Annotated in this window: 114 protein-coding genes, 1 tRNA gene, 1 rRNA gene and 1 riboswitch (1 of these 117 only partly in view); of the genes, 41 read left to right on the top strand and 75 right to left on the bottom strand. The window is 68.9% G+C overall.

Annotated features, from left to right (window positions below):
* Positions 1 to 930 carry the 3' portion of a hydrogenase formation protein HypD gene (hypD, locus tag ABIC28_RS17475; protein WP_354580061.1) on the top strand. The gene continues 207 nt to the left of window position 1, outside the view, so the window shows 930 of its 1137 coding nt (coding positions 208-1137); the start codon falls outside the window, past its left edge; the stop codon is at positions 928 to 930.
* Positions 931 to 1701: a DUF6390 family protein gene (locus ABIC28_RS17470; protein WP_257017676.1), complete on the top strand. Its 771-nt coding sequence runs from the start codon at positions 931 to 933 to the stop codon at positions 1699 to 1701.
* Between the two features lie 75 nt (positions 1702 to 1776).
* On the opposite strand, the gene ABIC28_RS17465 is transcribed toward ABIC28_RS17470, so the two are convergent.
* The 18 genes from ABIC28_RS17465 to ABIC28_RS17385 form a co-directional block, all read right to left on the bottom strand.
* A complete protein-coding gene (locus tag ABIC28_RS17465) occupies positions 1777 to 2523 on the bottom strand; it encodes a DUF6226 family protein (RefSeq protein WP_257017678.1) in 747 nt (248 codons plus the stop codon).
* Between the two features lie 38 nt (positions 2524 to 2561).
* Positions 2562 to 3173 carry a LysE family translocator gene (locus tag ABIC28_RS17460; protein WP_097213321.1) on the bottom strand — a complete coding sequence of 204 codons (612 nt, stop codon included), beginning with the start codon at positions 3171 to 3173 and terminating at the stop codon, positions 2562 to 2564.
* A 66-nt stretch (positions 3174 to 3239) separates the two neighbouring features.
* Positions 3240 to 3860 carry an RES family NAD+ phosphorylase gene (locus tag ABIC28_RS17455; protein WP_097213322.1) on the bottom strand — a complete coding sequence of 207 codons (621 nt, stop codon included), beginning with the start codon at positions 3858 to 3860 and terminating at the stop codon, positions 3240 to 3242.
* A 19-nt stretch (positions 3861 to 3879) separates the two neighbouring features.
* Entirely contained in the window at positions 3880 to 4512 is a 633-nt protein-coding gene (locus tag ABIC28_RS17450; RefSeq protein WP_354580057.1) for a hypothetical protein, read from the bottom strand.
* Positions 4513 to 4585: 73 nt separating this feature from the next.
* The gene (locus tag ABIC28_RS17445; protein WP_097213404.1) at positions 4586 to 4843 is read right to left on the bottom strand and encodes a HypC/HybG/HupF family hydrogenase formation chaperone; all 258 of its coding nucleotides are present in this window, start codon (positions 4841 to 4843) and stop codon (positions 4586 to 4588) included.
* 4 nt (positions 4844 to 4847) lie between these two features.
* Positions 4848 to 5381 carry a hydrogenase maturation protease gene (locus ABIC28_RS17440; RefSeq protein ID WP_097213324.1) on the bottom strand — a complete coding sequence of 178 codons (534 nt, stop codon included), beginning with the start codon at positions 5379 to 5381 and terminating at the stop codon, positions 4848 to 4850.
* Positions 5382 to 5405: 24 nt separating this feature from the next.
* On the bottom strand, positions 5406 to 5525 hold the full coding sequence (locus tag ABIC28_RS27265; protein WP_097213325.1) for a DUF6893 family small protein: 120 nt from the start codon (positions 5523 to 5525) through the stop codon (positions 5406 to 5408).
* A gap of 2 nt (positions 5526 to 5527) precedes the next feature.
* On the bottom strand, positions 5528 to 6907 hold the full coding sequence (locus ABIC28_RS17435) for a hypothetical protein (RefSeq protein WP_354580054.1): 1380 nt from the start codon (positions 6905 to 6907) through the stop codon (positions 5528 to 5530).
* Positions 6904 to 7539 (bottom strand): DUF6084 family protein, encoded by a 636-nt coding sequence (locus ABIC28_RS17430; protein WP_097213327.1) that lies wholly within the window; start codon positions 7537 to 7539, stop codon positions 6904 to 6906. Before ABIC28_RS17430 ends, ABIC28_RS17435 begins: the two co-directional genes overlap by 4 nt.
* Entirely contained in the window at positions 7536 to 8204 is a 669-nt protein-coding gene (locus ABIC28_RS17425) for a DUF5947 family protein (protein ID WP_097213328.1), read from the bottom strand. Before ABIC28_RS17425 ends, ABIC28_RS17430 begins: the two co-directional genes overlap by 4 nt.
* A complete protein-coding gene (locus ABIC28_RS17420) occupies positions 8201 to 9151 on the bottom strand; it encodes a NifU-related iron-sulfur-binding protein (RefSeq protein WP_502945035.1) in 951 nt (316 codons plus the stop codon). The genes ABIC28_RS17425 and ABIC28_RS17420 overlap by 4 nt, the downstream gene beginning before the upstream one ends.
* Entirely contained in the window at positions 9148 to 10944 is a 1797-nt protein-coding gene (locus ABIC28_RS17415) for a nickel-dependent hydrogenase large subunit (protein ID WP_097213329.1), read from the bottom strand. The genes ABIC28_RS17420 and ABIC28_RS17415 overlap by 4 nt, the downstream gene beginning before the upstream one ends.
* A 24-nt stretch (positions 10945 to 10968) precedes the next feature.
* Complete coding sequence (locus ABIC28_RS17410; protein WP_097213330.1) at positions 10969 to 12024, bottom strand: NADH-quinone oxidoreductase subunit B family protein; 1056 nt, start codon at positions 12022 to 12024, stop codon at positions 10969 to 10971.
* Positions 12024 to 12920: a hydrogenase nickel incorporation protein HypB gene (gene hypB / locus ABIC28_RS17405; protein ID WP_354580051.1), complete on the bottom strand. Its 897-nt coding sequence runs from the start codon at positions 12918 to 12920 to the stop codon at positions 12024 to 12026. Before hypB ends, ABIC28_RS17410 begins: the two co-directional genes overlap by 1 nt.
* A 51-nt stretch (positions 12921 to 12971) precedes the next feature.
* Positions 12972 to 13301 carry a hydrogenase maturation nickel metallochaperone HypA/HybF gene (locus ABIC28_RS17400; RefSeq protein WP_027501469.1) on the bottom strand — a complete coding sequence of 110 codons (330 nt, stop codon included), beginning with the start codon at positions 13299 to 13301 and terminating at the stop codon, positions 12972 to 12974.
* A gap of 66 nt (positions 13302 to 13367) precedes the next feature.
* The gene (gene nicT / locus ABIC28_RS17395; protein ID WP_354580049.1) at positions 13368 to 14510 is read right to left on the bottom strand and encodes a Nickel transporter NicT; all 1143 of its coding nucleotides are present in this window, start codon (positions 14508 to 14510) and stop codon (positions 13368 to 13370) included.
* 113 nt (positions 14511 to 14623) lie between these two features.
* Complete coding sequence (locus ABIC28_RS17390; protein WP_257017681.1) at positions 14624 to 16048, bottom strand: MFS transporter; 1425 nt, start codon at positions 16046 to 16048, stop codon at positions 14624 to 14626.
* Positions 16049 to 16208: 160 nt separating this feature from the next.
* A complete protein-coding gene (locus ABIC28_RS17385) occupies positions 16209 to 16571 on the bottom strand; it encodes a nuclear transport factor 2 family protein (protein WP_077041733.1) in 363 nt (120 codons plus the stop codon).
* A gap of 133 nt (positions 16572 to 16704) precedes the next feature.
* On the opposite strand from ABIC28_RS17385, the gene ABIC28_RS17380 reads away from it, so the two are divergent.
* On the top strand, positions 16705 to 17493 hold the full coding sequence (locus ABIC28_RS17380) for a helix-turn-helix domain-containing protein (protein ID WP_097213334.1): 789 nt from the start codon (positions 16705 to 16707) through the stop codon (positions 17491 to 17493).
* Here ABIC28_RS17380 and gdhA read toward each other — a convergent pair.
* Positions 17486 to 18853, bottom strand: coding sequence for an NADP-specific glutamate dehydrogenase (gene gdhA, locus ABIC28_RS17375; RefSeq protein WP_097213335.1), 1368 nt, complete (start codon positions 18851 to 18853; stop codon positions 17486 to 17488). The two genes, ABIC28_RS17380 and gdhA, sit on opposite strands and share 8 nt — an antisense overlap.
* 205 nt (positions 18854 to 19058) lie before the next feature.
* On the opposite strand from gdhA, the gene ABIC28_RS17370 reads away from it, so the two are divergent.
* Positions 19059 to 20468 carry an NAD(P)/FAD-dependent oxidoreductase gene (locus tag ABIC28_RS17370; RefSeq protein ID WP_097213336.1) on the top strand — a complete coding sequence of 470 codons (1410 nt, stop codon included), beginning with the start codon at positions 19059 to 19061 and terminating at the stop codon, positions 20466 to 20468.
* Here the strand turns inward: ABIC28_RS17370 and ABIC28_RS17365 are convergent, their stop codons facing one another.
* Genes ABIC28_RS17365 through ABIC28_RS17335 form a run of 7 tightly spaced genes read right to left on the bottom strand, consistent with a single transcriptional unit; the run spans position 20469 to position 25221 of the window.
* Positions 20469 to 20819, bottom strand: a complete 351-nt coding sequence (locus tag ABIC28_RS17365) for an ArsR/SmtB family transcription factor (protein WP_027501474.1) — start codon at positions 20817 to 20819, stop codon at positions 20469 to 20471. It abuts the gene before it with no gap.
* Positions 20816 to 21487 carry an urease accessory protein UreD gene (locus ABIC28_RS17360; protein ID WP_097213337.1) on the bottom strand — a complete coding sequence of 224 codons (672 nt, stop codon included), beginning with the start codon at positions 21485 to 21487 and terminating at the stop codon, positions 20816 to 20818. The genes ABIC28_RS17365 and ABIC28_RS17360 overlap by 4 nt, the downstream gene beginning before the upstream one ends.
* 4 nt (positions 21488 to 21491) lie before the next feature.
* Positions 21492 to 22169, bottom strand: coding sequence for an urease accessory protein UreG (ureG, locus tag ABIC28_RS17355; RefSeq protein ID WP_269590277.1), 678 nt, complete (start codon positions 22167 to 22169; stop codon positions 21492 to 21494).
* A gap of 52 nt (positions 22170 to 22221) precedes the next feature.
* A complete protein-coding gene (locus ABIC28_RS17350) occupies positions 22222 to 22860 on the bottom strand; it encodes an urease accessory protein UreF (RefSeq protein ID WP_354580044.1) in 639 nt (212 codons plus the stop codon).
* 16 nt (positions 22861 to 22876) lie between these two features.
* Positions 22877 to 24598, bottom strand: a complete 1722-nt coding sequence (locus ABIC28_RS17345) for an urease subunit alpha (RefSeq protein ID WP_354580042.1) — start codon at positions 24596 to 24598, stop codon at positions 22877 to 22879.
* The gene (locus tag ABIC28_RS17340) at positions 24598 to 24909 is read right to left on the bottom strand and encodes an urease subunit beta (protein WP_097213340.1); all 312 of its coding nucleotides are present in this window, start codon (positions 24907 to 24909) and stop codon (positions 24598 to 24600) included. The genes ABIC28_RS17345 and ABIC28_RS17340 overlap by 1 nt, the downstream gene beginning before the upstream one ends.
* A 9-nt stretch (positions 24910 to 24918) precedes the next feature.
* Complete coding sequence (locus tag ABIC28_RS17335) at positions 24919 to 25221, bottom strand: urease subunit gamma (protein ID WP_027501480.1); 303 nt, start codon at positions 25219 to 25221, stop codon at positions 24919 to 24921.
* 182 nt (positions 25222 to 25403) lie between these two features.
* Here ABIC28_RS17335 and ABIC28_RS17330 point away from each other — a divergent pair, with 182 nt between their 5' ends.
* The 15 genes from ABIC28_RS17330 (at position 25404) to ABIC28_RS17260 (ending at position 43205) form a co-directional block, all read left to right on the top strand.
* On the top strand, positions 25404 to 25820 hold the full coding sequence (locus tag ABIC28_RS17330; protein WP_097213342.1) for an Rv3143 family two-component system response regulator: 417 nt from the start codon (positions 25404 to 25406) through the stop codon (positions 25818 to 25820).
* Between the two features lie 288 nt (positions 25821 to 26108).
* Positions 26109 to 26480, top strand: a complete 372-nt coding sequence (locus ABIC28_RS17325; protein ID WP_097213343.1) for an NADH-quinone oxidoreductase subunit A — start codon at positions 26109 to 26111, stop codon at positions 26478 to 26480.
* A 63-nt stretch (positions 26481 to 26543) separates the two neighbouring features.
* Complete coding sequence (locus ABIC28_RS17320; RefSeq protein ID WP_097213344.1) at positions 26544 to 27107, top strand: NuoB/complex I 20 kDa subunit family protein; 564 nt, start codon at positions 26544 to 26546, stop codon at positions 27105 to 27107.
* A 56-nt stretch (positions 27108 to 27163) separates the two neighbouring features.
* The gene (locus tag ABIC28_RS17315; protein ID WP_269590324.1) at positions 27164 to 27865 is read left to right on the top strand and encodes an NADH-quinone oxidoreductase subunit C; all 702 of its coding nucleotides are present in this window, start codon (positions 27164 to 27166) and stop codon (positions 27863 to 27865) included.
* Entirely contained in the window at positions 27865 to 29196 is a 1332-nt protein-coding gene (gene nuoD, locus ABIC28_RS17310) for an NADH dehydrogenase (quinone) subunit D (protein ID WP_354580038.1), read from the top strand. Before ABIC28_RS17315 ends, nuoD begins: the two co-directional genes overlap by 1 nt.
* Positions 29196 to 31442 carry an NADH-quinone oxidoreductase subunit NuoF gene (nuoF, locus tag ABIC28_RS17305; RefSeq protein ID WP_097213346.1) on the top strand — a complete coding sequence of 749 codons (2247 nt, stop codon included), beginning with the start codon at positions 29196 to 29198 and terminating at the stop codon, positions 31440 to 31442. Before nuoD ends, nuoF begins: the two co-directional genes overlap by 1 nt.
* On the top strand, positions 31442 to 33886 hold the full coding sequence (locus tag ABIC28_RS17300; protein ID WP_097213347.1) for an NADH-quinone oxidoreductase subunit G: 2445 nt from the start codon (positions 31442 to 31444) through the stop codon (positions 33884 to 33886). Before nuoF ends, ABIC28_RS17300 begins: the two co-directional genes overlap by 1 nt.
* Positions 33886 to 35220, top strand: coding sequence for an NADH-quinone oxidoreductase subunit NuoH (gene nuoH / locus ABIC28_RS17295; RefSeq protein ID WP_097213348.1), 1335 nt, complete (start codon positions 33886 to 33888; stop codon positions 35218 to 35220). Before ABIC28_RS17300 ends, nuoH begins: the two co-directional genes overlap by 1 nt.
* Positions 35213 to 35773 (top strand): NADH-quinone oxidoreductase subunit NuoI, encoded by a 561-nt coding sequence (gene nuoI, locus ABIC28_RS17290; RefSeq protein WP_097213349.1) that lies wholly within the window; start codon positions 35213 to 35215, stop codon positions 35771 to 35773. Before nuoH ends, nuoI begins: the two co-directional genes overlap by 8 nt.
* Positions 35770 to 36582, top strand: coding sequence for an NADH-quinone oxidoreductase subunit J (locus ABIC28_RS17285; RefSeq protein WP_354580034.1), 813 nt, complete (start codon positions 35770 to 35772; stop codon positions 36580 to 36582). Before nuoI ends, ABIC28_RS17285 begins: the two co-directional genes overlap by 4 nt.
* Positions 36579 to 36878 carry an NADH-quinone oxidoreductase subunit NuoK gene (gene nuoK, locus ABIC28_RS17280; protein ID WP_097213351.1) on the top strand — a complete coding sequence of 100 codons (300 nt, stop codon included), beginning with the start codon at positions 36579 to 36581 and terminating at the stop codon, positions 36876 to 36878. The genes ABIC28_RS17285 and nuoK overlap by 4 nt, the downstream gene beginning before the upstream one ends.
* Before the next feature lies 1 nt (position 36879).
* A complete protein-coding gene (gene nuoL / locus ABIC28_RS17275; RefSeq protein ID WP_354580032.1) occupies positions 36880 to 38823 on the top strand; it encodes an NADH-quinone oxidoreductase subunit L in 1944 nt (647 codons plus the stop codon).
* The gene (locus tag ABIC28_RS17270) at positions 38820 to 40454 is read left to right on the top strand and encodes an NADH-quinone oxidoreductase subunit M (RefSeq protein ID WP_097213353.1); all 1635 of its coding nucleotides are present in this window, start codon (positions 38820 to 38822) and stop codon (positions 40452 to 40454) included. Before nuoL ends, ABIC28_RS17270 begins: the two co-directional genes overlap by 4 nt.
* Positions 40451 to 42082, top strand: a complete 1632-nt coding sequence (gene nuoN, locus ABIC28_RS17265; RefSeq protein WP_354580031.1) for an NADH-quinone oxidoreductase subunit NuoN — start codon at positions 40451 to 40453, stop codon at positions 42080 to 42082. The genes ABIC28_RS17270 and nuoN overlap by 4 nt, the downstream gene beginning before the upstream one ends.
* A 169-nt stretch (positions 42083 to 42251) precedes the next feature.
* Entirely contained in the window at positions 42252 to 43205 is a 954-nt protein-coding gene (locus ABIC28_RS17260) for an SMI1/KNR4 family protein (protein ID WP_354580029.1), read from the top strand.
* 83 nt (positions 43206 to 43288) lie between these two features.
* On the opposite strand, the gene ABIC28_RS17255 is transcribed toward ABIC28_RS17260, so the two are convergent.
* A complete protein-coding gene (locus ABIC28_RS17255) occupies positions 43289 to 43936 on the bottom strand; it encodes a hypothetical protein (protein ID WP_354580027.1) in 648 nt (215 codons plus the stop codon).
* Positions 43937 to 44323: 387 nt separating this feature from the next.
* On the opposite strand from ABIC28_RS17255, the gene ABIC28_RS17250 reads away from it, so the two are divergent.
* Together ABIC28_RS17250 and ABIC28_RS17245 are read left to right on the top strand one after the other, a co-directional pair.
* The gene (locus ABIC28_RS17250) at positions 44324 to 44581 is read left to right on the top strand and encodes a PLD nuclease N-terminal domain-containing protein (RefSeq protein ID WP_354580025.1); all 258 of its coding nucleotides are present in this window, start codon (positions 44324 to 44326) and stop codon (positions 44579 to 44581) included.
* Positions 44582 to 45069: 488 nt separating this feature from the next.
* On the top strand, positions 45070 to 46191 hold the full coding sequence (locus ABIC28_RS17245) for a hypothetical protein (RefSeq protein ID WP_354580023.1): 1122 nt from the start codon (positions 45070 to 45072) through the stop codon (positions 46189 to 46191).
* 269 nt (positions 46192 to 46460) lie between these two features.
* Here ABIC28_RS17245 and ABIC28_RS17240 read toward each other — a convergent pair whose 3' ends face one another.
* Positions 46461 to 47315 carry an abortive infection family protein gene (locus ABIC28_RS17240; RefSeq protein WP_502945033.1) on the bottom strand — a complete coding sequence of 285 codons (855 nt, stop codon included), beginning with the start codon at positions 47313 to 47315 and terminating at the stop codon, positions 46461 to 46463.
* A gap of 673 nt (positions 47316 to 47988) precedes the next feature.
* Here ABIC28_RS17240 and ABIC28_RS17235 point away from each other — a divergent pair.
* Positions 47989 to 48516, top strand: a complete 528-nt coding sequence (locus ABIC28_RS17235) for a hypothetical protein (protein ID WP_354580019.1) — start codon at positions 47989 to 47991, stop codon at positions 48514 to 48516.
* Between the two features lie 46 nt (positions 48517 to 48562).
* Entirely contained in the window at positions 48563 to 48754 is a 192-nt protein-coding gene (locus ABIC28_RS17230) for a hypothetical protein (protein WP_354580017.1), read from the top strand.
* Between the two features lie 221 nt (positions 48755 to 48975).
* Here the strand turns inward: ABIC28_RS17230 and ABIC28_RS17220 are convergent, their stop codons facing one another.
* The 4 genes from ABIC28_RS17220 to ABIC28_RS17200 all read right to left on the bottom strand — a co-directional run bounded on the left by ABIC28_RS17220 (position 48976) and on the right by ABIC28_RS17200 (position 52290).
* Positions 48976 to 49140, bottom strand: coding sequence for a helix-turn-helix domain-containing protein (locus ABIC28_RS17220; RefSeq protein WP_354580015.1), 165 nt, complete (start codon positions 49138 to 49140; stop codon positions 48976 to 48978).
* Positions 49141 to 49392: 252 nt separating this feature from the next.
* Positions 49393 to 50244, bottom strand: coding sequence for an acyl-CoA thioesterase domain-containing protein (locus tag ABIC28_RS27260; protein ID WP_269590298.1), 852 nt, complete (start codon positions 50242 to 50244; stop codon positions 49393 to 49395).
* 156 nt (positions 50245 to 50400) lie between these two features.
* Positions 50401 to 51372: a recombinase family protein gene (locus ABIC28_RS17205; RefSeq protein ID WP_354580013.1), complete on the bottom strand. Its 972-nt coding sequence runs from the start codon at positions 51370 to 51372 to the stop codon at positions 50401 to 50403.
* Positions 51373 to 51648: 276 nt separating this feature from the next.
* The gene (locus ABIC28_RS17200) at positions 51649 to 52290 is read right to left on the bottom strand and encodes a TetR/AcrR family transcriptional regulator (RefSeq protein ID WP_269590299.1); all 642 of its coding nucleotides are present in this window, start codon (positions 52288 to 52290) and stop codon (positions 51649 to 51651) included.
* Positions 52291 to 52369: 79 nt separating this feature from the next.
* Between ABIC28_RS17200 and ABIC28_RS17195 the strand changes: the two genes are divergently transcribed.
* Complete coding sequence (locus tag ABIC28_RS17195; protein ID WP_269590300.1) at positions 52370 to 52708, top strand: VOC family protein; 339 nt, start codon at positions 52370 to 52372, stop codon at positions 52706 to 52708.
* A gap of 177 nt (positions 52709 to 52885) precedes the next feature.
* Here ABIC28_RS17195 and ABIC28_RS17190 read toward each other — a convergent pair whose 3' ends face one another.
* The 3 genes from ABIC28_RS17190 to ABIC28_RS17180 form a co-directional block, all read right to left on the bottom strand.
* A complete protein-coding gene (locus ABIC28_RS17190; RefSeq protein WP_269590301.1) occupies positions 52886 to 53473 on the bottom strand; it encodes an SMI1/KNR4 family protein in 588 nt (195 codons plus the stop codon).
* A gap of 689 nt (positions 53474 to 54162) precedes the next feature.
* Complete coding sequence (locus tag ABIC28_RS17185; RefSeq protein ID WP_373560285.1) at positions 54163 to 54597, bottom strand: PaaI family thioesterase; 435 nt, start codon at positions 54595 to 54597, stop codon at positions 54163 to 54165.
* Positions 54598 to 54792: 195 nt separating this feature from the next.
* A complete protein-coding gene (locus tag ABIC28_RS17180; RefSeq protein WP_502945043.1) occupies positions 54793 to 55518 on the bottom strand; it encodes a hypothetical protein in 726 nt (241 codons plus the stop codon).
* Positions 55519 to 55842: 324 nt separating this feature from the next.
* Here ABIC28_RS17180 and ABIC28_RS17175 point away from each other — a divergent pair, with 324 nt between their 5' ends.
* From ABIC28_RS17175 to ABIC28_RS17165, 3 genes are read left to right on the top strand one after another with little or no spacing between them, the layout of a single operon-like run.
* Positions 55843 to 57249, top strand: coding sequence for an iron chelate uptake ABC transporter family permease subunit (locus tag ABIC28_RS17175; RefSeq protein WP_354580176.1), 1407 nt, complete (start codon positions 55843 to 55845; stop codon positions 57247 to 57249).
* Positions 57246 to 58337: a FecCD family ABC transporter permease gene (locus tag ABIC28_RS17170; protein ID WP_097213359.1), complete on the top strand. Its 1092-nt coding sequence runs from the start codon at positions 57246 to 57248 to the stop codon at positions 58335 to 58337. Before ABIC28_RS17175 ends, ABIC28_RS17170 begins: the two co-directional genes overlap by 4 nt.
* Entirely contained in the window at positions 58337 to 59209 is an 873-nt protein-coding gene (locus ABIC28_RS17165) for an ABC transporter ATP-binding protein (RefSeq protein ID WP_354580007.1), read from the top strand. Before ABIC28_RS17170 ends, ABIC28_RS17165 begins: the two co-directional genes overlap by 1 nt.
* Positions 59210 to 59211: 2 nt before the next feature.
* Here ABIC28_RS17165 and ABIC28_RS17160 read toward each other — a convergent pair whose 3' ends face one another.
* Both ABIC28_RS17160 and ABIC28_RS17155 read right to left on the bottom strand, forming a co-directional pair.
* Positions 59212 to 61779, bottom strand: a complete 2568-nt coding sequence (locus tag ABIC28_RS17160) for a bifunctional lysylphosphatidylglycerol flippase/synthetase MprF (protein ID WP_420030281.1) — start codon at positions 61777 to 61779, stop codon at positions 59212 to 59214.
* Complete coding sequence (locus tag ABIC28_RS17155; protein WP_354580005.1) at positions 61776 to 63086, bottom strand: alpha/beta hydrolase; 1311 nt, start codon at positions 63084 to 63086, stop codon at positions 61776 to 61778. The genes ABIC28_RS17160 and ABIC28_RS17155 overlap by 4 nt, the downstream gene beginning before the upstream one ends.
* A 153-nt stretch (positions 63087 to 63239) precedes the next feature.
* Here ABIC28_RS17155 and ABIC28_RS17150 point away from each other — a divergent pair, with 153 nt between their 5' ends.
* Together ABIC28_RS17150 and ABIC28_RS17145 are read left to right on the top strand one after the other, a co-directional pair.
* The gene (locus ABIC28_RS17150) at positions 63240 to 63662 is read left to right on the top strand and encodes a BlaI/MecI/CopY family transcriptional regulator (RefSeq protein ID WP_097213363.1); all 423 of its coding nucleotides are present in this window, start codon (positions 63240 to 63242) and stop codon (positions 63660 to 63662) included.
* Positions 63663 to 63689: 27 nt separating this feature from the next.
* A complete protein-coding gene (locus ABIC28_RS17145) occupies positions 63690 to 64634 on the top strand; it encodes a M56 family metallopeptidase (protein ID WP_077041754.1) in 945 nt (314 codons plus the stop codon).
* Positions 64635 to 64652: 18 nt separating this feature from the next.
* Here the strand turns inward: ABIC28_RS17145 and ABIC28_RS17140 are convergent, their stop codons facing one another.
* On the bottom strand, positions 64653 to 65201 hold the full coding sequence (locus tag ABIC28_RS17140; RefSeq protein ID WP_097213364.1) for an OsmC family protein: 549 nt from the start codon (positions 65199 to 65201) through the stop codon (positions 64653 to 64655).
* Between the two features lie 477 nt (positions 65202 to 65678).
* On the opposite strand from ABIC28_RS17140, the gene ABIC28_RS17135 reads away from it, so the two are divergent.
* On the top strand, positions 65679 to 67541 hold the full coding sequence (locus ABIC28_RS17135) for a DEAD/DEAH box helicase (RefSeq protein WP_502945032.1): 1863 nt from the start codon (positions 65679 to 65681) through the stop codon (positions 67539 to 67541).
* 168 nt (positions 67542 to 67709) lie between these two features.
* Positions 67710 to 69167 carry an NADP-dependent phosphogluconate dehydrogenase gene (gene gnd / locus ABIC28_RS17130; RefSeq protein WP_209926505.1) on the top strand — a complete coding sequence of 486 codons (1458 nt, stop codon included), beginning with the start codon at positions 67710 to 67712 and terminating at the stop codon, positions 69165 to 69167.
* 81 nt (positions 69168 to 69248) lie between these two features.
* Here gnd and ABIC28_RS17125 read toward each other — a convergent pair whose 3' ends face one another.
* Positions 69249 to 69734, bottom strand: coding sequence for a DUF4262 domain-containing protein (locus ABIC28_RS17125; RefSeq protein WP_179800664.1), 486 nt, complete (start codon positions 69732 to 69734; stop codon positions 69249 to 69251).
* A gap of 195 nt (positions 69735 to 69929) precedes the next feature.
* On the opposite strand from ABIC28_RS17125, the gene ABIC28_RS17120 reads away from it, so the two are divergent.
* The 6 genes from ABIC28_RS17120 (at position 69930) to ABIC28_RS17095 (ending at position 77307) form a co-directional block, all read left to right on the top strand.
* Positions 69930 to 71282 carry a DEAD/DEAH box helicase gene (locus ABIC28_RS17120; RefSeq protein ID WP_354579999.1) on the top strand — a complete coding sequence of 451 codons (1353 nt, stop codon included), beginning with the start codon at positions 69930 to 69932 and terminating at the stop codon, positions 71280 to 71282.
* 3 nt (positions 71283 to 71285) lie between these two features.
* Positions 71286 to 72167 (top strand): DMT family transporter, encoded by an 882-nt coding sequence (locus ABIC28_RS17115; protein WP_354579997.1) that lies wholly within the window; start codon positions 71286 to 71288, stop codon positions 72165 to 72167.
* Between the two features lie 3 nt (positions 72168 to 72170).
* A complete protein-coding gene (guaB1, locus tag ABIC28_RS17110; RefSeq protein ID WP_354579995.1) occupies positions 72171 to 73607 on the top strand; it encodes a GMP reductase in 1437 nt (478 codons plus the stop codon).
* A gap of 265 nt (positions 73608 to 73872) precedes the next feature.
* Positions 73873 to 75318: a hemolysin family protein gene (locus ABIC28_RS17105; protein WP_269590309.1), complete on the top strand. Its 1446-nt coding sequence runs from the start codon at positions 73873 to 73875 to the stop codon at positions 75316 to 75318.
* Positions 75311 to 76399, top strand: a complete 1089-nt coding sequence (locus tag ABIC28_RS17100; RefSeq protein ID WP_097213371.1) for a hemolysin family protein — start codon at positions 75311 to 75313, stop codon at positions 76397 to 76399. The genes ABIC28_RS17105 and ABIC28_RS17100 overlap by 8 nt, the downstream gene beginning before the upstream one ends.
* Positions 76396 to 77307, top strand: a complete 912-nt coding sequence (locus ABIC28_RS17095; RefSeq protein WP_097213372.1) for a 3-methyladenine DNA glycosylase — start codon at positions 76396 to 76398, stop codon at positions 77305 to 77307. Before ABIC28_RS17100 ends, ABIC28_RS17095 begins: the two co-directional genes overlap by 4 nt.
* On the opposite strand, the gene ABIC28_RS17090 is transcribed toward ABIC28_RS17095, so the two are convergent.
* A complete protein-coding gene (locus tag ABIC28_RS17090) occupies positions 77291 to 77833 on the bottom strand; it encodes a PadR family transcriptional regulator (RefSeq protein WP_354579992.1) in 543 nt (180 codons plus the stop codon). The genes ABIC28_RS17095 and ABIC28_RS17090 overlap by 17 nt on opposite strands.
* A gap of 69 nt (positions 77834 to 77902) precedes the next feature.
* Here ABIC28_RS17090 and ABIC28_RS17085 point away from each other — a divergent pair, with 69 nt between their 5' ends.
* Entirely contained in the window at positions 77903 to 78847 is a 945-nt protein-coding gene (locus ABIC28_RS17085; protein ID WP_354579990.1) for a hypothetical protein, read from the top strand.
* 63 nt (positions 78848 to 78910) lie between these two features.
* On the opposite strand, the gene ABIC28_RS17080 is transcribed toward ABIC28_RS17085, so the two are convergent.
* Positions 78911 to 79279, bottom strand: a complete 369-nt coding sequence (locus ABIC28_RS17080; RefSeq protein WP_257017688.1) for a SpoIIAA family protein — start codon at positions 79277 to 79279, stop codon at positions 78911 to 78913.
* Positions 79280 to 79310: 31 nt separating this feature from the next.
* Between ABIC28_RS17080 and ABIC28_RS17075 the strand changes: the two genes are divergently transcribed.
* The 3 genes from ABIC28_RS17075 (at position 79311) to ABIC28_RS17065 (ending at position 84269) form a co-directional block, all read left to right on the top strand.
* Positions 79311 to 80003: a PaaI family thioesterase gene (locus ABIC28_RS17075; RefSeq protein WP_269590313.1), complete on the top strand. Its 693-nt coding sequence runs from the start codon at positions 79311 to 79313 to the stop codon at positions 80001 to 80003.
* Positions 80004 to 80147: 144 nt separating this feature from the next.
* Positions 80148 to 82331 carry a malate synthase G gene (locus tag ABIC28_RS17070; protein ID WP_097213375.1) on the top strand — a complete coding sequence of 728 codons (2184 nt, stop codon included), beginning with the start codon at positions 80148 to 80150 and terminating at the stop codon, positions 82329 to 82331.
* 150 nt (positions 82332 to 82481) lie between these two features.
* The gene (locus tag ABIC28_RS17065) at positions 82482 to 84269 is read left to right on the top strand and encodes a substrate-binding domain-containing protein (RefSeq protein ID WP_209926510.1); all 1788 of its coding nucleotides are present in this window, start codon (positions 82482 to 82484) and stop codon (positions 84267 to 84269) included.
* A gap of 35 nt (positions 84270 to 84304) precedes the next feature.
* Here the strand turns inward: ABIC28_RS17065 and ABIC28_RS17060 are convergent, their stop codons facing one another.
* From ABIC28_RS17060 to rrf, 34 genes are all read right to left on the bottom strand, one after another.
* A complete protein-coding gene (locus ABIC28_RS17060; protein ID WP_169310496.1) occupies positions 84305 to 84475 on the bottom strand; it encodes a hypothetical protein in 171 nt (56 codons plus the stop codon).
* Between the two features lie 132 nt (positions 84476 to 84607).
* Positions 84608 to 87460 carry an aminomethyl-transferring glycine dehydrogenase gene (gene gcvP / locus ABIC28_RS17055; protein ID WP_269590314.1) on the bottom strand — a complete coding sequence of 951 codons (2853 nt, stop codon included), beginning with the start codon at positions 87458 to 87460 and terminating at the stop codon, positions 84608 to 84610.
* A 183-nt stretch (positions 87461 to 87643) separates the two neighbouring features.
* A riboswitch (glycine riboswitch) is annotated at positions 87644 to 87739 on the bottom strand.
* Positions 87740 to 87841: 102 nt separating this feature from the next.
* Positions 87842 to 88438: a MerR family transcriptional regulator gene (locus ABIC28_RS17050; protein ID WP_077041768.1), complete on the bottom strand. Its 597-nt coding sequence runs from the start codon at positions 88436 to 88438 to the stop codon at positions 87842 to 87844.
* A gap of 215 nt (positions 88439 to 88653) precedes the next feature.
* Positions 88654 to 89127: a bifunctional nuclease family protein gene (locus ABIC28_RS17045; RefSeq protein ID WP_077041769.1), complete on the bottom strand. Its 474-nt coding sequence runs from the start codon at positions 89125 to 89127 to the stop codon at positions 88654 to 88656.
* Between the two features lie 144 nt (positions 89128 to 89271).
* Positions 89272 to 90009 carry a transcriptional regulator FtsR gene (gene ftsR / locus ABIC28_RS17040; RefSeq protein WP_097213378.1) on the bottom strand — a complete coding sequence of 246 codons (738 nt, stop codon included), beginning with the start codon at positions 90007 to 90009 and terminating at the stop codon, positions 89272 to 89274.
* Positions 90009 to 90488 (bottom strand): glycogen accumulation regulator GarA, encoded by a 480-nt coding sequence (garA, locus tag ABIC28_RS17035; RefSeq protein ID WP_072749715.1) that lies wholly within the window; start codon positions 90486 to 90488, stop codon positions 90009 to 90011. Before garA ends, ftsR begins: the two co-directional genes overlap by 1 nt.
* 170 nt (positions 90489 to 90658) lie before the next feature.
* On the bottom strand, positions 90659 to 91063 hold the full coding sequence (gcvH, locus tag ABIC28_RS17030) for a glycine cleavage system protein GcvH (RefSeq protein ID WP_097213379.1): 405 nt from the start codon (positions 91061 to 91063) through the stop codon (positions 90659 to 90661).
* A 55-nt stretch (positions 91064 to 91118) separates the two neighbouring features.
* Positions 91119 to 91868, bottom strand: a complete 750-nt coding sequence (locus tag ABIC28_RS17025) for a DUF881 domain-containing protein (protein ID WP_097213380.1) — start codon at positions 91866 to 91868, stop codon at positions 91119 to 91121.
* Between the two features lie 6 nt (positions 91869 to 91874).
* Positions 91875 to 92243 carry a small basic family protein gene (locus ABIC28_RS17020; RefSeq protein WP_072749712.1) on the bottom strand — a complete coding sequence of 123 codons (369 nt, stop codon included), beginning with the start codon at positions 92241 to 92243 and terminating at the stop codon, positions 91875 to 91877.
* Complete coding sequence (locus ABIC28_RS17015; protein WP_097213414.1) at positions 92240 to 93046, bottom strand: DUF881 domain-containing protein; 807 nt, start codon at positions 93044 to 93046, stop codon at positions 92240 to 92242. Before ABIC28_RS17015 ends, ABIC28_RS17020 begins: the two co-directional genes overlap by 4 nt.
* Before the next feature lie 50 nt (positions 93047 to 93096).
* On the bottom strand, positions 93097 to 93729 hold the full coding sequence (gene clsA / locus ABIC28_RS17010) for a cardiolipin synthase ClsA (protein WP_097213381.1): 633 nt from the start codon (positions 93727 to 93729) through the stop codon (positions 93097 to 93099).
* Between the two features lie 44 nt (positions 93730 to 93773).
* Positions 93774 to 94817: an SMP-30/gluconolactonase/LRE family protein gene (locus ABIC28_RS17005; RefSeq protein WP_097213415.1), complete on the bottom strand. Its 1044-nt coding sequence runs from the start codon at positions 94815 to 94817 to the stop codon at positions 93774 to 93776.
* A gap of 69 nt (positions 94818 to 94886) precedes the next feature.
* Complete coding sequence (locus tag ABIC28_RS17000; RefSeq protein ID WP_354579982.1) at positions 94887 to 95507, bottom strand: NUDIX hydrolase; 621 nt, start codon at positions 95505 to 95507, stop codon at positions 94887 to 94889.
* A 69-nt stretch (positions 95508 to 95576) separates the two neighbouring features.
* A tRNA-Pro gene (locus ABIC28_RS16995) sits at positions 95577 to 95650 on the bottom strand.
* Between the two features lie 163 nt (positions 95651 to 95813).
* The gene (gene der / locus ABIC28_RS16990; protein ID WP_097213383.1) at positions 95814 to 97247 is read right to left on the bottom strand and encodes a ribosome biogenesis GTPase Der; all 1434 of its coding nucleotides are present in this window, start codon (positions 97245 to 97247) and stop codon (positions 95814 to 95816) included.
* Positions 97244 to 97906: a (d)CMP kinase gene (cmk, locus tag ABIC28_RS16985; protein ID WP_097213416.1), complete on the bottom strand. Its 663-nt coding sequence runs from the start codon at positions 97904 to 97906 to the stop codon at positions 97244 to 97246. The genes der and cmk overlap by 4 nt, the downstream gene beginning before the upstream one ends.
* Before the next feature lie 56 nt (positions 97907 to 97962).
* Positions 97963 to 99240 carry a pseudouridine synthase gene (locus ABIC28_RS16980; RefSeq protein ID WP_179800665.1) on the bottom strand — a complete coding sequence of 426 codons (1278 nt, stop codon included), beginning with the start codon at positions 99238 to 99240 and terminating at the stop codon, positions 97963 to 97965.
* 12 nt (positions 99241 to 99252) lie between these two features.
* A complete protein-coding gene (gene scpB / locus ABIC28_RS16975; protein WP_097213385.1) occupies positions 99253 to 99951 on the bottom strand; it encodes an SMC-Scp complex subunit ScpB in 699 nt (232 codons plus the stop codon).
* Positions 99948 to 100856 carry a segregation and condensation protein A gene (locus tag ABIC28_RS16970; RefSeq protein ID WP_097213386.1) on the bottom strand — a complete coding sequence of 303 codons (909 nt, stop codon included), beginning with the start codon at positions 100854 to 100856 and terminating at the stop codon, positions 99948 to 99950. Before ABIC28_RS16970 ends, scpB begins: the two co-directional genes overlap by 4 nt.
* Positions 100857 to 101822 (bottom strand): ParA family protein, encoded by a 966-nt coding sequence (locus ABIC28_RS16965; RefSeq protein WP_373560286.1) that lies wholly within the window; start codon positions 101820 to 101822, stop codon positions 100857 to 100859.
* Between the two features lie 154 nt (positions 101823 to 101976).
* Positions 101977 to 102117 (bottom strand): hypothetical protein, encoded by a 141-nt coding sequence (locus tag ABIC28_RS16960; RefSeq protein WP_245220943.1) that lies wholly within the window; start codon positions 102115 to 102117, stop codon positions 101977 to 101979.
* A gap of 107 nt (positions 102118 to 102224) precedes the next feature.
* Positions 102225 to 102647 (bottom strand): DUF1622 domain-containing protein, encoded by a 423-nt coding sequence (locus tag ABIC28_RS16955; RefSeq protein ID WP_097213388.1) that lies wholly within the window; start codon positions 102645 to 102647, stop codon positions 102225 to 102227.
* Between the two features lie 11 nt (positions 102648 to 102658).
* Positions 102659 to 103582 carry a site-specific tyrosine recombinase XerD gene (locus ABIC28_RS16950; protein ID WP_179800666.1) on the bottom strand — a complete coding sequence of 308 codons (924 nt, stop codon included), beginning with the start codon at positions 103580 to 103582 and terminating at the stop codon, positions 102659 to 102661.
* Positions 103583 to 103584: 2 nt separating this feature from the next.
* A complete protein-coding gene (locus ABIC28_RS16945; RefSeq protein ID WP_097213389.1) occupies positions 103585 to 104265 on the bottom strand; it encodes an NUDIX domain-containing protein in 681 nt (226 codons plus the stop codon).
* 14 nt (positions 104266 to 104279) lie between these two features.
* A complete protein-coding gene (pyrG, locus tag ABIC28_RS16940; RefSeq protein ID WP_097213390.1) occupies positions 104280 to 106031 on the bottom strand; it encodes a CTP synthase in 1752 nt (583 codons plus the stop codon).
* Between the two features lie 158 nt (positions 106032 to 106189).
* Complete coding sequence (locus tag ABIC28_RS16935) at positions 106190 to 107143, bottom strand: copper transporter (RefSeq protein ID WP_143548504.1); 954 nt, start codon at positions 107141 to 107143, stop codon at positions 106190 to 106192.
* On the bottom strand, positions 107140 to 108324 hold the full coding sequence (steA, locus tag ABIC28_RS16930) for a putative cytokinetic ring protein SteA (protein ID WP_077041782.1): 1185 nt from the start codon (positions 108322 to 108324) through the stop codon (positions 107140 to 107142). The genes ABIC28_RS16935 and steA overlap by 4 nt, the downstream gene beginning before the upstream one ends.
* Before the next feature lie 114 nt (positions 108325 to 108438).
* The gene (gene recN / locus ABIC28_RS16925) at positions 108439 to 110220 is read right to left on the bottom strand and encodes a DNA repair protein RecN (protein WP_354579975.1); all 1782 of its coding nucleotides are present in this window, start codon (positions 110218 to 110220) and stop codon (positions 108439 to 108441) included.
* A complete protein-coding gene (locus tag ABIC28_RS16920) occupies positions 110210 to 111193 on the bottom strand; it encodes an NAD kinase (protein WP_097213393.1) in 984 nt (327 codons plus the stop codon). Before ABIC28_RS16920 ends, recN begins: the two co-directional genes overlap by 11 nt.
* The gene (locus ABIC28_RS16915) at positions 111190 to 112005 is read right to left on the bottom strand and encodes a TlyA family RNA methyltransferase (RefSeq protein WP_097213394.1); all 816 of its coding nucleotides are present in this window, start codon (positions 112003 to 112005) and stop codon (positions 111190 to 111192) included. Before ABIC28_RS16915 ends, ABIC28_RS16920 begins: the two co-directional genes overlap by 4 nt.
* A 1-nt stretch (position 112006) precedes the next feature.
* Positions 112007 to 112234 carry a hypothetical protein gene (locus ABIC28_RS16910; protein WP_097213395.1) on the bottom strand — a complete coding sequence of 76 codons (228 nt, stop codon included), beginning with the start codon at positions 112232 to 112234 and terminating at the stop codon, positions 112007 to 112009.
* 82 nt (positions 112235 to 112316) lie between these two features.
* Positions 112317 to 113321 carry an HAD-IIA family hydrolase gene (locus ABIC28_RS16905; RefSeq protein WP_354579972.1) on the bottom strand — a complete coding sequence of 335 codons (1005 nt, stop codon included), beginning with the start codon at positions 113319 to 113321 and terminating at the stop codon, positions 112317 to 112319.
* Complete coding sequence (locus tag ABIC28_RS16900) at positions 113318 to 114262, bottom strand: tetratricopeptide repeat protein (RefSeq protein WP_097213396.1); 945 nt, start codon at positions 114260 to 114262, stop codon at positions 113318 to 113320. The genes ABIC28_RS16905 and ABIC28_RS16900 overlap by 4 nt, the downstream gene beginning before the upstream one ends.
* Positions 114263 to 114346: 84 nt before the next feature.
* A 5S ribosomal RNA gene (rrf, locus tag ABIC28_RS16895) occupies positions 114347 to 114463 on the bottom strand.
* Positions 114464 to 114660: the final 197 nt, after the last annotated feature.

The raw sequence follows: 114660 nt of genomic DNA, 5'->3' as shown, positions 1-114660 counted from the left end.
ATGGGCCGGGTCGACGACGCCATGTCGATCGCGGAGCAGCCGGGCGTCATCTTCACGACCTTCGGCGACATGATGCGGGTGCCCGGTTCGCGGGGCAACCTGATCGAGGCGAAGGCCAGGGGCGCCGACGTCCGATTCGTGTACTCGCCGCTCGACGCGCTCAAGATCGCCGTGGACAACCCCGATCGGGAGGTGGTGTTCTTCGCGGTGGGCTTCGAGACCACCGCACCGTCCACCGCGGTGACGCTGGTGCGTGCCCGACAACTCGGGGTCAAGAACTTCACCGTGTTCTGCAACCACGTCACGATCGTCCCGCCGATCAAGGCGATCCTCGAATCCCCCGACCTGCGGCTCGACGGCTTCCTCGGCCCCGGTCACGTGTCGACCGTCGTCGGCACCAGGCCGTACCGCTTCGTGCCGGAGGTGTACGGCAAACCGATGGTGGTGGCCGGGTTCGAACCGCTGGACATCCTGGCCTCCGTGCACATGCTGTTGCAGCAGCACCGGGACGGCCGGTGCGAGGTGGAGAACCAGTACACCCGCGTGGTCAAGACCGAGGGCAACACCCAGGCGCTGAAGCTGATGGCCGAGACCTTCGAGCTGCGACCGCATTTCGAATGGCGCGGACTCGGTTTCATCTCGCAGAGCGCACTGAAGGTGCACCACGACTACGCCGAGTTCGATGCCGAGGAGAAATTCTCGATGCCGGGGGTGCGGGTCGCCGATCCGAAGGCGTGCCAGTGCGGCGAGGTGCTCAAGGGTGTCATCAAGCCCTGGGAGTGCAAGGTGTTCGGGACCGCGTGCACACCGGAGACCCCGATCGGGACCTGCATGGTCTCACCCGAGGGCGCCTGCGCGGCGTACTACAACTTCGGTCGACTGCACCGCGAGACGGCGATGCTGGTCGGCAAGAACACAACGGAGGCTTGAGTGCCGAGCCCGCCCGGTCACCGACTGTTCGCGCAGTATGCCTACGCCCCCAACACGCTCGGCTACTGCGGCCCAGCGGACGCGCGCGCCCTCGAGGCCGTCGCGTGCGGTGACGGGATGGGCACCGACGGGCCCATCGCGGACGTGCCGTCGCTGGCCGCCAGGTTCAGCGGTGCCTGGCCGTACCAACAGGTCATCGCCGAGATGACCGGGCGCACCGACCCGTTGGACGCGTCGGTGGTGCGCGCCTATTGGACCGGCAACGAGCTGACCGACGAGATCGACCGCGAAGGCTTCGGCCGGGAGCTGCTTTCCCGGCTGGCGCCCCAGGCCGGGCACTACTGGAAGCACCTCACAGAGGACCTGCTCGCCGAGGCGGCGCCGACCCACGGCTTCCACGTCTTCGGCGTCTATCCGTGGTCCCGGTTGCTCGGCTCCGGTGTGCCGCAGCCCCTCCAGGTGCTCGACTCCTGCCGGATCACCTGCGGGACGGTGATCGAGGTGCGCGCCGAGTACGTGGTGGTGCGTGCGCGACCGCTCACCTACGACGGCGCGCTCCACCTCGGCGACGAACAGGATCGGCCGGTGCGCCATCGGGCGGCCGGCGGCTCGTTCGTCCCCGATCTCCGCAGGGGCGACACGGTGGCCGTGCACTGGGACTTCGTGTGCGACAGGCTGACCCCGGAGGACACCGACCGCCTGCAGCACTGGACCGGGTGGCAGCTCGCACAGACCAATCGCCGTCTCGAACGGACCGAGGCCGCGGGCTGAGCGATCAGAACCTACCGACCGATCTCGCCAACGTCAGTTCCACAGGTGGGATAGGTCGACAACTCGTGTAGGAGATCAACGCCGACCCCGACTCAGAGGTGGTGCCAACGGGCGGGCTGTCCAGTTCGCGGGCCACGGTGCAGCCGTGAACGCCGTCCGTGCGTGGCGATTCTGGGTCCCGCTGCCCTTGACTCTGAACGATGTGCGCAGCCAGTAGTAGTTGTCGCCAACGTCAACGTCGAGAGAACCGTCGACGACAGAGAGCACCAACATGTCCAGGTACTTGAGCAGGCCGGCGGACCCGCTGTCGCACCCATCGCATGCACAGTCGGGAAGCGTGTCCAACCGCACCGCGGGGTCGCCCGCGGCGATCGTGATGTTGAAGGGATGATCGCTGTCCATGGGTGTGTGCGTCGTCAACACCAGCGGAACCGCGCCGGCGGCGGCCGGCTCGAGGACGGTGTCGGCCCCGCCGGGCTCCATGGGAGGAAGCGCCCAGTCCACATGCGATGCTTCGCGCGCCCAGCCGCGGTCGAGGAGAACCTGGGTCCATGCCTGTGCTCTGGCCACCACGATCCGGTACTTCTCGGGGTTGCTGGAACGCTCGTACGCCTCTTCTCCCGGGCTGGGGCCGTCCTTATAGGGGTTCGGCCACCCGGGTGTCTGCGCGCCGGTGACCGCGAAGGCTGCGTCGACGTCGTCGAGCAGCTCGCGCATCTCTCGCGAGAGCAACGGCTCTTCCCCGCCCCAGCCGGTTTCGCGCGCGCGGAGAATGTTGTCGTCGTACTCTTCCCACCACGACTGCGCCGCGTCTGTCACCACCACAGGGACGTTACCTATCGCTCGGCGGGCGGGCTGGATCAGGCTTCGCGAGCGAGCGTGGAGCAGAAGCCGAGCATGACGACGCCTGCGGCGGCGTCGATCGTCCGTCGAACCGTGCGGCGTTCGAACTGCTGGCGTAGTGAACCCACGAACGCGACGACGAGCAAGCACCAGAGGGTTCCGATGAGTGGCAGGGTCCAGGCGTGCAACAGCCAGACCCACCAGGGCGCGTCCGGCTGCACGAACTGTGGCAGCAGCGACAGATAGAAGACGAAGATCTTCGGGTTGGTGGCGTTGCAGAGGAATCCCTGCCGGTATCCGGTCCATGGGGCAGGTCCGGTTTCGCCCGCGGTGGCGGCGTCATGCCCTCGGACCGCGCTGAGCAGCATCGAGCACCCGATCCAGGCGAGGTAGGCGATTCCGAGCCACTTGATCGCGAGGAAGATCGGGTGCACACCGATGATCACGCTCGCGATGCCGAACGAGACGAGCAGGCCTTGGACAGCCGCGGCGGAGCTGACCCCGAAGGTGGTGGCCATCCCAAACCTGCGCCCGCCGGACGCGCTGTTGCGGACGATCAGCGCAAAGTCCGCGCCCGGCGTCAGCACCAGCACGACGGCGACCGTGAGGAACACCCACGAATAGGTCACGCTGGCACCCTAGCCAACGCCCACACATGGAACCCGGGGTTCAGCCTGCATCTCGACACTCTGCGATCAGCGCAGCGTGGCGTTGTAGACCGCGAGGTGCGAGCGCACCAGTTCCAGGCCCGAAGCGTCGTCGAGCGGAATCGGGTCCCGCACCACGCACATCAGATCGGCCAGCGCGACGGGCGGGTCCGTGTCCGCGCGGATGGTCATGACCACCGAGAACCGGTCCTCGTCGTTGCGGGCGCGGTACTTGATGCCGTGCACCTGCGAACCGTTCAGCACCGCCGCGGCCCACTGCTGGGTCCGCGGATAGTCGACGGGATCGCATTTCGTCAGCCACAGGTCCTGGCCGATGGCGGCCAGGTGGCGGCCGTGCAGGAGCGCGACCGGGAACTCGGTGGTCACCTGCACCTGCGACAGCACCCGCCCGTCAAGCTTCTTCCTGCGCAGGATCCTGGGCACGTTGTCGTCGAGCGGGAGTGAGCGGCAGTAGGTCTCGGCGATGCAGACGGAGATGTCGTCGCCGAAGTAGCTGTAGTGGAACGAGCCGTCCGGGGAGTCGAACCTGCCGCCGTGGACGGGATGGGCCGGGGTCTGGTTCAGGGACAGCACGTGTCGATCCGGGGCGCCGGAATGGATGCGCCACAGCTTCGTTCCGGCAGGGATCGACGCCACCTCTGCGGTCACCGCGGGTGGGGGTACCCGGTTAGGCAATGTCGTCCTCGACCTCGGCCCAGACCAGGGCGGCGACCTGCTCGAGGTCACCCGCTTCGAGCAGGTCCACCGGCGAGGTGCGGCCCGCCGCGGCGGGATTGGGCGAGAGCCACCAGGACGCCACGCCCCACGGGTCGTCCTCGGCGCCAAGCGCGACGTTGCTCCGGCGGATCAGCTCGATCGCGTCCTCGGGCAGCGAGAACTGGAACTCCGGGTAGCGGTATCGCCTGCCCTGCTTGAGGCCGATGATCTGTCCGGCCCGCTTGCGCAGTGCGTCGCTCGGGTTGGCCCAGGTCTTGCGATATTTGACGGCGACCTCTCCCGCGGAGAGGTGCGGGAACGACAGGATGTACTCGACGGCGTCGCGCATCACCGTCTTCTCGTCGAGGATGTTGCCCGGATCGATGAGGTCGAGGATCGGATCGTCGCCGTCGACCTGGCCGGCCAGCAGCAGGTGGGAGACCCGACCCGCGACCAGGCTCAGGGTGGGACGGCTGGCCAGTTCGGATCGGATGAGCTCGATGAGGTCGTGGTCGCTGACCGAATCGCCGACTGCGGTCAGGCGGCGTGGGTGGTCGCGGTGACGCTCCGGGACGCCGCGGGCGCGTGCTGCACTGTTCGACATGTCTGCCTCCGGGGACGCCTGGCGGATCTATCTAGATAGCTAGTATAGATCCTCCTGGGTCCGCCCGCGACCCTCACATCGACTGTTCGTCCGGTTCCCGAGGCCGCCCCATCAACTCGAGACCGGCGAGGGCACTCTGCGCACCCGCCGCATCCGTCTTCTCGACGGCGAACCCCATGTGGATGATGATCCAGTCCCCTGGCTCGAACACGTCGTCCGGCAGCATCCCCACGTTGATCTTTCGGTGCTCGCCCGCGACGTCGACCAGCGCCAACTGGTCGCCGTAGCCGTCGAGCATGCGCACCACCTGCCCCGGGATCCCCAAGCACATCCGCTCAGCCCTCCTCTCCCGCATCCGCGGCGGCCGCGGGCACCCACCTCGGCGGATCCTCGACCAGTTCGAGCACTGCCGCGACCGCGTCGTCCACGACCGCGGCCACCTCCGGCGACAACCCGATGCCGTCCGCGACGCACCGCGCCTCGCAGCCCACCACGACCGTCCGGGGCGCGGTGCCGCCGAGCGCGTCCAGGCTCGCGAAGACCGACGCCGGGTCCATGCCGTGGGCATCGAGCCCACCGCCCCCGCCGCCGCGCTCCGGATCGACCTCGAAGACCCGGATGGCGCCCGGCGCGCCACGATCCGGCAGCGCGTCCACCAGGACGAGGGCATCCCAGCCGTCCAGCAGGTCGTAGGCCAGGTGAACGCCCCGAATGCCGTAGTCCACCAGCCGGACCCCGTCCGGGATCGGCCGCGGCTCACTCGCGTGCCCGCGCTCGGCCAGCCGTCTCAGCACCTCGGGGCCGAACCCGTCATCACCGAGAAAGATGTTCCCGATACCGGCGACCAGCACCCGCCGTTGGTCGTTCACCGATCTCTCCGCGCGCCGCCGTCGTCACATGTGACGCATGCGTAGGTAGCGCCTGATGTCGGGAACCGAACGCACGCCGACGATCACACCGGCTGCGACCAGCGCCACCACGAGCACCGTCGCGATCTGCCCCACTGTTTCCATCGCTAGTTCTCCTCTCTGCCCGGTTCATCGCCACCGAGCGGTTCCAGCTCGTCCGGGGCGAAGTAGAGATAACGCCCGTACCAGTCGTGCAGGTCCGCGGCGGGATCGTCGTCGATGACCACGCCGACGTGGGTGTTGCCGTCGACATCGGCGTGCACCGACGCGACCCTTGCCGTCCTGCCGTCGGAGAAGAGGTCCTGCGCGTCGGCACGGCGAGACGGGTGCAGCCGCACCGCGCTGCCCTTGGCCACACGGACACCGTTCACCGACACCGCGTCCACATCCGGCCGCACACTCGCGTCGGCCTCGGGATCCCACCAGGGAACCCCCTCGGGCACTTCGGGTATCAGTCCCGGATCGAGCCGCGGGTCGCGGAAAGTGCCGTGCAGCCGCTGCATCGCCTCGGGCGTCATCGCATCGCAGCGGTCGACGATCTGCGCGGCCAGCGGATCGGTGGCGCGCGCCTGCGCCTTCTCCTCGTCGGTCATCGCCATCACCCTCAAAGTGAGGATCTCGTCGATCTCGGTGGAGTCGAAGAGCGCGCCGTCGCTCTGCGCGGCGACCTCCGGGTAGTCGTACAGGATGATCGGCGAGATCAACACCATGTCCGTCTCTCCGCGCGTGCCCGCCAGCACCGGGAAGCACCGGTGGTGGACGGCCCGGGCCACGGGGCCGGCCGCCGCATGCGGCGGTTCGAGCAGGGAGACGAACGACCCATCGCGGACGGTCACGATCGCGTGCGCACCGATCAACGACCTCGCGACGGCGAGATCCTTGTCGATCGTCTCCGGCCCGGTGTTTCGCACCTCGACCAACAGCCGGGTGAAGCCGTCGTCCTCCGCGGCGCCGAGAGTCACCGTTGCGGCGATCGGCAACCGGGACCGGACGATCCGTCCCGCGGTGGATCCGTCCGGCGCGAGCAGCTCCTCGGTGTCCGTGCCGCCCGCCACGTCGATCGGAAAGCCCCTGGCCACCGCGAGTTCCGACAACGCCACCGCCGGGAGTTCGATCTCCCGCTCGACGGCCTCGTCCCAACTGAGCCACGACCGCGCCCCCACCACCAGTTCGTCCACCGCGCGGTATCCGCCCGCGCCCGACGCCTCCTGCACGCTGCGGGCCTGCAGCTGCAGGAAGCGAAGCGTCACCGTGACCTGTGCCGCGCGTTCCCCCTCCGGCGCGCCGCGCGCCAGCACGCACTGCGCGGACAGCGACGGCTCCTCGCCGACGCCTGCCGACGATGCCCCTGGTGGACCGAGCACACCGAACTGCCAGCGCGACTGGTTCTTTCGCGAGCTCGCCCGGTACGGATAGAGCAGGTAGCCCTCGTAGAGCACCGCGTCGGCGACGGCGCGGACTCGGGTTCCGACATCGGTGGTGGTCACCGGGCCTGCTCCCGCGTCTGCGCGAGCAGTTCCGTGACGGCCTCGTCGAGGCCGACCAGGCCCCGCGTGGACTTGTATTCGGCCAGCGCCTCGAGGGTCTCCCGGCCGAGCCGCACCCAGCCGGTGTTCGGGAAGTGCATCCGGATCAGGTCCCGCCACACCGAGACCGGGAGGTCGTAGCGATCCTCACGATCCCACGGGATCTGCTGGACCCCGAACCCCCCTGCACCCTTGGTGAACACCGTGCCGCTGAACAGGAACACCAGCGGGACGGTCCCCTCCTCCAGGGCGTGCAGGTACTTCGACGCCGCCACCTCGAAGTCGTAGGTGCACGGCATCGGCAGGGTCGCCTCGCAGGTCTCGGCGAAACCCTGCACCAGCGCGGCGCACTGCAGCCACACGAATGAGTGTTGCGTCGATGACCACCGCTCCCGACCGCCGAAGAGGTCAACCAGCCCCGCGGCCTCGGCGTCGGTGTACCGCCGTCGGTGCGGCTCGATGCGCACCTGGCAGCGCAGCGCGATGGCGTGTACGGGCGCGGCGGCGCTCACCGCCACTCGAGCGGAGAGGATCGGGGCCGCCGCATAGGGCTCCGGGGCGACGTCGAGGACGGCGAACGACACCTCACTCACGGCGCCTCACCGCCGCCGAACTCCCGGCCGGCACCGCCGGCGTGAGACCGACCGGCCCGGGCCGCGATCCCCGCGAAGAAGTCGTCGATGTACCCGCGCGCCTCCTGGCCGCCGTCGAAGCCGCGCCACAGCGTGCGCAGCCGACCAACGAACTCGTAGCACGCGTCGATCGGCACCAGGAAGCACTCCGCCTCGCCGCGCCCCTCCTCCGGCATCCGGATCAACACCGCCTCGACGTCGTCGGCCGCCGTGTCCAGCTCCGGATTCGCCGCGCGCACGACGTTCCACGCGTCGAGCGGCAGTTCCGACTCGGTGGCCCCCGCGGGACCGGGATAGAACGCGACCATCCGGCCGAGGACCGAGTTCCGGAAGAAGAAGGCCAATCCCACCGGGATCTCGAGTTCGTCCCATCGGCCCTGGCCGAGCTCGAACCCGGGGAACGAGAGATAGCGATCCGGGACGGCGCGGTACCGCAGCTCGGCGCCCTGGTCGGTGAACAGCAGGTAGCAGCCGCGGCAGACGCACATCAACGCCCGCCCCTCCACGTTGACCACATGCTGATGGCGATCGCCGATCGCCTCCGCGCACATCTCACAGCGCTCGCCCGGCTGCGGAGCCGGGCGGGTCGCCGTGATGCGTTTGAGCACCGAGAAGGGAGTGCTCATCCGCTCACCCCCACCGGTACCGCGACCGAGCGCACGCCGTCCCGGACCAGCACCGGCAGCGGCTCGAGGTGCACGTCGCCGTCGTCGAGCCCGGCACCCGCGTGCACCACGTCGAAATGGGCGCGGCAGGTCGGACACCGCAGGACGGCGTCGCCCGCCGCGTGGCCGGCGCGACGCGCCAGGACGGCGCCCGCCAGCGAGTGCGTACACGACGGGCAGCGGTCTCGGTAGGCCAGCAGGTCGTCGCCGATGCGGCAGACCAGGATGGGCAGACCCCCGACCACGAACCCGCCCACCTCGCCGGGCGCGAGCTGCTCCAGTTCCGGCGCGGGGCACCACGTTCCGGCGGGACCCGGCGGGGCGTGCACGTGCGAGAACAGCGACTCGGCGGCGATCAGCCCTGGCTCGGAGCCGGGCTGAGCGGCGACCACCTCGATCGAGGCGATCTCCGGCGCCGCAGCGAGCACCGCGCCCTCCACGGCCAGTTCCAGCGTCACCGACGAGGACGGGCAGCTCCTGCAGCTGCCGGTCAACTCCAGGCGCACCACCCCGCCACCATCGGCGGGCCCGCCTTCACCCGGGAACTCGATGCCCATCAGCTCCACGTCCCCGCCGTGCGAGCCGAGATAGGGCCGCACGCTGTCGAGCGCCGCACGCACCCGGGTCGGCACGTCGTGCGGGTGCAGACCGTGCACCAGCAGCAGGCTCGCCACCAGGTCGTCGTCGGCGAGCCACTCGGCCCCGTCCTCCACGTGCTCGCCGAGGATCCGCACGACCCGCGCCAATCCCTCGCCGTAGAGGTCGACCACCTCGCGCACCAGCTGTTCGGCGCGCTCGCGCGCCACGGTGCCGCCCGCCGAACTGGCCTCGAGAAGCGTCTCTATCCGATCACCCGCCGCGCGCCACCGTGCTTCCTCGTCCCCTGCCGCCTCGCCGTTCACCGTCACTCTCCGGTCGAGTACTGCGTCGGCGAGTGCAGCTTCTCCAGCGTCTTGCCATTGCCGAGGTACATGTGCACGCCGCAGGGCAGGCAGGGGTCAAAGCTGCGGACCGTCCGCATGATGTCGATCCCCTTGAAGTGATCCCGATCGTTCTCCTCGAAGATCGGCTGCCCCTGCACCGCATCCTCGTACGGCCCCGGTGTGCCGAGGCTGTCGCGGGGGCTGGCGTTCCACGGGGTCGGCGGATAGGGGTGGTAGTTCGCGATCTTCCCGTCCCGGATCACCATGTGGTGGGAGAGCACGCCGCGAACCGCCTCGGTGAACCCGCAGCCGATGCCCTCGTCGGGAACGTCGAACTTCTCCCAGGTCTTGGTGCGCCCGGCCCGGATCTCCTCGAGGGCCTTCTCCGCGAAGTGCAGCGCGCAGGCCGCCGCGTAGGCCTGGAAGTAGGTCCGGGCGCGGTTGCGTTCGATGGTGTTGCTGCCGTGCTCCGGGATCTTCCACTCGAGCGAAACCGGGCCCTTGAGCGCGGTTTTCGGGAGGTTGATCTGCACGCTGCGGCCGGTCGACTTCACGTACCCGATGTCGACGAGCCCTGCCAGCGCCGTCGACCACAGTCGGGCCAGCGGCCCTCCGCCGGTGTCCAGCGCGAGGTGGTCGGTGCCGTCGAACCACCTGGGTGACATCACCCAGCTGTACTTGTCCTCGAGGTCGCGTTTCTGCGGCTGCGGGTTGGTGTGCTGGTTCCACGGGTGCCGCCGGTCGACCGGATTGCCCAGCGGGTCCTGCTTGACGAAGGTCTCCTGGTCGGACCAGTCGTCGTAGTACGACGAGCCCAGCAGGATCCGGATGCCCAGGTTGATGTCGACGAGATCGGTGGTGACCAGCTTGCCGTCGACGACGACCCCGGGGGTGACGAACATCTTCCGGCCCCAGTTGGTCATGTCCTTGTACTCGAAGTTGCAGTGCTCGGGGTCCTGGAACGAGCCCCAGCAACCGAGCAGCGTCCGGCGCAGGCCCACCTTCTCGTACCCAGGAATCGCCTCGTAGAAGAAGTCGAACAGGTCGTCGTGCATGGGCACGACCTTCTTCATGAACTCCACGTACCGCATCAACCGGGTCATGTAGTCCGTCATCAGCTGGATGGTGGCCACCGTCCCGACCCCGCCCGGGTACAGGGTGGACGGGTGCACGTGCCGACCCTCCATGAGGCAGAACATCTCTCGGGTCGCCCGGCTGACCTGGAGCGCCTCGCGATAGAACTCGCCGGTGAAGGGGTTGAGCGAACGCATGATGTCCGCAATCGTGCGGTAGCCGTGTTCGCCCGCCCGCGGCGCCTGGGTGTTCTCGGCCTTGGCGAGCACGCCTGGGTTGGTCTCCGACACCATCTTCTCGCAGTAGTCCACGCCGACCAGGTTCTCCTGAAAGATGTTGTGGTCGAACATGTACTCGGCGGCCTCACCGAGGTTGACGATCCATTCCCCGAGGTGCGGCGGCTTCACCCCGTAGGCCATGTTCTGCGTGTAGCAGGAACACGTCGCGTGGTTGTCGCCGCAGATGCCGCAGATGCGGCTCGTGATGAAGTGCGCGTCGCGGGGATCCTTGCCCTTCATGAACAACGAGTAGCCGCGGAAGATGGACGAGGTGCTGTGGCATTCCACCACCTCTCGGTTGTCGAAATCGATCTTGGTGTAGATGCCGAGACTGCCCACGATGCGGGTGATCGGATCCCAGGCCATCTCCACGAGGCCGCCGGGGTCCGTCTGCTTGTGCGACGGCTCGGGGATGATCTGTGTCATCGAATTGCCTCTCGACAGGTCGAGCTACCAGGTACGTACTGCTCCCGTTTCGAGCGTGGAACCCGGATTGCGCCAACGCGGTTCCTTCTCCACCGTTCGTGCGGTCACGTGACGCAGGCGCCGGATGACGGAGCCGTAGAGCCCCGACGCCGTGCTCGAGACCAGGCCGCCGGGCGGTTCGTCCATGAACGGCATGAACTTGTCGGGGAAGCCGGGCATGGTGCACCCGATGCAGATGCCGCCGACGTTCGGGCATCCGCCGAGGCCGTTCATCCAGCCGCGCTTGGGGACGTTGCACTTGACCACCGGACCCCAGCAGCCCAGCTTCACCAGGCAGGTCGGCGACCCGTATTCGGTGGCGAACTCACCCTGCTCGTAATAGCCACCGCGGTCGCAACCCTCGTGCACCGTGGCACCGAACAGCCACTGCGGGCGCAACGCCTCGTCGAGCGGGATCATCGGCGCCTGATCGGTCGCCATGTACAGCAGATACGTCAGCGTCTCGGACAGGTTGTCCGGCTGGATCGGGCAACCGGGCACGCAGACGATCGGGATCCCGGCCTTGGACTTCCATTCCCAGCCGAGGTAGTCGGGCACGCCCATCGCGCCGGTGGGATTTCCCGCCATCGCGTGGATTCCGCCGTACGTCGCGCAGGTTCCGGCCGCCACGATCGCGGTCGCCTTCGGCGCGAGACGATCGAGCCACTCGCTCGTCGTCACGGGTTGTCCGGTGGCCGGGTCACTCCCGAAGCCACACCAGTACCCCTCGTCGTGCAGCTTCTCGTTGGGGATCGATCCCTCGACCACCAGCACGAACGGTTCGAGTTCGCCGCGATCGGCCTTCCAGAACCACTCGAGGAAGTCGTCGGCACCGCCGGCCGACCCGCACTCGAAATCGATCAGGGGCCAGTGGACGGCGATCTTTGGCAGGCCCGGAAGGGCACCGAGGGCGATCTCCTCGATGCTGGGCTGGGTGGCAGCAGTCAGTGCCACCGAATCACCATCACAACTGAGACCCGCGTTGATCCACAGCACGTGGATCAACGTTTCTTCGGCTTTGACTGCCGCCTCCGTTGGCATCAGTGCCGCTCTCCGGGGCAGGGCTGTACCCCTACGTCATCGGAGTCGACCCTCGGCCCACTTGTATGACGCTCATCACGGTCTACACCCGCCGGAAGAACCTTGTCAATGGTCGCAGGATCGTCACGGCGCCCCGACTGCGCGTCAATCCATGTGTACCAATCGATTACGCCCTCACCCGACACCGCCGATACCAGCACGATCTGAACGTCCGGGTTCACCGACCGCGCGTGTCGCGAGCACGCCTCGAGATCGAAGTCGACATACGGCAAGAGATCGGTCTTGTTGATGATCACCAACCCGGCGGCCGCGAACATGTGCGGGTACTTGAGCGGCTTGTCCGACCCCTCGGTCACCGAGATCACGACCACCTTGCTGCGCTCGCCGAGATCGAACAGTGCCGGGCAGACGAGGTTGCCGACGTTCTCCACGAACAGCAACGACCCGTTGGGCGGGTCGAGCGTGTCGAGGGCGCGCCGCATCATCTCGGCGTCGAGGTGACAGCCGGCGCCGGTGTTGACCTGCACCACCGAACATCCCGTGGCCTTGATCCGTTCGGCGTCGAGCAACGTCTCCTGATCGCCCTCGATGACAGAGATCGGGCGCGCGCCGCCGAGTTCACGGATCGTTCGCTCGAGCAACGTGGTCTTGCCCGCGCCCGGCGAGCTCGTCATGTTGAAGGCGAGGATGTCGCGGGCGGCCAACCATTCCCGGATCTCCTGTGCGAGCAGGTCGTTCTTCGCGAGCACCTTCTGCTCGAGCGAGATCGTCTCGGTCGGCGGCAGGTGTTCGTGCGGATGATCGTCGTGGTCGTGCTGGTGCGCGTGATCGTGTGAGTGGGCAGGGTCGTGTGGATGAGCGTGATCGTGATCGTGATCGGCATGGTCGTGGGGCACCGTGATCACCGCACCCGCGTGGTCGCCGCATCCGCATGTTGCACACATAGCTCAGCTCACTTCCATCGACATGATCCGTAGTTCGCGGCCCGAGAGGATCTCCACGTCCGCGCTACCGCAGCGGCACAGCACCACCAGATCGGTCAGCTCGAAATCCGCCCCGCAGCCGCGACAGTGCGCCCTGCCCGGCGGCTGATCGATCTCCAGGCTGGCACCCTCCATCACGGTGCCCTCGGTCGCCAGCTCGAAACAGAACTGCATCGAATCGGGAACCACGGCGCAGAGCGTGCCCACCTCGATCGTGACCCGCCGCACCCGCCTGCCCGCCGCACGCTCGCACACCGCGTCGACGACGCTCTGGGTGATCGACATCTCGTGCATCACGGCCTCGCTCCGGCCTCGGTGGAATTCACCCTAGGACGCGACCACCACGGGCACAACGGTTCGTCACTCGGGTGACGCCGCCTTCTCGGGTGACGGCGACGTCGCCAGACCGGACTCCCAGCGCGCCTGCACGCCGCCGTACTGCCACACCAGCACGGCGGTCAGCCAGGTGCCGATGAACAGCCCGACGATGATGAACCCCATCGCCCCGAGATCGAGCGCGCCGACCCACCCGAGCAGCCCATCGGTGACGTCGAACTTCGCGGTCAGGAGCGAGATGATCTCCTGCGCACCGATGAGCATCGCGACCACCACCGACAGCCCCGTGACCACGAGGTTGTAGTAGATCTTGCGGAGCGGCCGGGCGAGCGCCCAGCCGTAGGCGAAGTTCATGAACGAGCCGTCGATCGAATCGAACAACGACATGCCCGCGCAGAACAGGATCGGCAACACCAGGATCGAGTACCAGGGCAGCCCGGTCGCGGCCGCGCCACCCGCGATGACGAGCAGCCCCACCTCGGTGACCGTGTCGAAGCCCATCCCGAAGAGCAGCCCGACCGGATACATGTGCCACGGCGCGCGGACCGCGGCGACCACCGGCTTCAGCACCCGGTTGAGGGCTCCCCGATTGTCGAGTTCCCGCTCCAGCCGCGCCTCGTCGTAGGCGCCCCTCTTCATCTCGCGGAACACCCGGTGGATCGCGATGAACGACATCAGGTTGAACAGGCCGATGAGCAGCAGAAAGGTCCCCGAGACCAGGGTGCCGAACACTCCCGTCCATCGCGTGAGATCGGAGTTGTCGTCGGACAGGCTCGCGGCGAGCTCACGCACCCCGAATGCCAGCAGCGCCACGAGCACGAACACGATCGTGGAATGCCCGAGGGAGAACCAGAATCCGACCGATATCGGCTTCTTGTTCTCCGCGACGAGCTTCCTCGTGGTGTTGTCGATGGCCGCGATGTGGTCGGCGTCGAAGGCGTGCCGCATGCCGAGCGTGTACGCCGTGACGCCGAGCCCGACGCCGAAAGCGGACCCGTGGACCGTGTAGTGCCCGGGAACGACGACGACGAACAGCACACCCCAGCCGATGACGTTGAGGGCGAGCACCGTGACCGCCATGCCGACGAGGCTGCGTCGCTCACCGCGGTCGAGGTCTCGCCATGCGCGGATCAGCCCGGTGCGGGTGATGCGGGATGTCACGGTCATGACGTTCCTCGATGGGCGCGAGAACCGAGCCGATGCCGTCACTCAGCCTATACCTGCACAGTTGTTCACTTGAAGCCCTGGACCGCCGGTATTTGGCCGTGTCCACCGCCAGGTCAGCGAAACCCAATTGGCTGATTTGTGCCAGGTTCTCGGGCCGCGGGACGGCGGGCGAGCGTGACGCACGTGATCGCCGTGACTGCCATTGCTGCGATCCCGATCCATGCCGCGGTCGTGTAGGCGTCGTCGGTCGGGAAGAGATGCCCGCTCGGAGTGCCGGCGGCCAACACCAGGCCACCGATTGCACTTCCGAGCGAGAAGCCGACGCTGCGCACGACCTGGTTGAAGCTCATGGCGCTCGTCGTCTCATCCGTCGGGGTGACGGCCAGGATGACGGAGGGCATCGCCGCCGAGAATCCGCCGACGCCGAAGCCGAGTACCGCCATCGATGCCAGCAACTCGGCGAGGTTCGAGCGGGCGGCAACAAACAGGGCAAAAGCAAACAGCACGATGATGGCGCTACCGGCCAGAAGTGGCGGCGCGCCGATTCGCTCGCGCAGGCGAGGCGTGAGCTTGCCTGCGACGAATCCCAGCAGCGAGAACGGAACCAGCACGAGCCCGGCAACGAAGGTGGTGAGCCCGAAGCCGTAACCGGCGCTCTCGGGTGTCTGGGCGTAGCGCGTGATGAGGGTCAGCAGCAGGTACATGCCAACGCCGCCGACGAGCATCGCGGCGTTCGCTCCGGCGACGGCCGGGTGTCGCATCAGCCGGATATCGACAAGCGGCGCCGAGCTACGGCGTTCGTAGGCCGCCCAGATGCCGAGCAGGAGTGCGGCAATCGCCGCCAGAGCCACCGCCAGGCCGAGGTGTCGGATCCACAGGCCCGTCTCGCTCGCCAGGAGAAGAACGAGGAACAGGCCGCCTGCCAGGAGTAGCGCGCCAGGTATGTCGACCCGAGCCGAGCGCCCCTCGGGTGGTACGGGCATGCTGCGCAGGGCCGCCAGGAACGCGACGGCGGTGACGAACACCCCGAGTCCGTATGCGACGCGTACACCGCCGAGTTCGGTGAGCAACCCTGCCAGCGGGTAGCCGATGCCGACACCGACGGTGGAGGCGACCGACACCAGGGCGATCGTGGCGGCCGCGCGACCTTCGGGAAGATGATCACGGGCGACGCCCATCATCAGCGCGGTCAACCCCAAGCCGACGCCCTGAGCCGCCCGGCCGACGAGCAGCCAGGCGAAGGGCAGTGGAAGCACCGTGAGCACGCTTCCCGCCACCACGACCCCGAGGGTGGCGAGGATGGTGCCGCGGCGATGAGGACCGGCCCCCAAGCGGCCGAGAACAGGCGTGGCGATGGCACCGGTCAGCAGGGTGATGGTGAGAGTCCACTGCGCGCTGGCCAGTGACACATCGAATGTGGTCGCCACGCTGGTGATCAGCGGCGCCCCGAGGCTGCCGACCGCCGCGACGACCAGGGCGATGAACACCAGCAACGGGACCAGCATCCGCGGTTCGGGCCGCCTCGACGATGGCTTCACACGCCGCAGACTACTGATCATCGACTTGACACATCCAGTGGAAGACCTGCTTGTGGCGAGCTCCACAGGCCCCGAAGCGGTCCTCCCCGGACCGGACGACCCGCCACGTATCCGCCTCCTACGAGGCAGTCGCTGTGGCCGTCCGGCCAGGAGGCACGCCTCAGGCGGAGGGCACCTTGTCGAGGAAGCCGAGCACGTGGATCAGCCGGCCGTCGGCGTCGCGCTCGATCACGTCGAACCCCTCGATCAGGTCCTCCGCACCCGCGGGCCCGAGCTGCCAGCCGAACCTCGCCTGGTCGTGGTGACCGTCGACCGGGCCGTTGAGCCGGAAGCTCATCCCGGCGAACTGCTGCTGCACGGCGCCGATGGTGGCGTCGATCTCGGCCCGGCCGGTGGCCGCGGCCATCGGGTCCACGTACCGGCCGTCGGCCGCCCACAGCGCGTCGATCGCGGCGCGACGCCGGTCCGCATCGGTCTCGTTCCACACCGCGATGTACTGGGCCGCAAGGTTTTCGAAGGTCATGTCGTCACTCCTGTCGGATGTCGCGGTGGCCGCCTCGGCCCCCGTCGGAACACAACTCTGACCGTCGCGGTGCGCCGCGTCGATTACCTCCGAGGTAATGGCGGCGCTTCCCGGCCCGCCCTAGGGTTGCCTCATGACCACCCTCATCGAGGCCCAGCAGCCGGTCGGCACGTTGCTCCGGCGGTGGCGTGAGCGACGCAGGCTCAGTCAACTGGACCTCGCGTCCCGGGCCGAGGTCTCGGCCCGGCACGTGAGCTTCCTCGAGACCGGCAGGTCCAAGCCGACCAAGGCGATGCTGCTCAAGCTCAGCGAACAGCTCGAGATCCCTCTGCGGGAGCGGAACTCGCTGCTGCTGGCAGGCGGCTATGCCCCGGCCTACCCGGAGCACCAGCTCTCCGACGTGCCGATGGCCGCGGTGGCCGACGCGATCGCGGCGATCCTCGGTGCGCACCTGCCCGCCCCTGCCGTCGTCGTCGACCGGCACTGGAACATGATCGACGGCAACGCGGCGGTCGCGATGTTCACCGAGGGATGCGCGCTCCACCTGCTCGAACCGCCCGTCAACGTGCTGCGGTTGAGCCTGCATCCGGAGGGCATGGCACCGCGGATCGTCAATCTCGGTCAGTGGCGCAGTCACCTGCTGCACCGGCTCGACCACCAGATCGCCACCACCGGGGATCCGTTCCTCGCCGCGTTGGCCGACGAACTGTCGGCCTACCCCGGCGAGGCGCCGACGGACCACGACCCGGATGCCCTGGTGGTGCCGCTCCGATTCGCCACGCCGGGAGGCGAACTGGCGTTTCTCAGCACCACCACGGTGTTCGGCACGCCGATGGACGTCACGGTCGCCGAGCTGGCGATCGAGACCTTCTACCCAGCCGACGCGCCGACAGCCGCGGCGCTCGCCGAGGGCGTCAGATGACGCCCATCGCGAGCATCGCATCCGCCACCTTGACGAAGCCGCCGATGTTCGCACCGAGGACGTAGTCGCCCGGCTTGCCGTACTCCTCCGCGGTCGCGACACAGCGGCAGTGGATGTCCGACATGATCTTCGAGAGCCGCTCGTCGGTGTAGTCGAAGTGCCAGGAGTCGCGCGAGGCGTTCTGCTGCATCTCCAGCGCCGAGGTCGCCACGCCGCCCGCGTTCGCGGCCTTGCCGGGGGCGAACGCGACGCCCGCCGAGCGCAGCACGCGCAACGCCTCGGGGGTGGTCGGCATGTTGGCACCCTCCGCGACCACGCGGACCCCGTTCTCGACCAGGGTCAGTGCGCCCTTCTCGTCGAGCTCGTTCTGGGTGGCGGACGGGATCGCGACCTCGCAGGGCACGTCCCAGATCGAGCCGCCCGCAACATACTTGGCGGACGGAACGGTGTCGACGTAATCGCAGATCCGGCCGCGCCGGACCTCCTTGATCTCCTTGAGCAGCTCCAGGTCGATGCCGCGCTCGTCCACGATGTAGCCGGCCGAATCCGAGCAGGCCACCACAGTGCCACCGAGCTGGTGCACCTTCTCGATCGCGTAGATCGCCACGTTGCCGGAACCGGAGACCACGACCCGCTTGCCGTCCATGCTGGTGCCGGCCGTCTTGAGCATCTCGGCGACGAAGTAGGCGGCGCCGTAGCCGGTCGCCTCCTTGCGCACCTGGGAGCCACCCCAGGTCAGGCCCTTGCCGGTGAGCACGCCCGACTCGTAGGAGTTCGTCAGCCGCTTGTACTGGCCGAACAGGTAGCCGATCTCGCGGCCACCGACGCCGATGTCGCCCGCGGGCACGTCGGTGTACTCACCGATGTGCCGGTGCAGCTCGGTCATGAACGACTGGCAGAACCGCATGATCTCCGCGTCGGAGCGGCCCTTGGGGTCGAAGTCGGAGCCACCCTTGCCGCCGCCGATGGGCAGTCCGGTCAGCGCGTTCTTGAAGATCTGCTCGAAGCCGAGGAACTTCACGATGCCCAGGTTGACGCTCGGGTGGAAGCGCAGGCCGCCCTTGTAGGGGCCGAGCACGCTGTTGTACTGCACCCGGAATCCGCGGTTTACGTGCACGTTGCCGTTGTCGTCGGTCCACGGCACCCGGAAGATGATCTGGCGCTCCGGCTCGCAGAGCCGCTCGATCAGCGCGCCGTCGGCGTAGTTCGGGTGCCGCTCCAGCACCACCGTGAGCGATTCGAAAACCTCGGCGACGGCCTGGTGGAACTCCGGCTCACCGGCGTTGCGACGGACAACTTCCTCGAAGTACTTGTCGACGCGCTCACGGACATGCCCACTCACAGCGGCCGCCCTCCTCATTGCTCTGCAGGGATGGAAAGTAAAGACAATCACAAGACTTCCTCACGGCAACATGCGGGTATCCGTGATGCCCGTCGTCGCGGTGACCGATCCCACACCCTGCCGCGGGCGCGACACGGGTGGGCGCGGCCCTGACTTGCCGGGACGGGAGGTGAGCCTGGGACTACCGTGAGATTCGTCATTCCAGATCTGCGGAGGAGCGTCAATGAGCATCCAGACGGTGGAGTCGCGCCGCCATCGCGTCGTGGTCATCGGTTCCGGTTTCGGCGGACTGTTCGGTGCGCAGGCACTCAAACGCGCCGACGTCGACGTCACCCTCATCGCTCGCACCACCCACCACCTGTTCCAGCCGCTGCTCTACCAGGTGGCGACCGGCATCCTCTCGGTAGGCGACATCGCCCCCGCGACCCGCCTGGTCCTGCGCAAGCAGAAGAACACCCAGGTGCTGCTCGGCGACGTACTCGAGGTCGACCTCGAGGCCAAGACGGTCACGTCGCGGCTGCTCGAGCGAGAGACGGTCACCGAGTTCGACAGCCTGATCGTCGCCGCGGGCGCCGGTCAGTCCTACTTCGGCAACGACCAGTTCGCCGAGTTCGCGCCCGGCATGAAGACCATCGACGACGCCCTCGAACTGCGCGGCCGCATCCTCGGCGCTTTCGAGCAGGCCGAGCTCTCCCACGACCCGGAGGAGCGCGCCCGGCTGCTCACCTTCGTCGTGGTCGGCGCGGGCCCCACCGGCGTCGAACTGGCAGGCCAGATCGCGGAATTGGCCCATCGCACCCTCACCGGCGCCTTCAGGAACATCGACTCCCGCGAGTCCCGGGTGATCCTCCTCGACGGCGCCCCGGCGGTGCTCCCTGTCTACGGCGGCAAGCTCAGCGAGAAGGCGGCCGGCCGGCTCGAGAAGCTGGGCGTCGAGATCCAGCTCAACGCGATGGTCACCGACGTCGACGTGGACGGCCTGGTCGTCAAGGAGAAGGACGGCACCGAGCGCCGCATCGACTCGCAGTGCAAGGTGTGGTCCGCGGGCGTGCAGGCCAGCCCGCTCGGCAAGCAGCTCGCGGCGCAGTCCGGCGCCGAGATCGACCGCGCGGGCCGCGTGCACGTCAACCCCGACCTGTCGCTGCCCGGGTACCCCAACGTCTACGTCATCGGCGACATGATGTCGCTCGACAACCTGCCCGGACTGGCGCAGGTCGCGATGCAGGGCGGCAAGTACGCCGCCAAGCAGATCAAGGCGACCGTCGCGGGTGAGTCCCCCGAGACGCGGCACCCCTTCAAGTACTTCGACAAGGGCTCGATGGCCACCATCTCCCGTTTCAGCGCGGTCGCGAAGGTCGGCAAGCTGGAGATCAGCGGATTTATCGGCTGGGTGGCGTGGCTGGTGATCCACCTGATGTACCTGGTCGGCTTCCGCAGCAAGTTCTCCACGATCCTGTCCTGGACCGTCAGCTTCCTCGGCCGCGGACGCGCGCAGATGGCATCGACGGAACAGCAGGTGTTCGCGCGCAACGCGATCGACCTGTTGCAGGACTACGAACGAGCCAAGGACGCCGGTCTCATCGGCGATCCGCTGGCGGTCTCGACCGGCGAGGAGCGGGAGAAGGCCGGCTAGCTAGCCGTTGTGTGCGTGGGTGGCGCCGAGGTCGTGCAGCATCCGGTGCACGACCTCGTCGTCGAGCGAGTAGCTCATCTTCTTGCCGTCCCGCCGCACCGCGACCCAGCCCTGGTTGCGCAGCAGCCGAAGCGCGTGCGAGACGGCCGTGGTGCTCATGTCCAGCGCCGCCGCGAGATCCGAGACGTAGATGCCGGGGGCCCGGTGCAGACCGAGCAGGATCCGGAGCCGGGTGGGGTCGCCGAGCAGTTCGAACCGGCGCACCCATTCCGGTAGGTCCGGCACCGCCTCGACGGCGGCGCGGGCCTGCGCGACCTGTTCCGGGTCGAACGCGGGCGGGGTACCGGTCATGAGTTCACCGTAGTCAACGCGCGGCCCAGCCGGGTCCCGAGGCTGCCGCCCGCCGCAAGGGGCATCCGCACCCACGACCCACCCGCGGGGTACCTCTCGACCACCGCGGACCGCTCGTCGGGGAACACCAGCTCGCTCTGGACCGCCATCGGCGCGTCCAGCAGGTCGTGCCCCACCGTCCCCGCGCCCAGCTCCAGCCGATGTCGCAGCAACGGCATCCCGTCCAGGTCCGCGTGCAGCGCGCCCGACCATCGCCCGCCGCGCTCCCCGGTGCGCCCGATCTGAGCCCGCTCGCGCACCGTCACCCGCGACGAGGACGTCAGCTCGAGCCGGGTGTGGGTCCGGTGGTCCGCGTCCGCCGCGACGACCATGGGCTCGGGGTCGAGCAGCAACTCCGCGTCCCGGTCCACCCGGATGTCCCAGCGCGCGGTCGAGACCAGTTCCTCGGCCCCTGGCAACGCGAGCGCCGCCGCGACGGTGCGCACCGTCAGGCTCGCACCAGGCCCGACGCGCAGCGCGATCTCGAGGTGGTCGCCGCCGAGCGGCGTCGCCGCCGCGGAGATGAGGTGCACGGTGTCGGGCCCGGTGATCCGGGCGGCCAGTCCCCCGCTCGCCCGGATCCGCGGGGAGCGGCCCCGCTCGGCGACGATGGTCAGCGCGGTGTGCACCCGATCAGACCGCCGCGGCCAACTGCTCGCGCACCCAGGCCAGGACCGGTGTCGCCGCCGGGTCCGCGGTGAGCGAGATCAACGCCGTCGGCCTGCCCTCGCGGACCCGGGCCGCGTCGGTCTCCATCACGGTCAGGTCCGCGCCGACCAGTGGGGCGAGATCGGTCTTGTTGACCACCAGCAGATCCGAGAACGTCACGCCCGGTCCGCCCTTGCGCGGCACCTTGTCGCCGCCCGCCACGTCGACCACGAAGATCTGCACGTCGATCAGCCCCGAGGAGAAGGTGGCGGTGAGGTTGTCACCGCCGGACTCGACCAGGATCAGGTCCAGGGGCGGGTTCGCCTCGATCAGGTCGTCGATCGCGTCGAGATTCGCGGTGATGTCGTCGCGGATCGCGGTGTGCGGGCAGCCACCCGTCTGCACCGCGGCGATCCGCTCGTCGGGCAGCACCGCGTGCCTGCGCAGGAAGTCCGCGTCCTCGGTGGTGTAGATGTCGTTGGTGAGCACCGCGAGCGAGAGTTCGTCGCGCAGCTCACGACAGAGCGCGGCCACCAGCGCGGTCTTGCCGGATCCGACGGGACCGCCGATACCCACTCGCAGCGGCTCTCCCGGCACCCGCACCCGCTTGGGCCGGTCGTGCGTGTGCTGATGCGGTTCGCCGTCGATCAGGTGCGGGGGCATGTCGATCTCCTTCGGGTGGTGCGGTTCTCGGGCAGTCGGGGTGTCGGGGAATTCACGAGGCGAACAGCGGGCGTTCGCGGTCCAGGTGCGCCTGCGCGACCACGTCGAGCAACGGGTCGGACAGGTCGGCGAGTCCGGTGGCCGCGAGATCCGCCGTCCGGTCACACAGCTCGGAGAGCGCGAAGGTGCAGGCCGCCACGTCCGCCGGGTCGAGGGCGAGCAGGCGCTGCGCGGCGATCGCGGACCCCGTCATCGTGGTGTAGACGAGGACCATCGCGGCCTCGGCATCACTCATCCCGCAGACCCGCGCGGCCTCGCCGGAGGCCACCGCCAGGTGCGGGCGGGAGCCGAGAACCGACCAGTCGTGCTCGGGCCACACGCGTTTGGACAGCCGCAGCAGCCCCCGGCCCTGGGCCCGGGACGCCGCACGCCCCGCAGGGGACGGGGTCCGCGCGTCGGTCTCCGCATCGGCCACGCCCGGGGCGAGCGCACCGCCACACACCGCCGCGGCGATCGACCCGGCGACCAGCCCGGTGCTGCGGATACGCCTGCGCAGGTAGGCGTCGAGCGTCGCGAGATCCCGCACCAGCCCGCAGGCGATGGCCTCCTCCACTCCACCGGAGTGCACGTGCCCTCCGGTGGGCAGCCGGGAGTCGGCCAGCGCAAGCAGGTTCGCCAGTCTCGAGGTCATCGCGTACGCACCGCCATCAGAACAGGAAGTACCGCTGGGCCATCGGCAGTTCGGTGGCGGGCTGCTCGCGCCACACCTGCCCGTCGATCCGCACGGTGAACGTGTCGGGGTCCACCTCGATGTGGGGTCGCGCGTCGTTGAGCGGCATGTCCTCCTTGCCCCGTGCGCGCACATCGAGCACCGGCACCAGCCTGCGGTCCACGTTCAGCCGGTCGGCCAGCCCGTCCTCGATCGCCTGGGGCGCCACGAAGTGCACCGAGGTCGCGGCGGCCACCTTCGGGGCGGCCCCGAACATCGGCCTCGGCAGCACCGGCTGCGGGGTCGGGATCGAGGCGTTGGCATCGCCCATCGCGGCCCAGGCGATGGCGCCGCCCTTGATCACCGCGTGCGGACGGACCCCGAAGAACGCGGGCTCCCAGAGCACCAGGTCAGCGAGCTTGCCCACCTCCACCGACCCGATCTCGGCGTCCAGTCCGTGCGCGACCGCCGGGCAGATCGTGTACTTGGCCACGTAGCGCCTGGCCCGGTTGTTGTCCGCGGCGCCGTCACCGGGCAGGGCCCCGATCCGGCGCTTCATTACGTGCGCCGACTGCCACGTGCGCAGCACCACCTCCCCGATCCGGCCCATCGCCTGCGCGTCGCTGCCGATCATCGAGATGGCGCCCATGTCGTGCAGCAGGTCCTCCGCCGCGATGGTCGACGGCCGGATCCGGCTCTCCGCGAACGCCAGGTCCTCGGGGATGGACGGGTCGAGGTGGTGGCACACCATGAGCATGTCCAGGTGCTCGTCGAGGGTGTTCACCGTGTGCGGGCGGGTCGGGTTCGTCGAGCTGGGCAGCACGTGCCCCTGCGCGGCAACGGTGATGATGTCCGGCGCGTGCCCGCCGCCCGCCCCCTCGGTGTGGTACGCGTGGATCCCGCGGCCCGCGATGGCCGCGAGCGTGTCCTCGACGAAGCCGGCCTCGTTCAGCGTGTCCGAGTGGAGCGCGACCTGGACGCCCGCCGCATCGGCGACGGACAGGCAGGCATCGATCGCCGCCGGGGTCGAGCCCCAGTCCTCGTGCAGCTTGAATCCGGAAGCGCCGCCGCGCAACTGCTCCCACATCGATTCCGCGCTGACGGTGTTGCCCTTACCGAGCAGCGCGATGTTCATCGGCCACCCGTCGAGCGCCTCCAGCATCCGCGACAGGTGCCAGGCGCCCGGCGTCACGGTGGTGGCCTTCGACCCCTCGGCCGGGCCGGTGCCGCCGCCGATCAGGGTGGTGATCCCGCCACCGAGTGCTTCCTCCATGATCTGCGGGCAGATGAAGTGCACGTGGCAGTCGATCGCGCCCGCGGTCAGGATCCGTCCGTTACCCGCGATGATCTCGGTGGACGGTCCGACCACCAGGTCGGGATGCACCCCCGTCATGGTGTCAGGGTTGCCTGCCTTGCCGAGCGCGACGATCCGGCCGTCCCGGATCCCGACGTCCGCCTTGATGATTCCCCAGTGATCGAGGACCACCACCCCGGTGATGACGGTGTCGGGTGCACCTTCGGCGCGGGTCGCACGGCCCTGCCCCATGGATTCGCGGAGCACCTTGCCACCGCCGAAGACGGCTTCCTCGCCCGCCAGCCCCGGGCCGCCGGAGCGGTCCTCGGTGATCTCGATGAACAGGTCGGTGTCGGCCAACCGGATCCGATCGCCGGTGGTGGGTCCGAACAGGGCGGCATAGCGGGGCCTGCTCAACGAGGTCATCAGCGGTCCAGCTTTCCTGGCGCGGTCAGATTCAGGCCGTGCACTTCACGGGTGCCACCGATCGGGACCAGGCTCACACGCTGGCTCAGCCCTGGCTCGAAGCGAACGGCGGTACCCGCGGGGATGTCGAGACGGAGCCCGTGCGCGGTCGCGCGGTCGAACCGCAGCGCCGCGTTCGCTTGCGGGAAGTGCACGTGGCTGCCGACCTGGATCGGCCGGTCGCCGACGTTGAGCACCTCGAGCTCGGTCCGCGGCGCACCGGGATTCAGCTCGATCTCGCCGTCGGCGCAGAGGATTTCACCGGGGATCATCTTCTGCTCCTACGCGATCGGATGGTGGACGGTCACGAGCTTGGTGCCGTCCGGGAAGGTGGCCTCGACCTGGACGTCGGCGAGCATCTCGGGCACGCCCTCCATCACGTCCTCGCGGCCGAGAACCTCGCGACCAGACGCCATCAGCTCGGCGACGGTGCGGCCGTCCCGCGCGCCCTCGAGCAGGTGGTCGGTGATGATGGCCACCGCCTCGGGATGGTTGAGGAGCAGACCCCTGCCCCTGCGACGCCTGGCGAGCTCGGCGGCGTAGCTGAGCAGCAGCCGTTCCTGCTCATGGGGTGACAGGCGCATCCGTCCTCCTTGTCATGTGCCGGGCTGGTACCCGGAGGGGCAATGGTGCCACGCGGACCGGGAGCGATCTCATCCTCCCCGGCCGGTTGATACGGCTGTAAGAAGACCGAAACATGCAGGCAACACGCCTCTCTCGACGCAGCGACGGCCCATGGGAGCGGATCGCCAGTAGCATCGAGCCTGTGACCGAGGCGACGGAACGCACCAGCCCGCCAGTCGTGTTGCGCGTGCTCGTGTACAGCGACAACGCGAACACCCGCGCCCAGGTCATCGGTGCGATCGGGACTCGGCCCGACCCGGATCTACCGGAACTGGAGTACGTCGAGGTGGCGACCGGACCCGTCGTGATCGGGCACCTGGACGCGGGCGGCATCGACCTGGCCGTCCTGGACGGAGAGGCGACCCCCGTCGGCGGGATGGGCATCGCCAAGCAACTGAAGGACGAGATCCGCGACTGCCCGCCCATCCTGGTGCTGACCGGCAGGCCCGACGACGCCTGGCTGGCAAACTGGTCGCGGGCCGAGGCCTCGGTGCCGCGGCCGATCGACCCGATCCGCCTCGCCGAGGCCGTCGTCACCCTGCTGCGCGCCGCCGCGTAGCTCCGCGGTTCGCCGCCGGACACGCCCGCGAACCACCGAGCGCGAACTCCCCAGACCGGTAGGGTGAGATGTAGCTCACATCGACCCGAGTCGGGATAGTGCGGCTCGTTCGGCCGGAGTGATCGCGCGGGAAGTGCTTCGGATCTTGGGAGCGTGGTATGGGGCGAGCCTGGCAATTCGGACCGACGAGTCGGTCCGAGATCGACTGCCGCATCGATCCCGCGCGCGTGCTGGAACGACCGTCCGGAACCGGGCGGCCAGGCTCGCACAGAGGGGAGCTCACCCGGCATGAACGTCTACGTGCCGATCCTCGTACTCGGAGCGATCGCAACGGGATTCGCGATCTTCTCGGTGATGGTGGCCTCGATCGTCGGCCCGAAGCGGTACAACCGGGCCAAGCTCGAGGCGTACGAGTGTGGCATCGACCCGATTCAGCAGCCTGCGGGCGGCCAGGCTCCGGGCCAGCGCATCCCGGTGAAGTACTACCTGACGGCGATGCTCTTCATCATCTTCGACATCGAGATCGTCTTCCTCTATCCCTGGGCCGTGCATTTCGACGCACTGGGCATCTTCGGTCTCGGCGCGATGGCCCTGTTCATCTTCAACGTGGCCGTTGCCTACGTGTACGAGTGGCGCAGGGGCGGCCTGAGCTGGGATTGAGCGCCCGTTCGTGTAGTGCCGGAATCGATCTCACACGAAATCCGAACCGAGAAGAGTAGCGAGATGGGTCTCGAGGAGAAACTGCCGAGCGGCTTCCTGCTGAGCACGCTCGAGGGGCTGGCGGGGTTCGCCCGAAAGGGCTCCCTCTGGCCGGCGAGCTTCGGCCTCGCCTGCTGCGCGATCGAGATGATGGCCACCACATCGGGGCGCTACGACCTCGCCCGCTTTGGGATGGAGGCGTTCCGCGCCTCGCCGCGGCAGGCGGATCTGATGATCGTCGCAGGCCGGGTCAGCCAGAAGATGGCCCCGGTCCTCCGCCAGATCTACGACCAGATGGTCGAACCCAAGTGGGTGCTGGCGATGGGGGTGTGCGCGTCCTCGGGCGGCATGTTCAACAACTACGCGATCGTGCAGGGCGTCGATCACGTCGTCCCCGTGGACATCTACCTGCCCGGGTGCCCGCCGCGGCCGGAGATGCTGCTCAACGCGATCATCACGCTGCACGAGAAGATCCAGCAGATGCCGTTGGGCGCCAACCGCGAGGAGGCGGTGCGGGCCGCCGAGCAGGCCGCGCTGGCCTCCACCCCGACGTTCGATCTCGGCACCCCCGGAGGTCTGCTCCGGTGACCAACAAGGAAAACGACCGCGACGAGGAAGCCCGGCGGATCGACGCGGAGGCGACCGTGGGCCCGGAGGGTGCCGTGCCATCGGCGCACCCCGAGGACGAGGAGTTGATCGGCGTGCGCCGGGGCATGTTCGGGGTGCGCGGCACCGGCGACACCTCCGGCTACGGCCGGCTGATCCGCCCGGTCACCGTGCCCGACAGCGCCCCTCGCCCGTACGGCGGCTACTTCGACGAGGTCGCGGACGCCCTCGAGGCGGCGCTCACCGAGGCGGGCACGCCGTTCGAGGAGGCGATCGAGAAGGTCGTCGTCTTCCGGGACGAGCTGACCTTCCACGTCCGGCGGCAGCACCTACCTCTGGTCGCGCGGACCCTGCGCGACGAACCCGATCTCCGATTCGAGCTGTGCCTCGGCGTGAACGGCGTGCACTATCCGCAGGACACCGGCCGGGAACTGCACGCGGTCTACCCACTCCGGTCGATCACCCTCGGCCGCCTCATCAGGCTCGAAGTGTCGGTGCCCGACGGCGATCCGCACGTTCCGTCGCTGTACGGGGTGTACCCCACGAACGACTGGCACGAACGAGAGACCTACGACTTCTTCGGCATCGTGTTCGACGGCCACCCCTCGCTGACCCGGATCGAGATGCCCGACGACTGGCAGGGCCACCCGCAGCGCAAGGACTATCCGCTCGGTGGTATCCCCGTCGAGTACAAGGGCGCGCAGGTGCCACCGCCGGACGAGCGGAGGGCATACAACTGATGAACGAGACCGAACAGAACCTCACTGTCACGGGACAGGACTGGGACGAGGTCGTCTCCTCCACTGCAGGAACATCGACCACTGGTCGCTCCGCAGGCTCCGCTCCTGCCGGCGCCGAGCGCATCGTCGTCAACATGGGCCCGCAGCACCCGTCCACGCACGGGGTCCTCCGCCTCATCCTCGAGATCGAGGGCGAGACGGTCACCGAGGCGCGCTGCGGAATCGGCTACCTGCACACCGGGATCGAGAAGAACCTCGAGTACCGCAACTGGATGCAGGGCGTCACCTTCGTCACGCGGATGGACTACCTGTCACCGTTCTTCAACGAGACCGCGTACTGCCTCGGGGTGGAGAAGCTCCTCGACATCACCGACCAGATCCCGGAGCGGGCCGACGTCATCCGGGTGATGCTCATGGAGCTCAACCGGGTCTCCTCCCATCTGGTGGCGCTGGCCACCGGCGGGATGGAGCTGGGCGCGATCACCCCGATGCTCTTCGGGTTCCGCGAGCGCGAGTTGATCCTCGATGTCTTCGAGGTGATCACCGGCCTGCGGATGAACCACGCATACATCCGTCCCGGCGGCCTCGTCCGGGACCTACCTCCGGGTGCGGACCGGAAGGTTCGCGAACTGCTCGCGATCATGCCGAAACGACTGCGGGACATCGAGTTGCTGCTCAGCGACAACGCGATCTGGAAGGCCCGCACCAAGGGGATCGGCTATCTCGATCTGACCGGCTGCATGGCGCTCGGCATCACCGGTCCGGTGTTGCGGGCCACCGGCCTGCCCCACGACCTGCGCAGGAGCGCGCCCTACTGCGGCTACGAGGACTACGAATTCGACGTCATCACCGACACCGGCAGCGACTGCTACGGGCGCTACCGGATCCGGGTCGACGAGATGGCTGAGTCACTGAAGATCGTCGAACAGTGTCTCGACCGACTGCGGCCCGGCCCCGTCATGGTCGAGGACGAGAAGATCGCCTGGCCTGCCGATCTCGCCCTCGGCAGCGACGGACTCGGGAACTCCCCCGAGCACATCGGCAAGATCATGGGGACCTCCATGGAATCGCTGATCCACCACTTCAAGCTCGTCACCGAGGGGCTCCGGGTACCGCCGGGACAGGTCTACACCGCGGTCGAGTCGCCCCGAGGCGAGCTGGGCGTGCACATGGTCAGCGACGGCGGCACCCGCCCGTTCCGGGTCCACTACCGGGACCCCTCGTTCACCAATCTCCAAGCAGTGGCAGCCATGTGCGAGGGCGGGATGGTGTCCGACGTAATCGCCTCGGTTGCCAGCATCGATCCGGTCATGGGCGGAGCTGATCGCTGATGTTGCAGGGACGAGGCGACGAGCGCGCGACCAACGTGTCCGTGAGCGGGCCACCCGGTGCCACCGGACCGATCTTCCTCGAGCTCGGGCCGCGTCCGGACGAGAAGGGTCAGCTGGTCCGCCCCGGTGCCCGCGCGGACTACCCGCCCGATGTCCACGCCCGGTTGGCGGCGGATGCGGCGGAGATCATCGCGCGCTACGGCGAGACGAGCGCGGTCCCGGAGGCACGCTCGGCGCTGTTGCCACTGCTGCACCTCGTCCAGGCCGAGGACGGCTACCTCACCCCGGCCGGAATCGAGTTCTGCGCAACGCGACTCGGCCTCACCGGGGCCGAGGTCACCGCGGTGGCGACCTTCTACTCGATGTACCGCCGCAATCCGACCGGCGACTTCCACGTCGGGGTCTGCACCAACACGCTCTGCGCGGTGATGGGTGGCGATGCGATCGCCGCCGCGCTGGAGGAGCATCTCGGCGTCGGCAACGGCGACACCACCGCCGACGGCAAGATCACGCTCGAACGCATCGAGTGCAACGCGGCGTGTGACTTTGCCCCTGTCGTGATGGTCAACTGGGAGTTCTTCGACAACCAGACCCCTGACTCGGCCAAGGAGTTGGTCGACGGCCTCGCGGCAGGCGACGAGGTCACCCCGACCAGGGGCGCCCCGCTGTGCACCTTCCGGGAGACCGCCCGGATCCTCGCCGGGTTCCCGGACACCCGGCCAGGCGCGCTCGAGGCGGGCGGCGGCGCGGGTGATCCCACCGTGGTCGGCCTACGAATCGCCCGCGAACTGGGGATGGAGGCGCCCGACGCCGCTCCCCCGCCCGAGCCCGCCGCCTCCCCCGACGAGACGGACCAGCCGCTGGCCGACGCGGCGCCGGAGCCGTCCGCCTCGCCCACCTCGTTGTCCCCTGTCCTCAGCCGGTACTGGGACGACCCCCGATCCTGGACGCTGGAGACCTACCGCAGGCACGACGGCTACCTGGCGCTGGACAAGGCCCTGCGCATGGATCCCGATCAGGTGATCGGGACCGTGAAGGACTCGGGTCTGCGCGGACGCGGGGGTGCCGGATTCCCCACCGGCACCAAATGGGGGTTCATCCCACAGGAGCGGAGCCCGCAGAGCGACCCGAATGCACAAACGAAAGATGCAGACGGCCCCGCAGCCAAGCCGCACTTCCTGGTCGTGAACGCGGACGAGTCCGAGCCCGGCACCTGCAAGGACATGCCGCTCATCCTGGCAACACCGCACGCACTGGTCGAGGGCGTGATCATCGCGGCATACGCCATCCGCTCGAGCCGCGCCTTCATCTACCTGCGGGGTGAGGTCGTGCCGGTGCTGCGCCGTCTGCAGGCCGCGGTTGCCGAGGCCTACGAGGCGGGGTATCTCGGCCGGGACATCCTCGGCTCCGGCTACGACCTGGAGTTGGTGGTGCACGCGGGCGCGGGGGCCTACATCTGCGGCGAGGAGACCGCGCTGCTGGACTCGCTCGAGGGCCGCCGCGGACAACCCCGGCTGCGCCCGCCGTTCCCGGCGGTGGCCGGCCTGTACGCGAGCCCGACCGTGGTCAACAACGTCGAATCGATCGCCAGCGTCCCGCCGATCATCCTGCGCGGGCCGCAGTGGTTCCGCTCCATGGGCAGCATGGAATCGCCCGGCTTCACCCTGTACTCCCTCTCCGGCCATGTTGCCCGACCCGGGCAGTACGAGGCACCGCTGGGCATCACCCTGCGCGAGCTGCTCGAGTACTCGGGCGGCGTGCGGGCCGGTCATTCGCTCAAGTTCTGGACCCCGGGCGGATCGTCGACCCCCCTCTTCACCGCTGATCACCTGGACGTCCCGCTGGACTACGAACACGTCGCCGCGGCCGGCTCGATGCTCGGCACCAAGGCACTGCAGATCTTCGACGAGACCACCTGCGTGGTCCGAGCGGTGCTGCGCTGGACCGAGTTCTACGAGCACGAGTCCTGCGGCAAGTGCACCCCCTGCCGCGAGGGCACCTACTGGCTGGTCCAGATCCTCGAACGACTGGAGGCGGGCGACGGCACCGAAGCGGACCTGGAGAAGCTGCTCGACATCTCCGACAGCATCCTCGGGAAGTCGTTCTGCGCCCTCGGCGACGGCGCGACCAGCCCGATCATCTCCTCCATCAAGCACTTTCGTGACGAGTACCTGGCGCATTTCGAGCTCGGCCGGTGCCCGTTCGATCCGGACCGGTCCACTCTCTATCCGAGAGGACACATCTGATGACGGTGAACACGAACAGCGACGCGGCGGAACTGCCCGTCCCCGAGGAGCTCGTGTCGGCCACCATCGACGGCGTCCCGATCGCAGTTCCCAAGGGAACGCTGGTGATCCGCGCCGCGGAGATGATCGGCATCCAGATCCCCCGGTTCTGCGACCATCCGCTGCTCGACCCGGTCGGCGCCTGCCGCCAGTGCCTGGTCGACGTCGAGGGTCAGCGCAAGCCGCTCGCATCGTGCACCACGACGGTCACGGACGGCATGACGGTCCACACCCAGCTCACCTCGCCCGTCGCGGACAAGGCGCAGCGGGGCGTGATGGAACTGCTGCTGATCAACCATCCGCTGGACTGCCCGGTCTGCGACAAGGGCGGCGAGTGCCCGCTGCAGAACCAGGCGATGTCCAACGGCCGGACCGAATCGCGGTTCGGCGGGGTCAAACGCACCTTCCCCAAACCGATTCCGCTGTCCTCCGAGGTCCTGCTCGACCGGGAGCGGTGCGTGCTGTGCGCCCGGTGCACCCGCTTCTCCCAGCAGATCGCGGGCGACCCGTTCATCGAGTTGTTGGAGCGCGGGGCGCTGCAGCAGGTCGGCATCTACGCCAAGGAACCGTTCGAGTCCTACTTCTCGGGCAACACCGTGCAGATCTGCCCGGTCGGCGCGCTGACCGGTGCCGCCTACCGGTTCCGCGCCCGGCCATTCGACCTGGTGTCCAGCCCGAGCGCCTGTGAACACTGCGCCAGCGGTTGCGACCTCCGCACCGATCACCGCCGCGGCACCGTGTTGCGCCGGATGGCGGGCGACGACCCGGAGGTCAACGAGGAATGGAACTGCGACAAGGGCAGGTGGGCGTTCACCTACGCCACCGCCCCCGATCGCATCACCACACCGATGGTCCGCGCCGACGACGGCACGCTGGTGCCCGCCTCCTGGCCCGAGGCACTGGCAACGGCGGCGCGCGGTTTGAGCTCCGCGGTAAGGGGCAGTGCCGTTTCGAGCGACCTGCAAGCAGTCGCAAGCGGTGCCGGAGTCCTGGTCGGCGGGCGCTCCACCCTGGAGGATGCCTACGCCTACGCGAAGTTCGCGCGGGTGGTGCTCGGCACCAACGACATCGACTTCCGCATCCGGCCGCACTCCGCTGAAGAGGCCGACTTCCTGGCCGCCCGTCATCGGGTCACGGCTACGTACCGCGACCTGGAGAACGCGCCGACCGTACTGCTCGTCGGTTTCGAGCCCGAGGAGGAGTCACCGATCGTCTACCTGCGACTGCGGAAGGCCGCGAGACAGGGCGCGCTCCTAGTGCTGTCGATCGCGCCCTACGCCAGCCGCGGTCTGGCGAAGATGTCGGGCCGGCTGTTGCAGACGGCGCCTGGCGGCGAGGCGGCGGCGCTCGACTCACTGAGGGAGTCGGAGCCGCTGCGGGCGGCGGGCGCCGTGATCATGGTCGGCGAGCGCCTGGCGGCCATCCCTGGTGCGCTGTCCGCCGCGATCCGGCTCGCCGATCGGACAGGGGCCCGCCTGGTGTGGGTACCCCGCCGGGCAGGCGACCGGGGTGCGCTGGAGGCGGGTGCCCTCCCGCAGCTGCTGCCCGGCGGCAGGCCGGTCGCCGATGACGCCGCGCGCAGGCAGGTGGCACAGGCGTGGGGCCTCACGGATCTGCCCGCGCTGCCGGGCCGGGACTCCGCGGACATCCTCGCCGCCGCGCGCGACGGCCGGATCGGGGCGCTGGTGGTCGGCGGGGTCGAGCCGGGCGACATGGCCGACCCGCGGGCCGCCCTGGCCGCCATCGAGGCGGCCGGTTTCGTGGTCAGCCTGGAGTTGCGCCGCAGCGAGGTCACCGAACGCGCCGATGTGGTGTTCCCCGTCGCCCCGGTGACGGAGAAGCCGGGCACCTTCCTCAATTGGGAGGGTCGCCCTCGTGTCTTCGGCGCCGCGCTTCCCGGCGGCGGCGCCATGCCCGACCAGCGGGTGCTGGACGCCATCGCCGACCGGATGGGCACGCCGCTCGGCCTTCCCGACGCCGCGGCCGCGCGCGCCGAACTCGCGCGGCTCGGCCCCTGGGACGGTGTGCCGCCCGCCGCGCCGGACGTTGCACCCGCCGAGCCGACGCGGCCGGGCCCGGGCGAGGCGGTCCTGGCCGGTTGGCGAATGCTGCTGGACTCCGGCCGCATGCAGGACGGGGAGCCGCACCTCGCGGGGACCGCGCGCACACCGGTGCTGCGTCTGTCCGCCGCCACCGCCACCGAGATCGGCTCCGCAGAGGGGGCCCCGGTGACCGTCAGCACCGAGCGGGGATCGATCACCCTGCCGTTGGCCATCACGGACCTGCCGGACCGGGTGGTGTGGCTGCCGCTGAACTCCCCCGGGTCCGCGATGTTCCGTGAGCTCGCCACGCTTCCCGGCGGCCTCGTCCGTATCCATTCCGCCACAACGGGAACGGAGCGGTGATGGCTACGGCGAGTGAGTACACAGATCTGTCGGCATTCGGCCACGATCCGTGGTGGCTCGTCCTCGGCAAGGCCCTGGCGGTCTTCGTCTTCCTCGTCCTGACCCCGCTGCTGGCGATCCTCGTCGAACGCAAGGTGCTGGCCTGGATGCAGATGCGGGTGGGGCCCAACCGGGTCGGCCCGAAGGGGACACTGCAGAGCCTGGCCGACGGCATCAAGCTGGCACTCAAGGAGGGCATCGTCCCGAGCGGTGTGGACAGGCCGGTCTACCTGCTGGCACCGATCATCGCGGTGGTGCCTGCCTTCATGGCGTTCGCCGTGATCCCGTTCGGTCCCGAGGTGTCGATCCTCGGCCACCAGACCCCGCTGCAACTGACCGATCTGCCGGTCGCCGTCCTGTACATCCTCGCGGTCACCTCGGTCGGCGTGTACGGCATCGTGCTCGCCGGGTGGGCGTCGGGCTCGACCTACCCGCTGCTGGGCGGATTGCGCTCGACGGCACAGGTCATCTCGTACGAGGTCGCGATGGGGTTGGCGTTCGCCGCGGTATTCCTGTGGGCGGGCACCATGGCCACCTCGGGCATCGTCGCCGCGCAGGAAGGCACCTGGTACGTCTTCCTGCTCCTGCCCTCGTTCCTCATCTACGCCACCTCGATGGTCGGCGAGACCAACCGCGCGCCGTTCGACCTCCCGGAGGCCGAGGGCGAGCTGGTCGGCGGCTTCCACACCGAGTACTCCTCGCTCCGCTTCGCGATGTTCATGCTCGCCGAGTACATCAACATGGCGACCGTCTCGGCACTCGCCACCACGCTGTTCCTCGGTGGCTGGCACGCCCCGTGGCCACTGAACATGTGGGAGGGCGCGAATTCCGGATGGCTTCCCCTGCTGTGGTTCACGGCCAAGGTCTGGGGCTTCCTGTTCGTCTTCATCTGGTTGCGCGGGACGCTCCCCCGGCTGCGTTACGACCAGTTCATGAACCTCGGCTGGAAGATCCTGATCCCCGCCGCACTGGTCTGGATCCTGGTGGTCGCCGCGATGCGGACCCTGCGGAACGAGGGGTACGGCTCCCTGCAGGTCTTCCTCTTCGGTGCGGGGACGGTCGTCGCATTGGTAGCCCTCGGACTGGTGTGGCGACGGCTCCGGTCCGCACCGAAGCCCGCGGCAGCGCCCGTGCCGCAGGTCACCGGGGGCCCGATCGCACCCCCGGTCGACGAGCCGTTCGACCCCATGGCGGGCGGTTTCCCTGTTCCGCCGCTACCCGGCCAGATCTTGCCCGCGTTCAGCCGCACCCCGGTATCCACGGGCGCCACCACCAAGGAGGGCGACGATGGTTGAGTTCCTAGGTCCCCTATCGGGATTCGGCGTGACCTTCCGAACGATGTTCGCGAAGCCCAACACCGAGTTCTATCCGGAGGAGAAAACGCCGACCGCCCCCGGCTTCCACGGCAGGCATCAGCTCAACCGCTACCCGGACGGGCTGGAGAAGTGCATCGGGTGTGAGCTGTGCGCCTGGGCCTGCCCCGCCGACGCCATCTATGTCGAGGGCGCCGACAACACCGAGGCCGAACGCTATTCGCCCGGTGAGCGATACGGCCGCGTGTACCAGATCAACTACCTGCGGTGCATCGGATGCGGACTGTGCATCGAGGCGTGCCCGACCCGGGCGCTGACCATGACCGACGACTACGAGATGGTCGACGACAACCGGGCCGGATTGATCTACGAGAAGGATCGCCTCCTGGCGCCGCTCGAGCCGGGCATGACAGAGCCGCCACACCCGATGCAGCCGGGGAGCACGGACAAGGACTACTACCTCGGCACCGTGCGGCCGGACTCGGAGGACCCCACCCAGGAAGAGCCCGCACCGGAAGATGGGTCGCAAGCGTGACCGCGGTCGCCGCCGCGGCGCTACTCGCCGCCGAGCCCCTGGAACGCACGTCCACGGGCGAGGCGGTCCAGTTCTGGGTCCTCGCCGTGGTGGCCGTGATCGGCGCCCTCGGCGTCGTATGCGCCACCAAGGCCGTCTATTCGGCCATCTTCCTCGCGCTGACCATGATCATTCTCGCGGTGTTCTACATCGCCCAGGACGCGCTCTTCCTCGGCGTCGTGCAGGTCGTCGTCTACACCGGCGCGGTGATGATGCTGTTCCTGTTCGTCCTCATGCTCATCGGCGTCGACTCCTCCGACTCGCTGGTGGAAACGCTTCGCGGCCAGCGGATCGCCGCGATCGTGGCGGGGCTCGGATTCGGGGTGCTGCTGATCGCGGCCATCGGCACCGCGTCCGTCTACGTGGGCGGCGGCGTCGCCGAGCCGGGCGAGCTGCCTGCGGGCAACGTCGAGGCCCTCGCGGAACTCATCTTCATCCGCTACGTGTGGGCGTTCGAGCTGACCGGCGCGCTGCTGATCACCGCGACCATCGGCGCCATGGTGCTCGCACACCGCGAGCGGTTGTGGCCGCGCGCGGACCAGCGGGAGCTCTCGCGCGACCGGGTTCGCCGATGGAGCGAGGGGGCCACGGGCGGCGATCGGGTGACCCCGTTGCCGAGTCCCGGCGTCTACGCCCGCAGCAACGCGGTCGACATGCCCGCACTGCTGCCGGACGGGTCGTACGCCCCGTCGTCGGTCAGCCGCATTCTCCAGCAGCGAGACATCTCGGCATCCGAGTCGGAGACACCAGGAGAGGAGGGCACGCGGTGAACCCCGAGAACTACCTGTACCTGTCCGCCCTGCTGTTCACCATCGGTGCGGCGGGCGTCCTCGTCCGCCGCAACGCCATCGTCGTGTTCATGTGCATCGAGCTGATGCTGAACGCGAGCAATCTGGCGTTCGTGACGTTCGCCCGGATGCACCAGAACCTCGACGGCCAGGTCTTCGCGTTCTTCACCATGGTGGTCGCCGCCGCCGAAGTCGTTGTCGGCCTGGCGATCATCATGACCATCTTCCGCACCCGACGTTCGGCCTCGGTCGACGGCGCGAACCTCCTGAGGTACTGACGTGACCGGGGGGATCTGGCTGCTGCCCGCCCTGCCGCTGCTGGGCGCCACGGTGCTGCTGCTCGGCGGCAGCCGAACCGACCGGTGGGGCCATCTGTTCGCCTGCGCGATGGCGTTGGCGTCGTTCGCGGTCGGTGTCGTGTTCTTCGCCCAGATGCTGGGCCGCGACACCGCCGATCGTGCCCTGTCCGAGGACCTCTTCAGCTGGCTACCTGCCGCGGGCCTGCAGGTGGACTTCGGGCTCCTGCTGGACCAGCTGTCGATCTGCTTCGTGCTGCTCATCACCGGGGTGGGCTCGCTGATCCACATCTATTCGGTCGGCTACATGAAAGACGATGTGGCCAAGCGTCGTTTCTTCGCCTACCTCAACCTGTTCCTGGCCGCGATGCTGCTCCTGGTGCTCGCCGACAACTACCTCGGTCTCTATGTCGGATGGGAGGGCGTCGGCCTCGCCTCCTACCTGCTGATCGGCTTCTGGCAGTTCAAGCCGTCGGCGGCGACCGCGGCGAAGAAGGCCTTCGTGGTCAACCGCGTCGGCGACATGGGCCTGGTCGTCGCGATCATGATGATGTTCGCGACGTTCGGTTCGATCAACTTCAGCGGCGTCTTCGCCGCGGCGGACGGGGCGAGCGAGTCCGCGGTCACGGCAATCGGATTGGCGCTGCTGCTCGCGGCGTGCGGCAAGTCGGCCCAGGTGCCGCTGCAGTCCTGGCTCGGCGACGCGATGGAGGGCCCGACCCCGGTGTCGGCGCTGATCCACGCCGCCACGATGGTCACCGCGGGCGTCTATCTCATTGTCCGGTCCAACGTGATCTTCGACCTGGCGCCGGGCGCGCAGCTCGCGGTCGTAGCGGTCGGCGCGGTCACCCTGCTGTTCGGCGCAATCATCGGCTGCGCCAAGGACGACATCAAGAAGGCGCTTGCGGCGTCGACGATGAGCCAGATCGGCTACATGGTGCTCGCCGCGGGCCTCGGCCCCGCGGGGTACGCGTTCGCGATCATGCACCTGCTCACCCACGGCTTCTTCAAGGCGGGACTGTTCCTCGGCGCCGGGTCGGTGATGCACGGCATGAACGACGAGACCGACATGCGCCGCTACGGCGGATTGCGGGCGTTCATGCCGATCACCTTCGTCACGTTCGGGCTCGGCTATCTCGCGATCCTCGGCATTCCCCCCTTCTCCGGGTACTTCTCGAAGGACAAGATCATCGAGGCGGCGTTCGGCGCGGGCGGCACCGAGGGCATCGTCCTCGGTACGGCCGCCCTGCTCGGGGCGGGCATCACCGCGTTCTACATGACCCGGGTGATGCTGCTGACGTTCTTCGGCACGCCCCGATGGCGAGGGGAGCATGCGGAGCGACCAGAAGGCACAGGCGCGGAGCCTGCGGAGCGACCAGACGGCACAGTCGCCCACCCGCACGAGTCGCCGGGCGTGATGACGTGGCCGATGATCCTCATCGCGATCGGTTCGGTGACCTCCGGCGCGATCCTGGCCTTCGGTGGGGCGCTCCAGCATTGGCTCGAACCGGTGGTCGGCGCCCAACATCCCGATCTCGCCGTCCCCGTATGGGTGATCAACGTGACCACCCTGGTCGTCGTGCTCGCCGGTGTCGCTGTGGCCTATCGGCAGTACGCGGGGCAGAAGATCCCCGAGGTCGCGCCCGCCGCGGTCTCCCCACTCACCGTCGCGGCCCGCAGGGACCTGTACGGCGACGCAGTCAACGAGGCGGTGTTCATGCGTCCTGGCCAACATCTGACGCGGTGGCTCGGCTACTTCGACGGCAGGGGCATCGACGGCGCGGTGAGCGGGTTGACCGCGGCGATCGCCGGCTCGTCGGCGCGGATCCGACGGCTGCAGACCGGCTTCGTCCGGACCTACGCCCTGTACATGTTCGCGGGCGCGGGCGCGGTGGCCGCGACGATGGTGCTGGTGGGTCTGCGATGAGCCTGCCCTGGTTGACCGCGATCTGGGTGGCACCGCTCGTCGGCGCCGCCGCTGTCCTGACGCTGCCCGCGGACAAGCACCGGCTCGCCCGGTCCGTCGCGCTCGGCACCGCGCTCGTGGTGCTCGCGCTGGCGGTGTCCGTGGCGGTCGGTTTCGATCCGGCGGGCGCGCAGTACCAGTACGTCGAGTCACACGCCTGGATCCCGGCTTTCGGCACCCGGTACACCCTCGGGGTGGACGGCATCGCGCTGGTGATGGTGCTGCTGACAACCGTGCTGGTGCCGCTGCTACTGCTCGCAGGATGGAACGACGTCCCCGAGCCGGAGCCGATCGGCAGGCGCAGGATCCACTTCTACGTGGCGTTGATCCTGGTGGTCGAATCGATGGTGCTGGTGTCGTTCACCGCCCTCGACATCCTGCTGTTCTACGTGTTCTTCGAGGCGATGCTGCTCCCGATGTATTTCCTCATCGGCGGATTCGGCGGGACCGATGCCACCGCGGTGACCCGGAGGGCCAGCGTGCACCGGTCTCGCGCGGCGGTGAAGTTCCTGCTGTACAACCTCTTCGGCGGCCTGATCATGCTGGCCGCGGTGATCGGACTGTACGTGGTGACGGTGCGCGAGGGCAGCCCGCTTCCGGGTGGGACCTTCGACTTCCGCGAGATCGTCGCGGCCGCCTCCTCGGGCGGGCTCGGCGTCGATCCCGGCGTCCTCAATGCGCTGTTCCTCGGCTTCATGTTCGCCTTCGCAGTGAAGGCACCGTTGTGGCCCTTCCACACCTGGCTGCCGGGCGCGGCCACTGCCGCCACCCCGGCCACCGCGGTGCTCATGATGGCCGTCGTCGACAAGGTCGGCACCTTCGCGATGCTCCGCTACTGCCTGCAGCTCTTCCCCGAGTCGTCCGCGTACTTCGCGCCGCTGATCGTCACGCTGTCGGTGATCGGCATCGTCTACGGCGCGTTGCTGGCGATCGGTCAGACCGACGTGATGCGGCTGATCGCCTACACGTCGATCTCGCACTTCGGGTTCATCATTCTCGGCATCTTCGCGATGACCAGTCAGGGGCAGGCCGGCTCGACGCTGTACATGGTCAACCACGGCATCTCGACCGCTGCCCTGTTCCTGGTGGCCGGATTCCTTGTCTCCCGCCGCGGCACAAGGGCCATCGCCGCGTACGGCGGCGTGCAAAAGGTCGCCCCTGTGATGGCAGGCACCTTCCTCGTCGCGGGCCTCGCGACCCTGTCCCTGCCCGGGCTGGCCCCGTTCGTGAGCGAGTTCCTGGTCCTGGTGGGCACTTTCACCCGCTACCCGGCCGCCGCGCTGATCGCGACCAGCGCGCTGGTTCTCGCGGCGATCTACGTGCTCTGGCTGTATCAACGCCTGATGACCGGTCCGGTGACCGAGGACAACAAGCGCATCCGCGACCTGGTGCCCCGCGAACTCGCGGTCGTGGCCCCGCTGATCGCGCTGCTCCTCGTCCTCGGCTTCTACCCGAAACCGGTCCTCGACATCGTCAACCCCGCGGTCAGTCAGATCATGACCACGATCGGTCAGCACGATCCCGCACCGACCGGCCCGACCCTCACCGGCCTCGTCGCCGATCAGGACAACCACGGAGGTGCGCCCCGATGAGGTCCCATGAAGCCCTCGCCCAGGCTGCGCTGCCCGCACCGGACATCGAGTACGGCAGGCTCGCGCCGATGTTGATCGTGTTCGGGGTGGCGGTCGTGGCGGTGATCGTCGAGGCGTTCGCGCCCACCCGCGGCCGCCTCACCAGCCACCTGGTGCTCAGTCTCGGCGGCCTGGGCGCGGCGTTCGTCGCGGTCGTGCTGCTGAGGGGAGATCACGGCACCGCCGTCATGGGCGCTGTCGTCGTCGACGGCCCCACCCTGTTCCTGCAGGGCACGATCCTGCTGGTCTCGATCCTCGCGGTGTTGCTGATCGCCGAACGCAGCGGACCGCGGGCCGCGGGCGGGGCGCGGCGGGCGGCGGTCGTCTCGGTCCCGAGTCCAGCGGCCGGGGTCGGCGGCATCGACGCCTTCGCCCCCCAGGCGGCCGCGGTGCCCGGCAGCGTCGACGAACTGGAGGCGACCAGGGCGGGAGTGATGCAGACAGAGGTGTTCCCGCTGACGCTCTTCGCGGTCGGCGGGATGCTGCTGTTCCCGGCGGCGGGTGACCTACTCACCATGTTCGTCGCGCTCGAGGTGCTGTCGCTGCCGCTGTACCTGCTCTGCGGACTGGCCAGGCGCAGGCGCCTGCTCTCCCAGGAGGCAGCGCTGAAGTACTTCCTGCTCGGCGCGTTCTCCTCGGCGTTCTTTCTCTACGGCGTGGCGTTGCTGTACGGCTACGCGGGCACGGTGCGGCTCGCGGGCATAGCCGACGCGATCGCCGACGGCGGCGAGCAGCGGCCGGTGCTGGCGTTGCTCGGTGCCGGGCTGCTGAGCGTGGGCCTGCTGTTCAAAGTCGGTGCGGTGCCGTTCCATTCGTGGGTGCCCGACGTGTACCAGGGCGCCCCCACCCCGGTCACCGCCTTCATGGCGGCGGCCGTCAAGGTCGCCGCGTTCGGCGCCATGCTACGCATCTTCTACGTCGCCCTGCCGGAGTTGCGGGCGGACTGGCGTCCGATGCTGTGGGCCGTCGCCATCGCGACCATGCTGGTCGGTGCCGTGTTGGCGATCACCCAGACCGACGTCAAACGCATGCTCGCGTATTCGGCGATCGCCCACACCGGATTCATCCTCACCGGCCTGATCGCCGGGAACGACGCGGGACTCTCGGCGACGATGTTCTATCTGCTCGCCTACGGCTTCAGCACGCTCGGCGCCTTCGCCTGCGTGATGTTGGTTCGGGACGGGCACCAGGAAACCACCGACATGGCCGGCTGGGCCGGCCTCGGCCGCCGCTCACCGCTGTTGGCCGCGGTCTTCGCCCTGTTCCTGCTCTCGTTCGCCGGAATCCCGTTGACCAGTGGGTTCGTCGGAAAGTTCGCGGTCTTCCGCGCCGCCGCCGAGGGCGGGGCGGTACCCCTCGTCATCGTCGGCGTGATCAGCAGCGCGATCGCCGCCTTCTTCTACGTGCGGGTCATCGTGCTGATGTACTTCTCCGACCCGACGCCGGAATCCGAGGCGACGACGGTCGTCGTGCCCAGCACCGCGACCGCGGCCGCGATCTGCCTGTGCGCCGTCGTCACACTGATGCTCGGGATCCTGCCGCAGCCCGTCCTCGACCTGGCGGACCGGGCTGCGCAGTTCCTCACCTGACGCGAAGCGCCGGGCGGCCGCGCGATTGGTGGCGCCGGTGGGCAGCGAAGGGTTCCTGTGTGTTCCTTCAACTTCGGAACTGTCTCAGTACTGGTCCCGTCATCTCGGCGCAGGCCAACGAGGGACGCGCGGTTCACACGGTCTCGTCGAGGTCGATTAGATTCGGGCGATGACCCTCACTGAGGCGTGGCTGGCGTACATGGCGGTGCTCCGGGAGCGGGCGCCGGTCACGGCGGCCGCGGTTCGGCCGCCGCGGTCGGCGGCAGATCGGTGGGAGGCGGAACGCGCGACGACACCGTGGACGGACGAACTTCGTGAATTCTTCTCGCTACACGACGGTCAAGGCGAGTCGAGTGACGGCACCGCCACGGGGACCGTGCTAGCTGAGCTGACAATGCTCTCACTCGACGAGGTCGTAGCCGAGCATGAGTTCTGTCGGGAAACTCTCCACGACACTGAGGATCTCGGTCCCGACTGGGCCGACATCGCTCGTAAACAGCCTGCCGGCACCGTCGCGGAGATGTTCCTCGACGCGTACGTTCCGTTCGCCAAGGACGGTGGCGGCGACTACCTCTGTGTCGACACCCGCCCCGGTGAGCAGCACGGATGCGTGCGGCCCTTCGGGTGGGAGGGAGCCGATCAGGGTGTGCCATCGTTCGCGTCGCTGGCCGACTACATCGACTCCTTGTGCCGAATTGTGGAGTCCGGTGCCGGGCATCCGTACCTCATACCGACCATCGAGAATGGCGCCTTGATCTGGGAGATCGACACCTCCGACGTGCCGCCCCAGGAGCCGCGACCTGACCCGACGGTGATGCGTCTGCCGTTCGAGATCACCGATTTCCGGCCGTCGCAGATCGGCCCCGATGACGACCTCGTCGATCTCGAGGTCGTCCGACAGACGGTTCTCGACACTGCCCGGTCGCAGTACCCCGGTTCGGTTGTGGATGGCGGCCAGACGGTGTTCCAACGAGTTCCGCGTCTGCGGGGAGTGACGATGAACTCGTTCGTCTCCGTCGATGGCGAAACCAAGTTCTATCTGACGGTCGTCACGGGCGTCGGAAACGAGGTCATCGTCCACGAAGTTCCCCCGGGAGGGTTCATGTTTGCTCTCGGCGGGTGATCTTTCGTACGAGTCGTTTGGGACCGGAACCTACTGGGCCGTTTCTTCGCCGACCCGCACCACTTCGATCCCGCGTCTTGCGCCTATCCGATGTGTCCGAAGTTGATTCGGCGCGGTGCGTCGGGATCAGGGGGCGGGAGCTTCTGCTTGTCAGCGGCGGATTCGAACCAGCCTCCGGACGGTACTTCGATCTGCGGGGTGGTTCTGTTGCCGACGTCTGCGATGCCGGGCCCTGCGTCCCCCGGTGGCCACAAGGCAATGACTTGGGCTGCGGCTTCATGGATTGCGGTGGTGTCAAAGTCGAACCGCGTCTCGTTGATACCGAAGTGGGGCCATGCGACGTAGATTTGCATCGGTCCGGGTGCGGGCAGCGGGGTGAGCGAATAGTTCATGGCATGGCTCGCCATGCCTCCTCCACCGCTGCCGGGCCGGAGACCTGAACGCGTTCTCGGGAGGTTTGGGGAGATCGTCCCTGCTGAGTCCTCGATGCCGAACAGCGTCGGCGGGGTGTGACCGGATTCTGGCTTACCGAAGCCATACATCCCGAGGAATCTGTCGCCGTTACGTTGGCCTGCTTCGAGGGTGAAGGTCAGGCCGGTGCTGTAGACCCGCATGTTCGTCATCCACAGCGCGAGGTTGTCGGTGTGGGCGAGGACGAGCCGAAATTGCACTGAGGCTGGTATCTCGTTCTGCGGAATGGCCGGGAATGTTGGTCGGCGTTGCGGATCCATTGCCCTACCCTTCCCCCTTCACGGCGTCTTGCAAGAGCGACCGGACACAGCGTCCTTCGCCGGGATTCGACGGTACCGCGGATGGCTCAATGCGGTTCCTTAGTAGCCGTGGATCACATCGCTTCTCAGTCTGGGAACTCGGTTGAAGAGCTGGCTCGCTCCCCGAGCCGGTCTGGCGCAAGAGCGTTGACCCGTCGAGCCCGAACAACATTCGAAAATAGATTCCGATAACCCATCTTGTGTCACGTTGTCCCTGACCTCCAGGAGGAACCTCCCGCGGAGGGCCCGACCGGCTACGGTCAGCCAAGCAATCGCGCCAAGCTCTTCCGCTCGCCACAGGACCATCCGATAGCGTCGAGTGGACAACCTTCCGAGGGGGCCTTCTACATGGACCACAACCCGACGGTGCCGTTGAGCTTCGACATCCAAGTGGCGCTCATCATGCTCACCTACGCCGTGCTCACCATCGCCGCGCTTATCTCGATTCTCCACACCCGCCACGACCGCGCCGGATCGAAATTCTGGTGGTCCGCGCTCGTCATCGTGCTGCCAATGATCGGACCAGCGGCATGGTTCCTGCTCGGCGCACCGCCACTACGACGACGAGCGAAGCTGCAAAGGGAACCGCGTGCCAACTTCACCTGACGATCACGCCTGAAGGCGCCCAACACAGGTGTCCCGTATGACGATCGTCAACCGGGACGCCAGATCGCGTCATGCGAGCAGATCGGGCACTGGGCAAACAGTCCGCCCGGGGTCCTGTTTGACCGCACTACATGCAAGTCCTGCATAGGGTGCCTATCCGAACTATCGCCCTCTGACGGTCTTGTGGGGGGTCGCAATCTCGTCCCGAGAGGGGCAATGCACCCAAAACCTCAGTAGCGCAATCCATTTAAGCCACCGGTAACAGAGATTATGCCAGATGACATCTGTCAGGTGCCCTTGATGATGCTCATGTACCGCAATATTGCATCCGGAGGGGCGTGTCCGCCGGTCAGTCTTCGCTCCGGATGCAGTGTCAGTCCACGCACAGAAGCACGCGGCGGCTCCGAGAGAGCCATCTGGATGTCGAGGATCTGATCGGCGGACCGTCCGTAGGGAACGCTGGGGCCGTGCCGGGGTAGCGTGCCTTCGTGCCCGACACTCTCGACGCCTTAGCGCCACTTCTCGAAGCCGTAGAGCCGCGCGCCCGAGGTAAGGCTACGGAGCTATGGAGAAACGTTGCCCTCGAGTTAGAACGTCTAATTGAGCAAGTCCGCCAAATGGCCGACCCGCCAACCGGATCTGAACTGCCCAACACAATCCGGATTGCTGCTGCCGAATTGGTGGCGCCCTGCGAAGAACTGCGAGCGCTGTTGTTCGAAGAGCCGCTCGACGTCGTCCCGGTTGGCGACATCGAACGGTCACCTCGCTGGCTCATCCAGTTCGTTGTCGCCGATCGAGTCCGCGAACTCATCGCCTCCATTTCAGCGCTTCCACCGAGCGACTACCTCACACTCGCTCGGTACCTCAGCCAGTGGCTCACCGACGTTCGATTGAACCTGCGGCAGTCGACCTGGATCGATGCTGGCGAATACTTCGTAGATCTCCCAGGGGACTCGCCAAGGAACAAAACGACCTTCGATCAGTGGAGTGATCGAATCCGTGCCCTCTCTCGGAGGTTCGAGACGGCCGCAGAGTGGACTGTGGACGGTGCCGCAGTCTCCGAAATAGCCAGCGCGGCAACACGGGTTCTTGAGGAAGTCGAGAAGACTGCCGGGAATGTGAAGGACGCAGCGGGCGAGGTGGGCACCAACAAGCTCGCAAGCCACTTCGCAGTAGTAGCAGCCCAGGAACGAGTAAGCGCGCGGTTGTGGACCGGACTGGCTGCCACTTCCCTGGCGGGGGTAACCGGTATCGCGTTCAAGACGCTGGACGTAGGCGCCAGCCCTTCGGAGGACTGGAAGATCCAGGCTCTGCATTTGTCTCTGACGCTGCCATTCGCAGCTCTGGCGGCATATGCGTCACGGGCCGCTAGCCGCCACCGTCAACAGTCGTGGTGGGCGCGATCGTCTGCAGCACAGCTCCACGCAATCACCACCTACGTGGAACCGCTTGACGACGATTCTCGGTCACTTCTACTCGTACAGGTCGGACAACGGGTATTCGCACAGCCCGCTGTGAACATGTCGGCGCAGGAGCCGGACGCAGCATCGTTGGCGGCATCAGTTGATGGTCTGGTTTCGACAATGAGGGACAAGAAGGAACAGTCCTAGTGCGGACGGGTGGCTGACACCAGCAAACGTACAGCTCACCGAACACTGCGCGCTTTTTTCGCCGGTCAGCGACACGGTCGGACCGCGGTCGCGGGGCACCCACTGTCGACTTCAAGGTGGCCGCAACCGATGCCAGCCGGTATCGCGAACCGAACCCTGCAAGAGCCAGTTTCCACGGCTGGTCCTGGCCCTGACCCAGCCGTGCACCTGATCGGGCACCTCGACGTCAACGATGAGCCCTTCGGCACGAACACGGAGAGGGAGGCTCCTTACTTCGTGGGCGTCGCGTAGTCACCGACCGCTCGGCGGGCGGCGGCGTCGGCAAGGAAAGTGGCCGCCGATACCGCCGACGACACCGCAAGTCGAGCGAACGCAGGGTCGAGCGCCGGGGCGCGGCTGACTCCGTGGCCGGTCCCGAGACCGGCGTTGCGCAGCTCGCCGGCGGCGCCGACGATCGCCGTCAGGGACTGCAGGATCTTTCTCCGCTGCTGGGCTCCCGGCTCGTTCATGTCGAGACGTCCCGGGCTCATCCCCAGCTCGTCGAGCGCGCCACCGACCAGCTTGGGGAGGTCCTGCTGGGTTTCCTTGCCGGTGCCGTGCAGCCCCAGGATCGACTTGAGGACTGTCTCGAGCAGTTCCTTCGCCGACCCGACGGCCTGCGCCGGATCGGCGTGCAGTCCGCCACGAATCCGCTGCGCGTGGGCCTCGACCTCGGAAACTGTCAGCGGGTCGTGAACAGCTGCGATCACGTCGTCGACGAACGCGGTGTCGGCGCCGCCATACAGCTCCCGGTAGGCGCGTTCGTCGTTGTCTCGCAGCCACTTCTCGAGACCGAGGTGGTCTTCGACGATCTCGAGGTTCTCGAATGAGTCGACCGACTGATGCACCCCCGAGCGTCCCCGCGGCCTGCGTTCACCCAGCACCTCGGGCAGGACCTGGTAGATGCACATGAGGTAGTCGTCGTCGCCGAAGTTGAGACTGCGAAGCAGTCGACCATGGTCGTTGATGAGATCCACCGTGTCAGTGGCTGCACCGAGATGGAACCAGTCCTCTTGGTCGAAAGTCTTCTGGATCATGATCGCCATCGCGCTTTTCGCGATCGACGCCTTCGCATCACTCCGCACAATTTCCCCTGGTCGTTACGATCTATCCAACCGAGCCCGCCGAGACGGGACTGCAGCAGTCCCCGAAGGCCAGTGTGTTTATGCCGGGAACATCCGAAATAGGGTGACACACAGGACCACCACGGCCTCCCGGTCACCACCCTTTGACGAGCCGACCAACCCCGGCGCACAGATGGGCGGGCGCGGAATTCCGCGCGCTGCCGTCGACGGCCTGTTCACCGACCTGCGAGAACTCGACGGAAAGCCGTTGCACGGAAATCCGTTACCGAGGTCAACGCTCGCGAAGTCAGCGAGGAATCCCTCGTCGGTCACTCGGTACGACCTATATCGCACGAGGGTCGTCGACCGCGGCGCCGATGCCGAGCGCCACGAACGGGTCGCTGGAAGCGATCTCAATTGACCCGGCAGGCCCCGGACAGCACCGCCGCACCCGAGGTGGCGAGCATCGCCCAGAGCGCCCTCGACGGACTCCCCCGCCGCCGGGCTCAGACTTCCCCAGACAGCTCGGCAAGATCCAGCTCAATACCGAGTCCGGCGACGGACCGGAATCGTCGGGACCGGAACTCGACCCACCCAGGCGCGACGCCGACCCTGAGCTGTAGCGCCGGGCGCGGATACGGTGTCACAGATTGAATTAGCGGAACAGCTCGGACCTCCACTTAGAGTGGTCAGCATGACCTCATCCGCAGCGCCGGCGGGACACCAGTCCTCCTCGCTGCGCGCGGACACGGAACGGAGGCTCCGGGAGCGTGCGATCGTCAACCAGTTCCTGGAATCCCCCGGTTACGAGGACCTAGTCCGCATCGCATCCGCAACCGCATCTGTCTGCCAGAACATGCAGCGTGCCGTAGCACCGCTCCACTCCACATTGGGGCGGACTGTCCGCCTCATTGATGAGGCGAACCGCATTCTGGGCCAGGTCATGGATCATCGCCGCCGGGTCGGACTGTGGATCTCCGAGATGGGCGTCCTCAGGCAACCGACAGCGGTGGTCGGCCTGGATGAACACCTCGGCGCCAATCGCCGACGCTCGATCGTCGCCGTAGAAACGGCCCGTGCCTATTTGAGGGCACTGACTCGGCGTAACTGTGATAGCGACCCTCCCGGCAAGCTTGTCTCCACCCACCCTCAGGTCACCCGAGGCCCCACCCACCGCAGGTTGATTCGGACCTTTCAACCTGCGGCGGTTCTGCACGTCTAGATACTGAGACCTGTAGTCCTCCGCCCCAATCCACACGGAGAACTACATGGTTACCCTCATCAGCTGGCAGACCGTCGTCTCTGTCGTAGTGCTGCTGCTCGTCCTCACCCTCATGTACGCGGTCTGGGTCGCGCTCTCGCCAGATCGGGACCGCGCCGAACCCGCCCTCGCGATCGTGAAAGAGCTCCTCGCAACGGTTCGCTGGGTCTTCACGGTCGGCCGCGGCGGCGGGCAGTGAGCACCCATGGTCAGCGAGGTCGGCCACCACTGTGCCCCGACCACGTTCTCGACCGGGTGCTCGACCTGAGGATCTCCGGGCTGTCGTACCGGAGCATCTGCAAGGCACTCAACGCCGACCAGGTCCCCACCCCTGGAGGTCGAGCGAACTGGGGCCCAACACACATCTGCCGACTCCTCGCCACCCGCAACGCCAAGGATCGCAAGGCATTCCGCTTGCGTTCAACCGAGGCTCCGGTAGAGCGTGCTTCGGGCGATACCGAGCACCTCGGCGATCTCGGACATGGGCGTACCCTCGGCGCGCATCCCGTTGGCCTGTCGCTTCTTCGCAGCGGTCAGTGCAACCGGGCGGCCACCGACCCGGCCGCGTTCGCGGGCGGCGGTCAATCCGGCGACGGTCCGCTCTCGAATGAGGCTGCGCTCGATTATGTGGACAACTCTGTCTCCGCAAGCCGAATGCAACAGAGCGGCCGGGTGCGGGTAGTACGCACCATCCTGTTGGACGCAACCATTCGTGCGCACTCTAGTCAGGTGGTCTCCTGGCGGAACACTGACCGCCGCAACCAGGGGACTGCCCCGTCAGCTGAACACGGGGCAGTCCCGAGATCTGGCGCATTGTGTCCACCGGGACTGTGGAGGCTAGTGAGTTGAGTCGAAATCGGGTTGGTAGGAACGATCGGATTCTGCCCATTGATCGGGGCCGCTCGCTGAGTTCAGGCTGCCGGCCGTGTGGGCGACCGAGCCGACCAGACTGATCCCGAACCGACCGTGTCGATCCCACATCGACGCCGCTCCGGCAGCGATACCGCTGTCGGCGATGTGGTTGTCGGCCTCGATCCCGACAACCGGACTGATCGGCAGTCGCGACAGGAGGATCGTCACGTCGTGGTTGATGAAGCCGATTCCGCGATCGCTCCAGCTGGTCAGGGTGTTGGTCAGTTCGCCGACCATGGCGGCACGAACGAATGGGGTGTTGTCCATGCCGGAGATGACCTGCGGTTGGTCGAACCACAGGCGCTTCCTGCCGGCGTTCTGGTGTTCGGGCATCGAGAAGCTCCACCGGTCGGGGTGCTCGTCGCTGCCCCAGAGAATGCCGGGATTGGGCAGTGACTCGATGAGTGGCTCGGGCGGGGTCATCGATTCGCTGTATGGGTGCCACCGTGAACCCGGCGGATCTTGTGTCGGTCGGATCGACACCATGGACCCTCGCGCTACGGCACGGTCTCCCTGTCGTACAACCACGTCGGCGATGCGGATGCTGCGGCCCTCCCGGACCACCGTGGTGTCGGTCTGCAAAGGGGCAAACGTCGGCTGCCGGAAGATGTCCAGGGTGAACTTCGCCGGGCGATACTCGGGTGCACTGCAGGCCGATTCCACCGCATGAGCGGTCAATCCCGCCAGGGCCGATCCGTTGATCGAGTCCGGGGACCACTGACTTTGGGAGAACGGGAGTGGTTGGTATCCGTCTTCTCTGCATTCGAAGTAGGCCATGGAGCTCCTCTGATTTGGCGAGAACGGTCTGCGTCACTTCTACCAAACTAGAACGTGTTCCAGTATGGCGCAGCATCGAACGCCGTGGAAGGAAGCCGCCAATTTCTGCGACGCGCCGGCTATCAAGCGTCGACGGAATTAGGTGTCACCGGCGGATCATGCGTGGTCGGGGCAAAGTAGCGCCGGATCCGTTCGCCACCCGGCGACGGTGAGCCACTGCTGGACTGGCGGCGACAGGAGGTTGCTACTGCCGGTGCCGGCGGCGAGTTCTCCGGCGAGGATGGGGCCGTCTTCGCAGACTGCGCAGGCGATGTCGACGGCCGGTTCATCGGGTTGGCAACTGCGGCAGTGGTTTCGAGCGACGATCCCGACGGCGGCGCTGGGATCGCGATACAGCCAGGACACGGCCAGGTCGGCGCGTTGATGGGCGGCCTCGGCGCGGGTGGTTGGCTCGTTTCCGCAACTCGGGCAGGCACGCGGAGTACTTCGTGCCGGCGCGGGGTGTTCGAGTGTGTCCACGCCAAGGTCGGCGGGCGACGGCGTCTCGGGATCCGCTGGTGTAGTGGCGGACTTGCTCAGGTGTCCGTAGAGGGTGGTGCGGCGTACGCCGAGGAGCCCGGCGATCTGGGCGACGGTGTGCCCGCCGGCGTCGTAGAGACGTTGGGCGTGCTGGACCTGCTCCGTGGTGAGTTTCGAGGGCCGCCCGCCCTTGCGGCCGCGGGCCCGGGCGGCGGCCAGCCCGTCGGGGGTATTGGCCACGATCAACTCACGTTGTAGCTCGGCGAGCACCGAGAGCATCCCGAACATGGCGCGGCCCTCAGCGGTGGCGGTGTCGATGCCCTGCTCGAGCACCTTGAGCCCCACGCCCTTCTCTCGCAGCTCGGCGCCGAGGCCGATCAGGTGCAGCACCGAGCGGCCCAACCGATCGAGACGAGTGATCGCAAGCTGGTCGCCGTCGCGCAGCAACTTGAGCACCAGGTCCAGCTTCGGTCGAGACGCCTTCGCGCCGGAGGCGTGATCGACATGAATGTTCTCGGGGGCGACGCCGGCCCGGCGCAGTGCGTCAATCTGATGGTCCGGGTTCTGGTCCCCGGTCGAGACGCGGGAGTAGCCCAACAGTGCGCTCACGGCCGTGAGTGTCCCAGAACTCACCGACAGCACTAGGTTTCGGGACAACGGCACTGAGACACGTTTTTTGGGACGCGCGAGGCGCTGGTCGCTCGCCGGCACTCCCCCGCCTCGATCCTGGTCCGGGAAACGAACGATTGATGGACGCCTCGGATGACGGACGTCTCGGTTATGACCCGAGCTGATACTTGGGTTGGCACCACGAGAGTGTGACTCGCGGCGATAAATGGCGGGGGTTCTCGCGTCGTCAGGTGGCGTCAAGCAAGCCCGCCGCAGTCACCGGCGGGTTGTCTCATCTGTTGCGAGGAGTTCTCGGATGCTGGCATAGAGATGACGTCGGAAGATTGCTTCTGGTTCGCGCCAGTCAAGATGATGGTTGACCTCGAGGGCAACAATGCCGTGGAACGCTCCCCACCAGGCGAGAAAGTCATCGAGGAGATCGTCGTCGGCCAACAGTTGACTGATCATGCATCCTCGGGCCTCGGCATATTGGGTGGCGATTGGTCGCAGCACGTCTGTTTGCGCTGACACGGTGGACCCACCTGGTGGTGCGGCGTACCCGTCGATCTGGTCGAAGAAGATGAGGTTGAACTGTCGGCGATGTGCGATCGCCCAGGACCGGTAGGCAAGTGGACCGGCGGCGAGGCGCTGTTCGAGAGCCGACCCTGCCGATGCACCAGTTGCAGCAGCGATGGTGGCTTCGAGCGATTGATAGCTCTGCACGATCAGCTCGGTGAACAGCTCGGCGAGACTGGGAAAGTAGGTGTAGAGCGCGGGTGCACTGACCCCGACCTCGCGTGCGATCCCGCGAAGGGTGACCGCAGTCGGCCCGCCTTCCTCGAGTCGCCGGCGCGCTTCGGCGACGATGTCCTGCTTGAGTTCTCGACGCTGCCGATCGCGTCTGGGTTCCTTCGTCACCGTGCACAGGATACACTTAACACCGTTAGGTAACTGAACATCGATCAGGAAGCAGGGTTTTGTGAATCAGACTGTCGGAATGACGCTCGATTGCGTCGACGTGAAGACCGCGGCGATCTTCTGGAAAGCCGCTCTCGGCTACGACGAACCCGTCCCATTCACAGACGGTGCGCAGTTCCATGGGCTTGTTTCACCGGGCGGAGGTTTGCATCACCTCACGCTGCAAAGTGTGAAAGAGCCGAAAGATGTTAAGAACCGGGCTCACCTGGATCTCTTCGTCGATGACCTCGATTCTGAGGTCTCGCGACTAGCTGGTCTCGGTGCGCGAACACTGGAGGAGCACAACGACGACGGCGGGTATCGCACCGCGGTACTGGCCGATCCCCTGGGAAATGAGTTCTGTGTCGTCCAACGCTGAGTGCAGCCTCTCATCACAGCTCGACGGCCTAGACGCTCGGCGGCGTGGCGGAATCGTGACTACTCGACTGCGGGATGCTTGAGCAGTGAGCGCAGCGCGGTTCTTCGATCCCCCCAAGGAGCGACGCGAGAACACCGCCATCTATCGCCGAGCAGGGTTCTGCGCCTGATCGGGGCGCTACGGCTGAAAGTCCCAACGGAGTAGACCGTCCTCGATGACCGGCACCCACCCCTCGCAGTCCGTTCCCTGCTCGAGCGCCGTCGCAGTGGAGTCGAGCATCGCCTCGATCGAGACCCATTTCAGGGTTTCGACTCCCTCCCCGAAGAAGTCGACCACGCAGTCCTTGCGGTCCCCGGAGCGGGTGTCGATCACGAGGTAGTCGCCGCCGCCGTCCTCACCGATAGGGATGTAGGCGGGTAGGTAGGTCCCGACTTCCTCTCCTGCGGGTACAGCCATCAACATCTCAGTGCCCCCGAGATCGTCTGTCATGTCCTGCCACAGCTGAGTCATCCGTGAGTGAACCTCAGCGGCGGCAGTGACGGAGATTGGTGCGAACTTGGGGAGTAGATAGAGCGGGCAACCGGGGTGGCTGCCATCGTGCAGAGTGAACCACTGGCGGAGCTGTTCAGACCAGACCCTGCCGGTGGCAGTCTCTGCGGCGCGAATATCTGCCGGTTTGGCAGGTGGCAACAGTTGCGCCGCGGTCGCGGAGGCGTGTTGCTCGCACCAGCGGATGATCCGGGCCCAGTTCGCCTCAACCGTCATGACGCAAAGCTATCGGCGTCGGCGTCGGCGTCGGCGTCGGCGTCGAACCATGGTTAGACATCCGATATATCAACAACATTCCCCAGGCCAACAAAGACAAGACGGTGCGGGCCGACGCTTCCCTCGGCCCCGAGGCTTCCGCGGCTGAATCCGGCCGCCAATTTTCGCGCTCAGCTGAGTTGACCGGGAGTGACTCTCCCAGAGATCCCCACCAGTGGATACCAGCGGCGTCTGGCTTTAGTTTCCGCGCAACGGTTCCCAGCGGCTCGCCAAGGTCTCCGGCGGCAACGTCCTGCCCGAACCGCACAGGCGCGACCTCACCATCCTGATTCGTGTCCGGAAAACGGTCGATTGTTGGACAGACTCCGCGCCCGGGCCGCCGGACACTCCTCGCCGGACCAAGTGGCCGCGGTAGCGTCGCAAAATCGACCGCTTCCATTGCCGCATCCTGCCGCTCCTCCGGAGCGGGGAAGCGCTGCCGACAAGCGCGTGCGCAAGCAGTGAGTGCGATCTATAGCGGCTGGCTCTACGAACGATCGGAGCCGCCCCGAAACCTCGCCGGCGGCATGATGCAATCGTGGTGGTTCTGAGCCGACTGCCAGCATGGGCATCTACTGTGGTCGACAGCGACGAGCAGTGAGTCGCCGCCCTCACCGATCGGCCTTCGCGACGTTGACGCGAAGGCCCCTCTAGCCCCCGAGCCGGTCCGTGTCGGTGACGTTCGCGAGCCGCACCTGCCCCTTGGCCACCAGGCGGTCCCGCTCGTCCACCACGGCGACCTGCCACAGCTGTTGCGTGCGGCCGCGGTGCACCGGCGTCGCCTCCGCGAAGAGGACGCCGTCGCGGGTGGCCCGCAGGAAGTCGGTGTTGTTGTTGACGCCGACCACATGCCCCCGGTCACCCAGCCAGATGCTGCCCGCGATGCTGGCGAGCGTCTCGACGACCGCGCAGTGCACGCCGCCGTTCATGATGCCCGCCGGCTGGTACAGCTCGGGACGGACCGTCCACTGGGCCCGGACCCGGTCGCCGCTGAGTTCGGTGTACTCGAGCCCAAGCACCTCACCGAATCCCTTGTTGAGGAACGGGGTTGCGGCCGCGGGGTCCATCCCGGACAGATCGCTCATCGAGGACACGTTGCTCATCTTCACACTCCATCGTTGCCGGTCGAGTGAATGTACCTTTCGCCCGAAATGCCGACGGGCCCCGCACCCGAAGGTGTGGGGCCCGTCGCGGGGAAGGACCGGGAGTCTCTGCAGCCCTCAGGACTCCGGCGCGGTCCGATCATTCACGTTCCGAGAATGACAATAGGCAAGCCTGACCTAACATGCAAGCGCAGCGACGCCGCGGCGAAAAGCTGCCCGGTCGGCACGGGCCCGGACCGGCACCCCGGCACTCTCGAAGGCGTCGAGCAGGCCCTGCCCCCGGCGCATCGCGGCGGACTCGCCCACGCCGCCGAGAATGGGAACAAGCGTGGCGGCACCGAGGGTCGCCTCACCGACCATGGCCCACAAGCGCGATCGATCGAGCGGCACGATCAGGTCCAGCGCATCAAAGAACGCGACCAGCGCGGTGTGGCAGCGGTGCGCGGTCCACACCAGCAGAGCGCCCTCGCACGGCAACGTCACCGCGGCACGCGTCCCGGCCCAGCGATCACCGGGCAGCACCCGCAGCACCGGATCGCTTACCCCGGCCCAGTCGATGCAGCCGTCGCTGTCCATGTGCAACCAAAGGTTCTCGAGACCCGGATCCCAGGCGCGCCCCTCCAACACCACCAGCGACGCCACCCGGCCGATCACCGCGTGGATGAGCGCGGTCGCGACCGAGGCGGCCGCCGCCTCCGGATCGCAGAGGTCGGCCAGCGCCCGCTCGACCATCCGCTCGAGGCGATCGCCGTGAATCCCCTCGACGGCAGACCACCAGCGACGCTTGCCCTGGTCGGCCATCAGAGCGACGGCATACACCCGCGGGTACTCCGGATAGATGCCCCGGAGTCGGAGACAGGAGTCGTCGAGCGCGGCGGCCGGGTCGTTCCGCACCGGTTTCACCGAAACGGCGGTCGATGACACTGCGAACGGGGGCGCTGCGATGGATGACACTGCTCACTCCTGGGTCGGCGACATTCGGACATCTCGTCGAGATCAACTGCAGGGCGACCGCTTGCGGGTCGACCGCGAATGTAGGTTAGCCTAACCATTACTTGCGGGCGAGCGGGAGCCGAGCCCCCGGCCGGGGATAGGGTTCCGTAACCTAATCTCGCAAGCTTGCGCCTCGCCGATCAGGAGCCCCCGACCGTGACGTCCACCCCCACACCCGGTTCGGTCGCCGCTCGCCCCGGGCCGACCGAGACCCGGGGGACCCACCCGACCGAGATCTACGGTTCGCTGGAGGTCCCGACCGGTCCGGCACCGCTGCAACGCCGGCTGCTCGCCGCCCTCGCGGACCTCGGCGTGGTCGCCCTCCCCCTGGTCATCGGCTGGTTCATCGTCGACTCCCTGCGCGACGACAACGGCGGCGGCCAGATGGATCGCGCGGTCTTCGGCGGCGTCGCGCTGATCACCGCCGCCGCCCTGCTCGTCTGGAACCGCGGCAGCAGGGAGGGCGCCACGGGCCAGAGCGTCGGCAAGGGCTGGCTGGGCCTGGTCACCCGGGACGCCGAGTCCGGCAGGCCGCTCGGCACCCGCCGGGCCCTGCTCCCCCGCAGCGGCTCCGAGGTCGTCCGGCTCAAGACCGCGGTCGCGGAGGGTTTCACCCCGATCCGCCGCGACACCTCGATGGCCGCGATCCGCAAGCGCCGACTGCTCGGGCTCGCCCTCCTCGTGCTGCTGCTCGCGGCGGCCGCCCTCGCCAGCGTTGCCGTCGGCGCCCGGCCGATGACCTTCGCCGAGATCTTCCACGCGCTGTTCACCCCGACCGGCCTCGACACCGACCTGGTGGTGCGCACCCTGCGGGTGCCGCGCACCGCCCTCGGGATCGCGGTCGGCATCGCGCTCGGCATCGCGGGCGCGCTCATCCAGGGCCACACCCGTAACCCGCTCGCCGACGCGGGCCTGCTCGGCCTCAACGGCGGCGCCGCGTTCTTCGTGGTGCTCTCGATCTACCTGTTCGGGCTGGCCGGACCGAGCGAGTACCTGTGGTTCGCCTTCGCCGGGTCCCTCGCCGCGAGCATCGTCGTGTTCGGCATCTCGTCGATCGGCAACGGCAGATCGAGCCCACTGAGCCTCGCGCTCGCCGGTGCCGCGGTGGCGATGTTCCTCAGCGCCATGACGAACACCGTCATCCTGCTCGACCAGACCAGCCTCGACGGCTACCGGTTCTGGGTCGTCGGCTCCATCGCCGGGCGCGGACCCGAGGTGCTCTGGCAGGTGCTGCCGTTCCTGGTGATCGGCGCGCTGATCGCGATGGCGAGCACCCCGAGCCTGAACGTGCTCAGCCTCGGCGACGACGTCGCCCGCGGCCTCGGCACCAACATCGTTTTGAGCCGGACGATCGGCATCATCGCGATCACCCTGCTCACCGGCGCCGCCACCGCCGCCTGTGGCCCGATCGCCTTCGTCGGACTGGTGGTGCCCCATGTCGCCCGGTCGATCACCGGACCGGACTACCGCTGGCTGGTGCCCTATGCAGGCATCATCGGCGCGATCATGGTCCTGCTCGCGGACGTGATCGGCCGCGTCGTGGTCCGCCCCGGCGAACTCCAGGTGGGCATCGTGTTGGCGCTCTTCGGTGCACCGTTCTTCGTCGCGCTCGTCCGGCGCAGAAAGCTGGTGTCGCTGTGAGCCTGATCGACGACAAAGTCGAACTCCCCACCACCGTGCCGTCGCGCCCGGGGTTCCGGGTCGGGCCGGTCTCCCTGGTCCGCCGCACCACCATGGTCGCGATCACCGCAGGCCTGCTGCTCGCCGCGTTCCTGCTGCTGTGCATCAACATCGGCCGCGGCGACTTCGCGATCTCGGTGCCGACCGTCGCCGAGATCCTCTTCGGCGGCGGCACCAAGGTCGAGCGGTTCATCGTGATGGACCTGCGCCTGCCTCGCGCCCTCACCGCGCTGCTCACCGGCCTCGCGCTGGGCATCTCGGGCGCGATCACCCAGTCCATCCTGCGCAATCCCCTGGCCAGCCCGGACCTGTTGGGCATCACCGCCGGGGCCAGCGCGGCCGCTGTGGCCCTCATCGTGCTGGCGGGCGGCGGCAGCTTCGTGGGACTGCTCGCGGTGCTCGGCATCCCGATCGCGGCGCTGATCGGCGGCATCGCGACCGCCGTCATCATCTACGCGCTCGCGTGGCGCGGCGGAGTCCAGGGCTACCGGGTGGTGCTGATCGGCATCGGGTTCAACGCCATGCTGATCGCCGCGATCCAGTGGATGCTGATCTCCGCCGACATCAACGACGTCGCCCGTGCGCAGGTCTGGCTCAACGGCTCCCTCAACGGCAGCGACTGGGCGCAGGTGTGGCCCGTCGCGATCGGCGTCGCGGTGGTCGGCACGATCGCGCTGATCTCCTCGTTCACCCTGGGCGCGCTGCGTCTCGGCGACGACAACGCACGCTCGCTCGGCGTCCGGTTGCAGGCCGGACAGGCCACCCTGCTGCTGGCCGCGGTGGCGCTCGCCTCCATCGCGACGGCCGCCGTCGGCCCGATCGGATTCGTCGCGCTGTGCGCTCCGCAGCTCGCACTCCGGCTGCTGCGTACCCCGGGACCGCCGATCCTGGCCTCCGGCCTGGTGGGGGCCGTTCTGGTGGTCGGCAGCGACGTCATCGCGCGCACCATCCTCCCTGTCGAGCTCCCCGTCGGCATCGTGACCTCGGCCCTCGGCGGACCGTTCCTGCTGTACCTGCTCGTCCGAAACAATCGAAAGGTGTCGGTCTGATGAGCGAGCTCACCACCGAGCACACCGCGCCCCGGCTCGCGGCCGAGGCCCTCACCGTCGGCTACGGCGACCGCATCATCGTCGACGGGCTCGACCTCGAGATCCCCACCGGCGTGGTGACGACGGTGATCGGGCCGAACGGCTGCGGCAAGTCCACCCTGCTCCGCTCGCTCGGCCGACTGCTCAAGCCGAAGTCCGGCCAGGTGCTGCTCGACGGCAAGGCCATCTCCACCCTCAAGACCAAGGACGTCGCGCGCACCCTCGGCATGCTCCCGCAGGCCCCCGTCGCGCCCGAGGGACTGACCGTGGCCGACCTGGTCGCCCGCGGACGGCACCCGCACCAGTCCTGGATCCGGCAGTGGTCGGCCGACGACGAGGGCGAGGTGGCCAGGGCGCTGGCCCTGACCGGGGTGTCCGAGCTCGCGGACCGACCCGTCGACCAGCTCTCCGGCGGACAGCGCCAGCGCGCCTGGATCTCGATGGCGCTCGCCCAGGGCACCGACATCCTGCTGCTCGACGAGCCGACCACGTACCTGGACCTGGCGCATTCGGTCGAGGTCCTCGACCTGGTGGACCGGATGCACGAGGAACTCGGACGCACGGTGGTGATGGTGCTGCACGACCTGAACCTCGCCATCCGGTACAGCGACCGCCTGATCGTCATGTCCGAGGGCGCGGTCGTCGCGTCCGGCACCCCGAGCGAGGTCATCTCGGAGGAGCTGCTGTTGAAGGTGTTCGGGCTCGAGGCCCGGGTCATCGAGGACCCCGTCTCCGACCGGCCGCTGATCGTGCCGATCGGGACCCGGCACGTGTACGGGTCGATCGGCGGGCCAGTGGCCGCGGCCGACGCGGTGGGCGTCGGCTCGGCCTGAGGTCAGGTCCGGTTGCCACCGATCATGGTGCGCACCAGGCGAACTCCCTGGCCGATCGAGACCTCCGGCAGGTAGGCCCGACCGATGGCGTTGCCGATGCTCGGCAGCGCCGCCGGATCGGCGAACGTCATGTGCATCGGCACGTACTCCGGCTGGAACTTCGACTTGAAGGCCAGCAGGGACCGGAACCCGTACACCGGCTCCAGGGTCTTGCCGAGCACGTCGAGGAGGCGGTCCAGCACCGTCGACAGGGTGGACCGCTCGAGGTCCTCCTCGGTATCGGCCGCTGCCTCCGGCGAGACGACCTTCGCCAGCGGCGCGCCGGACAGGCTGACGAACTCGGCGCCCTCTTCCTTGAGGAGCATCGCCGCGGAGGCGATCAGGAACTCCATTGCGGGCCGGAAGCCCTCGGAGCGGCGGCGCATGAAATCGAGGGTCCAGCCGACCACCCGGCCGTCCCGGTAGACGGGCATCCACGAGGTGACCCCGTGCACGGTGCGCTCGGCATCCACGGCGACCAGGCACCGCACCTGCGGATCGTCGATCTCCTCGAGGCCGCCGAGCGTGAAGCCCATCTCCGGCATCCCCTTGTCCGCCACCCATTCCTCCGAGATGGCGGTGATCTGATCGGTGATCGACAGCGGGGCGTCGGGGAACGAGATCCACTCGGCGCTGATCCCGTCCTTCTTGGCCCGGTTCACCGCGGTGCGCACGTCCTGGAACTTCTTGCCGGTGAACGCGAGGTCGTCGAGCCGGAGCACCGTCTCCTCCGCGACCTGGATTCCGGACCACCCCATCGAGTCGGTCACCTCCCGCAGCTCGCCGGTCACCGAGTAGAAGCACGGAATCCATCCGCTGCCGGACGCGAACTCCGCGAAGTCGGTCACGTTGACCCGCAACCGGTCAGGCGGACCGACGGGGTCGCCGGTGGTCAGCGCGACGCCCGCGATCACCCGGTAGGCCACGTAGCTCGTCCCGTCCGGACTGAACCAGTACTTGTTGCCGCGCCAGGTCGTCATCCAGGACAGCGGGCTGCCGCCGCTGGCGCACAACAGCTTCCTGGCCCGTTCGGTGTCCTCGGTCTCCGCGCCGTAGGCCGGCTTGAGGAACGTGGCCAGCGTCGCCACGCACGCGACCACCCAGAACACCACTCCGGTCCACTCGAACAGCACCGTGGTGGCGGCGCTGTCGGGCAGCAGGCGCGGGTCCAGCCACTGCAGGTAGACCGGTGGGATCAGGCGCTGCGGATAGTCGGCGAGCAGACCCGCGAGCCCCGGATCCCGGTCGAACCCCTTGCGCGCCAGCAGCCCACCGAGGACATACACGACGCCGAGCCCCGCGGCGACGGCCAGGAGGATCGTCCACAGCCGGCGATACGTGCCCTTCGGCGCGGCGACATCGAAGAACCGCCGGGTCAGAAGCAGCACCACGAGGATCGCGAGCGGCGTCAGGAACGGCGTGATGGTCCGGTACAGGTTCGGCGAGTCGAGGCCGTAGAAGAGCGATTCCTCACCGACCGATTCGATGAACCGGACGACATAGTTCGCCACGGACAGCGCGAGCAGGATCGAGTGCACGACCACCGCCGCGATCCACGCGAACCGCCTGCCCCGGCGCAGGCCGTCCGCGAGCACCAACAGGAAGATCGAGGGCATCAGGCTCAACAGGGTCGGCCCGACCCCACCAAGTCGCAGCCCCAGCAGCCCGCGCCTGCACTCCTCGCTGTTCGACGCGCCCGCACAGATGGCCCGCACCTCGTCCGGTGTCCAGGGCACCCCACGGAACAGCTCGCGCAGCACGGCCAACGGTCCGACCGCGTTGGGCGAGAGGGCCGCCAGAGCCGGGCCGAGCGCGCCGGCCGCGACCACGATCGCGACGAGCACCCGGCCCTCGCGGCGGGTCCCCGCGAGCCGAGCCCCGCGCGCCGACCGGCCGACGATCCAGGGACCGAGGACCAGCCCGACCACCGCCGCGGCGAGCCGGATGATGTCCTCGAGGTGCCCGCCGAACAGTGCGAGGGTGATCAGCAGCGCGAGCAGCCCCACCCGGGTCCGCCGTCGCCACAGCGTGTCCATCCGCGAGCTCGCCACCATGGCCACGCCGACGATCCACGTCGTCGGGCCGACCGCGGCACCGATGTGCAACCGGAAGCCCCACCCCTCGTCGACCAGTTTCACCAGCGCGGCCACCCCGATCCCCAGCAGCGTGCCCAGCACCTGGGTGCTCGCCGCCGCGACCGCGAAGCGGCCCGAGCCGATCCGGTGCTCGATCGGTGCGGCCACCAGCAGGACCAGCGCCGTCGCGACCAGATACCCGGCCAGGCCCGGCGCCCAGAGCCCGGCGGTGAGCGACGTCCAGACCCGACCGTCCTCGAAGGGCCCGATCCCCGCCGCGAAGTGACGGTCCACGTACCGCGCCGGGCCGGACAGCAGGCTGGCGGTCGCCGCACCGAGGACCCAGATCAGGACGAGCAGCCCGATGCTGACCGGCGCCCCGGATGCCCCGGACCTGGCCAGCTCGAGGAGCCTTCGGGTCTGCCTGGTGGCCGCCGTCGCCGTCGCCTGAGTCACGAAATCAGCCCCATCTTCGTCGCCAACCACCCAAGCTGGTGTTCGAGCCCGGCCGACCACACCGCAAAGCTGTGTCCCCCCGGCAGTTCCACGTACTGGACGTCCATCCCCGCGGACTTGGCCGCCTGATACACCCGCTTGGCCCCCGGCTTGTACTCGCCGTCGTCGCTGCCTGCGACGATCACCCCGGCCGAGCCCGGGTACTTGCGTGCAGCCATCAGGTCCATCGGATTCACCGCCGCGAACTTCGCCGCATCGCCGCCGAACACCTCGTCGACCGTGCGGGCCCGGTCCCCGAGCGTCGGCTCCTCCTGCCCGGACAGGTCGAGGAACGTCGGATACACGTCCGGGTGGTTGGTGGCCATCTGCAGCGAACAGGTGCCGCCGTAGGACAGCCCACCGATCGCCCAGCTCCGCGGGTCGGGGTTCACCTCGAGGTGCGACTTGACCCAAGCGGGCACGTCCTCGGCGAGGTACGTCGCCACGTTGCCGAGCTTCGAGTCAAGGCAGAGGGGGTTGCCGAACTGCGACCCCGTGGCATCGGCGACGACCACCACCGGGGCCAGGCCGCCGTGCTGGGCGGCGAAGGCATCCATCGTCTGCGCGAGCTTGCCCCCGTTGAACCAGTCCGCCGGGGAACCCGGCTGTCCGGCCAGCAGCACGAGCACCGGCAGCGCGGGCCGGGGGTCGGCGAAGTAGGCGGGCGGGAGATAGATCTGCGCGTCCCGCGCCCCGAACCCGGAGGCGACGCCGGGGATCGGCACCGTCGTCACCCTGCCCTCGGTGGGCAGATCGGCCGGTGGCCGCCACACCGACTCGAGGGGGGTACCCATGATCGGGTCAGGTGTGGGCGGCGGCAGCTCGCCGAATGCGATCTCGTTGGGGTTCGGGAGGCCGAGGACGTCGCGCACCGTCGGGTATGCGGCGAACACCAGGTTGATCTGCGCGCCCGCCGCCGCCACCACGGCCGCCGCCGCGAGCACGGAGACCACCGCCCGCCACACCCGCCGGTCGAGCAGCAGCCGCGCCACCAGGAGTGCCACCGCGAGGATCCCGAGGCCGATCCAGACGTAGATCTCGGTCTCGATCTGATCGGGGAACGGCCGCCACCACTTCTCGACTACCACCCAGAGGGCAACGGTGCACCCGAGCGTGACCGCCGCGGCGAGCGGGATGGCCCGCTGCCGGTACCGGCGCGGGTCCGTGGTCGGTGCCAGCAGCAGCCAGAGTCCGCCGACCGAGCCGAGGGCCGCGACGAACCACGGCAGCGGGCCGGAGGTGAGTGACCAGCGAAGCAGCCAATCCACGGGTATGCCTCTCGACGGGTGACAGCAGACTATTCCCTCCGGCGGCGCCGGTCCGGTTCCGCAACGAGCTCATCCACACATAGCACGGATCAGGGGATTTCGTACTACGAGTAGTAGTACGCATCCGCGTCGGACAGTCCGTACACTGTTCCTATGGCAGGACTTGGGGAACTCGAGCGCGCAGTCATGGACCACCTCTGGTCCAGTTCCGAACCGCAGACCGTGCGACAGGTGCACGAGGCTCTCGCGACGCGCCGCGAGCTTGCGTACACGACCGTGATGACGGTCCTGCAGCGTCTCGCGAAGAAGAACCTGGTGATTCAGCAGCGCGACGATCGCGCGCACCGCTACGTGCCCGTGCACGGCCGCGACGAGCTCGTTGCGAGCCTGATGGTCGACGCGCTTCAGCAGGCGGACGAGTCCGACGGACGGGTCGCCGCACTGGTGCATTTCGTCGGGCAGGTGGGCGCCGACGAGGCGGCCGCGCTGCGTGAGGCCCTCGCCGCGCTCGAGGCGTCGGAGGCGGCCAAACCCGCCCTCCGGAGCGTCGATCCGGGGACCGATCGCGCCAGCTGACCCCACAATGTGGATGATGGGTGGGCAATGAACCCCACCACCGCACTGGCCTTCGCGCTGCTCGCATTGTTGCTTGCAGGGCCGGTGCCAGCCCTCCTCTCCCGGGCGACCTGGCCCTATCGGGCGCCAAGGGCGGCGCTGGTGCTGTGGCAGGCCATCGCGCTCGCGGCCGTGTTGTCGGCGTTCAGTTCCGGACTGGCGATCGCGACGGAGCTGCTCGTACCCGGCCCGGACGGCAGGCCGACCACCGCGCCCACCGCCGAGATCGACGCGCTCGGGCTCCCGCTGTGGATCGCCTACGTGGTGGTGCTCGCGCTCACCCTCCTGATCGGCGCGAAGCTGGTGTTCTCCATCGCCTCGGTCGGCGTGCGCACGCGCAGGCGCCGCGCCCGGCACCGGATGCTCGTCGATCTCCTCGATCAGCGCGACCCGCAGCGTGGACGCAACTCGAACCTCCGGGTGCTCAGCGCCTCCGAACCGATCGCGTACTGCCTGCCCGGCCTCCGCCAACGGGTGGTGCTCAGCGAGGGCACCCTGGCGAACCTCCAGCGGGAGGAGATCACGGCGATCCTGATGCACGAGCGCTCCCACCTGCGCGCCCGGCACGACCTGGTGCTCGAGGCCTTCACCGCGGTGAACGAGGCCTTCCCTCGGGTAGTCCGCAGCAAGTCCGCGCTCGGCTGCGTGCAGCTGCTCGTCGAGATGCTCGCCGACGACTCGGCCCTCAAGGTCACCGGACCCACTCCCCTGGCCCGCGCGCTCGTCGCGTGCTCGGGTTCCAGCGCCCCCGTCGGCGCCATGGCCGCAGGCGGTCCCCACACCCTGACCCGGATCAAGCGACTCGGCGGCGACGGCAACGATCTGCAGCTCGCGGCCGCCGCGTATCTCGCGTCGGTGGCGATCCTCGTGGTGCCGACGATCGCCGTCGCGGTGCCCTGGCTGGTCGAGCTCAGCCGCCTGTTCCGGGGCTGAGCCCGACCCGTCGCCGCGTCAGGCGACCTGGAGCACGGTCCGCACCGGGGTCGGATTGCGCGTCAGGTCCAGCACCGGGCAGTGCGCGTCGACCACCTCCTGCAGCTCCGCGTACCGCTCGGCGCTCTCCGGTCCGGTGAGTGTGACGGTGACCCGCACCTCACCGAAGCCGGGGCGAACCGCCTCGTCGAGGCCGAAGAAGCCCTGCACGTCGAGGTCTCCCTCCGCCGTGGCGGTGATGTCCTCGATCTCGACGCCGAGCTTGTCCGCCCAGAACCGATAGGTCACCACCTGGCAGGACAGCACCGCCGCCAGGTAGTACTCGACGGGATTGGGCGCGGTGGATCCGCCGCCGAGCGCGGGCGGCTCGTCCACCTCGACGAAGTGTTTGCCGGCTCGGACGGTGCTGGCGACGGCGTCGTGCGCGGTCGCGTTCGCCGTGAACCGGACCCGGGCGTTGGCGCGATCCTTGCGGACGGCGTCGGTGGTCGCGCGGATGATGCCGCCCAGGTGCGAGATCGCGGCATCGGGGTTCGGGGTCGTGGGCGCAGCATTGATCGTGGACATGGACAGGGCTCCTTGCGCAGGATGTGGGTGAACGTCGCAGGATTCGACTCCGCGAGCGACGGTCGCGGTTCAGGTCGGATCAGCGGCCGCGACAAGCGGCAGCACACACCAGCGCAAGATCGATGTACCGACGACGGACGAGGGCCATAGCCGCATCGGTCACGTGGGTGTCGGTCACGAGGCGATGCTAACCGGTGAATCCCGGTGGCGCACAGGGACTCCGCGCACCTCAACGGCCGACCTACCGGCAGTTGCCCACGTCACAACCCCGCTGACGTGTGGTTTTCCGGCGCCTCGCGTACACTGAACGACGGCCGCAATCGCGGTCCACCCATTGTTTGTTCAGGCACCCAGCCCCGCCCCCGGCCGTAATGTCACCGGGAAAGGCCAGGCGAAAATGTGCCCCGGCTCGTCTCTTTGCGTGCTGCATGACAGCTCGCGCTCCGCGACGCGCCCGACGTCCGGAGAGGTATCCGCGTGACCGACGCTGTCCACATGTCTTCTGCTGCCCCTGTTTCCCCCGAGGAACTGGCGCCGCTCGAGTCCCCCTCGCCCGCCGAGGAGACTCCCACCATCACCTTTGCCGAGATCGGCCTGCCCGCACCCGTGGTCGCCGCCCTCGCCAAGAACGGCATCACCGTGCCGTCGCCGATCCAGGCGATGTCCGTGCCCGACGCGATCGCGGGCAGGAACGTCCTCGGCCGCGCCCAGACCGGGTCGGGCAAGACCCTCGCCTTCGGCCTGCCGATGCTGGCCCGGCTCGCGCAGCACGAGGACCGTCCCGCGGCCAAGCGGCCGCGCGCCCTGGTCCTGGTGCCCACCCGCGAGCTCGCGATCCAGGTCGTCGACTCGCTCTACCCCTACGCGTCCTCGGTCGGCGTGCGAGTGCTCGCCGCGGTCGGCGGCATGCCGTTCACCAAGCAGGTCGAGCAGCTGCGCCGCGGCGTCGACATCCTCGTCGCCACCCCCGGCCGCCTCGGCGACCACCTGCGGCAGGGCACCTGCATCCTCGACCAGGTCGAGATCACCGCGCTCGACGAGGCCGACCAGATGGCCGACATGGGCTTCCTGCCCGAGGTCCGCTCGATCCTCGGCGAGACCCGGCCCGACGGTCAGCGACTGCTGTTCTCCGCAACCCTCGACCGCGAGGTGCAGTCGCTGGTCCGGCAGTTCCTGGCCGATCACGTGACGCACTCGACGGAGGACGGCAAGGCCAGCGTCGACACCATGGAGCACTACGTGCTCCTCGTCGATCGCGGACAGAAGGACGTCGTCCTCGCCGAGATCGGCGCCCGCGACGGCCGCACCATCATGTTCGCCCGGACCAAGCTCGGTTGCGAGGGCATCACCGATCGTCTTCGCGCGGTTGGCATCCCGGCAGAGTCGCTGCACGGCGGCAAGGCCCAGAACCAGCGCACCCGCGTCCTCGAGCGCTTCAAGAGCGGCCGCACCCCGGTGCTGGTCGCCACCGACGTCGCGGCCCGCGGCATCCACGTCGACGGCATCGACCTGGTCGTGCACGTCGATCCGCCGGCCGATCACAAGGACTACCTGCACCGCGCAGGCCGGACCGCCCGCGCGGGCGAGAAGGGCACGGTCGTTGCGATCGTGCTGCCGAACCAGCGTCGCCTGGTGCGCAAGCTCACCGGGATGGCGGGGGTGGACGCCACCGCGGTGAACGTCGCGCCCGGTTCCGAGGAGCTGGCCACCATCACCGGCGCCAAGGCGCCGAGCGGCGAGCCGGTCCGCGAACAGCACTTCAAGAGCGATCGCTTCGGCGACCGGCCCCGTCGCGAGGGCGGCTACCAGGGCAGCCGTCCCCGCCGTGAGGGTGGAGGCGGCTACCAGGGCAGCCGTCCCCGCACCGAGGGCGGTTACCAGGGCAACCGCTCCGAAGGTGGCTACCAGGGCAGCCGACCGCGCACCGAGGGTGGCTACCAGGGCAGCCGACCCCGCACCGAGGGTGGCTACCAGGGCAACCGCTCCGAAGGCGGCTACCAGGGCGAGCGCAAGTACAACGACCGCCCCCAGCGCAGCGAGGGTGGCTACCAGGGCAACCGGCCGCAGCGCGACGGCGGCGGCTACCAGGGCAGCCGACCCCGCACCGAGGGCGGCTACCAGGGCAACCGCTCCGAGGGCGGTCACCAGCGTTCGCACGGCAGCCGTCCCTACGGCGACCGCCCGCAGGGCGACCGCCCGAACCGCGACTCCGGCAACGGCGAGCGCAGCTACGGGGATCGCCCCCAGCGCAGCGGCGATTCCTCGCGTTCCGGAGGCTTCCGCAGCCGGACCGAGCGCCGCTCGTACGACGGATTCGAAGGCCCCCGCGGCGATCGCTGATCGCTGAGCGCCCACGGCGTTCGACGCAGACACCCAGACGCCACCGACCGCACACGCGGTCGGTGGCGTCTCGGCTATCCGGCACGCGACGGACGGCACCCGCCCCCGTCGACAGGTATCGGGACCCCGCGCTTTTCTTCGCGGGCCCAGCAAGGGAAGGTGTACGGCATGACCGAGAACAGCAGCACGACCGCCCGCGCGCAGATCGGCGTCACCGGACTTGCCGTGATGGGCTCCAATATCGCCCGTAACTTCGCCCGGCACGGACACACCGTGGCACTGCACAACCGCAGCGTCGCGAAGACCGACGCCCTCATCGCCGAGCACGGCGGTGACGGAGACTTCGTCCGCACCGAGACCGTCGAAGAGTTCGTTGCGGCACTGCAGAAGCCGCGCCGCGTCCTGATCATGGTGAAGGCGGGAGACGCCACGGATTCGGTGATCGAGGAGCTCGCCGCCGCGATGGAGCCGGGCGACATCATCATCGACGGTGGCAATGCGTTGTACACGGACACGATCCGTCGCGAGGCCTCCCTCCGCGACCGCGGACTGCACTTCGTCGGCGCAGGCATCTCCGGCGGCGAGGAGGGCGCGCTGAACGGCCCGTCGATCATGCCGGGCGGCCCCAAGGAGTCGTATGAGTCCCTCGGACCGCTGCTCGAGTCGGTGGCAGCTCAGGTCGACGGCACCCCGTGCTGCACCCACATCGGCCCCGACGGCGCAGGCCACTTCGTGAAGATGGTGCACAACGGCATCGAGTACGCCGACATGCAGCTGATCGGCGAGGCCTACCACCTCTTCCGGGACGCGCTCGGCCTCGACGCCGGCCAGATCGCGGACGTGTTCACCGAGTGGAACGCAGGCACCCTCGAGTCCTACCTGATCGAGATCACCGCAGAGGTACTGCGCCAGAAGGACTCCAAGACAGGTCAGGCGCTCGTGGACGTGATCGTCGACGCCGCCGAACAGAAGGGCACCGGCCGCTGGACGGTCAAGTCGGCGCTCGACCTCGGGGTCCCGGTCACCGGCATCGCCGAGGCGGTCTTCGCGCGCGCCCTCTCCGGCTCGCGCACCCAGCGCGCGGCCGCCCAGGCGGCCGGCCTCGCCTCCGGCGCGCTCGGCGAGAAGCCGAGCGATGCAGCGCAATTCACCGAGGACATCCGCGCCGCCCTCTACGCGTCGAAGATCATCGCGTACGCCCAGGGCTTCGACCAGATCGCCGCGGGCAGCGCCGAGTACAACTGGGACCTCAAGCCCGCCGACCTGGCCACCATCTGGCGCGGCGGCTGCATCATCCGCGCGCAGTTCCTCAACCGCATCAAGGATGCGTACGAGGAGAACCCGGCGCTGCCGAGCCTGATCCTCGCCCCGTACTTCCGGGAATCCATCGAGGCGGGCATCGACAGCTGGCGCCGCGTCGTCGCGACGGCGACCCTGCTCGGCATCCCGGTCCCCGGTTTCGCCTCCTCCCTGTCGTACTACGACGGCCTGCGTGCCGAGCGCCTGCCCGCAGCGCTCACGCAGGGGCAGCGCGACTTCTTCGGCGCGCACACCTACGAGCGCACCGACCGTCCGGGCAAGTTCCACACGCTCTGGAGCGGCGACCGCAGCGAGGTCGAGGCGTAGCAACCGCCGACGACCCACGAGCCCGGCCTCCCGAGGCGCACACCGAAGGGTGTCCGCCGACCGGAGGCCGGGCTCGACTCGTCAGGCGACCATCTGGCCGCCGGGCGGCGGCCCCAGCAGCGGCTGCACGATGGTCGAACTGATCTCGGCCTCCCACGGCATCAGCCCCTGACAGTCGGCCCACACCGCCTGGACCGCCGACACGTCTGCCGGCCCGTACAACGCGACCGCGCGCAACAGCCAGGATTCGTACTCGCGCGCCCGGATCAGGCACACCTCGAGCCCGCCGACCTCGAGCCGCTCCCCCGGCCCGAGCCGATCGCCGTGCCACAACCGATGGGCGAGGTCGCCCAGGACCGCCACCGATTCGTCGGCGGCCCGGCCGGTGACGATCACCTCGGGACAGCCGATCTCGGTCAACCCGACCGTGTAGCAGAAGGCGGGATGGACGCCCCGCTCGTCGACGGAGGACTCGACATACTGCATCGCCCAGCCGTATCTGTCGATGGTTCGCAGCATCTTCCGGTGCGCCTGCTCAGGCGTCATCCCCTCGCAGATCTCACACATGATCACCCTCCCGAAATCGAATGTATGTTCGATGTTGATCATGCGCCATGCCACCGACACCACACGGCCACGGAGCCGTCTTGCAGGACGAATGACCAAACGCACCCGCCGGAGCGGTAACCTCACAGCACGCGCCGACGACGTTCCGTGAGATCGGGGGCGCCCCGCGGCCCAACACTCGGAGGCAACCGCGACATGTCCGACCCAGCCACCACAGGACCCGCCGACACGTTCGCGGGCCTCGGCCTCCCGCCGCTGCTGGTGCAGTCGCTGAACCGGGAGAAGATCACCGCCCCGTTCCCGATCCAGGCCGCCGCGATCCCCGACATCCTGGCCGGGCGGGACGTGCTCGGGCGCGGGCCGACCGGTTCCGGCAAGACCCTCGCCTTCGGACTGCCGATGCTGGTCCGGCTCAAGGGAGCCCCCAGCGCACCCGGGCGCCCCCGCGGGCTCGTGCTCGCGCCGACCAGGGAACTGGCCGCGCAGATCGAGAAGGCCCTCGACGAGTCCGCGCTCTCGCTCGGACTGCGCCTGGCCTGCGTGGTCGGCGGGCTCCCCATCAAGGCGCAGGCGCAGCGGCTCGCGCGCGGGGTGGACCTGCTGGTGGCGACGCCCGGCCGGATGGCCGACCTGATCGCCCAGGGCGCGGCCTCCCTCGCCGACGTCCGCGTGACCACGATCGACGAGGCCGACCACATGGCTGAGCTCGGGTTCCTGTCGCAGGTCACCACCCTGCTCGACCAGACGGCGAAAGACGGTCAGCGACTGCTCTTCTCGGCCACCCTCGACGGCGGGGTGGCCGACCTCGTCCGGGACTACCTGCACGATCCCGTCACGCACGCCACCGCGCCGGTGGCCGCCTCGGTGGCCACGATGGCGCACCACCTGCTCCACGTCCGCAAGGCCGACAAGTGGGTGGTGCTCGCCCAGATCGCTTCCCGGAGCGGCAAGACCCTGCTCTTCGTTCGGACCAAGCACGGCGTGGACCGGGTGGCCGAGGAACTACGGGCGGCAGGCGTCGTCGCGGGGGCACTGCACGGCGACAAGACCCAGAGCAACCGCACCCGCACCCTCGCCGCGTTCGCCGACGGCGACACCCCGGTCCTGGTCGCCACCGATGTCGCGGCCCGCGGTATCCACGTGGACGGGATCGATCTCGTCGTCCACGTGGACCCGCCCGCCGAGGCGAAGGACTACCTGCACCGCGCCGGACGGACCGCTCGCGCAGGCGAATCCGGGACGGTGGTGACCCTGGTGACCGACGACCAACGCGCCGAGGTCGCCGCGCTCACCGCGAAGGCAGGCGTGGACGTCGTCGGCGTCGAGGTGCGCCCCGGCGCCGCCGAACTCGCCGCCCTGACCGGTGCCCGCGAGCCGACCGGCGTCCCGGTGCCCACACCGTCCGCACCGGCGCCGACGGCACCGAAGGAGCGGGCCACCGGACCAGGTGCCCGCGGCAGGCGCCCGGGCGCGACCACGGTTCGCACCGGCGGGCGACGCGGAGGCGGCGCCGGTGCGCACGGCCACCGCAACCGAGGAGGGCGCTGAGCCATGTCCGGAACCCCGCTGCTGGCAGTCGCGTTCGCGCTGATCGGCGCGCTGTTGTTCGCCTGCGGCTCGGTCGCACAGCAGAGCGCGGCGGCGGGGGTCGCCGAGGGCGACGCCCTGCTCGCCGAGCTGGTGCGCAGCAAGCGATGGTGGGCAGGCATGCTCGGCGACGGTGGCGGGTACGTGTTCCAGGCGATCGCGCTCGGCGTCGGGTCGGTGCTCGTGGTGCAGCCACTGATCGTGGCCTCGCTGCTGTTCGCGCTCCCCCTCTCTGCCCGGTTCAGCGGCGCGCGGATGACCGGCCGCACCTGGGCGATGGCCTTGGCGCTTGCGGCGGCGCTCGTCGTGTTCCTGATCGTCGGGAATCCGACCGAGGGCCACAACTCGGCGGCGATCGCCGACTGGCTGATACCACTCGCGGGGATGCTCGGGCTGGTCGCCGCGGCGATCGCGGCCGCGATGACCCGGATCGGCCCCGGTCCCCGGGCCCTGCTGCTCGGGTTCGCCAGCGGCGCACTGTACGGCGTCGCGGTCGCGCTGACCAAGTCCGTCATCGACCTGCTGCACCTGGGCCCGGCGGCCGTGCTCGGCAGCTGGACCACCTGGGCCCTGATCGCCGCCGGTCTCTCCGGGTTCTACCTCCAGCAGCGCGCATTCCACGCCGGCTCGCTCTCGGCGTCGCTGCCTGCCATCACCATCGCCGAGCCGCTGGTGGCCGCCTTCCTCGGGTTCGCGGTGCTCGGCGAGCGGCTTCGGGTGGAGGGTCCCGGCATCGCCCTGATCGCCGTCGCGGTGCTCGTCATGGTCGTGACCACGATCGGACTGTCCCGGTCCCAGGCCGATGTGACCACCCACGCCCAGACGTCGCAGCCGGTACTCTCGTAAGACGTGCGCTTCCTCGACGGCCAGCAGCCGCCCTATGACCTGACCTACGACGACGTCTTCTTGGTGCCCAATCGCACCGATGTGACCTCGCGCTTCGATGTGGACCTGTCCACGCTCGACGGATCCGGCACCACCATCCCGATCGTCGTCGCCAACATGACCGCGGTCGCCGGCCGCCGGATGGCCGAGACCGTCGCGCGCCGCGGCGGGATCGTCGTCATCCCCCAGGACATCCCGGCCTCCGCCGTCGCCGAGACCGTCGCGTTCGTCAAGAGCCGCCACCTGGTGGCCGACACCCCGGTCACCCTCGGCCCCGAGGACTCCGTCTCCGACGCGATAGCCCTGCTGCCCAAGCGTGCGCACGGCGCCCTGGTCGTCGTCGAGAACGACCGGCCGATCGGCGTCGTCACCGAAGCCGCGTGCGCGGACGTCGACCGGTTCGCCAGGCTCCGCTCCGTCGCCATCACCGACTTCGTCACCGCGCCCGTGACGGCCTCCCCGCGCGAGGTCTTCGAGCTGCTCGAGACCAAGCACGACCCGATGGCGGTCATCGTCAACGAGGACGGATCCCTGGCGGGCGTGCTCACCCGCACCGGCGCGATCCGGGCGGGCATCTACGAACCGGCACTCGACGCGGACGGCAGGCTGCGCGTCGCCGCGGCCGTCGGCATCAACGGCGACGTGGCCGCGAAGGCGAAGGAACTGGTCACGGCGGGCGCGGATGTCCTCGTGATGGACACCGCACACGGGCACCAGCAGAAGATGCTCGACGCCCTCGGCGCCGTCGCGGAGCTCGACCTCGGCGTGCCGCTGGCCGCGGGCAACGTCGTTTCCGCGGCAGGCACAAGGGACCTCATCGCCGCTGGCGCGAACATCGTCAAGGTCGGCGTCGGACCCGGCGCGATGTGCACCACCCGGATGATGACCGGCGTCGGCAGGCCGCAGTTCTCCGCGGTGGCCGAGTGTGCTGCGGCCGCAAGGGAACTCGGCGCCCACGTGTGGGCGGACGGCGGCGTCCGGCACCCCCGCGATGTGGCACTGGCCCTCGCGGCGGGCGCCTCGAACGTGATGATCGGTTCGTGGTTCGCGGGCACCTACGAGTCGCCAGGTGATCTGCGGATGGACCAGGCGGGCAACGCATACAAGGTGAGCTTCGGCATGGCGTCCAAGCGCGCGGTCGCGGCAAGGACGGCCACCGACAGCGCCTTCGATCGTGCCCGCAAGGGCCTGTTCGAGGAGGGCATCTCGAGTTCCCGCATGCGCCTGGACCCGGACCGCCCCGGCGTCGAGGACCTCATCGACCACATCTGCTCCGGCGTGCGCAGCACCTGCACGTACGCAGGCGCCCGCACGGTCGAGGAGCTGCACGAGAAGGCGCTGCTCGGGGTCCAGTCCGCGGCCGGGTTCGCCGAGGGGCGCCCGCTGCCTGCCGGCTGGTAGCGAGCCGACACACCGACGCACCACCACTACTACCGGGCACGGTCCGCCGTGCCCGGTAGAATCGTGGTCTGCACTCGCACACGCGCAGCGAAAGCCTGCGCACAACAGGAAGGAACAAGGTGCCTGAGGCACCCACTCTGACCGTCGTCGACTCGACCGAGTCCGGCGACGAGAGCACCTCTACGGAGGGCTCCTCTACCGAGCCGGGCGACAAACCCGGCGCACATCCCCCACTGTTCGGACCCACGCTCGGCGGCGATAGCTGATGGAGATCGCACTCACCGTCTTGAGCCTCATCGGGTTCGCGGCCCTGACCGCAGGCACCGCGTTGTTCGTGGCCGCGGAATTCTCGCTCACCGCGCTCGAGCGCAGCACCGTCGACTCCCACGCGCGCGACGGCGACCGGCGTTCGCGCCAGGTGCAGCACGCACACCGCACGCTCTCGTTCCAGCTCTCCGGCGCCCAGCTCGGCATCACGATCACCACGCTGATCACCGGCTATCTCGCGGAGCCGGTGCTGGCCAAGCTCATCGACCCGCTGTTGACAGCCGTCAACATCAGCGAATCCGTGGCCAGCGGCATCTCGCTGACCCTCGCCCTGGTGCTGGCCACCTCGCTGTCGATGATCTACGGCGAGCTGGTGCCGAAGAACCTGGCCATCGCGCGTCCGCTGCAGACCGCGCGCGCCACCGCGGGCCTGCAGGCCGGCTTCTCGGCGGTGTTCAAATGGGCTATCAACGGGCTCAACGGATCCGCCAACTGGGTGGTCCGACGGCTCGGCATCGAACCCGCCGAGGAACTTCGCTCGGCACGCTCTCCCCAGGAACTGGGCTCGCTGGTGCGCACCAGCGCGCGCCGCGGCGCGCTCGACGCCGGGACCGCGCTGCTCGTCGATCGCTCGCTGCGATTCGGCGAGCTCACCGCGGAGGAGCTGATGACCCCGCGGGTGAAGGTCGAGACCCTCGAACTCCGGGACACCGTCGCCGACCTGATCGAGGCCGCGTCCCGGACGGGCTTCTCGCGGTTCCCGATCGTCGACGGCGACCTGGACGACACGGTCGGCGTCGTGCACATCAAGCACGCGTTCACGGTGCCCGCCACGGGACGCGCCACCACGCCGCTGATCACCCTCGCGCAGAAGGTCCCGGTGGTGCCGTCGAGCCTCGACGGCGACGAGCTGATGGAACGCGTCCGCGCCGACGGCATGCAGGTCGCGCTCGTGGTCGACGAGTACGGCGGCACCGCGGGCATGGTCACAATGGAGGACCTGATCGAGGAGATCGTCGGCGACGTCCGCGACGAGCACGACGAGCCGGAGATCGAGGTGCAGCGCAGCGGCGACAGCTGGATCTGCTCGGGCCTGCTCCGCATCGACGAGGTCAGCCAGACCACCGGTTACTCGGCGCCCGAGGGCGAGTACGACACCCTCGGCGGCCTCGTCCTGGCCCACCTGGGCCGGATCCCCGAGGTCGGTGACCAGGTCGTCCTGCCTCATCCGGACGACGACGGCCGCTCCGCGGGCGGCTGGATTGCCCGGGTCGCCGCGATGGACGGCCGCCGGATCGACCGGGTGGTGCTGACCCCGGTCGCCGACCTGGCCGACCACTCGGCGGAGACACTGGCCGATCACTCGGCGGAGACACTGGCCGATCACTCGGCGGAGACACTGGCCGATCACTCGGCGGAGACGAAGGAGGACGACGATGAGTGACCTGTTCGCGGTCGCCCTGACCGTTCTCCTGCTCGCGGGTAACGCGTTCTTCGTGGCCGCCGAGTTCGCGCTGATCTCGGCGCGACGCGACCGGCTCGAGGCGCTGGAGTCGCAGGGCAAGAAGCGGGCGCGCACGGTGATCCGGGCCGGCGAGAACCTCTCGCTGATGCTGGCCGGCGCACAGCTGGGCATCACGATCTGTTCGATCCTGCTCGGCCGGGTCGGCGAGCCCGCGATCGCGCACCTGATCGAGGCGCCGTTGGACGCCCTCGGCGTTCCTGCCGGGTTCCTGCACCCGATCGGGTTCACGCTGGCGCTCTCGCTGGTGGTGGTGCTGCACATCCTGCTCGGCGAGATGGTGCCGAAGAACATCGCCATCGCCGGGCCGGAGCGCAGCGCGATGCTGCTGGTCCCCATGCACCTGGCGTTCATCCGGCTCGTCCGCCCGCTCATCTCGTTCTACAACTTCTGCGCGAACGCTTCGCTGCGGTTGATGCGGGTGCAGCCGAAGAACGAGCTGGACACGACGGTGTCGGCGCTGGAGCTCGCCGAGATGATCGGTGAGTCCCGGTCCGAAGGGCTGATCGACGAGGAGGAGCACCGCCGGCTGACCTTGGCGCTGCACACAGCCGACCGGACCGTCGCGGATGTGCTGATCCCGCTCGACAAGGTGCGCAGCGTGCCCTTGACCGCGAACGGGACCACGCTCGGCGCCGTCGAGGAAGCGGTGATCGAGACCGGCTACTCGCGCTATCCCGCGCGGCTGGCCGACGGAACGCTGGCCGGGTACCTGCATCTCAAGGACGTCCTCGACGAGGTCGGCGACGTCCACGCGGGTCCGGACACGGTGATCCCCCGCTCGGACGTGCGACCGCTGCCGCAGGTGCAGGTGCAGACCCCGCTCGACGAGGCGCTCGGCACGCTGCGGCGCGCGAGCAGCCACCTGGGGTCGGTGGTCGACGAGACCGGGCAGACGATCGGCATCGTCGCGCTGGAGGACCTGGTGGAGGAGTTCATCGGTACCGTGCGCGACGGCACCCACCGGATCGACGACGCGGTGCCGGGGCAACGGACACCGTGACACAGCCGGACCTCTCGAGCGGTCCACTCGTTCTGACGCAGGACGAGTGGACCGCCCGCCGCGACGCGCACCGGGATCGGGTGGATGCCCTGATCGGGGCGCACCTGTCCAGGCAGACGCGCGGGGAGAAGCATCCGGTGATCGACTTCCTGTTCACCTACTACAGCCTGCGGCCCGCTCAGCTGCGACGCTGGCACCCCGGCCTCGGGGTGCGGCTGACCGGACCCGCGGCGCGCGAGTACTGGGACTACTCCGGGTACCACCGGCGCGGCGACGACGCCGAGGCCGATCCACGCGTGCTGACCCAGCGCCGCACGATGCTCGAGTTCACCGAACGCCTGCTCGCGGGCACCGCCGCGCGGCCCGCGCAGCTCGGCTGCTTCGGCCTGCACGAGTGGGCGATGGTGTATCGCGGCGGCGCGGAAGCGGTCCGGCATTCGGGCACCCCGCTGCGGCTCGGGCCGGACGGCACCGACGCGGTGGTGGAGTCGATGAACCTGCGCTGCACGCACTACGACGCGTTCCGGTTCTTCACCCCGGACGCGGTGGGCCGCAACGACACCCCCTTGCAGCGCGAGGACCAGGCGGCGCGGGAACAGCCGGGCTGCCTGCATGCGGGCATGGATCTCTACAAGTGGTGCTACAAACTGGCGCCGCTGGTCGACTCCGGCCTGCTGCTGCGGTGTTTCGAGCTGGCGATGGCCGCGCGGGAGCTCGACATGCGGGCGAGCCCGTACGACCTGAGCGCCCTCGGCTACGAGCCGGTGCCGATCGAGACCGCGGCGGGCCGGGCGGACTACGTGCGGGCGCAGTCGGCGCTGGCGGAGCGGGCCGCACCGCTGCGGGCTGAGTTGCTGAGTCGCTGCCGGTCGTTGCTGAACCGGACCTCGTTCAGCGAATCCAGCTGAGTTCCCCTGCCGCGATTCGCCGAGCAGTGCCTTCAAGCCAGTCGATGTCGTGCCGGAGACGCGACAGCAAGTACTGCACCTCGATCATGTGGACCTCGGGTTCGGCCGGGTCGTGGGCTGCCCGTTCGAGTTCGCGGACCTCGCCTCTGATGAGTTCGACCCGCCTCTCGAGAACCGTGACGGCTTCCGCGGGCCGCAGGATCCCGAGGTACGCGAGTGCGGTGACGAAGGTGGGACCGCCGGTCAGGTCGGCTTCGCGAAGTTGCTGCTGCACCCGCTTGGCGAGTTCAGCTACACCCGATTCGGTCACCGCAATGGCGGCGCGGTCGTTTCCGCTCGCCGCGGTGACCCAGCCTTCTGCGGTCAGACGGTCCATGAGGGTGTAGACGGTCGCATTGCGCACTCGGAGGTACTCATAGCGCCGCGTGAGTTCGCGGAACAGCGCGTATGCGTGGCGCGGTTGCTCGACCAGGAGGCCGAGCATCGGCAACACGAGGGGATTGTCGAGCGCGTTCTTGGGCACCATCGGAGCCTATCCAATGACCGTATACGGCTAGTCGTATACATTTAGCCGTATACGGCTAATGGAGGTGACGTGATTTTCGGGATCTGGCCTGGCGTGGTCGCGGCCGACCTTGTCGACTTTCGACCACTCGACTGCCCACCGGAAGACCCCACAGCGACCCTGGCGGCCCTTCGGAGTCTGCAAGGTGACGCGCCCGCCTTCTATGTGCGCTGCTATCGACACTTCGGGGTCGGTGCACAGCGGGGAACGGCGACCTCCCGAACTCCCGACCGCCCCGGGTTGTACGCGGGAGACGGGCGTCTGATCGACCTGGTCGCCTGCTATCAGAGCCCGGCGCCGGACGCGAGTGGCTTCGCCGAGTTCGTCCGCGACGCTGTTCGAGACGTCGCCGAATGGGGCGGCGGCAAGGTGCAGGTCGGCGAGGAGCTGAACATGCCGGCACCGCAGGACGGGGGCAGCCCGGGATGCTTCGATGCCGTTGCGGCCGGCATCGCTGCCGCATTCGAGGAACGTGAGCGACTCGGCGTCGACGTCGAGATCGGGGTGAACTCGGCCGGCATGGCCGATCCGGCCTTTTGGCGGCGGCTGGCCGACACCGTCGGCGTAGAACACCTCGAGGCACTCGACTACATCGGCTTGGATGCTTTTCCCGATGTATTCCACCCCATCCCGCACGATCGGCTCGCCGCTTCGGTCACGTATCTACTGGAGCGTTTCCGTTCCGTCACAGCAGAATCCGGGGTCCCCGAGAGCACCCCGATTCACGTCACCGAAACGGGGTGGCCGACGGGCGCCGATCGGGACGAGGCAACGCAGCGCATCGTCCTGGAGACCGTGGCCGACGCCGCTCTCGATTCCGGCGTGGGTGTCACGGCATACGAGTTCTTCGGGCTGCGAGATGGGCACAGCGGCGCGGAATGGACCAGCCGTTTCGGACTCCTGCGCGACGACTACACGCCCAAGCCCGCCTTTCACGCCGTGCGCGACCTCATCGCCGGCCGATCCACATCGTGAGTGCGAATATGCGCGACGTGCCACCAGCCCGCCGCCGCCCGGCCGAGGTCCTTGCCCTCCCGATCAGCCGCCCTGTGAGGCCCACTCGATCGCGGCCTGCTCGTCGGCGAGCGCGAAGGCGCGGACCTCGCAGGGAATCAGGAACCTGACCAGGTGAATGGCCGTGCCGATCCACTCGTGATCAGTGACCAGCGCGATGCGACCCCAACTGTGCCGTGGGCGGGTCTCGAGTTCGGCGTCCTGCCACAGCGCACCGGCGGTGTAGCGGCTCAGGTCGTCGCCGAGCACATAGACGATGTTGACCTTCTCGTGCTCGGCGATCTTGGCGTCGATGGCCGGGTCGAGTACGTCCCTGTAGTCCTGCGCGGTCACCGTCCCGGTCGCCCGGAAACCCAGGGTGCCCGCCGGCAGGTTCTGCATGGTCTCGATCACGAATCCATGGTTTCACAGCTCGAGTCCCGGTGTGACGCAACGCGAGAGTGCCATGGGCGGCACCGAATCGCTCGCGTCCTTCGAACGCGTGCTGCACGATCACACGGTGAAGTTCACCCGAGAAGACATCGACACCCAGGAACTCGCCCGGCGCCGGGCGCTCTACGGCCCGCTCACCGCGGCGGTCCGCGACCTCGTCGACGCCACCATTCGCACCGAGGTCGACGAGGCGGTGATCCGCGAGGTCCAGGCCACGATCGTCGACGCCACCGCGAAGCTGCGCGCCACCCAGATCGACGGCGGGTTCGGGATGCGGTTCACCGCCGACGGCGAGTCGATCGCCTGGGGCAACGCGGGGATCGGCCTGCGGAACGCGATCGCCCCCCCGCTGGTCATCGAGTCCGACGACGCAGGCCTGCACTGGACCGAGGTCAGCCTCGGCGCCGCCTACGAGGGCCCGCCGGGGCTCGTGCACGGCGGGATCTGCGCACTGGTGATGGATCACCTGCTCGGCACCACCGCCAGTTCGATCGAGCCGCGGTTCACCGGCACCCTCACGCTGCGCTATCGGCGCGGCACCCCGCTCGGGCCGCTGCGCGCCGAGGCCCGGATCGATCGCAACGATGGCCGCAAGACCATCGTGGTCGGGACCCTCTCGGACGCCCTCGGCGTCACCGTCGAGGCCGAGGGGATCTTCATCGGGCCCGCCGCGCCGCCCGCTTAGCCGGCCACCGCCGTGTCCCCCTGGAATACCGGCCGAATCAGTACGGTTGGACTGTTAGCCCACCAGGACAAACAGCTAGACGATTACCGCCGAGTAACATCTAGTCCGTCTACATGAGGCATTCCCAGAGAAGTGAGGCATTTCATGACTGAGCGCGTGCAGGTCGGTGGTCTTCAGGTCGCCAAGGTTCTCCACGATTTCGTGGGCACCGAAGCTCTCCCGGGTACCGGCGTAGACGCAGACGCGTTCTGGGCGGGTGCCGTCAAGGTCATCGAGGACCTCGCCCCGAAGAACAAGGCACTGCTGGCCAAGCGCGACGACCTGCAGGCGCAGATCGATGCCTGGCACCGCGATCACTCCGGCCCGGCCTTCGACGCCGCCGAGTACAAGGCGTTCCTGCAGGAGATCGGCTACCTGCTGCCGACGCCTGCCCCGTTCAGCATCGAGACCCAGAACGTCGACGCGGAGATCGCGACGACCGCAGGCCCGCAGCTCGTGGTGCCGGTGCTCAACGCCCGGTTCGCACTCAACGCCTCGAACGCTCGCTGGGGCTCGCTGTACGACGCGCTCTACGGCACCGACGCCATCTCCGAGGCGGACGGCGCCGAAAAGGGTAAGAGCTACAACAAGGTCCGCGGCGACAAGGTGATCGCCTGGGCCCGTGAGTTCCTCGACACCGCGGCGCCGCTCGCGGCGGGCAGCCACGCCGACTCCAAGCGCTACTGGGTCGACGGCGCCGAGCTGAAGGTTGAGCTGACCGACGGCACCGTCACCACGCTCGCGCAGCCGGAGAAGTACGTCGGCTACCTCGGCGAGAAGGACGCGCCCACCTCGGTCCTGCTGCGCAACAACGGACTGCACGCGGAGATCCAGATCGACGCGAGCTCCCCCATCGGCCAGACCGATGCGGCCGGGGTCAAGGATGTCGTCCTCGAGTCCGCGCTCACCACGATCATGGACTTCGAGGACTCGGTCGCGGCTGTCGACGCCGACGACAAGGTCGTCGGCTACCGCAACTGGCTGGGACTCAACCGCGGCGACCTCGCCGAGGAGATCAGCAAGGGCGGCAAGTCCTTCACCCGCAGGCTCAACGACGACCGCACCTACACCGCGGCCGACGGCGGCGAACTCACCCTGCACGGTCGTTCGCTGCTGTTCGTGCGCAACGTCGGGCACCTGATGACCAACCCCGCGATCCTCGACGCCGACGGCAACGAGGTCCCCGAGGGCATCCTCGACGCGCTGATCACCAGCCTCTGCGCGGTGCACGGCCTGACCATCAGCGAGGCCAACGGACCGCACGACAACAGCCGCACCGGCTCGGTCTACATCGTGAAGCCGAAGCAGCACGGCCCCGAAGAGGTCGCGTTCACCACCGAGCTGTTCGGTCGCGTCGAGCAGGTCCTCGGCCTGCCCGCGAACACGCTCAAGGTCGGCATCATGGACGAGGAGCGTCGCACCACGGTCAACCTGTCCGCCTGCATCAAGGAGGCCAGCGAGCGCGTGGTCTTCATCAACACCGGCTTCCTCGACCGCACCGGCGACGAGATCCACACCTCCATGGAGGCCGGCGCGATGGTGCGCAAGGCCGAGATGAAGAAGCAGAAGTGGATCGGCGCCTACGAGGACTGGAACGTCGACACCGGACTGGCCGCTGGCCTGCAGGGCAAGGCGCAGATCGGTAAGGGCATGTGGGCCATGACCGACCTGATGGCGGACATGCTCGAGCAGAAGATCGGTCACCCCCGCTCCGGCGCCAACACCGCGTGGGTCCCCTCGCCCACTGGCGCAACCCTGCACGCGACGCACTACCACCGCGTCGACGTGTTCGCCGTCCAGGACGAGCTCAAGGGCAAGCCGCGCGCGAGTGTCGACGACATCCTGACCATTCCGCTCGCCCCGAGCACCGACTGGTCGGACGCGGAGAAGAAGGAGGAGCTGGACAACAACTGCCAGTCCATCCTGGGCTACGTGGTCCGCTGGATCGACGCGGGCGTCGGATGCTCCAAGGTGCCGGACATCCACGACGTCGCGCTCATGGAAGACCGTGCCACCCTGCGCATCTCGAGCCAGCTGCTGGCGAACTGGCTGCGCCACGGCATCGTCACCGAGGCGGACATCGTGGCCAGCCTCGAGCGGATGGCCCCGGTCGTCGACCGCCAGAACGAGGGTGACGCCACCTACGTCCCGATGGCGCCGGACTTCGACACCAACATCGCCTGGCAGGCCGCCAAGGAGCTGATCCTCGAGGGCGCGTCGCAGCCGAGCGGTTACACCGAGCCGATCCTGCATCGCCGCCGGCGGGAGTACAAGGCCGCCAACGCCTGACAGGCAGCGACAGCACCGCGAAGCCGCCACCAGACCGATCCGGTCCGGTGGCGGCTTCGCCGCTTCCACGGCGCGGTCGTCCGTAGACTGCTGGGGTACCGATGAGACGGACCTGCGTGCCGTCACCGATCGACGACAAGGCGGGCACACGTGGGGCAGCATCGCGGCGCAGAGGGCACGAGGGGTGTCAGCAGGGGCCCGGTGATCGCGGTGGGAGCAGTCATCGCCGTCGTGCTCGCCGTGGTCGGCTGGTTCCAGCTCAGGGACCGGATCTCGGACCAGGGCACCCAGGCGGCGCAGAGTTGCGTCGAGGGTCCCGCCGTCCTCGACGTGACCGCGGATCCCGACATCGCCCCGCAGATCCAGACCCTGGCAGACCGCTATGCCCAGACCGCCCCGGTCGTGCGCGACCACTGCATCACCGTCACCGTCACCCCCGCCACCTCGCAGACCGTGGTCGACGCGCTGGCGGCGAGCGCCGGGAAGGACTGGTCCGGGCCCGGACCGGCACCGGCGCTGTGGATTCCGCAGAGCACCCAGTCCGTCGCCCGACTCAGCGGGCAGACCGGACTGATCGACGGCCAGCCGAAGTCGCTCGCCACCTCGCCGGTGCTGCTGGCGGCCCCGGTCCCGCTGGCCCAGGCTCTCATCGCATCGAATGTCGGCTGGCAGGACCTCGCGCGCCTGCAGTCCGACCCGAACGGGCTGCCGGGGATCGGACTCCCCGGATGGGGCTCGCTGAAGCTGGCCCTGCCGACCGGTCCCGGCTCGGACCCCTCCACCCAGGCAGCCGAGGCCGTCGCCGCGGCGGTGTCGGGTGCGGGTGCCGGGCCGGTCACCGAGGCGCAGGCCGCATCCGCACCGGTCGTCTCGGCACTCTCCTCGCTCGCGGTCGGCTCCGCGGCCGCGTTCCCGTCGGCTCCCGACAAGCCCGCCGCGACCGCGGATGCACTCTCGGCGCTCGGTGCACAGCAGGATCGACGGGCGGGCGCCCCGCACGCGGTGGCGGTCACCGAGCAGCAGCTCTACGCCGCCGAGCCAGGCGTGAACGCGCTCACCGCGTTCCTTCCTGCCGGGGCCACCCCGATGGCCGATCACCCCGGCGCGATCATCTCCGCCGGCTGGGTGGACGAGGCACGCAGCCGGGCGGCCGCGGAGTTCGTGGACTACCTCCGCCGTCCCGAACAGGCGACGGTGCTACGCGACGCCGGTTTCCGGGTCGACGGCGAGTCCCCCTCGGCGGTGAGGGCGGTGCCCTTCGCACCGATCGACACGCCACTGCAGCCTGCTACCGGGCCCGTGGTCGACACGCTGAGCCGAACGCTCGCCAATCCGGTGGTGCCCCGCAGATCGACCGTCCTGCTGGACGTCTCGGGTTCGATGAGCAACGTCGAGGGCGACGGGACGCGGCTGACGAACACGACCGCGGCACTGACCGAGCAACTGAACCGGACACCCGACTCCACCGATCTCGGGCTGTGGATCTACTCGAAGAACCTCGACGGCGCCAAGGCATACAAGATCGCCGTCCCGACGGGCTCGCTGACCGACACCGTCGGCACCGGAACGCGGAGGCAGGCGATCGACACGGCGCTCGACTCCCTGACCCCGGCGACGGCGACGTCCACCTACGCGGCGACCCTGGCCGCCTACGCGGATGCGGTGCGGGGATACGGCGCGGACCGCCCGAACTCGGTGCTGCTGATCACCGACGGCCCGAACGACGACACGTCGATCACGGCCCGGCAGCTGCTGGCGTCGATCCGGGAGACCACAGTGGGCGGCAAGCCGGTCCGCATCGACGTCATCACGATCGGCGAGAACTCCGATGCCGACACCCTGCGGGCCCTCGCGGAGCAGACCGGGGGTTCGATGACCGCCGTCGGGTCCTCGCAGGGTCCCGAGTTGGGTGCCGCGATCGGCCAGGCGCTCGGCTGACGCCGGACGAGGCCGACCACGGCGTCACGCCAACGTCAGAGGCACCAGTTGATCTCGGCGGAGCCGGGCAGCGGGACGACGAAGCAGAACTGCAACGACCCTCCCCCGATGATGCGATCCTCGGCGGAGGCCGCCGGGGCGGCGAGGGCGGCGACTGACATCACGACGGCGGTTGCGGCGGCGGCTCTTGCGATGGTGGTGAACATGTGTCTGAACCTTCGGCTCGACAAGGGCGGCCGACCAGCCGCCCATACCCACCCCATCGTCCTCCGGGCGGGTCGCGGCCCACAAGGACCGTTCGGTCTCCTCATGAGTGCGCGCGACCGCCCGGAGTGCGATCAGCCGCTGAAGGCCTCGATCGGCGGGCACGAGCACACCAGGTTCCGGTCACCCGCCGCACCGTCGATCCGACGCACCGAGGGCCACACCTTGGCCCTGGCCTTGCCGAGCGGGAACACCGCGAGCTCGCGCGAGTAGGGGTGGTCCCAGTCCGCCGCCAGGCAGCCCGCGGTGTGCGGCGCCCCGCGCAGCGGGTTGTCCTCCACCGGCCACTCGCCGGCGCCGACCCGGTCGATCTCGCCGCGGATGGCGATCATCGCGTCGCAGAACTGGTCGATCTCGTCCAGGTTCTCGCTCTCGGTTGGCTCGACCATGAGCGTGCCCGACACCGGGAAGCTCATCGTCGGCGCGTGGAAGCCGTAATCCGCCAGGCGCTTGGCGACATCGTCGACCGTGACACCGGTTTCCTTGGTGAGCGGACGCAGGTCGAGGATGCACTCGTGCGCGACCATGCCGTTCTCACCGGTGTAGAGCACCGGGAAGTACTCGTCCAGGCGGCGTGCGATGTAGTTCGCCGACGCGATGGCGGTGAGCGAGGCGCGCCGCAGTCCGGTCGCGCCCATCATCCGGATGTACGCCCAGGTGATCGGCAGGATGGAGGCGCTGCCGTACGGTGCGGCCGACACCGGGCCCGATCCGCCCAGTTCCGGCGCCATCGGGTGCCCGGGCAGGAACGGGGTCAGGTGTGAACGCACACCGATCGGACCGACACCCGGACCGCCGCCGCCGTGCGGGATGCAGAAGGTCTTGTGCAGGTTCAGGTGGCTCACGTCGCCGCCGAAGCGCCCGGGCCGGGCCAGGCCGACGAGCGCGTTGAGGTTCGCGCCGTCGACGTACACCTGTCCCCCGGCGTCGTGCACGGCCGCGCAGATGTCCGCGACCTCCTGCTCGTACACGCCGTGCGTGGACGGGTAGGTGATCATGATGGCCGCGAGCCGCTCGGCGTGGTCCGCGATCTTCGCCTTCAGGTCCGCCAGGTCGACGTCGCCGTTGGGGCGGCAGGCGACCACCTCGACCCGCATGCCGACCATCACGGCGGAGGCCGCGTTGGTGCCGTGCGCGCTGGACGGGATCAGGCAGGTGTCGCGATGATCGTCGCCGCGGCTGAGGTGGTAGTTCCGGATGGCCAGCAGGCCGGCGTACTCGCCCTGGCTGCCTGCGTTCGGCTGCAGGCTCACCGCGTCGTAGCCGGTGATCGCCGCCAGCCAGCCCTCCAGGTCGTGGATGATCTGCAGCATGCCGGGCGCGTCCGCCGTCGGCGCGAACGGGTGCAGGCCCGAGAACGCCGGCCAGGTGATGGGCTCCATCTCCGCGGTGGCGTTGAGCTTCATCGTGCAGGATCCGAGCGGGATCATGCTCCGGTCGAGGGCGATGTCCTTGTCCGAGAGCATCCGCAGGTAGCGCAGCATCGCGGTCTCGGTGCGGTGCTTGGTGAACGCGGGGTGGGTCAGGTAGTCCGAGGTGCGCACCATCTCGGCGGGCAGCGAGGACGTCGACGCGTCCGCCGGGGTGTCGGCCCGAACGCCGAAGGCGGCGAAGACGGAAGCGAGATGGGCCTCCGTGGTCGCCTCGTCGCAGGCGATGCCGACGTGGTCGGCGTCGACGAGGCGCAGGTTGACGTTCCAGCCCTTCGCCGTCTCGACGATCTCCGCCGCCCGTCCCTGCACGCGGGCGAGCACGGTGTCGAAGAACGACTCGTGCACGATCTCGACGCCCTTCGACCGCAGGCCGGTCGCGAGGGCGACAGCGCGCCCGTTCACGCGCTCGGCGATCGCCTTGAGTCCGTCGGCACCGTGGTAGCTGGCGTACATGGCGGCGACGATGGCCAACAGCACCTGGGCGGTGCAGATGTTCGAGGTGGCCTTCTCCCGGCGGATGTGCTGCTCACGCGTCTGCAGCGCGAGCCGGTACGCGGGATCGCCGTCGGCGTCGACGGACACGCCGACGAGGCGGCCCGGCAGCTGACGGGCGTGTTTGGTGTGCACAGCCAGGTACCCGGCGTGCGGTCCGCCGAAGCCCATCGGGACACCGAACCGCTGCGTGGTGCCGAAACAGGCGTCCGCCCCGAGCTCACCGGGAGGGGTGAGCAGGGTCAGCGCCAGGAGGTCGGCGCCGACCGCGACCAGTCCGCCACGCTCGTGGGCGGCCGCGATGAGGTCCGTGTAGTCGACGACGCGACCGGAGGCGCCGGGCAGCTGGGCGAGCACGCCGAAGAACTCACCCTCGGGCAGTCCCTCGCTGAGATCGGCCTCCACCAGCTCGATGCCGAGCGGGGTGGCGCGGGTCTCGATCACGGCCCTGGTCTGGGGGAACAGATCGGTATCGATGACGAAGCGCGGCGAACGGCTCTTGTTGGCCCGGCGCAGCAGCGTCATCGCCTCGGCGGCCGCGGTGCCCTCGTCGAGCATCGACGAGTTCGCGACCTCCATGCCGGTGAGGTCGGAGACCATCGTCTGGAAGTTGAGCAGGGCCTCGAGCCTGCCCTGGCTGATCTCCGGCTGGTACGGCGTGTACGCGGTGTACCAGGCGGGGTTCTCGAGCAGGTTCCGCACGAGCACGGGCGGGGTGAGGGTGTCGTAGTAGCCGAGACCGATCATCGAGGTCGCGACGGTGTTCCTGGCGGCAAGCGCGGAGAGCTCGGCCAGCGCCTCGTGCTCAGTGAGCGCGGCGGGAAGAGCGCTCAGGCCGTCGCTGATCCCGTCGGTCACGGCGTCGAGGATGCTGGCGGGAACGGCCTTCCCGGCCATCTCGTCGAGGCTACCGACACCGACAACGCTCAGAATCCGCTCGAGCTCGGCGGAATCGGGGCCGATGTGGCGATCGACAAATGAACGAGTACTGGCGTCTGACAAGGCAACTCCCGCGGCTGAAGGATCGTAGGCGCATTCGGCTCGACCCTGCCGGGCCGAGCGGAACGTTCCTCCCCCTCTGTCGCCTGCTCGTCGCCGCGAGCGCCTGAGAGATTGAGGGCCGCCTTCGTCTAGGCCCCTTTCCCCGTGGGCGGGTGGGTGCTCCCACCGCTTTCCAGAGACGTCGTAGCCCGCACGGTCCTCGGTGCCTGAGAGATTGACGGGGAGGTATTGCTCCTTCGGCGTCCGGATTGTGCTCCGGAACTCTCCCATGCGGCGGCGACGTACCCCGAATTCTAGGCTACGTTCGACCACTTCTGTGCCCACGGACCCGGCCGCGTGGTGTGCCGCGCGCCACGTCGACTGCGTGCGCGCCAAATCGGGCTATCCGGCGCGGCTGGCCCGGTTCTTGCGACGCGACGCGAGCTCGTCCTCCGGGCTCAGTTCGCTCTCGCCACCGTCGGCCCGCTCGGCCGGGAAGTCCGCGATCGTGCCGGTCAGTTCGCGCATCGCGCCACTGACCGCGATCCCGAACACACCCTGACCGCCCTGCAGGAGGTCGACGACCTCTTCGGCGGAGGTGCACTCGTAGACGGTGGTGCCGTCGGAGAACAGCGTGATCTTGGCCAGGTCGCCCACGCCGCGCTGACGCAGGTGGTCGACGGCGACCCGGATGTTCTGCAGCGAGATGCCGGTGTCCAGCAATCGCTTCACGATCTTGAGGACGAGGATGTCCTTGAACGAGTACAGGCGCTGACTGCCGGATCCCGCGGCCCCGCGGATCGACGGCACGACCAGTGAGGTGCGCGCCCAGTAATCGAGCTGGCGGTAGGTGATGCCCGCGATCTGACACGCGCTCGGCACCCGGTAGCCCACCAAGTCGTCCGGCACCGAGTCATCGGGAAAGAGGCCCGGCTGAACATCCTCGACACCCTCGGACGGGGCGAGGCCGCGCTGAGGCTCTTGCGGATGATCTCCCACTGACTGCTCCCTCTCGCATGGAATTCCATACCGTGGATTCGACTCAGAGTACGCCTCGGGGTGAATCACATGGTGTGCGTTCGATGGATCAAAGCTATTGCGACGATTGACCAGGGTCAACGCAACACGCCGAAGCCTAAACCTCAACTTGAGGGTGAGACCGTATCGTTGCCCAGGCCACTATTTCGCCGCTGTCTCTCGACAGCGGGATCACACTAACCGTCGGTTGCCTTGAAATCGTCCGGCGACACGGATTCGAGGAATTCTTTGAACTTCTCGACTTCGTCCTCGCGCTCATCGGGCATCACCAGCCCGGCCTCCGCCAGCACCGCCTCGTCCGCGTAGATCGGGACGCCCGCCCGCAGCGCGATGGCAACCGAATCGGACGGCCGAGCCGAGATCCTCAGGTCGTCGGCGAAAACCAGGTCGGCATAGAAGGTGCCCTCCTGCAGATCCACGATCCGGACCTCACGCAGCGCGTTGCCGAGCGCCGTGATGAGCGTGATGATCAGATCGTGGGTGAGCGGCCGCGCCGGCTCCACGCCTTGCTGCTCCAGCGCGATCGCCGTGGCCTCGGTCTGGCCGATCCAGATCGGCAGGTAGCGATCCCCGTCGGCCTCGCGCAGCAGCAATACGGGCTGATTCTGTGGCTGCTCGACACGAATCCCGATCACACGCATCTCGCTCATCGCGTCTGCCTCCCGTCTGATCGGCCTCACCGGCATCGACCGCACTCATCGCATGAAGCCGTACCCAAATTCTAAGCGAACCCGGCGACCCATTCGACTCTCGCCGAACAGGTGCAGGTCGCGACCACTCCGGCCGGGCGATCGTCAGCGGTCGAGCGCGCCGCGCACGGCCGCCTTGACCAGACAGGTGTGCAGAGTGAGCGACAGCGCGGCGAGTTCACGCACCATCTCCTCGGCGCGATCACGCGCACCCGCGTCCCTGCCCTTCGCGACGGGACCGGCGATCTGGGCGACCAAACCGGCCTCCCGGTCCGCCGCGAGCTTGAACGCGCGCAGGTGCCGCACCTCGAGTCCGAACTCGGACATCGCCTTTGCCGCCCGTGCCAGGGTGACCGCGTCCTCGTCGAAAAAGCCCGCGACGCCCGGCACGATCAGCCCGCTGCGCAACAGTTCCGACAGGAACGCCTCGTCCGCGCCGGACCGCGCGATCAGGTCGGTGCGGCTGATGCGGACCTCGCGATTGGCCCGGAACTCCTCGGGCGAGACCGCGCCGGGCGCGATGGACAGGGCCCGCGGCCGTCGCGGGGCCGACTCCGTCGACCCGACCACCGCGACGCCGCTGTCGATCGCCTCGAGCTGTTCCTTGATCACCTTCAGCGGCAGGTACTGATCGCGCTGCGCGGTGAGCACGAACCGCAACCGCTCACAGTCGGCCAGCGAGAACCGTCGGTAACCCGACGGAGTCCGCTCCGGACTTATCAGCCCCTCCGCCTCGAGGAATCGAATCTTCGAGATGGTGATGTCGGGGAAATCGGGACGTAGCCGATCCAGGACGGAGCCGATCGACATCCCGCCCTCGGTCCGCTGCCCGACCGCCGTCATCAGCTACCTGCACCCGCAGCGGAACTACCGGCGCCGCGGGGGCCGGTGAGGTACACGAGTCGGAACTTGCCGATCTGCACCTCGTCACCGTTGACGAGGGTTGCCGAGTCCACCGGCTCACGGTTGACGTAGGTGCCGTTGAGGCTGCCGACGTCGACCACCTGGAACTCGTTCTGATCCTGGCGGAACTCGGCGTGCCGACGGCTGACCGTGACGTCGTCGAGGAAGATGTCGCTGTCCGGGTGGCGGCCCGCCGAGGTGGTGGGCTGGTCGAGCAGGAATCGGGAGCCCGCGTTCGGGCCACGCTTGACGACGAGGAGCGCCGAACCGGCGGGCAGGCCCTCCACTCCGGAGACCTGCTCAGCTGCCTGCGGAGCAGCGGTCGTGCTGTCCAACTCGTTGAGGAAATCCGCCCGGAAAACCGACGTTGTCTCAGCCGGCGATTCTCCAAAAACCGCGTCGCTGTCGTTCTCGCTCACCGTTTCTCCTCCTGAAGTCCGATCGGTCCGGGAACCCTCCCGGACAAATCTTCTCGACACAATCACATTCCGATACGGACCTACGCCCCGACAAGGCGGTTGCGCTCCCTATCGACCGTACCCTGCGAATGCCTCTCACGTGGGCACTCGCAGGTCGATCCACGCGTGTCCTAGCCGCCCGCGATGGCCTGGTAGCCCGACGCGTCCAGCATCTCGCCCAGCGCGGCGTCCAGCGTGGCCTCGTCGGCCACCTCGAGATCGACCAGCCAGCCGTTTCCGTACGGCTCAGAGTTGACCAGCTCGGGGCTGGACTCCAAATCCGCGTTGGCCGCAATGACTTTCGCGTTCAACGGAGCGTAGATGTCCGACACACTCTTCGTCGACTCGACCTCACCGAGCGACTCGCCCGCGACCACGGCCTCGTCGACCGCGGGCAGCTGGACGAAGACGACGTCACCGAGCTGCGACTGCGCGAAATCGGTGATCCCGATCCGCACGGTCGTCGGCCCGGTCCGCTGCACCCATTCGTGCTCCGCGGTGTAGCGCAATTCGGCCGGGATGTTGGTTTCGCTCAAGGTGAGAAGTCCTTTCGATCGCACCGGCGCGCGAGAATACCGCGCGGTACCGGATTCAGTTTCCTGGCTGAGCGTATTGACGAGGCTTCGTCTCCCGCAAGGCGGTGATCGTGACCTGCTGAGATTGCTCGACGGCCAGCCGTCCACCGCTGCGGGCGACGGTGTCGATCACCCCGCCGGGAATGTTCAGAGCGGCCGCCAGGGTCGGCGGGTCGCCGATCGCGAGCACCTCGTACGGCGCCTCCAGGTCGATGCCGTCGACCTTGATCTGACCGGGAGAACCGGTGACCCAGGAGTCGACACCGATCCGGACCGGCTCACCCCCCTCACCACGTATGGAGATCGCCTCGGCGCCCGCCGCCCGCAACTCCTGAATGAGGTCCAGCATCACCTCGGAGCCGACATTCGTGCCCGGGTCCGCGACCGTCAGCACCACCCCGGGGCCTGCCGCGGGCACGGCTCCCACCTGGATCGACAGCGCGGTCAGGCGCGCCCTGGCCTCGTCCAACGCGGCCTGGGAGCCGCCGCCGCTGCGCTGGAGCGTGGCGAGGGTCTCCTCGAGTCCGGCGATCTCCTGTCGCAACGAAGCCTCTCGCTGGCCGAGGTTGTCGAGGAGCACCAGCAGGTCAGCCGGACGCGCCGAGTCCAGGGTGTCGCCCGATCCGGTGTTCCGCACCTGGGTGGCGATGGCGACCCCGAGCGCGGCCAACAGCAACACCGCCAGCAGCCCGAAGACGACCCTGGAGCGGCGCGCCGAGGCGGACAACTCGGTATGCCATTCGTGCTTGCCCTCATGCCCGTTCACCGGTGATCACGCCCCGAACAGCCGACGCCGCAGCGCGGCGGCGTTACCGAAGATGCGGATGCCCAGCACCACCACGATCGCGGTCGAGAGCTGCGTGCCCACCCCCAACTGGTCACCGAGCCACACGATCAGCGCCGCGACGAGCACGTTGAACACGAAGGACACGACGAAGACCTTGGCGTCGAAGATCTCATCCAGGTAGGCGCGCAGCCCGCCGAACACGGCGTCCAGCGCCGCGACGACGGCGATCGGCAGATACGGCTGGATCGCGTCCGGGACCTGCGGACGGAACACCACGCCCGCGACGATCCCCGCGATGAGCGCGAGCACCCCGTAGACGGCGTATCCGTTCTTGACTGCCTTGACCGGCTTCACTGGCCACCCACCTCGTGTGCGGTTCTGATCTCCCTGGCATTCGCGGCCGGGAGGCTGACATCTTCTTCTTCGGCGACAGTGAAGCCCACCCCGTACAGCTGCGCGACGCCCGACATCCGCAGGTACGCGTCGCTCACCACGAACCCGGTCTGCAACCGGTCCGCAGGCCCGATCGCCGAGATCGCGTACGGCGAGAACACCGGCTGATTGTCGACGAGCATCGCCCCGCCCGCCTGACGGATGGTGGCCGAGGGGCCGATGCGGACCTCTCCGACCGCGACGGCCTCGGCTCCGCTCGACCACAACGCGTTCACCACCGACTGGATGTCCCGGTCGAGGACCACCGCCTTGGCGGGGCCTGCGCCTGGCCTGCCGCGGTCGGACAGGTCCGGACGGGCGGCCGGGTCGGTCAGCGTGACGGTGAGCCCCGCGCCGTGCACCGCGTCCAGCCCGGCGGCCTGTTCCATCGTGGCGAGCCGTGCCAGTACGTCGGAACCCTCGGCGTCGCCGGCCAGCACCCTGGAGCGCAGCGCCTCGGTCTGCGCCGCCAGCTCGTCCCTTGTGCCTGCGAGGCCGCCACCGCGTTCCTCCGCGGCGTGGACCTTGGCCAGGATCTCGCTGCGCACCTGGTCGGTGCCGGGCTCCCGATCGTCCGCCTGCGCGTAGGCGATCCCGAAGACCAGTCCGAGGACGATGCCCCCGGCGACGAGCCAGCTCCCGGAATGCAGCGGGCGGTGCAGGGAATGCCCCCTCGCCCGGTCTTCCGCCGCCGCGGCGTAGCCGGGGTCGAGATGGTCGTTCATCAGGGACCGGAGCAGCGAGGGCACCGGATTGCGGCGGACCTCGCCGTCGGTCACCGCGCCCGGTCCGTTCGCGGGACCTCCCGCGCGATGTTGCGCGCGGCGAGCAGGTACAGGATCCCGGTCCACACATAGAGCCCGGTCCCCCAGACCAGGAGCGCATACCCCCAGGCCCGGGCGATCGGCGCAATCGCCCAGTCACCCTGCGCGGCGAGTACCAGCGGCAGCGCGAACATCAGCGCGAAGGTCGCGGCCTTGCCGAGGTAGAGCACCGCGGGCGGCGGCAGACCGCGCCTGCGGTAGATCGGCAGGGTGAGCGCGAGGATCAGGTCCCGACCGATCAGCACCGCGGCCACCCACCACGGGATGATCCCGCGGATCGCGAACGCGACGAGGGTGGAGACCACGTACAACCGGTCCACCAGCGGGTCGAGCAGCGCGCCCAGCCGCGAACTCTGGTTCAACAGGCGCGCGAGCTTGCCGTCGGCCCAGTCGGTGAACCCGCTCAGCATCAGGATCGCGAGCGCCCACCCGTCGGCATGCGGGCCGAGCAGCAGATAGACGAACAACGGGACACCGACGAGCCGGACCACGCTGAGAATGTTCGGCACGGTGACGATCCGGTCGGACATGATCGGCGCGGTCGCGACGTCCGCCACCTCGCGTGGCCGGTCTCCGCTGCCCATTCGTCCCCCGTATACCTCGTCCGCCAACTGCCTCGAACAGCTTTTCACATGGCGGACGGGGGCGCCGGGACGCGGGCGACCGTATCGGCGGTCAGGCTGCCCAGGTAGAGCCAGCCATCGGCCTCGCGGACACCGGTGATCGGCGCGTAACTGTCCGCGCCGCCCTGCAAGCTGTGCACGACGGCACCCGAGGCGTCGAGCCCGAGCACCCAGCCACGCTGGTCGGGTTCTGGCTGCGCCCACTGCGGCAGGTTCGCCGCGACGACCCGGAGCGCCGGGTGCGGGGCCAACAGGTCAAGCAGGCGCATCCTGGGGCTGTACAGCGCCACCCAGAAGACCCCGCCGGGCGTCTGCGAGGTCACGTTGTCGGGGAGGCCGGGCAGGTTCTCGGCCCAGATCGACACCCGTCCCGTGTCGGGGCCCGCGAGCTCGACCCGGCGGATCTGATAGGCCCCGGTCTCGGCAACCACCACGAAGGACTCGTCCGCGGCCAGTCCGACCCCGTTGGCGAACTGCAGCCCGTCCGCCAAGAGGTCGGTCTCCCCTGTCGCCGGGTCGAACCGGATCAGCCGGCCGGTGCCGCCGTGCTCGAGCACGTCGGTGCGATGCTCGGCCACGGAGAACTTCGCCGACGAATCGGTGAAGTAGATGGTGCCGTCCCGCCCGACGGCGGAGTTGTTGCACGCCAACAGAGGTCGCCCGAGCGCGGTGTCGGTGAGGGTCTCGATCCGACCGGCCTCGTCGACGCGCAGCACCCCGCGCTCGCAGTCGCAGATCAGGTACCTGCCGTCGTCGAGGATCTCGACACCGAGGGGTCGGCCGCCGGTGTCGGCGATCAGGGACGCGCGGCCGGCTTCGTCGAAACGCCAGACCTTGCCGTCATCGGTGCCGGTGACAAGCCGCCCCTGGTGATCGACCGCGACGTCCTCGGGTCCCTTGCTCCCCGGCATCGCCCAGCGCTCCGCACCATCGAGCTCGGTGCTGCGAGCGAACGGACCCGTGAGCGGCGGCGGGGTCGGCGGGTGCCATGCCACGGGATCGATTCCGGTCCGGTCGAGGCTGCGCAGGGCCGAGAGCAGGATTCCCATGGCGGCCACGGTAGACGTCACCCGGCCCGCCCGCAGTGGCTTCAGGCGGCTTCTCCGGCGCGGGACGACCTACCGGGAGGCGAAGTCCGGCTGCCCGAGATCGTCGACCCGGGTCGGCCGCCCGTGCAGGACCACCTCGCGGAACTGGTAGATGATCGCCGCGGTCGGCGCGAAGATCCGCGCGCCCCGGAACGGCCATTCGATCAGCGGCGCCGCGGCCCCCTCGAGCGACAGGAACTGCGGTTCGTGATCGAGCTCGGCCAGGCTCACCTGGAAGACGTACTCCACCTCGTCGGCATTCGGCCGAATCGGTTCGTCGAGCTCACCCACCCAGACCACCACCGGGGTGATGACGTAGCCGGACCTGGTCACGAGATCGTCGAGATGACCGAGCACCGCGGACGACGGTGCCTGCACGCCGAGTTCCTCCGCCAGCTCGCGTAGTGCCGCCTCCCCCGGCGACTCCCCCGGGTCGATGCCACCGCCAGGCAGCGCGAACTGACCGGGATGTGCCCGCATGGTGCTGGGCCGAACGGTGAGCAGCAGCGAGGGCACCCCGTCTGTGGTGACCACCGCCAGCGCAACCGCCGCGCAGCGGTGCCCGGCGCGTTCGGCGGTGCGCGCCTCGAACGACGCGAGCGCGGCGGCGCAGGTGTCACGAGTGAGGATCGGCTCCCGGTCGGCGTCCATCCGTCGACCCTAGCCCGCCGCGGGAACGAGAAAGGCGGCCCCGGATTACTCCGGAGCCGCCTTCTTCTGTCGGGCTGACAGGATTTGAACCTGCGACCACTTGACCCCCAGTCAAGTGCGCTACCAAGCTGCGCCACAGCCCGTCCACTCCCTTGCGGGCGCTCGATGAGATTACATCAGTGACAGTCGACTGAGCGAATCGGCTGCTCGTGGCGGGTTTCCTCCATCGGAGTGCACGCCACGAACGACACTGGCAAGCCCCCGGTTTCGGGGACTTGCCAGTGTTCGGGCCGGTCTCGGCAGGCGTCAGCGCTTGCCGCGATCGCGCTTCTCGCGCACGCGCACCGAGATGCGCACGGGGCTGCCGTCGAAGTTGAACTCCTCACGCAGCCGGCGCTCGAGGAACCGGCGGTAGCCGGCCTCCAGGAAGCCGGTGGTGAAGAGCACGAACGTCGGCGGACGGGTGCCTGCCTGGGTGGCGAACATGATCCTGGGCAGGCGACCACCGCGCATCGGCGGCGGCGTCGCGGCCACGACCTCCTTGAGCCAGGTGTTCAACCGGCCAGTCGGGATCCGCTTGTCCCAGGAATCGAGCGCGGTCTCCAGCGCGGGAACGAGCTTCTGCACGGCCCGTCCGGTGTGCGCGGAGATGTTCACCCGCTGCGCCCACGGCACCCGGACCAAGTCGCGGTCGATCTCCTTCTCGAGCATGTACCGGCGGTCCTCGTCGACGAGGTCCCACTTGTTGAACGCCAGTACCAGCGCCCGGCCTGCGTCCGCCACCATGCTCAGCACCCGCAGGTCCTGCTCGGTGATCGGCTGCGACGCGTCGATCAGCAGGATCGACACCTCCGAGGCCTCGATCGCACCCTTGGTGCGCAGGGATGCGTAGAACTCGTGGCCGCTCGCGTGGCTGACCTTCTTACGCAGGCCCGCGGTGTCCACGAAGCGCCACACCTTGCCGCCGAGCTCGACCAGTGAGTCCACCGGGTCGACGGTGGTGCCCGCGACGTCGTGCACGACGGACCGCTCCGAGCCGGAGAGCTTGTTGATCAGGCTGGACTTGCCGACGTTCGGCTTGCCGACCAACGACACGCGTCGCGGTCCCTGGCCGCCGGTGCCCTCCCGAGGCGTCTCCGGCAGTGCCTTGAGGACCTCGTCGAGCAGGTCGCCCGTGCCGCGGCCGTGGATCGAGCTCACCGAGTAGGGCTGGCCGAGGCCGAGCGACCACAGCGCCGCGACCTCGGACTCGGTCCGCTCGTCGTCGACCTTGTTGGCCACCAACAGGACCGGCGTCTTCGAGCGCCGCAGCACCTTGGCCACGGCCTCATCCGTCGCGGTCGCACCGACGACCGCATCCACCACGAGCACGATCGCGTCTGCGGTCTGCATGGCGAGTTCCGCCTGACGGGCCACGGACTGCTGCAGCCCCTTGGCGTCGGGCTCCCAGCCGCCGGTGTCCTGCACCATGAATCGGCGTCCGGCCCAGTTCGCCTCGTAGGAGACGCGGTCCCGGGTGACCCCGGGAATGTCCTGCACGACGGCCTCGCGGCGGCCGATGATGCGGTTCACGAGCGTGGACTTGCCAACGTTCGGACGACCCACGATGGCGAGGGTCGGGACGGCGACGTGACCCTCACCGTCCTCGCCGTCCTCGAAATCGACGAGCTCCCAGTCGGATTCCTCGCTCCAGGTGCCGTCGCCGGCGATCGGGCCGCCGATGTCAAAGCTGTCGGTCACTGCACTGCTCCAGTTCTGTCACGTACCACCAGCAGCAACCTGCCGATCACGTCATCGATTCCGAGTTCGCTGGTGTCCACGATCACCGAGTCATCGGCGGGCCGGAGCGGGGACACCGCTCGGGTGGAGTCCAGATGATCGCGGCGCTCGACGTCGGCGAGCACCGCCCTGTAGTCATCGCCACGACCCTCGGCGATGTTCTGCGTGTTCCGACGCTGCGCCCTGGCCGCGGCGGAGGCGGTCAGGTACACCTTCACGTCCGCATCGGGCATCACGACGGTGCCGATGTCGCGACCCTCGACCACGATCCGTTCCGTGCGCGCGATGAACTCACGCTGCTTGTCGACCAGGATCGTGCGCACCTCGGGCACCGCCGAGACCGCGGATACGGCCTGGGTGACCGCGCCGCCGCGGATCTCGTCGGTGACGTCCTCACCGGCGAGCAGCACCCGGTCCGAGGACGGATCGGTGCCGATGGTCAGCTCGAGTGCCTTCGTGGCCGCGGCCACCGCCGCCGGATCGCTCGGGTCCACCCCGGAGCGCAGCACGTGCAGCGTCGCGATCCGGTACATGGCACCGGTGTCGAGGTACTGCGCCGCGAGTCCGGTCGCGAGCCGCCTGGCAACGGTCGACTTCCCGGTACCCGACGGCCCGTCCATCGCCACCACTAGGCGATCTGGCTCGTTCACATCCCCCGTCGCTTCGCTCGCAGCGCTCACAGTCCGACCGCCTTGTACAGCGCGCCGACCTCGCCGGGCCCGATGACCCGGAGGGTGCCCGGCCGCTGCTCGCCGAGCGTGACCGGACCGATGTCGGTGCGCACCAGCCGGACAACCGGATGGCCGACGGCCTCGAGCAGCCGACGCACGATGTGCTTGCGACCCTCGTGCAGCACGACCTTGACCAGGGACTTGCCCTGATTGACATCGAGCAGGGCGAACGAGTCGACCTTCGCCGGGCCGTCCTCGAGCTCGACTCCGGCCTTGAGCGTCTTGCCGAGGTTGCGATCGACCACACCGGACACGGTCGCGAGGTAGGTCTTGGACACCTCGAACGAGGGGTGCATCAGCCGGTGCGCGAGGTCGCCGTCGTTGGTCAGCAGCAACAGTCCCTCGGTGTCCGCATCGAGCCTGCCGACGTGGAACAGTCGCTGTCCTGCGGAGACCCGCTCGGAGACGATGTCGCCGACGCAGGGTCGGCCCAGGTCATCGGACATCGTCGACTGCCAACCGCGCGGCTTGTTCAGCGCGATGTGTACCAGGTCCTTCTTGACGACGACACGAATGCCGTCGACCCGGACCACGGCGTTCTCGGGGTCCACCCGCAGGCCCTGTTCGACGACGATGCGGCCGTCGACCTCGACGCGTCCCTGCTCGATCAGCTCCTCGGCGGCGCGGCGCGAGGCGACACCCGCCTGGGCGAGCACCTTCTGCAGGCGCATGCCCTCGCCTGCGGGCAGCTTCGCGGGACCGGCGCCCTCCGTGTACTGGTGGCGGGCCGGCTTGGCGTTGCTGATGGTCGGCGCGACGGACTGTGCGCGCTGCGGCTTCGCGGCCTTGGGCTTGCCACGCTTGGACAGGTCCGGCCGTTGCACGCCGCCGCGGGGGTAGCCGCCGCTGCGAGGTGCCGCGCCACGCTCGGTGCGATCCTGGGCGCCACGAGGTGCGCCGCTGCGAGGTGCCGCGCCACGCTCGGTGCGATCCTGAGCGCCACGAGGTGCGCCGCCACGCTGGGAGCGGTCCTGCGAGCCGCGGGATTCGCCGCTCCGGGGGGTCGCTCCGCGTTCGGTGCGACCATAGGAGCCGCGGGGGGCTCCGCCGCGCTCGGTGCGATCGTAGGAGCCGCGGGATTCGCCGCCACGGGCGGAATCGCGGGGTGCCGAGCCTCTCGACCCCGACCCCTTCTGGGGCGAGTCCTTGCGGCTCGAGCTCTTGTGGGCGGGATTACTCCTGCCCCGGTCCGGTGTGCCATCACGGCGAGCGGAATTGTTCACTTGGGTGTCCTGTCACTCTTCACTATCTAAGCCGGGAACCAAATCGGGTTCGGATCCCGCCCTGCCGGCTCCCAATTTGGTGAACCGGGGGTCTGACTCCATGTCGTCACTGATGTCGTCGATGATGTCGACGTCGGGCAGCAGCGGCGCCAACGCGGGCAGGTCCGCCAGAGAGGCGAGGCCGAGCCGCTCGAGGAAAAGCTCCGTCGTCGAGTACGTCGTCGCCTTGGTCTCGGAGTCCACACCGGCCTCCGAGATCAATCCGCGGGCGAGCAGGGTTCGCATGACGCCGTCCACATTGACGCCACGAACCGCACTCACCCGAGCACGGGTCAAAGGTTGACGGTACGCAATAACTGCCAAGGTTTCCAAAGCCGCGCGTGTGAGCTTCGACCTAGCGCCGTCGAGAAGCAGCCGCTCGACGTACGGCGCGTACTCGTTTCTGGTGTAGAAACGCCAGCCGTCTCCGGCGTACCTGAGGTCGATCCCGCTGCGCCGCTCGGTCAGTGCCGCGGACATCCGGCGCAGCGTAGCGTCGACCCGGTCGGCGGAGTCGTCGAGCGCGGACGCGAGCGCCTCGTTGCTCGCGGGCGAGTCCACGACCAGCAGCAATGACTCCAGCGCCGACTCCAGCTCGTCGTCCTCGAGCCGGTCGTCCTGGTCGAGATCGCCGTCGTCGTCGAGCCTGGGCGCCTGATCGAGCTCGCTCATCCGTAATCCTCCGCACTCACCAGCGTCTGCCCATCCGCGTCGACGTCACCGGTCCAGCTGACCAGCAGTTCACCGAGCGGCTCCGGCTGCTCGAACGCGACCGCCCGCTCGCGGTAGAGCTCGAGCAACGCCAGAAATCTTGCCACGATCTGCACGGTCAGGTCGCAACCGGCGACGAGGTCGCCGAACGTTGCCCAGTTCCCCTTGCCGCGCTGCTTGAGCAGGTCGAGCACCATCGAGGCCTGCTCGGGCACCGAGACCGTCGGGACGTGCAGGTGATCGAGACCCACGGTCGGCACCGGCCGCGGCGCGAAGACGGTGGCCGCGACCTCCGCGAACCGCCGGGGGTCGACGCCGAGCAGGACCTCGGGCAGCAGCCCGGCGAACTGATCCTCCAGCGACACCGAACGCGGATACCGTCGCAGCGCCGCCGACTCCAGCTCGGCGAACAGCATCGCGACCTGCTTGTACGCCTTGTACTGCAGGAGCCGCGCGAACAGCAGGTCCCTGGCCTCCAGCAACGCCAGGTCCTCGGCGTCCTCGACGTCGCCGGAGGGCAACAGCCGGGCAGCCTTGAGGTCGAGCAGGGTGGCGGCGACCACGAGGAACTCGGTCGTCTGGTCGAGGCTCATCTCGGTGCCCAGGGACCTGGTGTACGCGATGAACTCATCGGTGACCTGGTGCAGCGCCACCTCGGTGACGTCGAGCTTGCGCTGGCTGATCAGCGTCAAGAGCAGGTCGAACGGCCCCTCGAAGTTGCGGAGCTTCAGCCGGAAGCCCGGTTCGACCGCGGTCTCCTGCGCGGTCGACGGCAGTTCCTCGATCGGTGTGTCGTCCGCCGTCCCCTCGGCGACTGGTTCCGCTTGCGGAACCTCGGCCACTCGCTCGGCCTCGTCGGTGTCCATCTACCGTCCGGACCGGTGGATCACCTCGCGGGCAAGCGCCCGATACGACTCCGCACCGCCCGACTTCGGTGCCCAGGTGGTGATGGGTTCGCCCGCGACGCTGGTCTCGGGGAATCGCACCGTCCGGTTCACCACCGTGTCGTAGACCAGATCGCCGAACACCTCGACGAGCCTGGCCATGACCTCCCGGGCATGCAGGGTCCTGGCGTCGAACATCGTCACCACGATCCCCGACAGCGACAGCTTGGGGTTCAGGCGCTCGTGCACCTTCTCCACCGTGTCGTTGAGCAGGGCCAGCCCGCGGAGGCTGAAGTATTCGCACTCCATCGGGATGATCACGCCCTCGGCGCAGGCCAGCGCGTTGACCGTGAGCAGCCCGAGCGAGGGCTGGCAGTCGATGAGGATGTAGTCGTAGCGGTCGAGCACCGGGTACAGCACCCGTCCGAGCGTCTGCTCGCGGCCCACCTCGGTGACCAGCTGGATCTCGGCGGCGGACAGGTCGATGTTGCTGGGCAGCAGGTCCAGGTTCTCGACCCGGGTGCGCATCAGCACCTCGTCGATCGAGACCCGCGGCTCGACGAGCAGGTTGTGCACCGTCAGTTCGAGATCGTGGTGTGCGACGCCGAGGCCTGCGGACAGCGCGCCCTGCGGGTCGAGATCGACGAGCAGTACGCGTCGGCCGTACTCGGCCAGGGCTGCGCCCAGGTTGATCGTGGACGTCGTCTTGCCGACGCCGCCCTTCTGGTTGCACATCGCGATGATCTGGGCGGGACCGTGATCGGTCACCGGCGTGGGATCGGGTACCTCGCGAAGCGGTCGGCCGGTCGGACCGAGCGCAGGCTCGGCGGGTGCGGCACCGTTTCCCTCGGCGCGGTCGGTTTGTGGACGGGTAGGCGGTTCCGGCTTCCGGGTGTAGAAGTAGGCACCCTGACGCTCAGACTCCGCCGCTGGCGGCTGCGGTGTCACCACGGTCTGCTACTCCCCTGTCTGTCGTCCCTGATGCACAAACGCTACCGCCTGGCGGGTGGCGATCGGTCAACGGACACGCGGGGCGCGGAGATGGGATCGCTCGTGCGCGGCCCTGAGCAGGAACGATGAGCGATGGCGATCGCGGCACGGCTCACTCGCCGTCGCCCGTGTCCTCGAGGATGCTCTTGAGGCGAGCCAGGTCCTTCGAGTTGGCCCGGCGCATCGCCGCGGCCATGACCGGGGCCGCGATCGCGCCGAAGCCCGACGGCTCACCGCGGTTGCGCAGCACCAATTCTGGTGTCTACCAGGAGGTTGCCGCGTCGGGGTCTGACGCGTACACGGCGACATCGTGCCGCGGCCGCGCGATCACGATCTCGCTGGTGATGTCGACGATCGCCACTACGGCGCCTCCTCGGTCGCGCCGGGCTCCCCCGACGCGGATCGGCGCGTTGCGCGGGCCAGCACCTGCGGGCCGGTGACGAGGGCCCGCCGCCACGGCGCCACCCCGTCGATCTCGATCTCGATCGACAGGCTGAGGACGGTCCGGATCAGCACGATCATCCCGAGCACGGCGACATCGGTCAACGAGGGCACGGAGGTGACTGTCTTGACGATGTCCGCCGCGACGAGCAACTCCAGCCCGAGCAGGATCGCTCCGCCCAGCGACTCCCGCAGGCTCTTGAACGCATGAGCGCCGTCGCCGGTCCGCTTCCACGTGCGCGCGGCGAGCACGAACGCAAAGGCGAAACCCACCACCATCGACAGGACGCCGAGGACCTCGAACCATTCCGTCACCAGCTCGAAGAATCGGACCGTATCCATTCCCTCCCCCTTCACAACGCCCGCGGATGCGCGCCGGCCCAGACCTCGCGCAGCGCCCCCACGGTCACGAGGGTGTAGATCTGCGTCGTCGTCACCGATGCGTGCCCGAGCAGCTCCTGCACGACCCGGATGTCGGCGCCGCCGTCGAGCAGGTGGGTCGCGAACGAGTGCCGCAGCGTGTGTGGGGACACCCCTTCGGCGATCCCGATCCGATCGGCCGCGCTGCGCAGCACCTGCCACGCGCTCTGCCGGGACAGTCGCCCGCCGCGGATGTTCAGGAAGACCGCGGGTCCGCCGCGCACCGCGTGCGCCGCACGCCCGCGCACCAGGTACGCCTCCAGTGCGGCGATCGCGGGCCTGCCGATCGGCACCACCCGTTCCTTGCCGCCCTTACCGCGCAGCAGCACGGCGCGGTCGACCGCGTCGATGTCGTCGATGTCCAGTCCGACCGCCTCCGAGATGCGGGCGCCCGTGGAGTAGAGGAGCTCGAGCAGTGCCCGATCGCGCAGGGCCCGCGGCTGATCGGCCGCGTCGGGGCCGCCGGTGGCCTCGAGCAACGCCAGCACCCGATCCACCGGCAGCGACTTCGGCAGCTGCTGGCCGGGCGCGTGCGGCTTGACTTCGCGCGCGACGTCCACGGCCGTGATGCCCTCGGCGGTCGCGAACTTGTGCAGCCCGCGGACCGCGATCAGCGCCCGCGCCGTGGAGCTCGGGGCCAGCGGCGGGAGCTCCGCCGCCGGATCGCCCTTGCGCAGCGCGACGACGAAGCCGCTGATTTCCCGCTCCCGCACCGTGGCCAGGTCGTCGATCCCCCGCTCCGCCAGGTACCGCTGGTAGCGGATCAGGTCACGCCGATAGGAACTGAGGGTGTTCGCCGCCACCCCGCGTTCGACCGCGAGATGGTCGAGGTACGTCTCCACCTGGTCGGCGAGCACTCCTATACCCCATCGATGTTCGCTTCGCGGGCTCCGCTCATGCCGTCCTGCCTGCGCCGCGACATCGCCACCGGACGGTCGAGCCAGTCCGAATCCGCCGGGCGCCCCGCCACATCCGGACCGCCATCGCGGGCCCTGGCGGCGGCGAGCGCGAGGATCCCGGACAGCGCCGTCGCGTTCACGATCTCCCCCGACAGCGCCCGCCCGACCGCCTCGTCGACCGGGACGCGATCGACCTCGAGGTCGGCCTCCTCGTCGGTCGGGGTCGGCTGGTGCACGTCGGTGAGCCCGGTCGCGAGGAACACCCGCACCACCTCGTCGGTGAAGCCCGGCGAGACCGCGACGTCCACCAGCACCGACCACCGCTCGGCGGCGAGGCCCGTCTCCTCGGCCAGCTCGCGCCGCGCCGCGTCGACGGGATCCTCGTCCGCCTCGTCGAGCAGCCCGGCGGGGAGCTCCCAGACGCGTCTGCCCAGCGGGTGCCGGTACTGGTTGATGAGGATCAGCCGGTCCCGCTCGTCGACGGCCACCACGGCGACCGCGCCGTAGTGCTCCACCACCTCGCGGTCCGCCGCGCGGCCGCCGGGCATGGCCACCCGGTCGACCCGCAGCGTGATGATGCCGCCCTCGTACACGGTTCGCGTGTCGAGGGTGTCGAACTCGTGCTCTCCCGGCCTGCTCATCGTGTACCGGCGGGTCAGCGCACGATCGGCGAGTCGACCGACTCGACGTCGTCCTCCGCGGACCCGAGAGCGTCCTCGGGGTGCACGTCCACCTCGAGCCGCTCTGCGGCCTTGTACTTCAGCGCCGCGCCGATGAAGGCAGCGAACAGCGGGTGCGGCCGGGTCGGACGGCTCTTGAGCTCCGGGTGCGCCTGCGTCGCAACGAAGAACGGATGCTTGTCCGCGGGCAGCTCGACGAACTCGACGAGGTGTCCGTCCGGCGAGGTGCCGCTGAACTTCAAGCCGCTCTTCGCGATCCGGTCCCGGTACGCGTTGTTGACCTCGTAGCGGTGCCGGTGGCGCTCGGAGACGTTCTCGGAGCCATACGCCCGCGCGACGACCGAGCCCTTCTCCAGGACCGCCGGGTAGGCACCGAGGCGCATGGTTCCGCCGAGATCGGCCTCACCCGCGACGATCTCCTCCTGATCGGCCATCGTGGAGATCACGGGATGCTTGGTGTCCGGCTCGAACTCCGCGGAGTTCGCGTCGTCGAGGCCCACCGAACGGGCGGCCTCGATGACCACGGCCTGCAGTCCGAGGCACAGGCCCAGCAGCGGGATCCCGCGGGTACGGGCGAACCGGATGGCTCCGAGCTTGCCCTCGATGCCACGGATGCCGAATCCACCGGGGATCAGCACCGCGTCGACCTCGCCGAGCTTCTCCTGCGCCCCCGCCTCGGTCTCGCAGGCGTCGGAGGGGACCCAGTCGATCTCGACCTTGGCGCGATGCGCGAACCCGCCCGCCCGCAGCGCCTCGGTCACCGAGAGGTACGCGTCCGGCAGGTCGACGTACTTGCCGACCAGCGCGATCCGGACCGACTCGCGCGGCTCGTGCACGCGCTTGAGCAGCGCGCCCCAGACGGTCCAGTCGACGTCCCGGAAGGGCAGTCCCAGCTTGCGCACGACGTAGGCGTCGAGGCCCTCGCGGTGCAGCACCTTCGGGATGTCGTAGATGGAGGGGGCATCGGGCGTGGAGATGCAGGCGTCGACGTCGACGTCGCACATCAGCGCGATCTTCGACTTCAGCGGCTGCGGCACGTCGCGGTCGCAGCGCAGGATCAGCGCGTCCGGCTGGATACCGATGTTCCGCAGCGCCGCCACCGAGTGCTGGGTCGGCTTCGTCTTGAGCTCGCCGGAGGGGCCGAGGTACGGCACCAGCGAGACGTGCAGGAAGAAGACGTTGTCCCGGCCGATGTCGTGGCGGACCTGTCGCGCCGCCTCGAGGAAGGGCTGTGACTCGATGTCGCCGACGGTGCCACCGATCTCGGTGATCACCACGTCCGGGCTCTGGCCCTCGGCGTCCGGACCGCTCATGGCGAGGATCCGGCTCTTGATCTCGTCGGTGATGTGCGGGATCACCTGGACCGTGTCGCCCAGGTATTCACCGCGCCGTTCCTTGGCGATGACCGACGAATAGACCTGGCCGGTGGTGACATTGGCGATCCCGGACAGATCCCGGTCCAGGAAGCGCTCGTAGTGCCCGACGTCCAGATCGGTCTCCGCGCCGTCCTCGGTGACGAACACCTCACCGTGCTGGAACGGGTTCATGGTGCCCGGATCGACGTTGAGATACGGGTCCAGTTTCTGCATGGTCACCCGCAATCCGCGGGCGGTGAGCAGCTGCCCGAGGCTCGACGCCGTCAGACCCTTGCCGAGCGACGAGGCAACGCCCCCGCTGACGAAGATGTGCTTGGTGGCGGTACGCGATTGACTGCGTGAAAGTGGCAAAAGAGCTCCCGTGACGACCTTGCAGGGCTTGGCTAATGGTAGAGCTGGGGCCTGCCGACCCACGGGACTTCACGGTAACACCAACGCGCCGGTTTATCCGCATGGCACGCCGCGAACCGCTGGTCATCGCCCCGTGGGCCGGACATTGTGCTGTGACCTCAGCCGACCGGAGCGCCGACTGTGATCGCCGTCGCGTTCGGGCCGGTGCCGTACCGACCGGCCTGCCCGGCGAGCTGTTCCTGGAGACCGAGGGCGGTGGTGATGCGGCCCGCTTCCCTGTCCACGTTGTCGACGGTGGTCACGCCCGACGACAGCGCCGTGTCGGACCGGACCACGGCGATCGGACCGTTGCCCGCCGCTGCGCCCGGCCTGCCCGCCAGCACGGTGCCCGCGCCGCGGGAGTCCATCGCGCCTGCGAACCGCGCGATGATCGCGCCCCTGTTGCCGCCCTCGGACCCGTCCGGGGCCTTGCCGGAACCGGTGAGCACCAGCGCCAGCTGGGCGGGCTTGACGGTGCCGTTGTCGTAGGCGATGAAGCCGCCGGAGCGGAGCGTCTCGAGCGCGAGCGCCAGCTCCTCGGGGGTGCTCTGCGGCTGCGCGTTCTGGGCGTTCAGGAGCAGCACCGAGCCGAGCAGATCGCCTGCCAGGCTGCCCTGGTCGACCGCTCCGGTCCTGAGCTGGACCCCGGCCGGGATCACGTTGGTGATGGTGGTGCGCAGCTGATCGCCGTTGGCGGCGTCGACGAACGAATCGGTCAGCGAGACCCGGCCGGTGACGGTCCCACCCGCCGCGCCGATCATCCTGGTGACGCCCTCGAGATCGCCCGGGTCGGCGTCCGGCGAGGTCACCAGGATCACCGTGCGCTGGGCGAGGGCGTCGTGCACCACCCGGCCGGACACGGCGGCATCGAACCCATCCGCGGAGTTGAGCTGCTGTTCGAGCTGGTTGTTCGTTTCCTGCAAGGCGTTGACCTGGCCCTGCAGCTCCGACTTGTCGTCGCGGAGCCCGGACAACAGACCACCGGAGAGGGTGCCCGAACCGAGCACCACCCCGACTGCCAACGCCAGGAAGATCGCCGCTATCGAGATAGCGTGTTGACGCATAGAGATCACGCGAACAGTCCCTGCACCCACGTCGCGAAGCTGTTCCAGGTCGCGATGGCCCAGTCGAGGGCCTCACCGCCGATGTTCGAGACGACCAGCGCGACGATCACCGCCGTCAGTGCGGCCAGCACGAGCAGCGCGATGGCGCCGCCCGAGACACGGCTGCGGTAGAGCGTGGCGACCGCCTTCGCGTCGACCAGCTTGGGTCCGACCTTGAGCCTGGTCATGAAGGCCGCCGGGTTGCTCTCCCGTCGGCCCCGATCGAAGAACTCGTCCAGCGAGACGGTGCTGCCGACGGTGACGATCAGCGAGGCGCCGTGATGGTCCGCGAGCAGCAGGGCCAGATCCGCAGGCGCTCCGGAGGCCGGGAAGGTCATCGCCCCGATCCCGAGGTCCTGGATCCGTTCGAGGCCCTTCGCGTGCCCGTCCGGGTCCGCGGGCAGGACGACCTCGGCACCGGACTTGAGGGTGGCGCTGCTGATGTCCTCCGGGTCTCCGACGATCAGATCCGGGCGGTAGCCGGCATCGGCCAGCGCGTCCGCGCCCGCGCCGACCCCGATGAGGATCGGCGAGTACTCCTTGATGAACGGCTTGAGGTTCTTCAGATCGGCCACGTGGTCGGTCCCGTCGGCGACCACCACCACGTGCCGGTCCTGCAGGTCGACGTCGATGTCGGGCACCCCGACCCCGTCGATGAGCAGCGGACTCTCGGTCCTGATGAACTCGATGGTGTTGCCGGAGAAGGCCTCCAGGTGATCGACCAGTCCGGTCTTCGCCTCGATCATGAGGTCGGAGATCTCGGCCTCGCTCTGCTCGACACCCTTGGCGAGCCTGCGCTCACCGGCGTAGACGCCGCCCTCGTTGAGGCGGACCTTGGCCCCGTCCTTGACCTTCTTGAAGACCTCGTCGCCGACGGAATCGATCAGCGTGATCCCGTTCGCGACGATGACTTCTGGTCCGAGGTTGGGGTAGCGGCCGGAAATGGACGGTGACACGTTGACGACCGCGAGCACCCCGGCCTCCACCAACGCGTCGGCGGTGATCCGGTCCAGATCCAGTTCGTCGAGGACCACGATGTCGCCTGGGCCGACGCGACGCAACAGCTTCGTCGTGTCTCGGTCGACCCGGGCGATGCCGCTGATCCCCGGCAACGATTCGGTGTTTCGTGACAACAGGGACGGCATTTTCATGCCCTCGATGATGACCCCGACGGGGCCCGGACCAGCGGAGGCGCGCCGACCCGAGCTGTCAGGAGGCAATACGGGGCGACGTCAGGCAGTAGTGATCGGGGTTGGACCCCGCGCCTATTCGCTGCGCGCGGCCTTCGCCGTCGCGAGCAACTCCTCGGCGTGCGCCCGACCCGTCTGGGTGTTGTCGAGACCCGCAAGCATCCGGGCCAGCTCGACCACGCGCTCGCCGTCGGTCAGGGTGCGCACCCCGCTGTCGGCGGCCTTGCGGCCGTCCACCTTGTCCACGACCAGGTGGGTGTCGGCGAACGCGGCCACCTGTGGCAGGTGCGTCACCACGATGACCTGGTGGGTACGTGCCAGCCGCGCCAGGCGCCTGCCGATCTCCACCGCGGCGCGGCCGCCCACGCCTGCGTCGACCTCGTCGAACACCATCGTCGCGCTGCCCTCGGCGCCTGCCAGCACCACCTCGAGCGCGAGCATCACCCGCGACAGCTCGCCGCCCGAGGCGCTCTTGCTGATCGGGAGGGCCTGGGCCCCGCTGTGCGCGGCGAGCCGGAACTCCACCTCGTCGACCCCCGAGGACCCGGCGTGCAGCTCGCGACCGTCAACCGTCAGCGGCGCGGCGTCCTGGGCGCCCGCCACGAGCGGTTGCACGGTGACCTCCAGCCGGGCCTTGCCCATCGCGAGACCACCGAGTTCGGTGGTCACCGCCTTGCCGAGCTTGACCGCGTACTTCGTCCTGGCCTGGCTCAGTGCGGCGGCGGCGACGGCCACCGCGGCCGCGCAGTCGTCCACCCGGGCCGCCAGCGCCGACAGCGCCTCGGCGGAGACGTCGATCTTGGACAACCGCTCGCGGGCCTGATCGGCCCACTCCAGCACCCCGTCGACGTCGGCCGCGTACTTCCTGGTCAGCGTCTTGAGCTCGGCCTGACGGTTCAGCAGGGTGTCGAGAGCACCCGGATCCGACGGCAAGTCCGCCAGATAGCCGGTCAGATCGGACGAGACGTCCGTGACGACCGCGATGGCCTCTGCCAGTCGTGGGGCCAGCGCCGTCAGCGCCGGGTCGTCGGAGGACTCGATCCGGGCGCGCGCGTCCCCCAGCAGGTCCAGCGCGCCCACGCCGTCGGCGCCGCCGTCGATGCCATCCGCCTCGGCCGCCCCGCCGAGCATGGAAACCTGCGCATCGGCCGCCGCCGATCGCAGCGAATCGAGGTCGCTCAGGCGCCGGACGTCGGCGACGATCGAGAGGTCCTCGCCGGGCTGGGGGGCCACCGCGGCGATCTCGTTGAGCCCGAACTCGAGCCGGTCGACCTCCTGCGCCAGCTCCCTGCTGCTGCGGGTGCGCTCGGCGAGCTCGTCACGGGCCTCGATCCACTCCGCGCGCAGGGACCGGTACTTGTCGAGCAGGGACCCGATGGGGGCGCCGCCGAATTCGTCGAGGGCCTGCCGCTGCTGATCGGGGCGCTGCAGCCTGAGCTGATCGTTCTGGCCGTGCACCGTCAGGAGTGGGCCGGTCAGCTCGGAGAGGGCCCCTGCGGGCACGCTCCGTCCACCCAGGTGGGCACGGGAGCGGCCGTCGCTGCCGACGGTGCGCAGCGCGATGATCGTGCCGTCCTCGTCCCGCTCGGCGCCGGTCGACTCGAGCAACCGGTCCACCTCGGCGACCACCCTGGCCGACGCGTTAGCGGTGGAGAACCTGCCCTCGACCACGGCGCGGTCGGCGCCGAGCCGCACCCGGCCCGTGTCGGCGCGGGCACCGCTCAGCAGATGCAGGCTGGTGACAACCATCGTCTTGCCCGCACCGGTCTCACCGGTGAGGACCGTCAGCCCCTCGTGGAACTGCGCCGCCGCCTTCGAGATCACACCGAGACCGTCGATCCGGATTTCAGCGAGCACTGGTGTTGCCCCCTTCGCCGTCGGTCCTTCGTCCCCGCCAACCCTTGACCGGGAGCTCGAACTTGCGCACCATCCGGTCCGCGAACGGTGCGGAGTCGAGCCGGATCCACTTCACCGGCTCCCGGCCCCTGACCACCTCCACCCGGCCGCCTGCCGGGAGGTTCATGGTGCGGCTGCCGTCGCAGAAGACGAGTCCGTTGTGGCCACCGGCGAAGGTCTCGACCGCGATCAGCGATTCGGGGCTGGTCACCAGCGGCCGCGCGAACAACGCATGCGCATTGCTCGGGATCACCAGCAACGCCTCGAGTTCCGGCCACACCACGGGACCGCCCGCGGAGAACGCATATGCGGTCGAACCGGTCGGCGTCGCGACGAGCACACCGTCGCAGCCGAACGACGAGACGGGGCGACCGTCCACCTCGAGGACCACCTCGAGCACGCCGAGCCGGGACACGTTCTCGATGCTGGCCTCGTTCAGCGCCCACCCGCGTTCGATGACCTCGTCGTCCACCCGGACGATCACGTCGAGCGTCATCCGGTGCTCGACGCGATACTCGCGCCGGACCACCATCGCGAGGGCCTCCTCGAGATGCTCCGCCTCGGTCTCGGCGAGGAACCCGATCCGGCCGAGATTGATGCCGAGCACCGGAATCGATGCGGCCCTTGCCAGTTCGGCTCCCCGCAGGAACGTGCCGTCGCCGCCGAGGACCAGCACCAGCTCGCAGCCGACCGCGGCCGTCGGACCCGGCTCGACGACGCGCAACGCGAGGTCGGGCAGGCGGAAGGAATCGTGGTCGTGCGACGCGGTGGGATCCGTCCGATCGGCCTCGGTCGCCAGCACCCGCAATCCGATGCCGGCCTTCTCGAAGATCTTGGCCACCCGCAGCGCGGTTGCGGTGATCTCGGCCCTGCCGGTGTGCGCGACGACCAGGATCTCGCGGGTCGGCGACGGCGTCGCCGGTTCCGGGTTCACTGGGGCCCCTCCTGTACCGCTCGCTCGATGACCTCACGCACCGAATCCACCCCTGGTTCGGCCTGCTTCCGCAGCCACAAGAAGTATTCGACGTTGCCCGACGGGCCGGGCAGGGGGCTGGCCACCGCTCCCAGGGTCCGGAGTCCGAGCGCGTCCGCGGCCTCGGCCACCTCGACGACGGCCTCGATCCGGAGGGCGGGATCGCGCACGACGCCGCCGGACCCGACCCGGTCCTTGCCGACCTCGAACTGCGGTTTAACCATCGGCACCAGGTCGGCGCCGTCGGCGGTGCAACGGACGAACGCGGGCAGGACGAGCTTGAGCGAGATGAACGACAGGTCCGCGACCACCACCTCGACCGGTCCCCCGGTCTGCTCGGGCTCCAGCGAACGCACGTTGGTCCGGTCCACGACGGTGACGCGGTCGTCGGACTGCAGTCGCCACACCAACTGCCCGTACCCGACGTCGACGGCGACCACCTCGCGGGCGCCGCGACTGAGCAGGACATCGGTGAATCCGCCGGTGGAGGCACCGGCGTCGAGACACCGCTTACCGTCGACGGAGAGCCCGGAGGGTTCGAAAGCGTCGAGCGCGCCGAGGATCTTGTGTGCGCCGCGCGAGGCCCACGAGACCTCGTCGACCTCCTCGGTCACCAACAGCGGGGTGCCCGCCTCGACCGCGGTCGCCGCCTTGACCGCGACGGTCCCCGCGATGAGGACCCGGCCGGCCCCGATCAGCTGGGCAGCGTGTTCTCTTGATCGGGCCAATCCCCGCCGAACGAGCTCGGCGTCGACCCGTGCGCGCCGAGCCACCTCAGATCTTGTCCACTGTGGCGAGCGCGTGCACCAGGACCTCGTGCGCCTGCTCGAGGATCTGGGCCTGTCCCGGGATCCGGCCGTGACCGTTCGCATCGTCGTCCGCGGGCCCGACCGAGTCCAGGCGCGCCAGGAGCCCGTCGACCTCGGCGTGGATGCGATCGGGGTCGACGGTGGTCGGCGGTCCGGGAAGGTGCTGCCCGGGGCGTGGCATTGGCGTACTCATCGGGGCCAACGCTAGCCGATTCGAGGCCCGCACGCCCACACCGCGACACGGCGAAAACCCGCCCGCGGCGTCGCTGCCTGGATCAACCGACGAGGTCCGCCACGGCCGCCGCGGCGACCGGGTCCTCGGCCCGGAGACCGTCGAACTCGGGTCCGGCCCAGGCCGCGTCCAGCACCGCTCGAACGACGTCGAGCCGGTCCGGGCCGGAGGCGGCATCGCAGGACACGACCAGATCGGAGCCCTCACGGCGCACGCTCACCCCTGGATGCGGGCGGACGCTCAACCGCTCGGCCGGCAGATCGAGTTCGGCCAGCCGGGACGCCAGATAGGTGGGCCGGTACGACTCGGGCGCGCGCAGCAGGTCCGCGACGGAGCTGACGCCGCTGAGCACCAGCAGCGAGTCCACACCGACCGCGTTCGCGCCCGCGATGTCCGTGTCGATCCGGTCACCCACCACCAGCGGTCGCTCGGAACGGCTGCGCCGCAGGGCATCGTCCATCAACGGACGGGCAGGCTTGCCCGCAACCAGCGGCTCGCGGCCGGTCGCGGCCCGCACCGCGGCCACCATCGCGCCGTTGCCCGGGCACAGCCCACGTTCTGTGGGCAGCGTGGTGTCGACATTCGCGGCCACCCAGAGCGCTCCCGCGCGGATCGCCAGCGTGGCCTCCGCGAGGATCGCCCAGCCGGTCTCCGTGGAATGCCCCTGAACAACGGCCACCGGGTTCTCGTCGAACCTCCGGACAGGCTTGAGCCCGACCAGACGAACCTCCTCGGCGAGCGCCTCGGTGCCGATGATCAGGACCGACGAACCCGGCTCGAGGCCCTCCGCCAGCAACCGCGCGGCGGACTGCGAACTCGTCACCACCTCCGATTCGGCGGTGGGAAAGCCGAGCTCACGCAGGTGCTGCGCGACCGCGAACGGGCTGCGGCTCGCGTTGTTCGTGACGTAGAACAGCCGTGCGGACCCGCCGACGAGCGCCTCCCTGGCCCCGGGAATCGCGTGTGCGCCCTGGTACACGGTTCCGTCGAGGTCCAGCAGCAGCACATCGTGCAGGTCACGCAGTGACGGCGGGGTCCCCACCGTCACTGGTCGCCGGAGAGTTCGGCCACCCGATCCTCTGCGTCCGTGTCGCCCTCGTGATCGGCGGCAGCGGAATTGAGGAACCACTTGAGGCCGTCCTCGACGCGGCCGGCCGCCACCAGGGCGTCGGCGTACGCGTAGAACAGGCGGGCCGCGGTCGGGCCATCCTTGGCGGCATCGAGTTCCGGCGTCTGCAGGGTCACCACGGCCTGATCGAACTGGCCGAGATCCATCCGGGCGCCCGCGACCACGATGCGGAGCTCCGTCGCCTCGTCGCCGGACAGGGTCCTGGCCTCGTCGCTGCGCCCGAGCTCGATCGCCCGCTCGGGTCGGCCGAGACCGCGTTCACAGTCGGCCATGACGGCGAGCAGACCGGGTCCGCCTGCCATCCGCCGTGCGGCACGCAGCTCGGAGAGGGCCTCGGCCCACTCGCCCGCGTGATACGCGGTGATGCCCGCGGTCTCCCTGACCACCGCGACACGGCCGGCCCGCTGACGGGCGGCACGCGCGTGCGCCAGCGCGAGGCGCGGGTCGTCGTCGATCAGCTTGCCTGCCATCACCAGGTGACGGGCCACCGCATTGGCGTTCGACTTGTCGAGGCTGAGCAGGTCCCGACGAACGGCCGGGTCGAGCTCGCCCGCCTGGACGTCCTCGGGCAGATCCGGTTCTTCCGGTCGCGGGGCGCGTCGCTCGGCGTGCGCTCCACCGTCGCGCGGGGGCGGCCCGAAGCTGCCCTCTCCGCCACGACGCCTCGGCGGACCGTCGCCGCGCCGTTCCGGCCGGCCTCCGCCGCTGCCGCCACGGGCTCCGCCGCCGGTGTTGCCGCGGGGGCCATCGCCTCTCCCGCCGCGGGGGCCGCCGGCGCCTGCGCCACGGTTGTCCCCCGACCGACTGCGGTCAGAACCGCCGCTCCCATACGAACGACGGCCTTCGTTGTTGTCCGACACAGCATCTCCTTTCAGACAACACACGCTATGCAGAAAAAACACGAAAGGGGACCCAGTATATTGGGTCCCCTTTCGGTAACGGATGTTCGGCGGTGTCCTACTCTCCCACACCCTGTCGAGTGCAGTACCATCGGCGCTGGAGGGCTTAGCTTCCGGGTTCGGAATGGGTCCGGGCGTTTCCCCTCCGCTATGGCCGCCGTAACTCTATGAAACTGTCACACATTCAATTCCCCTCGCCCGAACCCAACAGGCCGGCAACCCTTTCTAGGGTGCCCACGATGTTGGTGGGGGTGAATGGTATCTGTGTGTTGTTTCAGATACCGCACAGTGGACGCGTAGCTTCTTTGTGGTAAGTCCTCGGCCTATTAGTACCAGTCACCTGCACACGTTACCGTGCT

This window comes from Rhodococcus sp. PvR044, assembly GCF_040548995.1.
In the GTDB taxonomy this organism is placed as follows: Bacteria; Actinomycetota; Actinomycetes; order Mycobacteriales; family Mycobacteriaceae; genus Rhodococcus_G; species Rhodococcus_G oryzae.
The sequence above is the reverse complement of the archived record's forward strand: the minus strand, read 5'-3'. Positions and strand labels throughout refer to the sequence as shown.

Coding starts and splice junctions, on each gene's coding strand:
- ABIC28_RS17100 (WP_097213371.1), top strand. CDS start 75,311: ATGAGTGACCTGTTCGCGGTCGCCCTGACCGTTCTCCTGCTCGCGGGT.
- ABIC28_RS17145 (WP_077041754.1), top strand. CDS start 63,690: ATGAACCCCACCACCGCACTGGCCTTCGCGCTGCTCGCATTGTTGCTT.
- nuoD (WP_354580038.1), top strand. CDS start 27,865: ATGAACGAGACCGAACAGAACCTCACTGTCACGGGACAGGACTGGGAC.
- ABIC28_RS17425 (WP_097213328.1), bottom strand. CDS start 8,204: ATGAGCACTCCCTTCTCGGTGCTCAAACGCATCACGGCGACCCGCCCG.
- ABIC28_RS17300 (WP_097213347.1), top strand. CDS start 31,442: ATGACGGTGAACACGAACAGCGACGCGGCGGAACTGCCCGTCCCCGAG.
- scpB (WP_097213385.1), bottom strand. CDS start 99,951: ATGAGCGAGCTCGATCAGGCGCCCAGGCTCGACGACGACGGCGATCTC.
- ABIC28_RS17250 (WP_354580025.1), top strand. CDS start 44,324: ATGGACCACAACCCGACGGTGCCGTTGAGCTTCGACATCCAAGTGGCG.
- ABIC28_RS17150 (WP_097213363.1), top strand. CDS start 63,240: ATGGCAGGACTTGGGGAACTCGAGCGCGCAGTCATGGACCACCTCTGG.
- clsA (WP_097213381.1), bottom strand. CDS start 93,729: ATGGGCAGCGGAGACCGGCCACGCGAGGTGGCGGACGTCGCGACCGCG.
- ABIC28_RS17045 (WP_077041769.1), bottom strand. CDS start 89,127: ATGAGCGAGATGCGTGTGATCGGGATTCGTGTCGAGCAGCCACAGAAT.
- ABIC28_RS17335 (WP_027501480.1), bottom strand. CDS start 25,221: ATGCGCCTGTCACCCCATGAGCAGGAACGGCTGCTGCTCAGCTACGCC.
- ABIC28_RS17400 (WP_027501469.1), bottom strand. CDS start 13,301: ATGCACGAGATGTCGATCACCCAGAGCGTCGTCGACGCGGTGTGCGAG.
- ABIC28_RS17015 (WP_097213414.1), bottom strand. CDS start 93,046: ATGAACGACCATCTCGACCCCGGCTACGCCGCGGCGGCGGAAGACCGG.
- nuoI (WP_097213349.1), top strand. CDS start 35,213: ATGGTTGAGTTCCTAGGTCCCCTATCGGGATTCGGCGTGACCTTCCGA.
- ABIC28_RS17365 (WP_027501474.1), bottom strand. CDS start 20,819: ATGACCGGTACCCCGCCCGCGTTCGACCCGGAACAGGTCGCGCAGGCC.
- nuoN (WP_354580031.1), top strand. CDS start 40,451: ATGAGGTCCCATGAAGCCCTCGCCCAGGCTGCGCTGCCCGCACCGGAC.
- nicT (WP_354580049.1), bottom strand. CDS start 14,510: ATGACCGTGACATCCCGCATCACCCGCACCGGGCTGATCCGCGCATGG.
- ABIC28_RS17140 (WP_097213364.1), bottom strand. CDS start 65,201: ATGTCCACGATCAATGCTGCGCCCACGACCCCGAACCCCGATGCCGCG.
- ABIC28_RS17115 (WP_354579997.1), top strand. CDS start 71,286: ATGTCCGGAACCCCGCTGCTGGCAGTCGCGTTCGCGCTGATCGGCGCG.
- ABIC28_RS17060 (WP_169310496.1), bottom strand. CDS start 84,475: ATGTTCACCACCATCGCAAGAGCCGCCGCCGCAACCGCCGTCGTGATG.
- ABIC28_RS17000 (WP_354579982.1), bottom strand. CDS start 95,507: ATGGACGCCGACCGGGAGCCGATCCTCACTCGTGACACCTGCGCCGCC.
- ABIC28_RS17255 (WP_354580027.1), bottom strand. CDS start 43,936: ATGGATCCGCAACGCCGACCAACATTCCCGGCCATTCCGCAGAACGAG.
- ABIC28_RS27260 (WP_269590298.1), bottom strand. CDS start 50,244: ATGGCCTACTTCGAATGCAGAGAAGACGGATACCAACCACTCCCGTTC.
- ureG (WP_269590277.1), bottom strand. CDS start 22,169: ATGCCCCCGCACCTGATCGACGGCGAACCGCATCAGCACACGCACGAC.
- ABIC28_RS17350 (WP_354580044.1), bottom strand. CDS start 22,860: ATGACCTCGAGACTGGCGAACCTGCTTGCGCTGGCCGACTCCCGGCTG.
- ABIC28_RS17105 (WP_269590309.1), top strand. CDS start 73,873: ATGGAGATCGCACTCACCGTCTTGAGCCTCATCGGGTTCGCGGCCCTG.
- ABIC28_RS17125 (WP_179800664.1), bottom strand. CDS start 69,734: ATGTGTGAGATCTGCGAGGGGATGACGCCTGAGCAGGCGCACCGGAAG.
- ABIC28_RS17325 (WP_097213343.1), top strand. CDS start 26,109: ATGAACGTCTACGTGCCGATCCTCGTACTCGGAGCGATCGCAACGGGA.
- ABIC28_RS17385 (WP_077041733.1), bottom strand. CDS start 16,571: ATGACCTTCGAAAACCTTGCGGCCCAGTACATCGCGGTGTGGAACGAG.
- ftsR (WP_097213378.1), bottom strand. CDS start 90,009: ATGACGGCGGTCGGGCAGCGGACCGAGGGCGGGATGTCGATCGGCTCC.
- ABIC28_RS16955 (WP_097213388.1), bottom strand. CDS start 102,647: ATGGATACGGTCCGATTCTTCGAGCTGGTGACGGAATGGTTCGAGGTC.
- ABIC28_RS17260 (WP_354580029.1), top strand. CDS start 42,252: ATGACCCTCACTGAGGCGTGGCTGGCGTACATGGCGGTGCTCCGGGAG.
- ABIC28_RS17235 (WP_354580019.1), top strand. CDS start 47,989: ATGACCTCATCCGCAGCGCCGGCGGGACACCAGTCCTCCTCGCTGCGC.
- ABIC28_RS17120 (WP_354579999.1), top strand. CDS start 69,930: ATGTCCGACCCAGCCACCACAGGACCCGCCGACACGTTCGCGGGCCTC.
- gdhA (WP_097213335.1), bottom strand. CDS start 18,853: ATGAGGAGGGCGGCCGCTGTGAGTGGGCATGTCCGTGAGCGCGTCGAC.
- steA (WP_077041782.1), bottom strand. CDS start 108,324: ATGAAAATGCCGTCCCTGTTGTCACGAAACACCGAATCGTTGCCGGGG.
- ABIC28_RS16910 (WP_097213395.1), bottom strand. CDS start 112,234: ATGAGTACGCCAATGCCACGCCCCGGGCAGCACCTTCCCGGACCGCCG.
- nuoF (WP_097213346.1), top strand. CDS start 29,196: ATGTTGCAGGGACGAGGCGACGAGCGCGCGACCAACGTGTCCGTGAGC.
- ABIC28_RS17190 (WP_269590301.1), bottom strand. CDS start 53,473: ATGACGGTTGAGGCGAACTGGGCCCGGATCATCCGCTGGTGCGAGCAA.
- ABIC28_RS17195 (WP_269590300.1), top strand. CDS start 52,370: ATGACGCTCGATTGCGTCGACGTGAAGACCGCGGCGATCTTCTGGAAA.
- ABIC28_RS17415 (WP_097213329.1), bottom strand. CDS start 10,944: ATGACACAGATCATCCCCGAGCCGTCGCACAAGCAGACGGACCCCGGC.
- ABIC28_RS17005 (WP_097213415.1), bottom strand. CDS start 94,817: ATGGGAATCCTGCTCTCGGCCCTGCGCAGCCTCGACCGGACCGGAATC.
- gnd (WP_209926505.1), top strand. CDS start 67,710: ATGACCGAGAACAGCAGCACGACCGCCCGCGCGCAGATCGGCGTCACC.
- ABIC28_RS17165 (WP_354580007.1), top strand. CDS start 58,337: ATGAGCGAGCTCACCACCGAGCACACCGCGCCCCGGCTCGCGGCCGAG.
- ABIC28_RS17090 (WP_354579992.1), bottom strand. CDS start 77,833: ATGGTGCCCAAGAACGCGCTCGACAATCCCCTCGTGTTGCCGATGCTC.
- ABIC28_RS17320 (WP_097213344.1), top strand. CDS start 26,544: ATGGGTCTCGAGGAGAAACTGCCGAGCGGCTTCCTGCTGAGCACGCTC.
- ABIC28_RS27265 (WP_097213325.1), bottom strand. CDS start 5,525: ATGGAAACAGTGGGGCAGATCGCGACGGTGCTCGTGGTGGCGCTGGTC.
- ABIC28_RS17345 (WP_354580042.1), bottom strand. CDS start 24,598: ATGACCTCGTTGAGCAGGCCCCGCTATGCCGCCCTGTTCGGACCCACC.
- ABIC28_RS17230 (WP_354580017.1), top strand. CDS start 48,563: ATGGTTACCCTCATCAGCTGGCAGACCGTCGTCTCTGTCGTAGTGCTG.
- ABIC28_RS17380 (WP_097213334.1), top strand. CDS start 16,705: ATGACCACCCTCATCGAGGCCCAGCAGCCGGTCGGCACGTTGCTCCGG.
- ABIC28_RS17410 (WP_097213330.1), bottom strand. CDS start 12,024: ATGCCAACGGAGGCGGCAGTCAAAGCCGAAGAAACGTTGATCCACGTG.
- ABIC28_RS16970 (WP_097213386.1), bottom strand. CDS start 100,856: ATGGACACCGACGAGGCCGAGCGAGTGGCCGAGGTTCCGCAAGCGGAA.
- ABIC28_RS17185 (WP_373560285.1), bottom strand. CDS start 54,597: ATGAGCGATCTGTCCGGGATGGACCCCGCGGCCGCAACCCCGTTCCTC.
- ABIC28_RS17340 (WP_097213340.1), bottom strand. CDS start 24,909: ATGATCCCCGGTGAAATCCTCTGCGCCGACGGCGAGATCGAGCTGAAT.
- ABIC28_RS17070 (WP_097213375.1), top strand. CDS start 80,148: ATGACTGAGCGCGTGCAGGTCGGTGGTCTTCAGGTCGCCAAGGTTCTC.
- cmk (WP_097213416.1), bottom strand. CDS start 97,906: ATGGACGGGCCGTCGGGTACCGGGAAGTCGACCGTTGCCAGGCGGCTC.
- ABIC28_RS16945 (WP_097213389.1), bottom strand. CDS start 104,265: ATGAGCAGGCCGGGAGAGCACGAGTTCGACACCCTCGACACGCGAACC.
- nuoH (WP_097213348.1), top strand. CDS start 33,886: ATGGCTACGGCGAGTGAGTACACAGATCTGTCGGCATTCGGCCACGAT.
- ABIC28_RS17270 (WP_097213353.1), top strand. CDS start 38,820: ATGAGCCTGCCCTGGTTGACCGCGATCTGGGTGGCACCGCTCGTCGGC.
- ABIC28_RS17370 (WP_097213336.1), top strand. CDS start 19,059: ATGAGCATCCAGACGGTGGAGTCGCGCCGCCATCGCGTCGTGGTCATC.
- ABIC28_RS17450 (WP_354580057.1), bottom strand. CDS start 4,512: ATGTCGAACAGTGCAGCACGCGCCCGCGGCGTCCCGGAGCGTCACCGC.
- ABIC28_RS17445 (WP_097213404.1), bottom strand. CDS start 4,843: ATGTGCTTGGGGATCCCGGGGCAGGTGGTGCGCATGCTCGACGGCTAC.